At 58.0% G+C, this 100531-nt stretch carries 100 protein-coding genes, 2 tRNA genes and 2 pseudogenes; 56 read left to right on the top strand and 48 right to left on the bottom strand.

Going from position 1 to position 100531, the window contains the following annotated elements; translation table 11 throughout:
* Positions 1-49: 49 nt before the first annotated feature.
* From BM267_RS01535 to BM267_RS01525, 3 genes are all read right to left on the bottom strand, one after another.
* Positions 50-1753 (bottom strand): methyl-accepting chemotaxis protein, encoded by a 1704-nt coding sequence (locus BM267_RS01535; RefSeq protein ID WP_074778264.1) that lies wholly within the window; start codon positions 1751-1753, stop codon positions 50-52.
* A gap of 129 nt (positions 1754-1882) precedes the next feature.
* Entirely contained in the window at positions 1883-3163 is a 1281-nt protein-coding gene (locus BM267_RS01530) for a TRAP transporter large permease (protein ID WP_074778265.1), read from the bottom strand.
* A complete protein-coding gene (locus BM267_RS01525; RefSeq protein WP_074778267.1) occupies positions 3163-3756 on the bottom strand; it encodes a TRAP transporter small permease in 594 nt (197 codons plus the stop codon). Before BM267_RS01525 ends, BM267_RS01530 begins: the two co-directional genes overlap by 1 nt.
* A 185-nt stretch (positions 3757-3941) precedes the next feature.
* Here BM267_RS01525 and dctP point away from each other — a divergent pair, with 185 nt between their 5' ends.
* The 3 genes from dctP (at position 3942) to dcd (ending at position 6989) form a co-directional block, all read left to right on the top strand.
* Entirely contained in the window at positions 3942-5132 is a 1191-nt protein-coding gene (dctP, locus tag BM267_RS01520) for a TRAP transporter substrate-binding protein DctP (RefSeq protein WP_083392396.1), read from the top strand.
* A 74-nt stretch (positions 5133-5206) separates the two neighbouring features.
* Positions 5207-6298, top strand: coding sequence for an iron-sulfur cluster carrier protein ApbC (gene apbC / locus BM267_RS01515; RefSeq protein WP_074778271.1), 1092 nt, complete (start codon positions 5207-5209; stop codon positions 6296-6298).
* A 124-nt stretch (positions 6299-6422) separates the two neighbouring features.
* The gene (gene dcd / locus BM267_RS01510; protein ID WP_036993466.1) at positions 6423-6989 is read left to right on the top strand and encodes a dCTP deaminase; all 567 of its coding nucleotides are present in this window, start codon (positions 6423-6425) and stop codon (positions 6987-6989) included.
* 73 nt (positions 6990-7062) lie between these two features.
* Here dcd and BM267_RS01505 read toward each other — a convergent pair whose 3' ends face one another.
* The gene (locus BM267_RS01505; protein ID WP_036993465.1) at positions 7063-7788 is read right to left on the bottom strand and encodes a TorF family putative porin; all 726 of its coding nucleotides are present in this window, start codon (positions 7786-7788) and stop codon (positions 7063-7065) included.
* A 275-nt stretch (positions 7789-8063) separates the two neighbouring features.
* Here BM267_RS01505 and BM267_RS01500 point away from each other — a divergent pair, with 275 nt between their 5' ends.
* The 4 genes from BM267_RS01500 (at position 8064) to BM267_RS01485 (ending at position 11141) form a co-directional block, all read left to right on the top strand.
* Entirely contained in the window at positions 8064-8492 is a 429-nt protein-coding gene (locus BM267_RS01500) for a universal stress protein (RefSeq protein WP_074778273.1), read from the top strand.
* Between the two features lie 61 nt (positions 8493-8553).
* Positions 8554-8733: a CsbD family protein gene (locus BM267_RS01495; protein WP_074778275.1), complete on the top strand. Its 180-nt coding sequence runs from the start codon at positions 8554-8556 to the stop codon at positions 8731-8733.
* 99 nt (positions 8734-8832) lie between these two features.
* Positions 8833-9549 (top strand): response regulator, encoded by a 717-nt coding sequence (locus BM267_RS01490; RefSeq protein ID WP_074778277.1) that lies wholly within the window; start codon positions 8833-8835, stop codon positions 9547-9549.
* Positions 9546-11141: an ATP-binding protein gene (locus BM267_RS01485; RefSeq protein ID WP_074778279.1), complete on the top strand. Its 1596-nt coding sequence runs from the start codon at positions 9546-9548 to the stop codon at positions 11139-11141. The genes BM267_RS01490 and BM267_RS01485 overlap by 4 nt, the downstream gene beginning before the upstream one ends.
* Before the next feature lie 9 nt (positions 11142-11150).
* Here BM267_RS01485 and BM267_RS01480 read toward each other — a convergent pair whose 3' ends face one another.
* The 3 genes from BM267_RS01480 to BM267_RS01470 all read right to left on the bottom strand — a co-directional run bounded on the left by BM267_RS01480 (position 11151) and on the right by BM267_RS01470 (position 14055).
* On the bottom strand, positions 11151-11774 hold the full coding sequence (locus BM267_RS01480; protein WP_083392397.1) for a QsdR family transcriptional regulator: 624 nt from the start codon (positions 11772-11774) through the stop codon (positions 11151-11153).
* A gap of 223 nt (positions 11775-11997) precedes the next feature.
* Positions 11998-12861 (bottom strand): poly(ethylene terephthalate) hydrolase family protein, encoded by an 864-nt coding sequence (locus BM267_RS01475; RefSeq protein ID WP_074778281.1) that lies wholly within the window; start codon positions 12859-12861, stop codon positions 11998-12000.
* A gap of 270 nt (positions 12862-13131) precedes the next feature.
* A complete protein-coding gene (locus BM267_RS01470; protein WP_036993456.1) occupies positions 13132-14055 on the bottom strand; it encodes a LysR family transcriptional regulator in 924 nt (307 codons plus the stop codon).
* Between the two features lie 44 nt (positions 14056-14099).
* Here BM267_RS01470 and BM267_RS16645 point away from each other — a divergent pair, with 44 nt between their 5' ends.
* Together BM267_RS16645 and rlmM are read left to right on the top strand one after the other, a co-directional pair.
* The gene (locus BM267_RS16645; protein ID WP_143063011.1) at positions 14100-14321 is read left to right on the top strand and encodes a hypothetical protein; all 222 of its coding nucleotides are present in this window, start codon (positions 14100-14102) and stop codon (positions 14319-14321) included.
* A gap of 129 nt (positions 14322-14450) precedes the next feature.
* Positions 14451-15530 (top strand): 23S rRNA (cytidine(2498)-2'-O)-methyltransferase RlmM, encoded by a 1080-nt coding sequence (gene rlmM / locus BM267_RS01465; RefSeq protein ID WP_074778283.1) that lies wholly within the window; start codon positions 14451-14453, stop codon positions 15528-15530.
* Positions 15531-15579: 49 nt separating this feature from the next.
* Here rlmM and BM267_RS01460 read toward each other — a convergent pair whose 3' ends face one another.
* Entirely contained in the window at positions 15580-15864 is a 285-nt protein-coding gene (locus BM267_RS01460; RefSeq protein ID WP_074778285.1) for an antibiotic biosynthesis monooxygenase family protein, read from the bottom strand.
* 113 nt (positions 15865-15977) lie between these two features.
* On the opposite strand from BM267_RS01460, the gene tusA reads away from it, so the two are divergent.
* Entirely contained in the window at positions 15978-16211 is a 234-nt protein-coding gene (tusA, locus tag BM267_RS01455) for a sulfurtransferase TusA (RefSeq protein ID WP_036993451.1), read from the top strand.
* A gap of 131 nt (positions 16212-16342) precedes the next feature.
* Here tusA and BM267_RS01450 read toward each other — a convergent pair whose 3' ends face one another.
* The gene (locus BM267_RS01450) at positions 16343-17746 is read right to left on the bottom strand and encodes an MATE family efflux transporter (protein ID WP_074778748.1); all 1404 of its coding nucleotides are present in this window, start codon (positions 17744-17746) and stop codon (positions 16343-16345) included.
* An 80-nt stretch (positions 17747-17826) separates the two neighbouring features.
* Here BM267_RS01450 and BM267_RS01445 point away from each other — a divergent pair, with 80 nt between their 5' ends.
* Both BM267_RS01445 and pdxB read left to right on the top strand, forming a co-directional pair.
* Positions 17827-18363: an elongation factor P hydroxylase gene (locus BM267_RS01445; protein ID WP_074778287.1), complete on the top strand. Its 537-nt coding sequence runs from the start codon at positions 17827-17829 to the stop codon at positions 18361-18363.
* Between the two features lie 68 nt (positions 18364-18431).
* On the top strand, positions 18432-19589 hold the full coding sequence (gene pdxB, locus BM267_RS01440) for a 4-phosphoerythronate dehydrogenase PdxB (RefSeq protein WP_074778289.1): 1158 nt from the start codon (positions 18432-18434) through the stop codon (positions 19587-19589).
* A 361-nt stretch (positions 19590-19950) separates the two neighbouring features.
* Here the strand turns inward: pdxB and BM267_RS01435 are convergent, their stop codons facing one another.
* From BM267_RS01435 to BM267_RS01425, 3 genes are all read right to left on the bottom strand, one after another.
* Positions 19951-20136 carry a PA1571 family protein gene (locus BM267_RS01435; RefSeq protein ID WP_036993447.1) on the bottom strand — a complete coding sequence of 62 codons (186 nt, stop codon included), beginning with the start codon at positions 20134-20136 and terminating at the stop codon, positions 19951-19953.
* A 338-nt stretch (positions 20137-20474) separates the two neighbouring features.
* Positions 20475-21368, bottom strand: a complete 894-nt coding sequence (gene htpX, locus BM267_RS01430; protein ID WP_036993446.1) for a protease HtpX — start codon at positions 21366-21368, stop codon at positions 20475-20477.
* 308 nt (positions 21369-21676) lie between these two features.
* Positions 21677-22888: a pyridoxal phosphate-dependent aminotransferase gene (locus BM267_RS01425; protein WP_036993444.1), complete on the bottom strand. Its 1212-nt coding sequence runs from the start codon at positions 22886-22888 to the stop codon at positions 21677-21679.
* 117 nt (positions 22889-23005) lie between these two features.
* Here BM267_RS01425 and msrB point away from each other — a divergent pair, with 117 nt between their 5' ends.
* The gene (gene msrB, locus BM267_RS01420) at positions 23006-23398 is read left to right on the top strand and encodes a peptide-methionine (R)-S-oxide reductase MsrB (protein ID WP_036993443.1); all 393 of its coding nucleotides are present in this window, start codon (positions 23006-23008) and stop codon (positions 23396-23398) included.
* A 125-nt stretch (positions 23399-23523) separates the two neighbouring features.
* Here msrB and BM267_RS01415 read toward each other — a convergent pair whose 3' ends face one another.
* Positions 23524-23733, bottom strand: a complete 210-nt coding sequence (locus tag BM267_RS01415; protein ID WP_143063012.1) for a hypothetical protein — start codon at positions 23731-23733, stop codon at positions 23524-23526.
* Positions 23734-23796: 63 nt separating this feature from the next.
* On the opposite strand from BM267_RS01415, the gene BM267_RS01410 reads away from it, so the two are divergent.
* The gene (locus BM267_RS01410) at positions 23797-24684 is read left to right on the top strand and encodes an ATP-binding protein (protein WP_074778293.1); all 888 of its coding nucleotides are present in this window, start codon (positions 23797-23799) and stop codon (positions 24682-24684) included.
* A gap of 150 nt (positions 24685-24834) precedes the next feature.
* Here BM267_RS01410 and BM267_RS01405 read toward each other — a convergent pair whose 3' ends face one another.
* Both BM267_RS01405 and BM267_RS01400 read right to left on the bottom strand, forming a co-directional pair.
* Positions 24835-25506 (bottom strand): glutathione S-transferase family protein, encoded by a 672-nt coding sequence (locus tag BM267_RS01405; RefSeq protein ID WP_074778295.1) that lies wholly within the window; start codon positions 25504-25506, stop codon positions 24835-24837.
* 26 nt (positions 25507-25532) lie between these two features.
* Complete coding sequence (locus BM267_RS01400; RefSeq protein ID WP_143063013.1) at positions 25533-26300, bottom strand: hypothetical protein; 768 nt, start codon at positions 26298-26300, stop codon at positions 25533-25535.
* Between the two features lie 13 nt (positions 26301-26313).
* On the opposite strand from BM267_RS01400, the gene BM267_RS16640 reads away from it, so the two are divergent.
* From BM267_RS16640 to BM267_RS01390, 3 genes are all read left to right on the top strand, one after another.
* Positions 26314-26577, top strand: a complete 264-nt coding sequence (locus BM267_RS16640; RefSeq protein WP_136869732.1) for a hypothetical protein — start codon at positions 26314-26316, stop codon at positions 26575-26577.
* Between the two features lie 27 nt (positions 26578-26604).
* Positions 26605-26680, top strand: a tRNA-Glu gene (locus tag BM267_RS01395).
* Positions 26681-26696: 16 nt separating this feature from the next.
* A tRNA-Gly gene (locus tag BM267_RS01390) sits at positions 26697-26772 on the top strand.
* 140 nt (positions 26773-26912) lie between these two features.
* On the opposite strand, the gene putP is transcribed toward BM267_RS01390, so the two are convergent.
* Complete coding sequence (gene putP, locus BM267_RS01385) at positions 26913-28415, bottom strand: sodium/proline symporter PutP (RefSeq protein WP_074778299.1); 1503 nt, start codon at positions 28413-28415, stop codon at positions 26913-26915.
* 244 nt (positions 28416-28659) lie between these two features.
* On the opposite strand from putP, the gene BM267_RS01380 reads away from it, so the two are divergent.
* Entirely contained in the window at positions 28660-29589 is a 930-nt protein-coding gene (locus BM267_RS01380) for a ZIP family metal transporter (protein ID WP_036989477.1), read from the top strand.
* A gap of 345 nt (positions 29590-29934) precedes the next feature.
* Here the strand turns inward: BM267_RS01380 and BM267_RS01375 are convergent, their stop codons facing one another.
* Both BM267_RS01375 and norR read right to left on the bottom strand, forming a co-directional pair.
* A complete protein-coding gene (locus BM267_RS01375; protein ID WP_074778300.1) occupies positions 29935-30351 on the bottom strand; it encodes a PA2817 family protein in 417 nt (138 codons plus the stop codon).
* Positions 30352-30503: 152 nt separating this feature from the next.
* Complete coding sequence (gene norR, locus BM267_RS01370; protein WP_074778302.1) at positions 30504-32045, bottom strand: nitric oxide reductase transcriptional regulator NorR; 1542 nt, start codon at positions 32043-32045, stop codon at positions 30504-30506.
* 157 nt (positions 32046-32202) lie between these two features.
* Here norR and hmpA point away from each other — a divergent pair, with 157 nt between their 5' ends.
* On the top strand, positions 32203-33381 hold the full coding sequence (gene hmpA, locus BM267_RS01365) for an NO-inducible flavohemoprotein (RefSeq protein ID WP_074778304.1): 1179 nt from the start codon (positions 32203-32205) through the stop codon (positions 33379-33381).
* Positions 33382-33450: 69 nt separating this feature from the next.
* On the opposite strand, the gene BM267_RS01360 is transcribed toward hmpA, so the two are convergent.
* A complete protein-coding gene (locus tag BM267_RS01360) occupies positions 33451-34365 on the bottom strand; it encodes a LysR family transcriptional regulator (RefSeq protein ID WP_074778306.1) in 915 nt (304 codons plus the stop codon).
* Between the two features lie 96 nt (positions 34366-34461).
* Between BM267_RS01360 and BM267_RS01355 the strand changes: the two genes are divergently transcribed.
* The 6 genes from BM267_RS01355 to BM267_RS01330 all read left to right on the top strand — a co-directional run bounded on the left by BM267_RS01355 (position 34462) and on the right by BM267_RS01330 (position 41612).
* Positions 34462-35547 (top strand): tartrate dehydrogenase, encoded by a 1086-nt coding sequence (locus tag BM267_RS01355; protein ID WP_218144701.1) that lies wholly within the window; start codon positions 34462-34464, stop codon positions 35545-35547.
* Between the two features lie 129 nt (positions 35548-35676).
* A complete protein-coding gene (locus BM267_RS01350; RefSeq protein WP_074778308.1) occupies positions 35677-36942 on the top strand; it encodes an aminotransferase family protein in 1266 nt (421 codons plus the stop codon).
* A 24-nt stretch (positions 36943-36966) separates the two neighbouring features.
* Positions 36967-38448: an NAD-dependent succinate-semialdehyde dehydrogenase gene (locus BM267_RS01345; RefSeq protein ID WP_083392398.1), complete on the top strand. Its 1482-nt coding sequence runs from the start codon at positions 36967-36969 to the stop codon at positions 38446-38448.
* A 216-nt stretch (positions 38449-38664) separates the two neighbouring features.
* Positions 38665-39711 (top strand): TRAP transporter substrate-binding protein, encoded by a 1047-nt coding sequence (locus BM267_RS01340; RefSeq protein ID WP_083392399.1) that lies wholly within the window; start codon positions 38665-38667, stop codon positions 39709-39711.
* An 83-nt stretch (positions 39712-39794) separates the two neighbouring features.
* The gene (locus BM267_RS01335; RefSeq protein ID WP_074778312.1) at positions 39795-40328 is read left to right on the top strand and encodes a TRAP transporter small permease; all 534 of its coding nucleotides are present in this window, start codon (positions 39795-39797) and stop codon (positions 40326-40328) included.
* Positions 40329-40331: 3 nt separating this feature from the next.
* Positions 40332-41612: a TRAP transporter large permease gene (locus BM267_RS01330; RefSeq protein ID WP_074778314.1), complete on the top strand. Its 1281-nt coding sequence runs from the start codon at positions 40332-40334 to the stop codon at positions 41610-41612.
* Between the two features lie 67 nt (positions 41613-41679).
* Here BM267_RS01330 and BM267_RS01325 read toward each other — a convergent pair whose 3' ends face one another.
* From BM267_RS01325 to BM267_RS01280, 10 genes are all read right to left on the bottom strand, one after another.
* Positions 41680-42384 carry a GntR family transcriptional regulator gene (locus BM267_RS01325; protein WP_074778316.1) on the bottom strand — a complete coding sequence of 235 codons (705 nt, stop codon included), beginning with the start codon at positions 42382-42384 and terminating at the stop codon, positions 41680-41682.
* A gap of 69 nt (positions 42385-42453) precedes the next feature.
* A complete protein-coding gene (locus BM267_RS01320; RefSeq protein ID WP_074778318.1) occupies positions 42454-43215 on the bottom strand; it encodes an SDR family NAD(P)-dependent oxidoreductase in 762 nt (253 codons plus the stop codon).
* An 83-nt stretch (positions 43216-43298) separates the two neighbouring features.
* Entirely contained in the window at positions 43299-43682 is a 384-nt protein-coding gene (locus BM267_RS01315; RefSeq protein ID WP_074778319.1) for a VanZ family protein, read from the bottom strand.
* 175 nt (positions 43683-43857) lie between these two features.
* On the bottom strand, positions 43858-45942 hold the full coding sequence (locus tag BM267_RS01310) for a YjbH domain-containing protein (protein WP_074778754.1): 2085 nt from the start codon (positions 45940-45942) through the stop codon (positions 43858-43860).
* A 37-nt stretch (positions 45943-45979) separates the two neighbouring features.
* Positions 45980-46765 (bottom strand): capsule biosynthesis GfcC family protein, encoded by a 786-nt coding sequence (locus BM267_RS01305; RefSeq protein ID WP_083392401.1) that lies wholly within the window; start codon positions 46763-46765, stop codon positions 45980-45982.
* On the bottom strand, positions 46762-47415 hold the full coding sequence (locus BM267_RS01300) for a YjbF family lipoprotein (RefSeq protein WP_074778321.1): 654 nt from the start codon (positions 47413-47415) through the stop codon (positions 46762-46764). The genes BM267_RS01305 and BM267_RS01300 overlap by 4 nt, the downstream gene beginning before the upstream one ends.
* Positions 47416-47425: 10 nt before the next feature.
* Positions 47426-48457 (bottom strand): polysaccharide biosynthesis/export family protein, encoded by a 1032-nt coding sequence (locus BM267_RS01295; protein ID WP_328586256.1) that lies wholly within the window; start codon positions 48455-48457, stop codon positions 47426-47428.
* A gap of 164 nt (positions 48458-48621) precedes the next feature.
* The gene (locus BM267_RS01290; protein WP_074778325.1) at positions 48622-48900 is read right to left on the bottom strand and encodes a hypothetical protein; all 279 of its coding nucleotides are present in this window, start codon (positions 48898-48900) and stop codon (positions 48622-48624) included.
* Positions 48901-48997: 97 nt separating this feature from the next.
* Positions 48998-51217 (bottom strand): polysaccharide biosynthesis tyrosine autokinase, encoded by a 2220-nt coding sequence (locus BM267_RS01285; protein ID WP_074778327.1) that lies wholly within the window; start codon positions 51215-51217, stop codon positions 48998-49000.
* Positions 51218-51244: 27 nt separating this feature from the next.
* A complete protein-coding gene (locus tag BM267_RS01280) occupies positions 51245-51682 on the bottom strand; it encodes a low molecular weight protein-tyrosine-phosphatase (protein ID WP_074778329.1) in 438 nt (145 codons plus the stop codon).
* Positions 51683-51945: 263 nt separating this feature from the next.
* On the opposite strand from BM267_RS01280, the gene BM267_RS01275 reads away from it, so the two are divergent.
* From BM267_RS01275 to BM267_RS01185, 19 genes are all read left to right on the top strand, one after another.
* The gene (locus BM267_RS01275; protein ID WP_083392402.1) at positions 51946-53355 is read left to right on the top strand and encodes an MBL fold metallo-hydrolase RNA specificity domain-containing protein; all 1410 of its coding nucleotides are present in this window, start codon (positions 51946-51948) and stop codon (positions 53353-53355) included.
* A gap of 201 nt (positions 53356-53556) precedes the next feature.
* A complete protein-coding gene (gene rfaH / locus BM267_RS01270) occupies positions 53557-54060 on the top strand; it encodes a transcription/translation regulatory transformer protein RfaH (protein WP_074778333.1) in 504 nt (167 codons plus the stop codon).
* A 209-nt stretch (positions 54061-54269) separates the two neighbouring features.
* A complete protein-coding gene (glmS, locus tag BM267_RS01265; RefSeq protein ID WP_074778335.1) occupies positions 54270-56099 on the top strand; it encodes a glutamine--fructose-6-phosphate transaminase (isomerizing) in 1830 nt (609 codons plus the stop codon).
* 90 nt (positions 56100-56189) lie between these two features.
* Positions 56190-57323 (top strand): non-hydrolyzing UDP-N-acetylglucosamine 2-epimerase, encoded by a 1134-nt coding sequence (gene wecB / locus BM267_RS01260; protein ID WP_074778337.1) that lies wholly within the window; start codon positions 56190-56192, stop codon positions 57321-57323.
* An 80-nt stretch (positions 57324-57403) separates the two neighbouring features.
* Entirely contained in the window at positions 57404-58675 is a 1272-nt protein-coding gene (wecC, locus tag BM267_RS01255; RefSeq protein WP_074778339.1) for a UDP-N-acetyl-D-mannosamine dehydrogenase, read from the top strand.
* Between the two features lie 50 nt (positions 58676-58725).
* Positions 58726-59724, top strand: a complete 999-nt coding sequence (gene pseB, locus BM267_RS01250; protein WP_074778341.1) for a UDP-N-acetylglucosamine 4,6-dehydratase (inverting) — start codon at positions 58726-58728, stop codon at positions 59722-59724.
* A 2-nt stretch (positions 59725-59726) separates the two neighbouring features.
* Entirely contained in the window at positions 59727-60905 is a 1179-nt protein-coding gene (pseC, locus tag BM267_RS01245; RefSeq protein ID WP_074778343.1) for a UDP-4-amino-4,6-dideoxy-N-acetyl-beta-L-altrosamine transaminase, read from the top strand.
* Entirely contained in the window at positions 60902-61603 is a 702-nt protein-coding gene (pseF, locus tag BM267_RS01240; protein WP_074778345.1) for a pseudaminic acid cytidylyltransferase, read from the top strand. Before pseC ends, pseF begins: the two co-directional genes overlap by 4 nt.
* Positions 61600-62688, top strand: a complete 1089-nt coding sequence (gene pseG / locus BM267_RS01235; RefSeq protein WP_074778347.1) for a UDP-2,4-diacetamido-2,4,6-trideoxy-beta-L-altropyranose hydrolase — start codon at positions 61600-61602, stop codon at positions 62686-62688. Before pseF ends, pseG begins: the two co-directional genes overlap by 4 nt.
* A gap of 3 nt (positions 62689-62691) precedes the next feature.
* A complete protein-coding gene (gene pseH, locus BM267_RS01230) occupies positions 62692-63213 on the top strand; it encodes a UDP-4-amino-4,6-dideoxy-N-acetyl-beta-L-altrosamine N-acetyltransferase (protein ID WP_235818234.1) in 522 nt (173 codons plus the stop codon).
* Between the two features lie 3 nt (positions 63214-63216).
* Positions 63217-64272, top strand: a complete 1056-nt coding sequence (gene pseI / locus BM267_RS01225; protein ID WP_074778349.1) for a pseudaminic acid synthase — start codon at positions 63217-63219, stop codon at positions 64270-64272.
* Between the two features lie 31 nt (positions 64273-64303).
* Entirely contained in the window at positions 64304-65884 is a 1581-nt protein-coding gene (locus BM267_RS01220) for a hypothetical protein (RefSeq protein ID WP_074778352.1), read from the top strand.
* Entirely contained in the window at positions 65874-67106 is a 1233-nt protein-coding gene (locus BM267_RS01215) for a hypothetical protein (RefSeq protein WP_074778354.1), read from the top strand. Before BM267_RS01220 ends, BM267_RS01215 begins: the two co-directional genes overlap by 11 nt.
* 92 nt (positions 67107-67198) lie before the next feature.
* Positions 67199-68260 carry a hypothetical protein gene (locus BM267_RS01210; protein ID WP_074778356.1) on the top strand — a complete coding sequence of 354 codons (1062 nt, stop codon included), beginning with the start codon at positions 67199-67201 and terminating at the stop codon, positions 68258-68260.
* A gap of 296 nt (positions 68261-68556) precedes the next feature.
* The gene (locus BM267_RS01205) at positions 68557-70053 is read left to right on the top strand and encodes a heparinase II/III family protein (protein WP_218144703.1); all 1497 of its coding nucleotides are present in this window, start codon (positions 68557-68559) and stop codon (positions 70051-70053) included.
* Between the two features lie 385 nt (positions 70054-70438).
* Positions 70439-71260, top strand: coding sequence for a glycosyltransferase (locus BM267_RS01200; protein ID WP_074778360.1), 822 nt, complete (start codon positions 70439-70441; stop codon positions 71258-71260).
* On the top strand, positions 71257-72216 hold the full coding sequence (locus tag BM267_RS01195) for an NAD-dependent epimerase/dehydratase family protein (protein ID WP_074778362.1): 960 nt from the start codon (positions 71257-71259) through the stop codon (positions 72214-72216). Before BM267_RS01200 ends, BM267_RS01195 begins: the two co-directional genes overlap by 4 nt.
* Before the next feature lie 60 nt (positions 72217-72276).
* Positions 72277-73293: an MraY family glycosyltransferase gene (locus tag BM267_RS01190; RefSeq protein ID WP_074778364.1), complete on the top strand. Its 1017-nt coding sequence runs from the start codon at positions 72277-72279 to the stop codon at positions 73291-73293.
* Positions 73290-73865, top strand: coding sequence for an acetyltransferase (locus BM267_RS01185; protein WP_083392404.1), 576 nt, complete (start codon positions 73290-73292; stop codon positions 73863-73865). Before BM267_RS01190 ends, BM267_RS01185 begins: the two co-directional genes overlap by 4 nt.
* A gap of 43 nt (positions 73866-73908) precedes the next feature.
* Here the strand turns inward: BM267_RS01185 and BM267_RS01180 are convergent, their stop codons facing one another.
* From BM267_RS01180 to BM267_RS01170, 4 genes are all read right to left on the bottom strand, one after another.
* On the bottom strand, positions 73909-74613 hold the full coding sequence (locus tag BM267_RS01180; protein WP_074778366.1) for a DUF6602 domain-containing protein: 705 nt from the start codon (positions 74611-74613) through the stop codon (positions 73909-73911).
* A 245-nt stretch (positions 74614-74858) separates the two neighbouring features.
* Positions 74859-75185, bottom strand: coding sequence for a hypothetical protein (locus tag BM267_RS16635; RefSeq protein WP_143063014.1), 327 nt, complete (start codon positions 75183-75185; stop codon positions 74859-74861).
* 153 nt (positions 75186-75338) lie between these two features.
* Positions 75339-76451, bottom strand: a complete 1113-nt coding sequence (locus BM267_RS01175) for an IS3 family transposase (protein ID WP_074778368.1) — start codon at positions 76449-76451, stop codon at positions 75339-75341.
* Entirely contained in the window at positions 76448-76852 is a 405-nt protein-coding gene (locus BM267_RS01170) for a transposase (protein WP_074778370.1), read from the bottom strand. Before BM267_RS01170 ends, BM267_RS01175 begins: the two co-directional genes overlap by 4 nt.
* 89 nt (positions 76853-76941) lie before the next feature.
* Here BM267_RS01170 and BM267_RS01165 point away from each other — a divergent pair.
* The 5 genes and pseudogenes from BM267_RS01165 to gloA form a co-directional block, all read left to right on the top strand.
* Positions 76942-77961 (top strand): annotated as a pseudogene (locus tag BM267_RS01165) (IS30 family transposase); the annotation flags it as partial.
* Positions 77962-78336: 375 nt separating this feature from the next.
* On the top strand, positions 78337-79260 hold the full coding sequence (locus BM267_RS01160) for a DUF4351 domain-containing protein (RefSeq protein WP_074778374.1): 924 nt from the start codon (positions 78337-78339) through the stop codon (positions 79258-79260).
* A gap of 117 nt (positions 79261-79377) precedes the next feature.
* On the top strand, positions 79378-80226 hold the full coding sequence (locus BM267_RS01155) for a flagellar protein MotY (protein WP_074778376.1): 849 nt from the start codon (positions 79378-79380) through the stop codon (positions 80224-80226).
* Positions 80227-80411: 185 nt separating this feature from the next.
* Positions 80412-81629, top strand: coding sequence for an argininosuccinate synthase (locus tag BM267_RS01150; protein WP_036989517.1), 1218 nt, complete (start codon positions 80412-80414; stop codon positions 81627-81629).
* 98 nt (positions 81630-81727) lie between these two features.
* On the top strand, positions 81728-82120 hold the full coding sequence (gene gloA / locus BM267_RS01145) for a lactoylglutathione lyase (protein WP_036989518.1): 393 nt from the start codon (positions 81728-81730) through the stop codon (positions 82118-82120).
* 320 nt (positions 82121-82440) lie between these two features.
* Here the strand turns inward: gloA and BM267_RS01140 are convergent, their stop codons facing one another.
* Positions 82441-83769 carry a deoxyguanosinetriphosphate triphosphohydrolase gene (locus BM267_RS01140; protein ID WP_074778378.1) on the bottom strand — a complete coding sequence of 443 codons (1329 nt, stop codon included), beginning with the start codon at positions 83767-83769 and terminating at the stop codon, positions 82441-82443.
* A gap of 125 nt (positions 83770-83894) precedes the next feature.
* Between BM267_RS01140 and BM267_RS01135 the strand changes: the two genes are divergently transcribed.
* Positions 83895-84149, top strand: a complete 255-nt coding sequence (locus tag BM267_RS01135; RefSeq protein WP_036989520.1) for a glutaredoxin family protein — start codon at positions 83895-83897, stop codon at positions 84147-84149.
* A 2-nt stretch (positions 84150-84151) separates the two neighbouring features.
* Positions 84152-84601 (top strand): YcgN family cysteine cluster protein, encoded by a 450-nt coding sequence (locus BM267_RS01130; protein WP_036989521.1) that lies wholly within the window; start codon positions 84152-84154, stop codon positions 84599-84601.
* 182 nt (positions 84602-84783) lie between these two features.
* On the opposite strand, the gene BM267_RS01125 is transcribed toward BM267_RS01130, so the two are convergent.
* The 13 genes and pseudogenes from BM267_RS01125 to BM267_RS01065 all read right to left on the bottom strand — a co-directional run bounded on the left by BM267_RS01125 (position 84784) and on the right by BM267_RS01065 (position 96205).
* Positions 84784-85623, bottom strand: coding sequence for an MlaA family lipoprotein (locus tag BM267_RS01125; protein WP_235818235.1), 840 nt, complete (start codon positions 85621-85623; stop codon positions 84784-84786).
* Positions 85620-86912 carry a hypothetical protein gene (locus tag BM267_RS01120; RefSeq protein WP_074778380.1) on the bottom strand — a complete coding sequence of 431 codons (1293 nt, stop codon included), beginning with the start codon at positions 86910-86912 and terminating at the stop codon, positions 85620-85622. The genes BM267_RS01125 and BM267_RS01120 overlap by 4 nt, the downstream gene beginning before the upstream one ends.
* Positions 86913-87080: 168 nt before the next feature.
* Positions 87081-87293 carry a DUF2061 domain-containing protein gene (locus BM267_RS01115; protein ID WP_036989524.1) on the bottom strand — a complete coding sequence of 71 codons (213 nt, stop codon included), beginning with the start codon at positions 87291-87293 and terminating at the stop codon, positions 87081-87083.
* 106 nt (positions 87294-87399) lie between these two features.
* Positions 87400-87585, bottom strand: coding sequence for a PA3496 family putative envelope integrity protein (locus BM267_RS01110; protein WP_036989525.1), 186 nt, complete (start codon positions 87583-87585; stop codon positions 87400-87402).
* Between the two features lie 106 nt (positions 87586-87691).
* Positions 87692-88327: an endonuclease III gene (nth, locus tag BM267_RS01105; protein WP_036989526.1), complete on the bottom strand. Its 636-nt coding sequence runs from the start codon at positions 88325-88327 to the stop codon at positions 87692-87694.
* 2 nt (positions 88328-88329) lie between these two features.
* The gene (locus BM267_RS01100; protein WP_036989528.1) at positions 88330-89046 is read right to left on the bottom strand and encodes an electron transport complex subunit E; all 717 of its coding nucleotides are present in this window, start codon (positions 89044-89046) and stop codon (positions 88330-88332) included.
* Positions 89039-89692 carry an electron transport complex subunit RsxG gene (gene rsxG / locus BM267_RS01095; RefSeq protein ID WP_036989529.1) on the bottom strand — a complete coding sequence of 218 codons (654 nt, stop codon included), beginning with the start codon at positions 89690-89692 and terminating at the stop codon, positions 89039-89041. The genes BM267_RS01100 and rsxG overlap by 8 nt, the downstream gene beginning before the upstream one ends.
* A gap of 1 nt (position 89693) precedes the next feature.
* On the bottom strand, positions 89694-90761 hold the full coding sequence (gene rsxD / locus BM267_RS01090) for an electron transport complex subunit RsxD (RefSeq protein WP_074778382.1): 1068 nt from the start codon (positions 90759-90761) through the stop codon (positions 89694-89696).
* A 14-nt stretch (positions 90762-90775) separates the two neighbouring features.
* A pseudogene (gene rsxC / locus BM267_RS01085) lies at positions 90776-92518 on the bottom strand (electron transport complex subunit RsxC); the annotation flags it as partial.
* Positions 92518-93099, bottom strand: coding sequence for an electron transport complex subunit RsxB (gene rsxB, locus BM267_RS01080; RefSeq protein ID WP_074778386.1), 582 nt, complete (start codon positions 93097-93099; stop codon positions 92518-92520). The pseudogene rsxC and the gene rsxB, both read right to left, overlap by 1 nt.
* A gap of 2 nt (positions 93100-93101) precedes the next feature.
* Positions 93102-93686, bottom strand: a complete 585-nt coding sequence (gene rsxA, locus BM267_RS01075) for an electron transport complex subunit RsxA (RefSeq protein WP_074778388.1) — start codon at positions 93684-93686, stop codon at positions 93102-93104.
* 12 nt (positions 93687-93698) lie between these two features.
* Positions 93699-95756 (bottom strand): methionine--tRNA ligase, encoded by a 2058-nt coding sequence (metG, locus tag BM267_RS01070; RefSeq protein ID WP_074778390.1) that lies wholly within the window; start codon positions 95754-95756, stop codon positions 93699-93701.
* A gap of 194 nt (positions 95757-95950) precedes the next feature.
* Positions 95951-96205: a GlsB/YeaQ/YmgE family stress response membrane protein gene (locus BM267_RS01065; RefSeq protein WP_036989534.1), complete on the bottom strand. Its 255-nt coding sequence runs from the start codon at positions 96203-96205 to the stop codon at positions 95951-95953.
* 135 nt (positions 96206-96340) lie between these two features.
* Between BM267_RS01065 and BM267_RS01060 the strand changes: the two genes are divergently transcribed.
* The 5 genes from BM267_RS01060 to BM267_RS01040 all read left to right on the top strand — a co-directional run bounded on the left by BM267_RS01060 (position 96341) and on the right by BM267_RS01040 (position 99194).
* Positions 96341-96649 carry an antibiotic biosynthesis monooxygenase family protein gene (locus tag BM267_RS01060; protein ID WP_074778392.1) on the top strand — a complete coding sequence of 103 codons (309 nt, stop codon included), beginning with the start codon at positions 96341-96343 and terminating at the stop codon, positions 96647-96649.
* Positions 96650-96713: 64 nt separating this feature from the next.
* On the top strand, positions 96714-97322 hold the full coding sequence (locus tag BM267_RS01055) for a LemA family protein (protein WP_074778394.1): 609 nt from the start codon (positions 96714-96716) through the stop codon (positions 97320-97322).
* Entirely contained in the window at positions 97319-98065 is a 747-nt protein-coding gene (locus BM267_RS01050; RefSeq protein ID WP_036989537.1) for a TPM domain-containing protein, read from the top strand. The genes BM267_RS01055 and BM267_RS01050 overlap by 4 nt, the downstream gene beginning before the upstream one ends.
* Before the next feature lie 19 nt (positions 98066-98084).
* Positions 98085-98702 carry a TPM domain-containing protein gene (locus BM267_RS01045; protein WP_074778396.1) on the top strand — a complete coding sequence of 206 codons (618 nt, stop codon included), beginning with the start codon at positions 98085-98087 and terminating at the stop codon, positions 98700-98702.
* Positions 98703-98732: 30 nt separating this feature from the next.
* Positions 98733-99194: a DUF2147 domain-containing protein gene (locus BM267_RS01040; RefSeq protein ID WP_074778398.1), complete on the top strand. Its 462-nt coding sequence runs from the start codon at positions 98733-98735 to the stop codon at positions 99192-99194.
* A 6-nt stretch (positions 99195-99200) separates the two neighbouring features.
* Here the strand turns inward: BM267_RS01040 and BM267_RS01035 are convergent, their stop codons facing one another.
* Entirely contained in the window at positions 99201-100352 is a 1152-nt protein-coding gene (locus BM267_RS01035) for an NnrS family protein (RefSeq protein WP_074778400.1), read from the bottom strand.
* Between the last annotated feature and the right edge of the window lie 179 nt (positions 100353-100531).

The following is a 100531-nucleotide window of genomic DNA, read 5'->3' as shown; positions in this document are numbered from 1 at the left end:
CCGCTCATCGAGCTGGTGCTCGACGCTCCCAGGGGCTAGCACGCTTCCGTTACTGCAATCCCAGGGCATCCGGCAGAATCCCGGCGGTCAGGGTGCCCCAGCGCCGCCCATTGAGCATCAGGGGGACGAACAGGACGAAGATCGGGCGTCCATCGGGCAGGATGAAGGTGCCCATGCCTATATAGGTGCACTTGCGCAGATTCTCCAGCTCCACCGGATTGCTGACAGTGAAGCGCATATGGGTACTGCGCATGGCATCCTTGCGGGGATCGCCGCTCGGCGGCTGGGAGGCGGCGGTTCGTGCCGCAGCCATGTAACCGTGGTCATCGATGGCCGTCGTGTACAGCACACCATCCTCACCGCCGCGGTCCCACTCATCCAGTAGCGGCTGGACCGACTGGCGGAAGGGCTCTGCCCAACTGACCCGGTGTTTGCCCGGCTGATCATTGATTGCCTGGTAATTGCGGTCGAACACATCCACGCCACGTTCAGTGAGTTCCTGCAGCGCGGATTCCAGCCGGCTGCGGCGCGCGAGCAATATATCGCTAACCTGTTCCAGCCGGCCTTCGCCCAGGCGGACCAGGCTCAGTGTCTGCAGCGCTGCGTTGCTTTCATCGCGTTGGTGATCCGCCAGCACAAAGCTTTGCTCCATGCTTCGGCTGATCCCCAGGCTGCTGTCCCGGATGGCACTGCTGTGCTGATGGGTCTCCTGATTGCCGACTGCGAGTTCTTCCAGGGCGCTGCTGACCATCAGCAGGTCATCATTGGTCAACTGAAAGTCCTCGACCATCTGGCCAAACTGGGCCGCCGCCGCTTGCACCGCGCCCCCGGCACTGTCCGACTGCTGCTGCATGCGCAGGGTCTGCTCCTCGGCACCGTTCATCGCGCCTAGCATTTGCCCCATGAGCTGGTCGATCTGGTCCGCGGCATTGCCGACCTGGATCGACAGGTTACGCACCTCATCAGCCACCACGGCAAAGCCACGGCCTTGCTCGCCGGCCCGCGCCGCTTCGATGGCCGCGTTCAGCGCAAGCATATTGGTTTGCGCGGAGAAATCCTGAACCGTCGTCAGAATCTTGCGAATCTGCCCCGAGCTGGCGCCCAGCGCGTCGATATTGGCCTTGAAGCCGGTCATCGCCTCGCTGATCTGCTGCATGCGTTCACAGGCTTCGCTCAGCTGCGCCTGGGATGTCTTGGCACCATCCAGGTTGCGTGCCGTCATGCCAGTGATATTGCTGGTGCGGGCAGCGATATCCTGCAGCGCGCTGCTGGTCTGGTCGCTGGCCTGGAAGATCAGCTCGGATAGCTGCTGTTGCGCCTTGGCCTCGCGTTCCGCGTGCTCGGTCAGTACCCGGTTGCGTGCTGACGCCAGGGCGATGCTCATGCTCTGATGCTGCAGATCGAGCAGCATGCTGCGCAGCCGGGCGCTGAAGCGTGCAAATGCCTGACTGGCGGCAGAGTCATCCTGCAGGGTCGCTACGGCCAGGTTGATCTGCAATGCATTGGCCTGCTCCAGCCGCTCGGCCAGAGGGCTTGTATGTTGTGGTTGTCGCACCAGTTGCCAGATGAAGCACAATGAGACAGCCATCAGACCCAGCGCCAGAGTGCGGATCAGGCCGTCCCCCAGCCACAGCAGCAGGCTGCCCAGGCCGAGAATGCAGATCGCCAGTGCCACGCCGGTACCAGTAACGGCGCCAGCTGGGGAAAAACGTATAGCGGTTTGGGTGTCGTTGGGTGTGGAGATAGCCTGCATGATTCCCCCATTGCCCCTTTCCGGAGCATTGTTATGTTTCGTCCATGAGTCACCTGAGACATGGGGTCTCAAAGTGCTACTCGCCACCTTATCGGCAGAACTGTCTCAAACAAGAGTGTCAATTTGTAATCAGTTCGCCAGAGAAGGCAGCCACAGGGAAATCGAAGGGAACAGGATCAGAATGATGGTCGCCAGCAACAACAGGGCGATGAATGGCGGTGTGCCGCGGATTACATCGAAGTAGGGGCGACGGAATATCGCCATGGCGGTGAAGATATCGCAGCCGAAGGGGGGAGTGGCCGAGCCGATGGCCGCCTGCAGCGTGACAATGATGCCCACATGCACCGGGTCCAGTCCGGCAGCGGCCACCGCCGGCTTGAACAGCGGCGTCAGGATGAGGATCACCACGATGGGGTCGACAAACATGCAACCGATGAAGAAGGACACCGCAATCAGCGACAGCACCAGCACCTGGCTGTGGCCGATATCGGCAATGATCGGATTGAGGATCGCCTGGGGAATGCCGGCAAATGAGATGGTGTAGGTAAAGGCATTGCCCGCGGCCACCAGAATGAACACCACGGCGGTGATCAGGCCAGTGGACAGGGCGACATCCCACAACTCGGTGATCTTGACCGACCGCAGGATCACGACTTCCAGAATCACGGCATAGAGCACCGCGATGGCTGCCGCCTCGGTTGGGCTGAAAATACCGCCATAGATACCGCCTACCACTACCAGCGGAAAGCCCAGCGGCAAAACGGCTCTCTTCAGCGCCTGCCAACGATATCGCCAGGTCGCCTTCGGCTCGGGTTCGATGCCCATGCGGGTGGAGGCGATCCAGCAGTAGATCGAAAACAGCACCAACAATAGCAGCCCGGGCAGGATGCCCGCGATAAACAGGTCGCCAATCGAGGCGCCCGATACCACACCGTAGATGATCAGGCCGATACTGGGCGGAATCAGCAGGGCAATGTCGCTGGCATTGATGATCAGGGCCATGCTGAATTTATCCGAGTAGCCCTTTTCCAGCAGTTTGGGGCGCATTGGCCCGCCCATGGCCACGACCGTTGCCTGGGTCGAGCCGGACACCGCACCGAACAGTGTACAGCTGGCGGCCGTGGTGATTGGCAGTCCGCCGCGCAGATGGCCGACGAAGCTTTGCACCAGATCCAGCAGGCGGTTGGCGGTATGGCCGCGGGTCATGATGTCAGCGGCGAAAATGAATAGCGGCACGGCGGCCAGCGCCCAGCTCTGCACCCCGCTGATCATCTGGCCAATCAGCAGGCCGACGTTGTCCATCTGCAATACCAGAAACAGCAGCATCAGGCTGGCGGCCAGCAGCGGCAGCATCATCGGAAAGCCCATCAGCAGCAGGATCACGGTCACAATCAGGGTGAGCGTCAGCATCAGTTGGTCCCAGTCTCGACCGCACCCTCGGTCGGCACGTCGTCGTAGCGTTCCAGCTCGGTGAAGGAGCGGTAGATGTGCCGGGAGGTGAGATTGCGCGTGGCCGTCAGCCAATATTGGATGCCGGCCAGGGCAAAGCCGATCGGCGCCATCAGATAGGGAATCCACAGAGCAATGCCCAGCGCTGAGGACGTACGGCCCACGGCACGGATACTGCTGACATAACCCCAGGCATGCCACGCGAAGAACATCATCATTGCGCCCGAGACCAGGCAGATGAATACCAGCAATGCCTTGCGTGGTCGGCCGCGCAACTGATCATAAAAGGCTGACATGGCGATGTGGCGTGCCCGGCGCACGGCATAACCCAGGCCGGCGAAGGTCATGATGACCAGGCTGAACTGGGTCAGCTCGACCTGGCCGGGAATGCCACTGTCAAACAGCTGCCGCGCCAGCACATGAAGTACCAGAAGAGCAGTCAGAAACAGTACGCTGCCGCCGAGAATCAGTTTTTCCACCCCTTCGGTGAGGCGGTCGATGGTGCTCAGTGCTCGGACAACAGGGCTTGCCGTCGAGTCTGCGGGCTTGGGCATACACTCCTTCCTGGTTCGGCTGCTGCTAAGTTTATCATTCTTGTACGAAGGATAATCGCCGCCGCTGCGCTTGTTTTTCAAAAATACAGGATCTTTTTTTCAATTGCACGGCCCAAACATGGACATCTGCGAAGCCTGTGATAGTGTTTCCTGTGGTTACAAGAACAATAGATGAGGAATGTTCCATGAAATGGAGAAATGGATGGATAGGCGCTGCGGCCTTGATTCTGACGGCCTGTGGCGGAGACGATGAGCAGCAGAAAGCGCAGACTGCCAAGGATGAACAACCGGCAACCGGCCAGGTCGAAGTCTGGCGTTTCGGGTTGGAAGAAATCGAAGGCAGTGTGCAATATGAATACGCCAATCGCTTCGCAGAAATAGTCAGTGAAAAGACTGACGGGCAAGTGGAAGTCCGCTTGTTTCCCTACGGCCAGCTTGGCGGTCTCACCGATATTTATGATCAGGTGCAGGCTGGTTCAGTTCAACTGGCGTTCGGTTCAGGCTTTCTCGGCGGCACGGTGCCTGAATCTCAGCTGTTCAGTCTGAACTTCATTCTTACCGACGATGAGCTGAGCAACACCCAGATCCTCAATGACGAAGCGTTTCGCAAAAACGATGATCTGATCGACTCCTTCCGGGAACGCAGTCTGCATCCCCTGGCGATCGTGCCCGAGGGCTGGCAGGTCTGGACTGCCAACAAGGCGGTACGCACTCCCGAGGACTTCGCCGGGCTGGCCATCCGCACCATGGATAACCGGCTGTTGCGCGAGACCTACAGCGCCTATGGTGCCAACCCCACCACCATGGAATACGGCGAGCTCTACAGCGGCCTGCAACTGGGACAGCTGGACGGCAACATCCAGCCGGTGTTCGCCCACCAGGAAATGGACTTTTACCAGGTGCAGGATTACATGATCTTTGCCAACCAGGCCCAGTTCATCGCTACCGTCATGGCCAATGCCGACTGGTACGACAACCTGTCCGACGAGCATGAGCAGGTCATCGAAGATGCCGTTGTCGAGCTGGTGCCTTACATTCACGAGGTCCAGACCCGGCTGAACACCGAGCGGCTGAACATCATCACCGAGAACAGCGACATCGAAGTCATCCGTCTCACTCCCGAGGAGCGCGCGGTGTTCCGTGAGCGCAGCCTGCCGGTACGTGATGTGTTTGTGGACATGGTCGGTGACCGGGGCGAGAACCTGCTCAATGCATTGCTTGAACTGGTCGAGGAGGGCGCCCCCGAGTCGGCGGACGAGCCGGTACCGACCACCGAGACCAATGACAGCATCGCACCGGGCGAGTCGCCAACGCAGCCCGAGCTGGACCATGCCGACAACGCCAGTGATGATGCTGCGGAGTCGGTAACTCCCTGACCGCTCTGCGGCGTGGTCAATCGGCGCTCCAGGCAGTAGCATGTGGGGTATTGTTTCCCCATAGGATGTACGCCATGACGCAGATTGACCGCTCCGCTGTAGAACAGGCCCTGGCCAGCTACCAGGACCCTTACCTCAAGACCGACCTGCTGAGCTCGGGTTGTCTGCGGTCGCTGCAGATCGATGGCAACCGGGTGACTGCCGAGCTGGTGCTGGGCTATGCGGCGAACAACATCGTCAATGGCATCGGCGAGATGCTGAAGGTGGCGGTCGAGAATGTGGCGGGTGTGGATTCGGCGGCCATCACGGTGCGCTGGGAAGTGCCCGCCGCTCCTGCGCAGGGCAGCATTCCGGCCCTGGCCAACGTCAAGAACATCATCGCTGTTGCCTCGGGCAAGGGCGGCGTCGGCAAATCCACCACCGCCGTCAACCTGGCCCTGGCACTGGCCGGTGAAGGAGCGCGGGTCGGTGTACTGGATGCCGATATCTATGGCCCCAGCATGGGCATGATGCTGGGCGTGCCCTCCGGTACCCGCCCCCAGGTACGCGACGAGAAATTCTTTGTTCCACCCCATGCCCACGGCTTGCAGGTCATGACCATGGCCTTTCTCGCCGATGACAATACCCCTCTGGCCTGGCGCGGGCCGATGGTCTCCGGCGCCCTGATGCAACTGCTGACCCAGAGCGCCTGGGATGACCTGGACTATCTGGTGATCGACATGCCGCCGGGTACCGGCGACATCCAGCTGACCCTGGCGCAGAAAGTACCCGTTACCGGCGCGGTTATCGTCACTACTCCCCAGGACATCGCCCTGCTGGATGCGCGCAGGGGCATCGAGATGTTTGGCAAGGTCAATATTCCAGTACTGGGTGTGGTGGAGAACATGGCCGTGCACATCTGCTCCAACTGCGGCCATGCCGAGCACCTGTTCGGCGAGGGTGGCGGCGAGCGGCTGTCGGACGAATACGGCGTTGACCTGTTGGCATCCATGCCGTTGTCGATGATGATCCGCGAGCAGGCCGATGGCGGCAAACCCACGGTCATCGCCGAGCCGGAATGCCAGATCAGCATGATCTACCAGGACATGGCCCGCCATGTCGGCGCCCGCATCGCCGCCCGCGCCGGCCAGAGCGCCATGCCGGATATCAGCATCAGCGAGGATTGATCCACCGCCCATGGCGCCGGGCGCTACACCCGAAAGGCGGACGATGTTGCCCGAGGCTTTAGTGTCCGCCCAATACCCGGTAATATGCAGGCCCTCTTTTCAACGCTTGGATCAGGACAAACCCATGAGCATCAAATCGGACCGTTGGATACGCCGCATGTCCCAGGAACATGGGATGATCGAGCCCTTTGTCGAGCGTCAGATACGTGGCGAGGAGGGCGAGCGGGTGATCTCCTACGGCGTGTCCAGCTACGGCTACGATGTACGCTGCGCCGATGAATTCAAGGTGTTCACCAACATCCACTCGGCCACCGTCGACCCGAAGCATTTCGACGAGAAGAGCTTCGTCGACGTCAAGAGTGACGTCTGCATCATTCCGCCGAACTCCTTCGCGCTGGCCCGCACCGTGGAATATTTCCGCATCCCGCGTAACGTACTGACCATCTGCCTGGGCAAGAGTACCTACGCCCGTTGCGGCATCATCGTCAACGTCACCCCGCTGGAGCCGGAATGGGAAGGTCACGTTACTCTGGAGTTCTCCAACACCACCACACTGCCGGCGAAGATCTACGCCAATGAAGGCGTGGCGCAGATGCTGTTCTTCGAGTCCGACGAAGCTTGTGAAGTGTCCTACAAGGATCGGGGCGGCAAGTACCAGGGCCAGCGCGGCGTTACCCTGCCGCGGGCCTGAGTTACCTCTTTGCTGGAGGCCGGGCATCAGCCCGGCCTTCGCTGCTTTATGAAATGCCCGGAGCGCGGGCTTTTCAGAACGACCGCGACGCCGAGAAGGTGACATTGGCATCGCAGTAAGTCGCCTTGCCATACCACTCCTCGCAGGTCCCATCTTTCAGGCTGGTGTCCGAATACATCAACGCCAGGTCCAGACCAATCACCGTCTTGCCCACCGACACCGCCCAATCCTGGTAGCTCTCACCGCTCTCCACCTCGCTCAGACTGTCCTTGCTATCGGTATAGCCATAATGCAGCCCAAGTGTGGTCTCCCACGGCAGGGCGAATTCATACCCGACGAAACCGTAGATGGCCGAGCTCGGGTGGTAGGCATACTTGGCGCCCAGCGTCAGGTCATGAAACCCCAGGGTGCTGATGATCTCGTAGGATGTGTCCACATCATCGCCGCCGGGATATTCATAGGCGATCCAGGTCAGGTCATAGCTCAGCGCCTCGGTCAGCTCGCCGGCAAAGCCGGCGTAGTAATCCCATTCGACGCTGGCCCCGCCAAACGCCTCGTCATCCACATTCGATGCCCAGGTGCCGATAAACAGGCCACTTTCATGACTGATATCCAATCCACCCTGAATCGCGCCCTTGCCGGCGGTCTGTGACTGGCCGCGCCAGATATAGTCGGTCGCCAGCATGACATTCATGCTGGTATCGATCTGGCCGACGGCAGTATCGAAGGATTCGCCATGGCTCAGGTTGGAGAGACCCAGCGTGCTGATGGTGGCTATGCAGATGGTGAGCTTTTTCATTTAATGTATTACTCCGTGTCGATGATCCGCAAAAGGGATCGGTTGGCACTTTCTACATAGCAATTTTCTCGCCATATCTATTTTTACGTTTTTATTCAATAGGTTATCAGGAAAACATAATCCAGATTGTGGGTCGGGATGAGTACGCCCGCACCGCGCCGGTGCGCTTGATAAGCCAAGCGGCCTTTTTGCCCATCCTTGACGCAGATCAAATGCGGGATAAGGGTTTACGGACTATGCTCAAGGCAGAGCAGAACACGAGAAAGGAGTAGATTATGCAGAACGTACTGGTTCCATTCGACGGATCCGATTCCGCCAAGCGCGCCGTGAATTATCTGGTCGAGGCCGCCAAGGCCTATCCGGATATCCTGGTGCATGTGCTGAACGTCCAGCGGGAAGCCAATCTGTACGGCAATTACGTCCCTGCGTCGATGTTGGAAGACCTCCGTCAGGGAGCGCTGAAACACGCGGCCTCAATCAATGCCGAAGCGGTGCAGATGCTGCAGGCCGCCTCCGTGCGTTATGAAACTCACGAGACGGTAGGCGATGTGGTTACCGAAGTTGTCGCGGCGGTGAAGCGGCATAACTGCGACACGGTGGTCATGGGCACCCGCGGCATGGGCAGCCTGGGCAATCTGGTCATGGGGTCAGTCGCCACGCGGGTGGTGCATGATGTGAACGTGCCGGTCCTGCTGGTGAAATAACTGAACCCTTGTCGCTTCGCCCAGTCGGATATTATGTACTCAGCTGACAGAGGTTCAAATAATGACCGCAGCAAAAGACAAGATGAAAGGCAAAGTGAACGAAGTCGTGGGCAAGGGCAAGCAGGCCAGTGGCAAGCCGAGCACACGCGCCGAAGGTCGCATGCAGGAGCGCAAGGGTGAAGCCCAGCAGGTGAAAGGGCGCGCCAAGAGCGCATTGAAGGACCAGATCGACAAGGCCTGATCCACTCCCCTCAGACAAAGGTCGGCATTTCGCCGGCCTTTTCTATTGCCGATGATACAATCTGCGTCTCCTTCCGGATGTAACCCAAGGGTAGTGGGAATGCACGCAGAGAAAGAACGTATTGTCATTGTCGAAGACGACATCAAGCTGGCAGCGCTGATCGGCGAATTTCTGCAGTCGCAGGGCTTGCAGGTCGAGTTGATCGAAGATGGCGCAGAGGCGGTCGAGCGTATTCTGGCCAACCCCCCGGCATTGGTGGTACTGGATCTGATGTTGCCGGGCGAAGATGGTCTGTCGATCTGCCGTCGCCTGCGAGAGGGCGGTTTCGCCCGCCCGATTCTGATGCTGACCGCGCGCAACGATGATCAGGATCATATCCAGGGTCTGGAGCAGGGCGCGGATGACTTCGTCAGCAAACCCGTGCGGCCCCAGGTGCTGCTCGCGCGTATCCGTGTGCTGCTGCGGCGGGCCGAAGCCGGCGCCCCGGCGGCCCCCTCGACGCGGCTCGCCTTCGGTGCCCTGGTGATCGACAACATTCGTCGTGAAGCCTGGCTGAACAATGAGTTGATCGATCTGACCGGCGCCGAATTCGATCTGCTTTGGTTGTTGGCCAGCAACGCCGGGCGCACTCTCAGTCGTGAAGAGACCTTCGTCGCCCTGCGCGGTATAGAGTATGACGGCCAGGACCGCTCCATCGACGTACGCATCTCGCGCATCCGGCCCAAAATCGGTGACGATCCTGATATGCCGCGACTGATCAAGACCGTACGCAGCAAGGGCTATCTGTTCGTCGCCCCTGAGCCGGATCTGCCGTGAACTCAATCTTCCTGCGCATCTACGGGGGGATGCTGTTGGTGTTGGTCACGGTATCGCTGGTCAGTCTGCTGAGTATTCAGCTGATCAACGGGGTGCGGGCCGGAGACTACCGCGAGCGTATCGCCAGCGGCACCTTTCGGATGATGGCGGACAATCTCCAGCCGATGGACACGTCCGAGCGCCAGCGCGTACTGAGTCTGTGGGAACGGCTAATGGGTGTGCCATTGCATATCGAGAACATCGAATCTTTGCGGCTGGACTCATCCAGTCGGACGAAACTGATTCGTGGCCGGGTCCTGGTGGAGCCCGCCGAGCCGGATGAGATACGGGTGCTGGCGCTGGTGGATATGGCCGATGAAGCCGTGTTGATGGCGGATATCCAGCGCATTTCCGAGCAGTTGGGCAGGGCAACGCTTTTTCTCATCGCCGACGAACTGGTACGCCGGCCGGAGGCAGACATGCCGGCCCGGCTGCAGGAGCTGCGCAGGGAGAAGGGCTTCGGTTACCCGTTGCAGCTTACCCGTCGACACGAGTCGGATCTGGATCCGGACCAGATCCGCCGCCTGGATGAAAGCGATACCGTGATGACCCTCGGGCCGGATGGCGATTCGGTGATGCTCTATCTGAAAATTCCCGATACACAGTGGATCCTGCACCTGGGGCCGCTGTACCAGATGCGCCCCTATCCACCAGAGCTGCTGATCATCATGGGGTTACTGGCGCTGACCCTGATCGGTCTGCTGATCTATCTGCTGGTACGTCAGCTGGAACAGCGGCTGATGACGCTGGAGTCCACTGCGGTGCGGATCAGTGGCGGCAATCTCGACGCGCGGGTCGAGATTCACAGCCAGGATTCGGTGGGGCGATTGGCCCGAGCCTTCAATGAAATGGCCGGCCATGTGCAGCGGTTGATGCGCATTCAGCGAGAAACCATCGGGGCGGTATCCCACGAGCTGCGCACGCCCGTGGCCCGTCTGCGCTTTGGTCTGGAAATGCTCGACGCCGCTGAAACCGCTGAAGACCGCAAGCGCTTCAGCGAAGGGATGGATGGGGACCTCAACGAACTGGACCGGCTGGTGGATGAGATCCTTACCTATGCGCGGCTGGAGCAAGGCGCGCCGGCCATCACCATGAAAGGCACCAATATTCCACGGATGGTCGAGCATGTCATCGCCGAGCTGGCGCCATTGGATGCCAGCATCGAGCTGGAGCATGTAGACAACACCTGGGGGCTGGGCCGGCATGTGGATGCCGAGCCGCGCTACATTCAGCGGGCGATTACCAATCTCACCGGCAACGCCATGCGTCATGCCGTCCGCAAGGTCAGGCTCACTACCCAGGTGCAGCATGGCATGTGTCGGATATCCATCGAGGACGACGGCCCGGGTATTCCCGAGGCCTACCGGGAGAAAGTCTTCACACCGTTCATGCGCATGGACCTGAGTCGCACACGTTCATCGGGGGGCTATGGGCTCGGCTTGTCGATTGTGCGCCGCGTCATGTTCTGGCATGGCGGCAGGGCACGAGCTGAAGCGTCGCAGACCCTCGGTGGGGCCTGCTTCGTCATCGAATGGCCGTTACGGCGCCGCTAGCGGCAGGCCCTATCGGGTATGGCCGTTGGCCAATAGGCGGAACGCCTGGGCGGCGCGCACCGGGTCAGGCGTGCGACCGCAGATCAGGTCACAGTAGATGGCCCCTTCACCAATGCGAATGATGTAATAGGCCAGGCTGTCGGCATCCATTTCCGGGTTAATCCGGCCGGCTTTGATTTCCTCTTCGAACAGCGCCTGCCATTCATCGATCAGCCGCTTCTGCAGACCGGAAAGGTTGGACGTCAACAGCTGCAAGCCCCATTGCGGCTCGGCAGCCAGGAAGTCATGCATCGGCTTGGCATTGATCAGTGCAATATTGACGTCGTTGTAGATCTGACCCAGGAAATCGATGCCTTTTTGCGGATGATCGACTTTGGCTTTCTCGATCGCCTGATCATAGATGCCCTTGTACAGCGACCAGAGAATCTCGCCCATCAGCAGGTCCTTGTTGCCGACCCAGCGCATGAGGGTGGCGCGGCCAACGCCCAGTTCCTCGGCCAGCAGCGACAGGTTCAGCCGGCGGCCTTCGAGCCACCAGCGGCGCGCCATGCGAAAGGCTGTCAATGGCGTAGCACGTTCATCGGACTTGCGTTGGGACAAAGCCAGGGACAGAGGTGTAGCGGGGGTGCTCATAAATATGCCTTGATATTGTACTTGCGATAATAATGGCTGGATGATACCAAGGATAAAAGTGTCCCGTCCATGGTAAAAACATCGAGGACTGGACAGTCACAGCCAAAATTAACCTGCGAGACAAATAGGCGACTAGCGAAGCAGCGGAACGGTTTGTGGCCAGCGGACATAAAAAAGGCCAGTCGCCCGCAAGCGACTGGCCTGATGCACCGCTCAAGTCAGATCAGTTGATGCCCTTGCGCTGCACATCCCAGCGAGTATCGCGGCACAGCCCGCAGTTGCTGCCATAGAAAGTACCTTCGGCGCTCTCGTCATCCATCAGGTGGTAACGCATCCAGGCGGTGGACGGGCCGCGATAATCGCCGCCATTGCCAACCGGCTCGAAATGGCTCGCCGAGCGTCGCTCACCCCAGAACACCGGCACGTTGGCCCGGTTGAATACCGGCCGCGCGTTGAGTGTCGGCGAAGCGATGGTATCGCCACCACCGGTCATCAGGAACATCGGGCCGTTCTGATTGCTCTGGGAAGAGCTGCGATGGCCGAGGCCGATGGTGTATGGCTGGAAGGGGGCGGTCACTGTCACGCGGCTATCCTGGCCTGCCATGATGCTGCCGCCACCCCCCTGGGAATGGCCGGCAGTGGCGACGCGATTGACATTCAGCTTGCCGGCGAAGGTGCCGGTGCTGCGGCCATTCTGTTCCACCAGATAATTCAGGCAGGCGATCATCTGTTCGCCGGACCCGGCATTGGAAGTACGTGCCGCCGCGACCACAAAGCCATGACTGGCCCAATGTTGCAGCAGCGAGCCGTAGGTACTGGGCGAGCTGCCGGTACCGTTACCCCACAGGATGATTGGATGCTGCAGACCATTCTCGCCCAGCGTACGCGGGCGGTAGACGGCGCAGGTGGTATTGACGTTGCTGTTGGTAACCGAAAAAGGACCGCTGGCCGCGAAGTCGGACACGCCGGGGAAGCCGGAGCCCGTACCTGGATCTGGGTCGGGATTGCCAGGGTTGATCGCCATGGCGCCGGCAGAGAGCAACATGCCCATAGCCAGACCGGTTAACTTGAATGCAGGTGCTTTCATGATGGGAGTCTCTTGTTGGTTTCTTATAGGGATAGCTGGACAGATATTGCTATCAGTCCGAGACAAACCCTAGACTCCGTTCATGAGGGCGACACTCGCCTATACGGGTGAAAATTGAGACAAGTTGATGTTGTTCTCGTTTTGGCAGTCAAGTGTCATAAGGATGTCAAAACGCCATGGCGAGACGGTCTTGAATACGATTGTGGCATTGAGTGAGGTCTCGGGTTGTCGCACATCAGCGCGGCGACAGCGGAGTTAGAGCCGGGCGGCTTACCCCACCGTCTTGGCTGTCACCCCCTCCAGCGTCGCAAAGGAAATGTCCTTCGCTGTCAGCAGGAAATCCTGCAGGTACGACATATCCAGCATGTCTTCGCGTACCGCCGCATACAGCGTACCGAACAATCCATCGCGCCCTAATGGGCGAGCGCTGACGTAGCCGCGTTGCAGATATTCCGTAATCGCCCAGCTCGGCAGGCAGCACACGCCACGGCCCGAGGCGACCAACTGCATCATCATGATTGTCAGTTCTGCATTGCGCACATCCGCCGGTTCGACGCCGGCAGGTTCCAGAAACTGGGTGAAGATATCCAGCCGGTTACGTTCCACCGGGTAGCAGATCAGCGTCTCGCCAGCCAGGTCCTGGGGTTCTATGTGATTGCGCTCGGTCAGCCGGTGTTGATTGCCGATGGCCAACATCGCCTCATAGGTGAACAGCGGCACATAACTGAGCCCCGGGATATCCTGCGGATCGGACGTCACCACCAGGTCCAGCTCCCCGCGGGCCAGTGCTGGCAGCGGCGCGAAGAAGAATCCGGAGGCGAAATCCACTTCCACCTCCGGCCAGGCATTGCGGAACTGATCAATGGTCGGCATCAGCCATTGGAAGCAGCTGTGGCATTCGATTGCCATGTGCAACCGGCCCGCCTGGCCGCCGGACAACCGCTGCAGGTCCCGTTCCGCCTGCCGTACCTGAGGCAATACATTGTCGCCCAGACGCAGCAGGCGCAGGCCGGCAGTCGTGAAGCGGATTGGCTTGGTCTTGCGCACGAACAGGCTGGTACCCAGGCGCTGCTCCAGATCCTTCAGTTGATGGGACAGCGCCGACTGCGTCAGGTGCAGCCGTTCCGAAGCTTCGACCAGACTGCCGGCTTCGCGGAGTGTCAGCAGCGTACGCAAATGGCGCAGTTCGAGCATGAGTCCATCCTTCCTCATGAGTGAAATCGAAGTTTAGCATTAACATGATGAGTTTGATTCATTATTTGTCGGCAGTGACCATAGGCGCCATTCACGAAACAAGCTTGGGATGGAAATGGCGTTGGCTCACAACCTTGCGCTGCGTGAAGCCGCCGTTGATCATTGGCGACATCCACTCGCCACGGGTGCCGCAGGTGGCAGAGATGCTGCGCCTGCTGCGCAAGGCTGCGAAGCTTTTCCATCAGCCGGCGCCTCCTGTCTGCTGACAGGCTTTTCGCGGGCCAGCCCGCTCCCTCTGGTACCGGCTCGTAGCTGACCATTGACCTGTATTGCCGCTGGCACCACACCCCCCGGCGGCGTTACAGTAGCGCCCGTTCTCACCTTTGGGGTTTGTCATGCAGGAATTGTTGTTGCACTGTCGTCCGGGTTTTGAAAGCGAAGTCGCCGCCGAAATGCAGGAGCTGTCGGCGCAGAAGGGCATCGCTGGCTATCCCATCACCCGCGACGGCGCTGCCGTGGTGCGTTTTGTCTGCCCCGAAGACGGTGATGCCGGCCGGTTGATGCGCAAGCTTGATTTCCGCCAGTTGATCTTCGTTCGCCAATGGGCGGTAGGTACCTGGCTCGACGTTCCGGCTGACGACCGCATCTCGCCGATTATCAGCGCCTGCGCCAAAGGCCCCATCGCATCCAGCATGTGGCTGGAAACCGCCGACACCAACGACGGCAAGGCGCTCGCCGCATTGACCAAAAAGCTCGGTCGCCCCCTGGAAACAGCACTGACCAAGACCCGTTTCGTGCGCCCGGCAAAAACCGATGCGCCGCGACTGCACGTATTCTTTGAGAGCGGCGAGCGGCTCTTCGTCGGCTGGTCCTGGGCCGGCAATGCCGCACCCTGGCCGATGGGCATCCCACGGCTCAAGGTGCCGCGCGACGCACCCAGTCGCTCGACGCTGAAGCTTGAAGAAGCCTGGCACCACTTCATCCCTCGGGATGAATGGGATAAGCGCCTGGCGCCAGGCATGACCGCCGTCGACCTGGGCGCCGCACCTGGCGGCTGGACCTGGCAACTGGTCAATCGCCACATGAAGGTCACCGCCGTGGATAACGGCCCCATGGCAAAAAGCCTGATGGACAGCGGCCAGGTCGAACATGTGGAAGCCGACGGTTACATGTTCAAGCCGAAAAAGCCGGTGCAATGGCTGGTCTGCGACATCGTCGACAAACCCGCCCGCAGCAGCGCCATGCTCTCCCGCTGGCTGACCCGTGGCTGGTGCCGTGAAGCTATCGTCAACTTCAAGCTGCCGATGAAGCAACGCTACCGGGAAGTCATGCAATGCCTGGAGCACGTGCAGGATGCGCTGGACGAAGCCAACATCCGCGCCCATATCGCCTGCAAGCAGCTGTATACCGACCGGGAAGAAGTGACCTGCCACGTGCGGATACTGCATGCGGCGAGCTACAAGGTGGAGCAGTAAGCTACTGGTTTTCGGGGTGTAACACCCCGAAAAACTCTCCCGCCGCAAACTATAGCGGCTCCAGCAAAGTGATCTTTTCCTCCTCCACCAATATCGGGGCGAAGGCCGTCAGGCATTCCCGGCGCTCCGGTGATTGCTCCCAGCGTTCCCACGAACGGATATTTTGCCAGGTCACTATCACGAAGCGGTGATTGGGATGTTGCAGGTCGGTGAACGATTCCCCGAACAGGTATCCCGGCGACTGAATGGCCTGCTGCAGGATGCCGCGGGCCGCAGCTTCGTAAGGCTCTTCGAGCCCTTCGGCAATGATGCGTTCGATCAACACCTTGATCATGGTCACTCCTTCTTGATGATGGATACCGTCAGTGTTGACCGGGACGTCGCGACTGGCAAGTGGCCGGTGTTTTGCGGATAATCCAGCATTACGTTTCAGAGCTGTGTATTGCCATGTCAACCGAACCTACCCAACTCGACACCCGCGGGCTCATGTGCCCGGAGCCGGTCATGCTGCTGCACAATGCGGTGCGTGATATAGCTGCCGGTGAATGCCTGGAAGTCCTCGCCACCGACCCCTCGACACAACGGGATATTCCGCGATTCTGCAGTTTTCTGGGGCATGAGCTGATGGAGCAGGGAGAGCGGGGCGGGGAGTTCTGGTATCTGATCCGCAAGGGCGCCTAGCCAGGGTTCACGTGTAGGAGCGGGCTTGCCCGCGCAGGGCCTGGCAGAAGAGCTTCGCGGCCAAGGCCGCTCCTGCAAAAAAGATTCGCGCAATGACTCTGGAGAAGGTGGAGGTTGCTCGACCTCCAGCCTCACTCCACCAAGTGACTCCGATCCTGCGGAAACCGCCGCTTGCGTCGCCCGCCAATAACCGCCAGCCGCAGCGATAGAAACAGCGCCGCTGCACTCAATCCGATGATCAATCCCTGCCAGAACCCTGCCGGCCCTCGTGCCGGGCCGTAGAGATCGGTCAAGCCGAGGATATAACCGCTGGGCAGGCCGATCAGCCAGTAGGCGACCAGGGTCAACAACATGGGAATACGGGTGTCCTGATAACCGCGCAGCGCCCCGGCGCAGGCGACCTGCACCGAATCGGAAAACTGGTACAGCGCCGCATAGAACAGCAGAGCGGTCGAAAGCGCCAGCACCTCGGGGTCATTGGTATACAGGCGAGGCAGCAGGTCATCCAGCAGGTAGAAGCTTGACGCTGCCAGGAAGGCAAACAGCAGCGCCACGGTGATCCCCACCTTGGCCGCGAACAGACCCGCCCGGGCGCCATCCATGCCCAGGCTGTGACCCACCCGCACGGTGATGGCCAACCCCAGGCTGAAGGGCACCATGAACACGATCGAGCTGAGGTTGAGCGCCACCTGGTGACTGGCCACAACTACCGCGCCCAGGCTGCCGATCAGCAGGGCGATCAGGGCAAACATGCTGGTTTCGGAAAACAGCGATATGCCGATTGGCAGACCCAGCCCCAGCAGGTGCCGCTGCACCGCCCAGCGTGGCCATTCGAAGCGCTCGAACAGCCGGCAGGCGTCATAGATTTTCGACCGCTTCAGATAGATCAACATGCAGCCGAGCATGAACCACATCACCAACGTGGTGGCGACGCCACAACCGACGCCGCCCATGGCGGGAAAGCCCAGCTTGCCGTAAACCAGCACATAATTGGCTGGCACGTTGAGCGCCAGCCCGAGAAAGCCGATCACCATGGTCGGCTTGGTGCGTGACAGGCCGTCGCTCAAGCCGCGTAGCGCCTGGTACATGCCTATCGCGGGAAAGCCCAGAGCCACTGCCCTGATGTAATCCACTGATTTGGGAATCAACTCTTCCTGTACACCGGCCCAGTACAGCAACGACTCAACCGAAAACAGCGCCACAGCGCAAAGCACCCCGAGACACAGCCCAAGCCAGACCGCCTGACGCACCAGCGGGCCGGTTTCCTCGGGGCGGCCGGCCCCATTGCTGGCAGCCACCTTCGAGGTGATGATCATCAGCACACCGGTCAGAAACAGCAGCGTCGGCACCCAGAAGGAATTCCCCAGGGCGACGGCCGCCAGGTCGACCGCGCTCACCCGGCCGGCCATGGCCGTATCGACGAAGCCCAGCAGGGTGTGCGACATCTGCGCCGCGATGATAGGCAGCGCGAGCCAGATCAGCGCACGCAATTCTGTTACACTGCGGCGCCCGCGGGAAGGGAGGTTTTGGGTCATCTGATCATCAGCCTGATGCAGCGGCATCGGAGAAAAAAGCAGACCATCCTATCAATTTGCCGAATATTGTCCATCATTCAATGAATTACGATTGTCAGGATCTGATCCGCCTGTTCGCAGACTGTTTCGCCGTTGATTTCAATACTCGGCTGGTCGGTGGCGCGTCCGAACCGGTGTACCTGCCGGCCGATGCCGACGAGCCCATGCACCGGATCATCTTCACCCGGGATTATTACCGCAGCGCCTTGCACGAGATCGCCCACTGGTGCGTCGCGGGTGCGGCTCGTCGTCAGCAGGTGGACTTCGGCTATTGGTACGCTCCCGATGGCCGCAGCGGGGATCAGCAGAGCGCCTTCGAGCAGGTTGAAGTCAAGCCCCAGGCACTGGAGTGGTTGTTCTGTGCGGCGGCCGGGCATGGGTTCCGGGTCAGTCTGGACAACCTCAGCGGCGACGCAACCGATCCGACCCCCTTCAAGAGGCGCGTGGTCGAGCACGTCCATTCTTACCTGAACGATGGTATTCCTGAGCGCCCGGCACGGTTCATCGATGCGCTGCTGATGCATTACCGCCCCCAGGCGACGCTGCAACTCAGCGATTTCAATCTCGACTGCCTGTAAGCGGCCCCGCTGGACAGGGCCCGTAACCACTCCGACAATGAAGTCATTGCTCATCACGGACCCGCATCATGCACATAGTCGCTGACGAAAATATTCCCCTGCTCGATGAATTTCTCGCTGGCTTCGGCCGCCTGACCCGCTTGCCGGGGCGCCTGATCGATCACACCTCGGTGAAGGACGCCGATGTATTGCTGGTGCGCTCGGTGACCAAGGTCAGCGCCGCCATGCTGGTTGGCACCCCGGTGCGCTTTGTCGGCACCTGCACCATCGGCACCGACCATCTCGACCTGCCGGGCCTGGCTGCAGCCGGTGTCGAGGTTGCCAGCGCCCCCGGCTGCAATGCACGGGGCGTCGTCGAGTATGTGCTGAGCTGTCTGCTGACACTATCCGAGCGCAGTGCCAGTGCCTGGCAGGACAAGACGGTGGGGATTGTCGGCGTGGGTGAGGTGGGCTCGCGTCTGGCCTGCACACTGCAGGCGCTCGGCATCAAGACCTTGCTCTGCGATCCGCCACGGGCCGAGCAGGACGCTGACGGCATGATTACGCTGGATGAGTTGATCAGCCGCTGCGATGTCATCAGCTGTCACGTTCCCCTGACCAGCGATGGCCCCCACGCTACCCACCACCTGCTCAACGAGCAACGTCTGGCGGCCCTGCGCCCTGGCGCCTGGTTGATCAACAGTAGCCGCGGGCCGGTGATCGACAATACCGCCCTGAACACAGTACTGGCGCAGCGCCCGGATCTATTGGTCGCGCTGGATGTGTGGGAAACCGAACCCCTGGTCGACCCGCAACTGGCTGCCCGCTGCGTCCTGGCGACGCCGCACATCGCCGGCTACAGCCTCGATGGCAAGCTGCGCGGCACTGCGCAGATCTACCAGGCGTTGTGCCGCTTTCTTGATATCCCTGCGACGCTGGCGCTGGAGCAACTGGCGCCGCGTACCGGCGCGGGAACCTGGATCATGGAACCGGGCCCCCCGGCTGACTGGCTGCTGAGCAAAGCCCTGCGGCAGGTATACGACGTACGGGACGATGACGCCCGCCTGCGCGCCATGGTCGCGGCTGCCGAATCAGAACAGGCCAGTCGGGAAGGGTTCGATCGATTGCGCAAGGACTACCCCTTGCGCCGGGAATGCAACCTGCTGCGGATCAGCACCGCCACGTCCGAACCTCAAGTAGCCCGGCGCCTGCTGGCCGCGGGGTTTGTGTCGGATGATGAGAGCTGAAGAGTCTGCCGGATTGGCCTCTTCCCGGAATCATGTCGCTGGATGAGCTGCTGGATTCCTGGGAACGTCGAGCACCAGCTCGATGAGCGGACTAGCCGGCTTCCATAGTGTGATGTTTGGTTTGGCCGGGATGTCTGCCTGCACCGCCGTTGGTCGAGCTGGTGCTCGACCCTCCCAGGGAACACCGGCTTGCTTCTCCTGGGAACGTCGAGCACCAGCTCGATGAGCGGAGTCAACAGACAGCCATGGAAGGTGACCGCGGAACACCGCGATCAACCTTCCATGGCGCGATGTTTGTTTTGGTGGGGGATGTATTGCCTGCGTCGCTGCTGGTCGAGCTGGTGCTCGACCGTCCCAGGTGTTAGCGATTGGCCGCGCGCGGCGCAACCCACTGCTGGTCAAGCTCTTCACAGGCCTGTTGGATCATGCGTTCGGTAATGGCAATCTCCCGGCCATGTTCATCCACCAGAAAGCCCCGTGCCTGCAGAGACGGGCGGGGCAGAAATTCGGTGAGAGAACGCTGTTTCTGCTGTACCTGTAGACTCATGATCTTCTCCAAACCAGTTCTAATCGGGTAATGCCGGCAACTCTGCGATGCCTGACATAACGAAGGATAGACCAAGGTTGTGACCACGGGATGACAGAATATTTCCTGGGGGAAGGAGCAAAAGTGGGGGGAGAAGCTTGCGAAAGGGGGGAGTTGGGAGCCCGCCGGTGTAGCGCAGGTGCGCTACACCCCGAAAAACAACCCCTTGCACAGGTGCGTCGAGCGCTGGTTTCGGGGCTCGACGACAAGGGTTCGGGAGACTGTAAGCCTTCAGGTGTAGCGCCCGATTGCGGGCCTGGGCGCTACACTCGACAAGCGAGCCCGATACCTATCTGCGGTTAGCGATAATTCCCGGCGCGCAGCGCGGCGATACGCTGTTCCAGCGGCGGGTGGGTCATCAGCAGGCCGGCGAGGCCATTCTTGAGGTTGCCGTTGATGCCGAAGGCGGTCATTTCGCCGGGCATCTCCACCGGAATACCCTGTTCAGCGCGCAGACGTTCCAGGGCGGCGATCATGTTGCCGCTACCGGTCAGCTGCGCTGCGGCGGCATCCGCACGGAATTCACGCTGGCGCGAGAACCACATCACGATGATGCTGGCTAGAATACCCAGCACCAGCTCAGCCACGATGGTCGAGATGAAATAACCGATCCCCGGACCTGAACCCTCGTTGCGGAACACCGCCCGGTCAACGAAGTTGCCGATGATGCGTGCAAAGAACATCACGAAGGTGTTTACCACGCCCTGGATCAGGGTCAAGGTCACCATGTCGCCGTTGGCCACGTGACCGATCTCGTGTGCCATGACCGCACGAATCTCGTTGGGGCTGAAGCGCTGCAGCATTCCCTCGGATACCGCAACCAGCGAAGCGTTCTTGTTCCAACCGGTAGCAAAGGCGTTGGACGCCCGCGACGGGAAGATACCCACCTCCGGCATGCCGATATTGGCGTCGCGCGCCAGTTCAGCAACGGTATCCACCAGCCACTGCTCCTGGCGGGTCTGCGGTTGGGTGATGACCCGGGTGCCGGTACCGCGCTTGGCCATCCATTTGGACAGGAACAGGGAGATAAAGGAACCGGCAAAACCGAATACCGCACAGAAGATCAACAGCGATGTCAGGTTCATCCCGCCCTGACCGTCATGCACGCTACCGACACCCAGCAAGCTCAAGGTGACGCTGGCAACCATCAGAATGGCAAGGTTGGTTGCCAGGAAAAGCACAATACGCATCATTTAAGTGAAACTCCTAAGGCTAATAGCTAGGCGTATATTTGGGGTTGGCCGGTTGGGATTCAATCGGCAGTCTGTATCAAAGCGTGTCGGGGTAGGGCGTTGAGCGCGAGCGAGTGGGTCGGCTGATAGAAAAGCTTCGCATCAAGGCCGCTACCACAAGAAACGAGTCCGAGCTCTTGGGCAGCGCTTCATGGCGAGCAAGCCGGCACTGTCCTGTAGGAGCGGGCTTGCCCGCGAATGGACCTGGCAGAAGAGCTTCGGGCCAAGAGCCGCTCCTACGGAAAAGCGGCTCCCACAACCTGACCCCGTTACTGCCGATACCCGTGCAGGAAGTTGGCGATCCGGCCAATCGCCATTTCCAGATCATCCTTGCGGGGCAGGGAGACGATGCGGAAGTGGTCCGGCCAGGGCCAGTTGAAGGCGGTGCCCTGAACCACAAGAATCTTCTCCTGCAGCAGTAGATCCAGCACCATCTTCTCGTCGTTGTGGATCGGATATACCTTCGGATCCAGCTTCGGGAACAGGTAGAGCGCGCCCTTGGGCTTGGTGCAGCTCACTCCGGGGATATCATTGAGCAGTTCCCAGGCGGTATCACGCTGCTCTAGCAGGCGGCCACCAGGCAGGATCAGGTCATTGATGCTCTGATAGCCCCCCAACGCCGTCTGAATGGCGTGCTGCGATGGGACGTTGGCACACAGGCGCATGGACGACAGAATCTCCAGGCCTTCGATGTAGCTTGCAGCCTTCTGCTTCGGTCCGCTGATGATCATCCAGCCGGAACGGAAACCCGCCACCCGGTAGGACTTGGACAGACCATTGAACGTCAGGCACAGCAGATCCGGAGCGATAGCGGCGAAGGAATCGTGCTCGGCACCGTCGTACAGGATCTTGTCGTAGATCTCGTCCGCAAGAACTAGCAGCTTGTGTTCGCGGGCCACCTCGGCCAGTTGCTCCAGCACTTCGCGCGGGTATACCGAACCGGTAGGGTTGTTCGGGTTGATCAGCACCATCGCCTTGGTGTTGGGGGTGATCTTGCTGCGGATATCCTCGATATCCGGGTACCACTCCGATTGCTCATCGCACAGATAATGCACCGGCTTGCCACCCGACAGGCTGACAGCCGCGGTCCACAGCGGATAATCCGGGGCGGGAATCAGCACTTCGTCGCCATTGTTCAGCAGCGCCTGCATGGCCATCACGATCAGCTCGGACACACCGTTGCCCAGGTAGATATCCTCGATGCCGACACCCTGGATGTTCTTCGTCTGGCAGTAATGCATCACCGCCTTACGCGCCGAGAACAGCCCCTTCGAGTCGCTGTAGCCCTGTGCCGTGGGCAGGTTGAGAATCACGTCCTGGAGGATTTCCTCGGGCGCTTCGAAACCGAAGGGCGCCGGGTTGCCGATGTTCAGCTTGAGAATCCGGTGACCTTCCTCTTCGAGGCGTTTGGCATGGCGCAGGACGGGCCCGCGAATGTCGTAGCAGACATTGGCCAATTTGTTGGACTTGCTAACCTGCATGATACTTACCTGTAAATCATCGGGTGGTGAGGGGCTTTGATCGCAAAAGCAAAGCGAGCATCATACGACTGCGGTTCCGGCGAAGAAAGCCCGAACACACAATCTTGCGGAGGAAATATGGACAAAGTAATCAAGTCGGATGACGCCTGGCGCGACCAACTGGACGACGCCCAGTATCAGGTATGCCGACTCAAGGGTACCGAACGGCCATTTTCCGGCGAGTATCACCTCAAGGGTGAACCTGGTCAGTACCACTGCGTATGCTGCGATGCACCGCTGTTCGATACCGACACCCAGTTCGATGCCGGCTGTGGCTGGCCCAGCTACTACGCGCCGGTGAACGACGATGCCATCACCACCTCCGAGGACTACAGTCACGGCATGCACCGCACCGAAGTGCTCTGTGCCCGCTGCGACGCCCACCTCGGCCACGTCTTCCCCGACGGCCCACCCCCGACCGGGCTGCGGTATTGCATCAACTCGGTGTGTTTGCGACTGGAGCCGAGATAGAGTGGTGCTCTGATTTGGTCGGCGGTGTTTACCCGCACCGCCGTTGGTCGAGCTGGTGCTCGACCCTCCCAGGGAACACCGGCTTGCTTCTCCTGGGAACGTCGAGCACCAGCTCGATGAGCGGACTAGCCAGCTTTCATAGGCGATGTTTGGTCAGGCTGGGATGTCTGCCTGCGCCGCCATTGGTCGAGCTGGTGCTCGACCCTCCCAGGGAACACCGGTTTGTTTTTCCTGGGAACGTCGAGCACCAGCTCGATGAAGGAGCCATCATCAGCCCAACGAAGCTGATCATCTGGCTCGACCTTCCATAACCATTGCTCAACCAGTTGACCCACCAACAATTTTCCTCTTCCATAGCAAACACATTGCCGCACCCATTCACCTGCCAGGAAATCACCATGTCCGATATCTCCACCGCCGACTTCATGCAGCGGGTCGTCGCCTTTCTTGATCGCTATGAGCGGAACCTGCCTCCTGTGCCGCCGGTCATCGACTGGAGCCAGACGCCAGCGGCGCGGTGGGTGGGGCAGGGCGACGGGGGGTGGCTCAAGCCGTTGGAGGTTACCGCGGGGCATGGGTTGGGTGATTTGGTGGGCGTTGATCGGCAGAAAGCCTTGCTTGAGGCTAACACCGAACAATTCGTCAAAGGTCTGCCCGCCAATAACGCCTTGCTGTGGGGCGCTCGCGGTACGGGCAAGTCCTCTCTGGTGCGAGCGCTGCTGGCAGCCTGGTCGGATCAGGGGCTGCGGCTGATCGAGATCGACAAGGGCGACCTGGTTCACCTGCCAGCGCTCGTGACCCAGATCGCTGACCAGCCTTGGCGCTTTCTGCTGTTCTGCGATGACCTGGCTTTCGAGGCGGATGACAGTGCCTACAAGACCTTGAAAACCGTGCTGGACGGCTCCGTTGAGGCGACGCCGGACAATCTGCTGCTCTACGCCACCTCCAACCGCCGGCATTTGCTGCCCGAACAGCGCAGCGACAACCTTGGCGCCAGTATGGTCGATGGCGAACTGCACCCTGGCGAGGCGATTGAAGAGAAGATCGCACTATCGGACCGCTTCGGGGTATGGGTGTCGTTCTATCCGTTCAGCCAGGAGCATTATCTCGAAGTGGTACGGCACTGGCTGACGGCGATGGCGGCGGAGCACGGGTTGGAGTGGGAGTGGGGCGAACAGCTGCAGAAAGAAGCCATTCGCTGGGCCCAGGCACGGGGTAACCGCAACGGCCGGTGTGCGTGGCAATTTGCGCGGTCTTGGGTAGGGCGGGAACTGCTGAAGAAGTAGTGCCGGAGCGTGGTTATCGGGTTGTCGTACCCCGGTCCGCGCTCGGGCTCGACGACGGGGTTTGAGGTAGCGGCGAGGCCGCAGGCGTAGCGCCCGATTGCGGGCCAAGGTGCTACACCCCGAACCGCGCGCTACACCGGGAAGGGCCTTTTACGTCGCGGAGACGCTTGCGCCATTCACCATGCCCACGATCCGGTGCTCCGCCGGCAACAGGCTGCTCACGCTGGTGCGGGAGGTGACGCGGCTCAGCAGGGAGGACAGGGCCGGCCAGGTTTCTTCGTCGATCAGCTCGCCGGCATGGGCCAGGTTTATGAGTTGGCTGCACACGGCAATGTCCGCCATGCTGAACTGGTCGCCGAGGAAGTAATGCTGGTTGCCCAGCTGCGTTTCCAGGTAATCGAGCAGCGGTGGCAGATCCTGCTTCACAGCTTGCTGCACCGCTTCTTCATCGCAGGCTTTGCCCATCAGCCGATGAACCACGCGGTTGAAAAACGTCTTGAAGGTCGCCGGGCCGGCGAGCTCATAGTCTGCGTACTTTTCCAGCCAGCGCACCCGCGCCGCTTCCGCCGGGGTTCTGCCATACAGGCGGATACCATCGCGGGTTTCCTGCAGGTACTGGGCAATCACACTGGAGTCGGCCAGACTCAAATCGCCGTCCTTGATCGCCGGAATGCGTCCCAGCGGGCTTATCTCGTAATACCAGTCGGGCTGCATGAAGGGCGTCTGGTTGACCAGTTCATGCTCAATGTTCTGCTCAGCGAGCTGAATGCGGATCTTGCGAACGAAGGGCGAAAGAATCGCCCCGTAGAGGATCAGGGACATGGGGGTACATTCCGTCAGGGGTTAACTCAGTCATCGTACAGAGCTTTTTTCTTCCAGGCCTGATCGTCTTCTTCCAGGGCCTGTATACCGGCGCTTAACTCATTTGTACTGGGGTCAGCGCCCCGCTCTTGTTGCAAGGCAGCCTGTTCAGCATTGAGCAGCAATTGCCGAAACACCGCCAGCTGGCCCTTATCGGCCTGCTGGTGCTTGTTCAGGAAGTCGATTGCCCGTTCATATTGCAACTTGGCGACCCGGGGCTTGCCGGACTGCAGGGCGCTATTGGCGACCGCCTGGTACATCGTCAGGGTGGTTTGCAGCAGATATTGGTTCAACACCTGGCTCCAGCGTTGGAAGCCCGGATTGTCCAGCACACCGTCCTGCCGCGACTGGTCCAGCAAGCGGAGCAGGTCACTCAGCAGTTGCTTGGTCCGTTGCGCGATCACCTCATCGGTGATCACCACTGGCGCATTGTTGATACGCGGCTCGCCCTTGTCGAGCTGCTGGCGTATTTCCTTCAACTGCTCAGCATGGGCGGTGTGTTTATTATCCAGCCGGATCAATCGTTCCAGCAGCGACGCTTCAATATGCAACAGCAGCGTTTTGAGCTCCGCGGTCATGAACTGGCCCGGTATCTCTGCGGCGAGCGCTGCGCAGTGCTTCCAGCGTGCCTGCAGCTCGGATTGCTTGCGGGCGCGCTCCAGGCGCGCTCGCTCCACCGCCTGATTGATGAAGCCGATACAGATAAGTATCGCCAAGCCGCCAATGACGAGGGCAGCGATGAGCATAGGGGACAAGGGAAAGCTCTCCATGGGCACGAGCTGTCGTTATGCCATATCCATCATTTCAATACAATCAGCTGGAGCGACAGGTGGGCTTGCGCTGGATGATTATTGTGACCAGACTCTCATCACAGCTGTAGGCCACGGTTTTCGCGGGGAGAATCAAAAACCTGAAAAAAACCTGAAAAAAGATTGGCTTGGGGGGTTGACGGACCCTGGGGCCATGCCTAAAATGCGCGCCACTTGCAGCGAACAACGCAACGCGGAAGACGCAGCAAGTAGCCAAGGTTGATACCTCGGCACTGTGAAGTCCGGATACGTCCCCTTCGTCTAGTGGCCTAGGACACCGCCCTTTCACGGCGGTAACAGGGGTTCGAGTCCCCTAGGGGACGCCATTACGGCGTCAGATTTGCGGGAATAGCTCAGTTGGTAGAGCACGACCTTGCCAAGGTCGGGGTCGCGAGTTCGAGTCTCGTTTCCCGCTCCAATATAGATCTGCAGGCATCCATTGGAGTCTGCAGATTGGTGAAAAAAGGGCCGAAAGGCCCTTTTTTCATGTCTGCGATTCGGGTCTGAACACCCCCGTCCTATCCGGCCAACGCGATGATGCCATTGGGGCGCGCCCGGTCATTGGTACGATTCCATCTTGCTGAACTCTGATTGGATCTGTTCGTTCGCCCGGCGCCTGGTCAGCAGAGACGTGACGACGGCTACCGCAGCGCAGGCCAGGAAGCCCGGCACGATCTCATACATCAGCGCCTGCAGGCTGGCAATATTGCCCCAGATACCCACCACCACGGCACCGGCAACCATCCCGGCCAGCGCGCCCATCGCGGTGAGCTTGCGCCAGAACAGCGACAGCAGGATGATCGGGCCGAATGCCGCGCCGAATCCCGCCCAGGCAAAGGCGACCAGCCCAAGAATGTTGGAGCGTGGGTCAATGGCCAGCAGGGCGGCGATCACCGCTACGACCAGTACGCCCAGACGGCCCAGCAATACCTGCTGCGAGACCGACAGTTCCTTGCCGAAAATCTTGTACAGATCCTCGACCAGCGCTGAAGAGCAGACGAGCAGCTGCGAAGAGACGGTGGACATGATCGCGGCCAGCACGGCAGCCAGTACCAGGCCGGCGATGAGCGGGTGGAACAGAATCTGTGACAGCAGCAGGAAGACGGTTTCCGGGTTATCCAGTGTCTGTCCGCTGGCGTGAAAATAGCCGACGCCGATCAGGCCGGTAAATACCGCGCCGGTGGCGACCAGGATCATCCAGCCAATACCGATGCGGCGACCGGCCTTGGCGTCAGCCGATGAACGCAGGGCCATGAAGCGCACGATGACGTGCGGCTGGCCGAAGTAGCCAAGCCCCCAGGACGCGGCCGAGATGATCGCCAGCAGGCTGCCGCCGAACAGCAAGGAGGTGCGATGTAGTTCGTCATCCGGGTTGGCCAGGTTATGGGCTGCATCTGCGGCATTGATCGCGGCAATGGTCTCGCTCACGCCGCCCATGCTGAAAACGGTGATCAGAGGAACGACAATCAGCGCGGCCAGCATCAGCAACCCCTGTGCAACGTCGGTCAGGGAGGCGCCCAGAAAGCCCCCGAACAGGGTATAGGTCAAGGTGATGCCGGCCACCAGGAGCATGCCGAACAGGTAGTGCGCGTCGAAGGATGCCTCGAAGAACACCCCGCCGGCGACCATGCCGGAGGATACATAGAAGGTGAAGAACACCAGGATGATGAGGCCCGAAGTGATTCGCAGCAGGCGGGTGCCGTCCTTGAAGCGGCTCTCCAGAAAGCTCGGCAGAGTGATCGAATTGCTGGACACCTCCGTATAGGAGCGCAGTCGCGGTGCCACGAAACGCCAGTTCAAGTAGGCGCCGATGGTCAGGCCGATGGCGATCCAGGCTTCCACCAGGCCGGTGGTATAAATGGCGCCCGGCAGCCCCATCAACAACCAGCCGGACATATCCGATGCGCCAGCAGAAAGGGCCGCGACGCTCGGTGGGAGCCTGCGGCCGGCCAGCATGTAGTCATCCAGGCTGGAGGTCTGGAAATAGGCGTAGTAACCGATACCCAGCATCCCCAGGAAATACAGGCTGATGGCGATTAACTGAAAGGTCTGGTCTGTCATGCAAATGCCCTCTGCTCTGGGATGCTGTCCATTACCTCGGTACCGTTTCCTACCCCCGCAGCGGAAGGATCAGCGCAACGGTCTAAATCGTTAGAGCACAATATAGTTGAGTGTGGCAGAGGCTGCCCGGAAACCTCCCTATCCCGATATATTTTCTCAATGATCCGCTTGCACTGAATCAACGGTGCGCGGGATTGTCACCTGATAGACTTCGGACAACCAAGACCATCGGCAAGCAGCGATCATGGAAAAAACCGTCTCATTGGCAGCAGAGCTGCGCAGCGCCTGGATTGACCAGGCCCAACGCAGTCCCTATATCTCCTTCGGCCTTGCCGGGGCGGTATTGGTCATTCTCGCGCTGATTATTGCCAGCGTCGTCAGCGCGGTGAGTGGCGGCAACACCATCAACCTGCGTCACGCATTGCTGGGTGGTACGGCAGGTTTCTTGGCGACGTCGCTGGGCGCCTTCCTGGGCCTTTCCATGAAGGCCATTTCCGTACGGCGACAAGACAGCATGCTCGGCTTTGCCGCGGGCATGATGCTCGCCGCCGCCGCGTTCTCGCTGATCCTGCCGGGGATCGCTGCAGCGGAGGATATTCTCGGCAACAGCATGGCTGCCGCCGCGACCGTGGCGATCGGGCTGGGGCTGGGTGTGGTGCTGATGCTGGGGCTCGATTACTTCACCCCGCATCACCATGAAATAAGCGGCCACCATGGCCCTGCATTCGATCGCATCAGCCGCGTCTGGCTGTTCGTCCTGGCGATCACCCTGCATAACATCCCCGAAGGCATGGCGATTGGCGTCGGCTTTGCCGCAGGGGATATGCCGGTAGGCCTGTCCATCGCATCGGCCATCGCCATCCAGGATATACCCGAAGGCCTGGCCGTCGCTCTGGCACTGCGCACGACGGGTCTGTCAGCCATGCGCTCGGCCCTGGTTGCCGCGGCGACTGGTCTGATGGAGCCGCTGGGTGCGTTGATCGGCATCGGCATGTCCAGTGCCTTCGCCGTCGCCTATCCCGTCAGCATGGGTCTCGCCGCCGGCGCAATGATCTTCGTCGTCTCCCACGAAGTCATCCCCGAAACCCACCGCAACGGCCACCAGACATCGGCGACTATCGGGTTGATGGTGGGCTTTGGGGTGATGATGTTTCTGGATACGGCGCTGGGGTGAGAGGGCGGGGCATCAAGCGGGCGCGCTGGTCGAGCTGGTGCTCGACCGTCCCAGGGACTGCGTCGGGCGTCTCTCCTGGGAGAGTTGAGCATTAGCTCGATGGGCAGTTGGAGTTTCGGGTTGGTGCGTTGGTCGAGCTGGTGCTCGACCGTCCCAGGGGACTGTGCGTTGGGCCCGTCTCTCCTGGAGCGTTGAGCAGCAGCTCGATGGGCAGTTGGAGTTTCGGGTTGGTGCGCTGGTCGAGCTGGTGCTCGACCGTCCCAGGAAGTGGGCGCTGGCTTTGTCTTTCCTGGGAGCGTCGAGCACCAGCTCGATGAGCATTATTTCAGGCAGCGCTCCGCGGATTCAGGAATTACGCAGATGCTCGCTCATCAGCAACAGCCGCGCCTGCTCCCAATCAAACTCTTCTCCGCGGGCCTCGGCCTGTGCCTGGTGTTCATCCAGCAGTTGATACTGGGCGATCTCCTCATCAGGCATGTAGTGCAGGCAGTCGCCACCGAAGTACCACAGCAGATCCCGCGGGATCATGTGGGCGACCTGGGGGTAGCGGGTGATGATCTGGCAGATGATCTCCTGGCCAGCGTACAGCGCGTCCTGATCACCTGACTGCAGCTGCGTCACCATCTCCTCGAAGCGCTCCAGGAACAGCACGTTGCTTTCCTCAGGCACCTGGGCCATCAGCACGGACTGCGCCCGCAGCGTGTCGAACAGGCTCATCAGCAGGGCGAGGTGGTAGCGGTGATAGGGCAGATTGGTATTCATGACGGGCTCCGGGTGATGAGGGGCGAGAGTCTAGCAGATGGGGGTGGGTGGGAGAACCGGTGGAGGTGTGAGTGCGCTGCGAGGCTGGCTGGCGTAGCGCCCGATTGCGGAGCAGGGCGCTACACCCCGGAACCCGTGCGCATGCTGGGAGATCAGATCCCCAGCCGCCTCACCAACCTGGAGAAATTGCCCCGATCCACACCCAGCTCCCGGGCGGCGCGGCTTTGGTTGTTCTGGTGTTTTTCCAGCACCTGGCGGATGAGCTGCACCTGAAAGTGCTCAGTGGCGTCGCGCAGGCTCTGGGCGAGCGGCAGAGTCGTATTTACCGTGGCGGCAAGCGTCTGTTGGGGTATGTCCGACTGCGGGCCGCCGAGTGCCAGCAACTCGGCGCTGATGGTCAGCAGTCGCCGATTACCATCCTGGCCGGCCTGGGCCTTGAGCACGGCGCGGCTGATCAGGTGTTCCAGCTCACGCACATTCCCGGGCCAGCTGTAAGCCAGCAACGCCTCGCGGGCGCTGGCATCCAGGCGCAGGCCGCGCAAGCCGATGCGGCGGCGGTTCTGTTCGAGAAAGTGCCCCGCCAGCAATAGCACATCCTTTTGCCGTTCCCGCAGACTCGGTACGGCAATGGGATACACCCCCAGGCGATGATAGAGATCTGCCCGAAAGCGCCCCTCGGCCACTTCGCGGTGCAGGTCCCGGTTGCTGGCGGCAATGATGCGCACATCCACCTGGTGATGACTGTCGCTACCCACCCGCTGTACTTCGCCGCTCTGCAGGGCGCGCAGCAGTTTGGGTTGCACCGTCAGCGGCAACTCGCCCACCTCGTCCAGAAACAGGGTGCCGCCATGGGCCAGTTCGAACTTGCCGACCCGGCTCTGCACCGCCCCGGAAAACGCCCCGCGGGTGTGGCCGAAAAGCTCGCTCTCCACCAGGTTTTCCGGCAGCGCGGCGCAGTTGAGATAGATCAGCGGCGCCCGGGCGCGGTTGGACAGACCGTGCACCTGCCGGGCCACCAGCTCTTTGCCAACTCCGGTTTCGCCGGTGATCAGCACTGCCAGGTCCGAGTGGGCGACCATCTCGATTTCCCGCTGCAACTGCTGCATGGCCCGGCTGCTGCCGATCAGTTGTTGCTGCCCATCGGCGACCAGCGCCTGGGTCATGGCCTGGTGATGCTCGGTGCGGCTCTGCAGTTGATTGGTCAGCTCGGCCACCCGAATTACCGCCTCGCTCAGGCGCGCCAGATAGCGCAGCTCCGCCGGATCGATCTGATCGAAAGCATTGGCATTCAGCGCATCCAGCGTCAGCACGCCCCAGGGCACACCCTGCAGATACAGCGCGATACCCAGACAATCATGCACATGCAGGTCACCCTCCACCGCATGCAGCAGTCCGTCATAGGGATCGGGCAACGGCGAGTCGGCGGCAAAACGCACGGGCTCATGGCTGAGCAAGATCCTGGCCAGGCGCGGGTGATCATCGGTCACGAAATGCCGGCCAAGGGTATCGGTGCTCAGACCATCTACCGCCAGCGGGATCAGCTCGGTGCCGCGCAACTGCAACAACGCAGCGGCATCGCAGGGTAACACCTGGCGGATGGTCGCCAGCAACTGCTGGAAGCGTTGGCTGGGCGCCATATCACGGGCCAGATCGCTGATCACGCTCAGCGGTGGGGAGGTTTGGTGTGCTGTCATATATACAACTCGGTTGTGCTTAATACAGCGAAAGGAATGTTGTTATTTATACACATACCGCGCTGAAGTCCAACCCTGGCGCCAAACGTGCCTCTGGCACGATACATGCTCTCCCTCATACCGCCTTGATATGAGTCAATTTTACAAGAGAGAAAAAATGCTATCCCAACAGAGTAAAGACATCATCGCCGCCACGCTGCCTGTCGTGCGTGAGCATGCCGCGACCATCACCGCAGTGTTCTACCCGTTGATGTTCGAGCGCTACCCCGAGGTAAAGGGCTTTTTCAACGAGGCGCACCAAGGGCAGGGCACGCAACCCCAGGCCCTGGCCAACGCGGTAGTCGCCTACGCCGCCAACCTGGATCGCCTGGAGGTGCTGGGTGATGCCGTCTCGCTGATCGTCCAGAAGCACGTATCGCTGAACATCCAGCCGGCGCACTATCCGATTGTCGGCGAATGTCTGCTGGCCGCTATCAGGGAAGTCCTTGGCGAAGCCGCCAGCGACGCCGTGCTGGGTGCCTGGGGTGAAGCCTATGGGCAACTGGCGGATATTCTGATCGGCGCCGAAGAGCAGCGCTACCAGCAGAACGAACAGAAAACCGGTGGCTGGCGCGGCGAGCGTAGCTTTACCGTGCAGCGCAAGGAGCGTGAAAGCGACGTGATCACCTCCTTTTACCTGGTGCCCAGCGATGACGGCCCGCTGGCCGAGTTCGTGCCCGGGCAGTTCACCTGCCTGGTGGTGGATATCGACGGCAGAAGGGTGCGCCGCAACTATTCCCTGTCCGACCGCCCGGGCCTTGGGCACTACCGTATCAGCGTCAAGCGCGAAGCTGAAGGGGAGGTATCCAGCTTCCTTCATGATCGCATCCAGGTCGGTGACGAACTGCGCCTGACCGCACCGAGCGGCAGCTTCATGCTTAACCAGCAGCAACGCCCGCTGGTACTGCTGACTGGCGGCGTGGGTATCACCCCGGCCATCAGCATGTTGCAGCCGGCACTGGAGAGCGGGCGTCAGGTGCACTTTCTGCACGGCGCGCTGAACAGCAGCACCCATGCATTCCGCGAGCATGTTGATGCGCTGGCGCAGCAGCATGACAACCTGTCGATCAGCTATGTGTACAGCCACCCGCTGGCAGGGGACCAGCCCCACGATACCGGCTTCTTCGACCAGCAGATGCTCAGTGCCATGTTGCCCGACGGCCCCGACGTGGATGTCTACTTCCTCGGCCCGAAGCCCTTCATGCAGAACTGCCAGAAACTGCTCAATGCCCTTGGCATTCCCGCAGAAAATCAGCGCTACGAGTTCTTCGGGCCGCTGGAAGAGCTATCAGCGTAAGCTGAGCTGGGAGCCGCCTGCCCGGGCGGTTTCCGTTATACCTCCGCGCCCAGACGCCGGCACGGGCCGCTAGTAGATTGGGTTTACGCGGCCAGGGAGTTCGGCCTGCAGGTAGCTCACAAATTCTCTGATACGGGCGGGAACAAAGCGCCGATGCTCGTACACCGCATGGAAGTCTGCACTTTCGGACTTCCAGGCCGGGAGCAGCTCCACCAGCCGGCCGCTTGACAGGTGTTCGCGCACATCCCAGTAAGAACGCAGAATAATCCCGTGACCATCCAGGGCGAAGCGCACAATAACTTCCCCGTCGTTGCTTTCCAAAGGCCCCGCCACCTTTACCGCTTGCTCTCGCTCACTGTGCTCGCGGTGAGTGAAGCGCCAGATAGCATAGTTGTCATTATTTTCGCGCAACACCAGACACGGGTGATCTGCCAGGCTGGCCGGCGTGTCCAGCGGGGCAATGCTCGACGCATAGGCGGGGGCGGCACATAACACCCGACGATTGGCGAGAACCAGACGGGCTACCAATCGCGAGTCGGGCAACTCTCCTACCCGGATGGCGATATCAACCCCTTGTTCACCAGGGGACATTGGAAAGTTGGATAGCTCCAGCGATGCGTCTATTCCAGGATTGCGCGCGCAGAAGTCAGATAGCAGCGGGGCCACATGGCGCCGTCCAAAGCCAAATGTGGCATTGATCTTGAGCGGCCCCGACAACGCGGCGCGCTGTGCACCGAGGGCTTCCTCCAGCTCGGATAGCTCTTCGAGTATGACTGCACCACGTAACAGGTAGCGCTCGCCCTCTGCCGTCAGGGTCAGCCGCCGGGTGGTGCGGCTGGCCAGAGTTACCCCGAGCCGGGTCTCGAGTAGTTTGAGGCGTTTGCTTACCGCAGAAAGGGAGAGGCCCAGCCCCTGGGCGGTGGTTGTGAGATTGCCAGCCCGCGCCAGGTGTTGGAAGAAAGCCAGGTCATCGAGTTTGGACATGAACCCTCCACTTTTATTCAATAGTAGATTGCATCTTAGACTGATTGTCGCCTTCACATCAGGGACTAGACTGGAGTCATTCCACTGGCAGGGGGAGTGAACGTGGCCCATCGCATTGCAGTGATTCCCGGCGACGGCATTGGCAAAGAAGTAATGCCCGAAGGTGTGCGGACGCTTGAGGCTGCGGCCAAGTGCTTCAATATCGAGCTGGAATTCGAGTATTTCGACTTCGCCAGCTGCGATTACTTCATCGAACATGGCCAGATGCTGCCCGATGATTGGTTCGAGACCCTCAAGGGTTTTGATGCCATTTTCTACGGGGCCGTGGGGTGGCCCGAGACGGTGCCCGACCATATCTCCCTCTGGGGATCACTGCTGCAGTTTCGTCGCCGCTTCGACCAGTACGTCAACCTGCGCCCCTGCCGGCTGCTTCCCGGTATCAAGAGCCCGCTAGCCGACCGGCAGCCGGGAGATATCGACTTCTACGTGGTGCGCGAGAACACCGAGGGAGAATACTCCAGCGTCGGCGGCAAAATGTTCGAGGGCACCGAGCGCGAGGTGGTAATCCAGGAGACGGTGATGACCCGCCATGGCACCGACCGGGTGTTGAAGTACGCATTCGATCTGGCCCAAAGCAGGCCCCGGCGGAAACTCACTTCAGCCACCAAATCAAACGGCATCGCCATCACCATGCCCTGGTGGGACGAGCGCGTTGCGGCGATGGGGCAGCATTATCCCGAGGTAACCGTCGATCAGTTCCATATCGATATCCTCACCGCTCACTTCGTCATGCACCCGGACTGGTTCGACGTGGTAGTAGCCAGCAACCTGTTTGGCGACATTCTTTCTGACCTGGGCCCGGCCTGCACCGGCACCATCGGTGTGGCCCCTTCGGCCAACATCAACCCTGAGGGCACCTTTCCGAGCCTGTTCGAGCCGGTACACGGCAGTGCGCCGGACATCGCCGGGCGCGGGGTGGCCAATCCGATCGGCCAGATCTGGTCCGGAGCCATGTTGCTCGAACATCTGGGTCATCAGGAGGCCGCAAACGCCATTGTCGCAGCCTTCGAGGCGGTACTTGCCGCCTGCGACAACAGCGTGCTGACGCCTGATATAGGAGGGCAGGGAACGACAGAAATCCTGGGCCGCGCTATCGCCAGAGCTATCTCTGACGGCAGATGACCCAGCGTGCGACCAATGACCCGGAAGTGTGATGTCGTTGGTTTGGATTAATTGTAAGACAGTACTACAGTTAGTGTTGTGAGGGATTGTATTACAATTTACCTGTTCTCACTTTGAGAGGAGTTCGATATGACTACTCCGGCATTATGGAGCGCACAGGCGCACATGCCCTCGGTAATCGGTCGCCAGATCAATGTGGTGTCCGCTGAAGGTGCGTATCTCACCACCGATACCGGCGCGCGGTTATTCGACGGCACCGCGTCGCTTTGGTACGCCAATATAGGCCACGCCCGCGAAGAGATGGCGCAGGTGGCATACGAGCAGATGAAGAAGCTTGAGGTCTACCATGTGTTCGGCCGCTATACCAACGAGCGGGCGATCGAGCTGTCCGAAAAACTCGTAAGCATTGCGCCAATCGACGACCCCAAGGTGATCCTGAACAGCGGCGGTTCAGACTCGATCGATGTCGCACTGAAGCTGGCGCGCCGCTACTGGAACCATGTGGGGCGCACGGACAAGAAAGTCATGATCAGCCGGGAAGGCTCCTATCATGGGCTCCACGCATATGGCACCAGTATCGCCGGTCTCGACTTCAATCGTGAGGGCTATGGTACCGACTCCCTGGTAGCAGACACCGAGCGTGTTGCCATGCATGACGCAGGCGCCTTCGCCGCGGCAATCGAGCGCATTGGCGCGAAGAATATCGCCGCGTACATCGCCGAGCCGGTCATGGGCACCGGTGGGGTGCATCCCCCGCAGGCAGGCTATTTTGAGGAGATCCAGCGCCTGTGCCGCGAGCACGACATTCTCTTCATCGCCGACGAGGTCATCACCGGCTTCGGTCGCACGGGCGAAATGTTCGCGTCGAGTCGATATCGGTTAAAGCCCGATATTGTCGTCTTCGCCAAGGGGATAACCTCGGGGTACGCAGCCCTTGGTGGCATCCTCGTCGCCCCTCGGGTGTGGCAACCCTTCTTTGAAAGAAGTGCGAACTCACCAATCTATCGCCACGGCACCACCTACTCTGGGCATCCGGTCACCGCCGCCCTGGCGCTGAAGAACCTCGAGATTCTGGAGCGTGAGGGTCTCGTCGCGCGGTCGGCGGAACTTGAACAGGTGCTTGCCAGAGAGCTCAAGGCGATTGAATCACATGAGTTTGTAACGAGCACGCGCGTCGGCGGGTTTCTCGGTGGCATCGAGCTGTCCAGCGATGTCAGCGCCGAGCTGGTGACCGATCAGATCATCGAGCGGGGCTTCATCACTCGCCCATTGCGCGGCAATACCATACAGATCAGCCCGCCCTTCATCACCACGGATCAGGAAGTACGCGATCTCGTTGGTGCGGTGCGTGCGGTGCTTGACGCCTCGAAGACGAAGACGGCCGCTATAGCGTAAGCAAACCAAGGAGAACGGAGCATCATGAGTCTGCCTACCCCCTCAGCCGAGCGACTTGCGGCTTCAGACGACGCGCTACGAAGTCTGCCGGGCTATAGCAATCACGAACCGGGCGAGAAGGAGTTCGCCGTACTCGACCCGTCGACCGAAGAGCGCATCGCCACCCTGCCGAGCTTGAGCCCTGAGGAGGCCATCGCACAGGTTGCCATTGCTCACGAAGCTGGCCGAGCCTGGGCGAAGACGACGCCGCGCCATCGGTCAGACACGCTGCACAACGCCTACCTGGTGCTCATCGCCAACAAGGAGCGGCTTGCCTACGTCATCAGCCGTGAGATGGGGAAGACGCTCGCCGAGGCCCAGGGTGAAGTGCAGTATGCCGCCGATTATGTGCGGTGGTATGCGGATGAGCTATTGCGTCCGGCTGGAGGCTACCGGGATAACCCCGCTGGAGGCTCGACGATTCTGACGAAGCGTGCACCGGTCGGTCTCGCGCTGCTCATAGCGCCATGGAACTTCCCGATGGCAATGATCACCCGCAAGATCGCACCCGCCATTGCGGCCGGTTGCGCCTCGGTGATCAAGCCGGCAGGGCTTACGCCGCTGACGACATTGCTCACGGTTGAATTGCTGGCCGAGGCCGGCGTGCCTCGCGAGCTGATGCGCGTGGTCACCACCACCCAGTCATCGGCCTTCAGTGAGGCAGTGCTCGGCGACCCTCGCGTGCGCAAGATTTCATTCACCGGCTCCACCGGCGTAGGCAGCACGCTCATGGGCCTGGCAGCGAAAAACATCGTTAAAAGCTCGATGGAGCTTGGCGGTAACGCACCACTTATCGTATTCGACGACGCCGACCTCGAACGGGCGGTGGAGGGGGCAATACTGGCGAAACTCCGTAATGGCGGGCAGTCCTGTGTCGCGGCCAACCGCATCTACGTCCAGGACGGAATTGCCAACGACTTCGTCGAGGCGTTCAGCAAGAGAATGTCGCAGATGGTGCTCGGACACTCTATCGCCGAGGGCGTGGACCTCGGGCCGGTCATCAACCGCGATGCGGTGAACAACTTCCAGCGCCTTGTAGATGATGCGGTCACTCGGGGCGCCGAATTGCGCGCCGGTGGCCGTGCTGCCGGGGACGCCGGGTACTTCTTCGAGGCGACGGTTCTCGATCGGGTGCCGGCCGACGCAGATATCGCCAACACAGAGATCTTCGGCCCGGTTGCAGCTATCTCCCGCTTCTCCACGCAGGAAGAGGTGCTCCAGCGAGCCAACGACACACCGTTCGGGCTGGCCGGATACGTCTTTACCGAGAATCTCGACCGCGCACTTAACGTTGCCGACCAGTTGGAGACCGGCCTGGTCGGTATCAATAACGGCGTACCCTCGAACCCCGCAGCACCGTTCGGTGGAATGAAGCAATCGGGTCTCGGGCGAGAGGGAAGTCACGAGGGGCTCGAAGAGTATCAGGAGATCCGTTACTACAATATTGCCAGGCGTGAGACCCGGTAAATGCGACATCAGCAGGTGGCCTGAGCCACCGGGGAGGAGATCAGAACGAGTGGCGCAAGGTGGGCAATTGAATTGCCTGCTGGCAAGTTGCCACAAAAAGGGGCTGTGCTACTGTACAACGGTGTTGGGGATCAACCTCAATGATAAAAAACGCTCCAACACTCGGAATCCATCAACCAAATACTCCGGACACCAAAGTCTAATAAAAGGAGATTCATGATGATTCGCAAGGCTGGTTTTATCGCTGTAGGTATTGCCGCTGCACTTGGTCTTTCTATCTGGGCAGGCGGTGAGGGTGGGCATGCTGTTGCGCAAAGCGATAGCTATACCATTAAATTCGGCAACGTCATTTCGGTCGGTGACACCCAGAACCAGGGATACGCATTATTCGCTGAGCTTGTGGAAGAGCGCTCTGACGGACGCATCAAGGTGCAGGTCTACCCGGACAGCCAACTCGGGGGCGAACGTGAAATGATCGAGGCCACGCAGTTCGGTGACATCGAGATGACGGCTCCCTCGGTCGGTGTGCTTGCCAACTTTGACAAGTCACTTGAGGTCTTCGACTTTCCCTTCATCTTCGAGGATGCCGAGACCGCATATAAAGTCCTCGATAGCGAGCTGGGTGACGAGATGCTTGCCGGTCTTGAAAACAGCGGCTTGATCGCACTGGGCTGGGGCGAGAACGGTTTCCGCAACCTGGCGATGGTCAAAGGCACGGTCAGAACGCCTGAGGACATGCGGGGTATCAAGCTGCGCACCATGCAGGTACCAATGCATATCGCCTATTGGCGGAGTATCGGCGCAGCGCCAACCCCCATGCCTTTCCCCGAGGTTTTCACCTCTCTCCAGCAGGGTGTAGTCGACGGGGTTGAAAACCCGTACGAGCTACTCTTCTCGGCAAGGTTTACCGAGCCGGCGCACTTCCTCACCGAGACCAGGCACATCTACGATCCCGAGGTCATTCTCATCAGCAAGACCTTCTTTGAAGGCCTTTCAGCTGAAGATCAAAAGATTATCCGAGATGCTGCAGATGAAATGGTAGCGAAGATCCGTTCGCTCAAGTCGACTATCAGTGACGAGATCCGGGCCAAGATCGTGGCCGCCGGTGGAACGGTAACCGACTTGACCGATGAAGAACGCCAACAGTGGATCGATTCCGCCATCCCGTTCTACAAGGAGAATGCATCCAAAGTCGACACGGGGAAACTCAAAGCCATTCTTGAGGCAGCAGGTAACACTACCTACCTCGAAGCCATCCAGTAGTCGCTGTTGAATGTGCTCCTGCCAAGGACAGTATCCTCAGGCAGGGGCACACTGTTTTCTCTGCACTTGGGGGATTGCTGCCTATGCTCAAAAGTATCTATGCGCACTTCGATGAGCATGTGGAGACCTATCTGGCTACCGTGGCATTGACCGTTTTCGCCTCACTCGTCATTTTTCAAGTCGTCATGCGGTATGTATTCAACAACCCATCAGTCTGGTCTGAAGAAATCGCCCGCTACGCCCTCGTCTGGTTCGTCTATCTCAGCGGAAGCTATGCGGTGAAGTACCAGCGGCATGTCAGGTTCAATGTGATCGTCGACCTGATTGGCAAGAAGGTACCGCTCGCCCAGCGCATCATCCGCCTTTTCGTGCTGGTACTCTGGCTCGCATTTCTCATCTTCATGCTGAAACTCGCGGTTGACATGGTCGATCGGCAGTTCACCACGGGGCAGCGTGCGCCGGCCTCTCAAATCCCCATGTATCTTGTTTATCTGGGGCTGCCCCTCGGGTTGCTGCTGATGTCCTTTCGCGTATTGCAGCATACGACCAGAGCCATCATCGACATCGTCAGGCAACCCTTTGCACCCATCCCTCCGTCACAGACCGAGGTAGACTGACCCATGGGCATCAGCGTTCTTTTCCTGAGCTTCCTGATATTGCTTATCCTGGGCATGCCGGTTGCGTTTGCGCTCGGCATCTCATCGCTACTCTCTGTTCTCGCTACCGGAGTGGTCCCGGTCAACTATCTCACCCAGACCATGTTCGGCGCGGTGGACTCCTATTCGCTCCTGGCCGTCCCGCTCTTCGTACTCTCCGGCGTCATCATGGAATATGGCGGGCTCTCACGAAGGCTCATCGATGCGGCGAAAGCCTTCGTCGGCCACATGACCGGTGGCCTGCCGGCAGTTACCTTGCTGGGCACAGCAGTATTCGCGATGTTGAGCGGCTCGGGGCCCGCAACCGTGGCCGCGATTGGCGGCATCATGATCCCAGCGATGATCCGAGAGGGGTATGGGCGAGGGTTCAGTGCCGGGCTGGTGGCCACTGGTGGCGGGATCGGCATCGTGATTCCGCCCAGCATTCCGCTCATCATCTACGGGATCACCACGAACACCTCAATCGGCGACCTGTTCCTGGCGGGCTTTGTCCCCGGGTTCGCCATCGTGCTTCTGCTGTACCTCATGAGCCGCCATATGTCGAAGAAGCACGGTTATGGTGGTGATGTACCCAAGGCCAGCTGGAAGGAGCGCCGGGCTGCGTTATGGCATGCCAAATGGACACTGCTGATGCCCGTCGTCGTGCTTGGCGGCATCTACGGAGGCATTTTCACCCCCACAGAGGCGTCCGGTGTTGCCGTGGCGTACAGCCTGGTGCTCGCCCTCATCTACAGTGAGACGAAGATTACCCAGATCCCGATAATGCTGAAGGCGACCTTCCTTATCTCGGGGATGATCCTGGTCATCATTGCGACCGCATCGACCTATGCCAGGGTGCTGACACTCGAACGCATCCCCACGCTCATCGCTGATTTTCTCGGTGCACTACCAGTACCGTTCTGGGCGATTCTGGCGGTGATCCTGATCCTGCTGGTGTTCATTGGCATGTTCATGGAAACCATCGCAGGCATCATCCTTCTTGCCCCCATTCTTGTGCCTGTGGTCACGGCAATGGGCATGGACCCGGTGCACTTTGGCGTGGTCATGATTATGGCGTCGATGATCGGATTCGCCACTCCGCCGGTGGGGGATAACCTCAACGTCGCCAGTGCGATCAGCGGGCTCTCGATCGAAAAGGTGAGTCTCGCAGCGCTCCCATTCGTGGCCGCGCTCATCGTGATGCTATTCGTCATAGCCTACGTGCCGCAGATCTCGATGTTTTTGCCCAACTGGTTAGGCAAATAACCTGCTCTCTCACCCCTGGTACCCCCCGCGGAGGCGGGGCCCCGGGGTTCAGGACACCTCGATGCTGCTACGGATTCCCGGCTTTCACCGAGGATGACAGGGTAGGGCTGGGCTGTTTTTGCTGGGAGTGTATAACCTGGTCGATAAAAGCTTCGGACTCATCCAGGTGGGCGCTGAATGCTTCGACTGCGGCGTCGGGATCTCCTGCGCGGATGGTATCCAGCAGCACACGGTGCTGGCGAGCGATCTCGCTGGGTGATTCATGGCTGGAACGGAAGTAGGTCAGAGCAAGCCGCTTTTCCGCAGAGATACTGCGGTAAAACTTTTGCAGACGAGTGCTGCCGGTAGCTGCAATCAGCGCCTGATGAAACTCGAAGTCAAACTTGAGCACTTCATCCCAGCCATCTTCGTCGCGCAGTACTTCCATGAACCTGACCGCATTTTCGGCGTCTTTCGGCACCACCTTCCGAGTGGTGAGAATACGGACTGTTTCGAGCTCAATCAGCCGGCGCACCGCGAACAGATCACGAATATCGCTTTCTGAAAACCGAGGAATGTAAACACTCCTGTTGGGCTCGCGACGCAGAATGCCATCATGTATGAGCATCACGACGGCTGAGCGAATGGTTTGTCGTGGTACTTCGAACCGGGCCGCGAGCTGCGTTTCGATGAGCGTCTCTCCGGGGCGGAACATCCCGCTGAAGATGTCTTCGCTGAGCTGCTCAGCAATGGCTTCTACTACCGAAACAGTTCGGAGCTTATGCGGGCTCATGACGCCTCATTGAGTGAAATCTCGGGGGTTTTGAGCATAGCATGAGCACGTAATATTGTTATACAACAGCTATTTCGCCAGATACCCGCCATCGACGGGAATGGATATCCCGGTCAGATAAGAGTTGTCTGGCGAAGCGAGGAAGCTCACGACCGAGGCAACATCGTTTGACTCGGCGATGCGCCCCAGGGGAATCGCCGACGCAACACGTTCTGCTTCCCCCTCAGGGTCTGGCAGGCTATCCAGCCACTGCTGATAAAGCGGGGTCCGGGTCATGCCGGGGGCAACGGCGTTGACCCGAATGTTCTCCGGGGCCAGGTCAATGGCAGCAGCCTTGGTGAAGGCGAGCATCGCGCCTTTGCTCGCACTGTAGACGCCCATGGTCGGGACGCCGATGCTCGCAAGACGTGAGGTGACATTGATGATGGAGCCGCCTTCACCCTGCGCCTTCATGGTTCTTGCAGCAGCGATCAGAAGGTTCATGGGAGCGAAGGTGTTGGTCTCGAAGGTACTGCGAATCTCTTCCTCGCCCACCGCGAGCAGGTCATTCGTATGGTCGATTGCCGCATTATTGACGAGCACATCAAGCCGCCCCCACTCGGCGAGCGTTGCCTCGATCAGCCGGTCTGCTGCGCCAGGCTGGCTCAGGTCGGCACGGATGAATCGGCAGCGCTCACCAAGTTCATCAGCGACCCGACGCCCGCGCTCATCTGATCGCCCGGTAATCAGAACGTGCAGACCGTCCTGAATCAACCGCCTGGCGATCTCCACACCAATTCCCGACGTAGCTCCTGTTACCAGTGCCACGGACGTTGCATTCTGCTGAGTCATTTTCACTTTTTACCCCGCTATTGACCGGAATAGAATTTGAAAAGTGGCGATAGGGCCCGGCCGGGATGGTACGCGGCCTGCCGTCACACCCTGCGCATGGAATAACACTGCCAGGCCAATATTACCAGCAACCCGGCTCCCACCCCCACGCTGTTGGCGTAGATATCGTGGATGTCCGCAGAGCGGGTGGGCTGGAAGGACTGCACGAACTCCACCGCCACGCCCACGCTGAACATGAGTACGCCACGCAACCACCAGCGCCACCGGGGGAAGGCCAGGTAGCTGAGCAGGGTGCAGATGAACAGGCCACCGGCGTGGTAGACGGAATCGATCATGTTGAATTTGAATGGCGTCGGTGGCGGGCCAGGGCGCATGCCGAGATACATGCCCAGGAACAGCACCGAGAAAAACAGGATCTTGTAAAGGAGCCGGTAGCGGGTCCAGTGGCGGAAAAGGCTTATCCACATAGCGGCAGAGAATTCCTAATACGGAAAGCAGACGTTGGCTGATGGAAAGGCTTCGCGGCCAAAGCCGCTCCCACAGAGCCTGCTCTAATATCGAGCTTAGGCTTGAAGCGCTGCTGGATGAGCGCTTCCTGTGGGAGCAGGCTTGCCCGCGAAGAGGTTGGCAGAGCGGAGTGGATCACTCCGTCATCAACCCAAAGCCATCATTGAAATGGTCAATGTTCCGCGCATTGGTCATGTTGTACAGACCATACTGCCTCGCCAGTCTCGCACCACCGTCTCGCGTGGTCGGGTTCCAGGCGATGGTGCCGGCAGAGGTCGTTGACCGGGAGAAGAAGGCATCGAACGGGAAGGTAAAATAGATCCCCTTGTCGAAGCTACCTTCACCGAAGTCTTCCGAGGATACATCCGTCCTGGTCGCCCAGGCCCCCACGGTCACACCATTGGCAAAGCGGCGAGACAGATCCAGGGTGGCACCGTAATCCCCGGCCAGGTAGCGACCGGCGCTGCCTTTGGCGAGGATGTCCCAGAAGCGAGTCTGGGAATAACCGGTGATATGCCCGGTCCAGGTAGAGTAATCGCGGAAGTCGAAGTTCTGGCGGAAGCCGCGTTGTTTCACCCAGTTGGCGTCCACACCGATCGCCCAGCCAGCATCGAAGGGTCGGTACAGCACCTCGCCACCGACACCACCGAACATGCTCTCCAGCAGACCAACATAGGCCATGGTATACACATCACGATCCAGCTGTCGGGTATGGGTGTACTGCAGGTTCTCCAGCACCACGTCCGAGGTCACCAGGTACTCACGGATATGCGTACGCACCTGGGGCAGATTACTGGTGCCGCGCATCTCGAACTTGTCATAGTTGTTGAGCAGGTTCACACCCAGGTTACCGCGCACCCAGTTATTGCGGTTGAAGCGGTATTCGGCATTAACGCGAGCCAGGAACTGATAGAGAATGAACCCGTCTGGGCCGCCCATGTTCTGCTTGTAGCCCAGCGACAGACCCCAGTCGAACTTATCCAGCTCAGCGGTATGCACCACATCCTTGCTTACTACGCTGGGTGTGGCATTGACGATGCCGCGGCGCAGGTCTTCAGTGTCGGCGGCATTCTGCTCGTAATCGCGCAGCCGCTGCGGGTTGATGCTGGTTTCGCTCACGGCCATGCCGCGGGGCTTGTTGACCAGGGTGTACCAGTCGTAGGTGCCTTCACCCAGGCTGTTGTCCAGCACGCGGGAGGCGCGGGTAACGCCTTCGGCTTCGTTGCGATAGGTGGTCTGCTCGCCGGTAACGATGACTTCCCGGTCCTTGATGGCGATTTCTTCCACCTCGAAGCCGGCATTGTCTTTCAGGCGATCGCTGACGTTGGCCCAATCGACCGTTTGCCCGGATACACCCGCGGGCAGGGGGCGGCGCGCTTCCGGTTCGGGATCGAGAAACTTTTCCGGCCCGCGCCCGGTTTTCAGGTTGGTGCTGAAAGTGATACCGATCATCGCGGTATTGCCGCGCTCCCAGCCGGCACTGATATCAATGCCGTCTCTGACCTTGAACACCGCACCAATATTGAAACGCGAATCCGCTACCTCAAAATCCGGGTCGCCCGGCTCGGAGGAGTAGTCGTTACCTTCCATCTCGACCTTCAGGCGCAGCCGATCCCAGGGCGTCTGGTATTCGACCCCGCCAAAGAAGGCCGCCGGGCCGCTGAAATAGGTACTGGTATTGAAATTACCGCCCCGGTCACCCTCTGCACGCCCAGCGCGTTCGCTGTCGCGCAGGCCGCCGAAGGGGTTGCTGATATCGCCCCGATTGCCGTGATAACCCCAGGCGATGCCCAGGCTCAGGTCCAGATCCCAGAAGCGTTTGTTTGCCACAAAATATTCACTGGAGAACAGACCTGTACCGCCGACGTCCACAAAGCCCAGCGCAATCTGGGGTATCCAGTAGGATTCTTCCCACAGCCGGAACTTGGCGTCCATGGCCTTATCCTTCAGGCTCTGATCACCACTGAATTCCTCGGATGCGCTATACCGGCGATTATTGAGCGTGGTATAGCGCAACGTCCCTTCCAGCCACGGCAGCGGGGTGACAGAAATACTGTAACGACTATAGGGCGATACCCGGTTGGCGTTGAAGCTGAAAGCACCTTCATCGGCAAATCGCGCCGTGGGAGTCTGCAGCAGCCCCACGCCGCCAAAATCGCTCTGGGTGGTACGGTACCGATCAGCCAGGGCATTCTGCGAGAGAATGGCCAGGGCCAGCAGCGTGGGTACAAACAACGCTGCCTGTTTATGCAAAGACTTACTCACTATAACGGCCTCCCAGGCTGTACTGGGTAGCCAGCAGCGCTGCCATATCCTTATTCAAGTCCCGGGCATCCGGTGACAGGGCGGCGGAGTTTACGGGCACGTAAATGATCGCCCCAACGGCCAGCGTGACCGGTTGCTGATTCCAGTGGGCAATGCCCACCCGCTCGGTGGTGCCATCGGGTTGAATCACATGCACATAGTCGCGACCAGCCGAGGCATGGAGTGGGCATTGCCGCAGGTAGTCCTTGAGGCGCAAGCCGGCATCGAAGGGCAATTGACAATTGGCAGCCACGGCACCCAGCACCCGGATAGTGCTCGGACGGCGGGGGTAGACCAGCTCATCGCCCGCTTCGAGCAAATCATTCTTGCTGGCGAGCAGCAATTGGAAAGGGTCCAGCTCAGCGACGACCCGCCCGGTAACGGGCAGGCGCTCGACGAGGGATTCCATGCGCTCGAGCAATTGTTGCAGCTCAGCGTTATTCTCGCCTCGGGCATACAAGCCATTGGCTCGCAACTCGTACAACACACCAGCCTTCAGGCGCTGTTGTGGCTCAATGGCGCTCTGGCGCAGCAGGGCGGCACCCAACGGCCAGGCCTGGGCACTCACCTGACCGGCCACTACCGCGTCATGCAGGCGAGCGCCTTGGCGCCATTGATACTCACCGGGCTTCAACACCGCGCCATCGATATAAATGGTGTCAGCAGCGAGGGGGGCGGCCAGCGAACCGGCGAATAGCGCCGCCATGGCAGCGCGACGAAGAGAGCGCAGGGTGATCATGATTGACCCCCAGCGGTTTTCAGCAGAGTAAGGCGCAAGGGTGGCAGGTCCGGAGCAAAGTGTTGAACGCTGCGGCGCACCAGCCCGGTGTCCGGCTCCAGCCAATAATGATTGGTGGCCTTGAAGCCCAGCTCCGGCATGCGGATATGCTCATCCACGCGCTGCAGCTGGTGGCGTTGCCCCATGTATTCGATGGTTTCAACGGGGCCACGCTTATAGCGCGCATACTGGCGCAGGCCGGTCTGGTATTGAGCGGGGTAATCCACCAGGCGAACAACCTCGGTGCCATCGGCCACGTTCAGCAAGCCAGCATTGAAGGGGTCGCCTGCCACCAGCGGCGCGATGATGTCGGCGGGCAGCCCAGCCGTCCGGGTAACACGCCCATGCTGCGTGAGCAGCATCTCCGTATTGCCGTACCACTCGACCAGGCCGGTGCCGGTACCATTGCTGACCAGCATCGCCTCGGCCGCGCCCAGGCGGACAGCCAGCGCCGGGCCGTTGACGGCGTGCACCTTGTCAACGGTAATTGGCGACTCAGGCCCGGATATGGCCAGCTTCATGGTTTGCAGGGCATCGCCTGACAGCGAATTGCACCCGGTCATGCCAGCCATGGCCATGCCCAGTACGACCGTACGTAAAAAGGTCTTCACCGGGGCGTCCTCAGTTGTTGCTTCTTACTTCATCTTCCGTTCTGGCACCGGTATAGAGAATGGTGGCAGTGGGCAGCAGCTGGCTGATAAAGCGGTTCCAGCGCGTCACGCCTGCAGCACCCACAAAGACCACATCTTGTGGCTGCATCTCGAACTGATTAGCCAGAATGAACGCCGAAGGTGACTGGGCATTGAGCTGGAACACGGTCGCCTTCTCGTTCTCGATATTCTCGACGCCGCGAATCACATACACTTCTTTGCCACTGGAACTCAGCGGCGAAGGGCCGCCGACGGTACCCAGCACTTCGCTAAGAGTCATCTTGCTGGTGCGGTAAGGTATTGCGCCAGGGCGACCAATCTCGCCCATAACCAGTATCTTGCGGGAGTCGTTCAGACCCATATGCACCTTATCGCCAGGGCGCAGGTACACGTCGCCAATGCGGCTCGGCATGCTGGTCAGGCGGTCATAGTCCAGGCGATAGGTCACGCCATCGCGGATGATCTGCAGGTTGGACAGATCAGCAGTCTGGGGATTGATGCCGGCCTGGCCTACTGCTTCCAGCAGCGTCAACCGTTGCGCATTCACCGGCAGGATGCCGGCATTCTCGAAGGCGCCGCTGAAATAGATCTTCTGGCTGTTGTATTCGATGACGTTAACGTCAACCTGGGGCTGTTCGATATAGCGCGCCAAGCGGGTGGCAATGATCTCACGCAGTTCTTCTAGGGTCTTGCCCGCTACATGCACATTGCCGATAAAGGGGTAAAACAGCGTGCCATCATCCCGCACTACCCGGGCGTTGGCACTGGAGGGTTGTTGTTGGCCACCGGGAATGGTCAGCTCGGGATGGTCCCAAACAGTGATAAACAGCGCATCGTTAGCGCCGATCCGGTAATTTTCCGGGGAATAGTCAAGCAGCGCCTGAGGTACTGCCAGTCTGTCATTGACAGCCTGATCCTGAGCGATCAGCTTGGGCGTGATCTGGACCATTTCCACCATGCTGTTTTCAGCGGAATCCTGACTGATCAGGCGGTCGGTGTCCATGTGCATCCCGGGGGAGAACATGCAAGCCTGGAGGAGAAGGGTGGAGGCGCCCAGAGCGACAAGCGGGAATCGGATCATGATTGGTATTCTTCCGTGGTGTTCCAAGTAAAAAAAAGCCACCTGAAGCAAGGTTTCAGGTGGCTCTTTCCAGCCGCAACGATAAATCAGTTGGTCTGGGTGGCAGTACTTGTCGATGTAGAAGTGCCGCCGCTGCTGTCGCTATCGGAAGCCGCTGCTACAGCCAGGCCCACAGCCGCAACACCCAGTGCTACGCCACCGTAGGAGCCCAGAGTGCCTTCAGCTGCACCTGCACCTGCACCTGCATTGGTACCAGCAGCAGCTGCCGGTGCGCCTGTTTCAGCAGGAGCGTCCTGCTGAGCGAAAGTAAGACCGGAGGCGAGCAGAAGACCACTGGCCACCAATGCGATTGCTTGTTTTTTCATATCTCGACTCCTTAAAAGTTCGTGTCTGTCGGATTATACCGACTTGGTTACCCATGGGAACCCACTAAATCATAATGGTTCCATATTGCAAACTGATTTATTTGGCGTCCGACTTGTATTCGTACTGATAATAGCCGTAATTACCGTAGCCGTATGCTGCTGCCTTCTTCTGTACCGCATTGAAGATGGCGCCCTTGATCTCGATACCGTTATTGCGGAAGCGCTGTACGGTCAGCTCCACTTCCTTCACCGGGTTCAGGCCAAAGCGGGTCACAATCAGGCTGGTGCCCGCCAGCCTGCCGACCAGGGCAGCATCGGTCACTGCAAGAATAGGCGGTGTATCGACAATGACAAGGTCATACATCGAACTGAGTTGATCCAGCAGGGCCTGGAAATTGGAATGCATCAACAGTTCAGATGGGTTTGGCGGAATGGTACCCCGGCTGATGAAGTGCATGCCCTCCACCTCGGTCTTATGCATTACATCCGCCAGGGTGTGGGTATGCACCAGCAAACCCGACAGGCCAGCATCCGGGCTCATGTTGACCAGTTTGTGCAGGTAACCCTTGCGCATATCGGCATCGACCAGCACCACCTTCTGGCCACTCTGGGCCACGATGGCTGCCAGGTTGGCAGACACGAAGGACTTGCCTACCCCTGGGCTGGGGCCGGAGATCATCAGGACATTATTCTTCGCTTCCATCATGGCGAAGTGCAAGCTCGTGCGCAGGCTGCGCAGCGCCTCGATCGACAGATCCGCCGGGTTGGTAGCCGCGAGCAAATGGGACCCTTGTACATGTGAGGGCTTGCCCTTGAAGCCGCGCTCCATAACTTCCTGGTCCTTACTGAAAGGTATTGAGGCATAGACCGGCAAGCCGATCTGTTCAATCAGCTCGGGGTTCTCGATGCCACGGTTCAGCGCATGGCGGAGCAGGGCGATAGCGACGCCCAGCATGCCACCCAGCAGGGTAGCCAGCACCACGATTAAGGGCTTCTTCGGTTTGACCGGCGCGCTGGTATCCACGGCGGCAGTGTCAATAATGCGCACATTGCCCACGGTACCGGCACGCATCACGTCCAGCTCCTGGGATTTGTTCAGCATCTGGGTGTAGATCTCGGTACTCACCTGCACATCGCGGGTCAGGCGCAGCAGCTCTTGCTGGGTTTCCGGCAGGCCGCCGACTTCTTCCAGCAGACGGTCCCGCCGGTTCTCCAGCTGGCCCATCTGGCTCATCAGCGCCTGATAGCTGGGGTGGTCGCGGGTAAAGCGGCGTTGCAGCTCTTCGCGCTTGAGGGTGAGTTCGGAAATGGCCGCTTCCAACTCTACGACTTGGTTCAATACGGATTGGGTTTCGATGGTGATATCCACCGAACCCGCGCTGGCCTGGTAGGCATTCAACGCACTCTCGGCCTGTTCCAGATCCTTGCGTACCTTTGGTAGCTGGTCGGTCAGGAACTCCAGGCTCTGCTGGGCCTCGGCGGACTTTCGCTCGACATTCTGGCGCACATACAGCCGGCTGACTTCATCCAGCACTGCCATAGCGAAGGCAGGCTTGGTATGTTGAAGTGCAACAGTCATTATGCCGGAGTCCTTGCCTCTCTCACTGGCTGCGATCTCGCGCTGGAGGCTCAGAATGGTGCTCAATCGGCCGCGTTTCACGACGTCAAACTCTGTGCCGGGGCGGGCAATCAACTCGGCCACCTGAATCTTGATGCCATTAACGTCTACAGCTTCACCTACTGTACCGGTCACCAGCTCCTGGCTAGCTTCATTGAAAAGGGTATAAGCGCCATTTTCACCCGCGACCAGGACCAGGGGTTCTCCCTCATAAGCGGGCGATACGTCAAGCTGGAATATATCAATACGCTCGCCACCCCAGGCAAAGCTGCCAAAGCCGAGAAAGGCGCTGGCCACGGGCTGCTCAGGCTCGGCCTGAAAGCGGCGGTGCATAAAGGGACCAATCACCGGGAACAGTTTCGGTTCGGCAACAATGGTCAGCTTGAGGTTGTCCACAGCCTGGCCAATCACCTGGCGGGACTTGAGCAACTCAATCTCGGTTACGGCGGGAGAGCTGGTTGCGAACATTTCACTGTCACCCAGCAAGCTGCCAACACCGGAGGATTTCTCTTCAATTTGGATCATGCCATTGGCCTGGTAGACCGGTGTACTCAACACCGCATAGGCAATACCTACTACGGCAAAGAAGACGGTACAGGCAATGATGATGGCCTTGTTGTCCAGCAGCGCGCCCAGCAGCGCCAATAGATCGATTTCATCACTGGATTTAGGTGGCGCAACGGCAGGCGTATTCTGCATCAGGGGCTCTCTATAACTGAAAAAACATCACTTGAGATAAGGCAACCAGGCAGTGGCGGCGTTATCCAGAATCTTGAACACATGCTCAAAAGCGGGGCGCTGCTGACGGTAGGGGTCAGGCACATCCCGCCCATCAGACCACTTGGAGAACAAAAAAGTTTTACCCCGTGCTTCAGGCGCGAGTGAATGGATAGATTGCAGGTGGCGTTGCTCCATTGCCAACACCAGGTCAGCCTCACGCAACATCTCGGGAGTGAGTTGGCGAGCCTGGTGGTCAGGGAGCGGGCAGCCCGCGGTGTCGAGAAACTCCGCAGCAGTAACATCCACCGGCTTGCCAACCAGTGCGCCAAGCCCCGCTGAGCTTATGGTTATGTCTTTTCCTGCCAACTTCTGTTTTAACAGGGCTTCGCCAGTGGGGCTACGGCAAATATTGCCCACACAAACAACCAGAATAGATTTGAACATGCAGTACCGTGGCATCCGTAAATAGGCAGGCGATCAAGTTCGCAACTGTAGATAGAACCCCTATCAAGGTCAAGAAGTGCTGAAGCATGCCCGGCGTATATGCCACTTTAATGACGGCAGCTCAATTGTTCTAAAAATGTCTACTCGACCACAGTCTGCAAAGCCACCACCCCGGCCCGCGGCCTCCTTACGGTACGCTTTCTCAAGCGCAACACCCAAGCACGACCCGGGGCGCAATAACCAAAAACAAAAAAAGGACTTCCATGACCCACTACCCCCACATCGAACACCACGGTGCCACGAGCGGCGTCACCGGCTCCTGCCATCAGCTCCACCTGAGCCCAACCGTCAGCGTGTTGATCGACTGCGGGCTGTTCCAGGGGGCAGAAGCCTCCAAACGAGGCGCCAAAGCCAACGATCTCAGCATCGAATTCCCGTTAGGCAGCGTGCAAGCCCTGGTGCTTACCCATGTTCACATAGACCACGTCGGCAGACTGCCCTGGCTGTTGGCCGCCGGGTTCAATGCCCCTATCTACTGCACCGAGCCCTCTGCCAAGCTGCTGCCCACCGTGCTGGAAGATGCCTTCATGGTCGGCATCCAGCGTGACGCTCAATTGGCCGAGCGCTTTATCAAGCTGGTCCAGCCCATGCTCAACGGCAAGCCCTACCGGGAATGGACAACCCTGATCGAGCAACCCGATCTGCGCTGCAAAGTCCGCTTTCAGCGGGCTGGACACATTCTTGGTTCCGCCTGGGTAGAATTTGATGTGTACTACCCAAAGGAAAATCGCAGCCGTCGTATCATCTTTTCCGGCGATCTAGGGGCGCCCCATGCCCCTTTGCTGCCGCCACCCGACATCCCCTACCGTGCCGATGTAGTGGTGCTGGAAAGCACCTACGGCGACCGCCTGCACGAAGACCGCCGCACGCGCCGTCAACGCTTTCAAGCGGCACTGGAGCAGGCGCTGGCCGATGGCGGTACGGTGCTCATTCCGGCGTTTAGCATTGGTCGCACCCAGGAGTTACTTTACGAACTGGAAAGCATTATCTCCAGCCAGAAGGGTGACTGGAGCCAGATGCCGATCATCCTTGACGCGCCGCTGGCCAGTCGCTTCACCCAGCTTTATCGCGAACTAAAACCCTATTGGGCCAGGGAAGCACTGGCTCGTGTGGCCAAGGGACACAAACCGCTGGGCTTCGATCAGTTGCTCACGGTCAATACGCACGCCCAGCACCAGGCCATGGTCAATCGCCTGGCTCAGACCCGCCAGCCGGCTATCGTCATTACCGGTAACGGCATGTGCAGTGCAGGCCGCATCGTCAACTATCTGAAGGCCATGCTGGAGGAGCCCCGGCACAATATTATCTTCACCGGTTATCAGGCTGCAGGTACTCCAGGACGGGCCGTTCAGCAATACGGCCCGCAGGGCGGTTATGTGGACGTGGAGGGGGAGCGGCTCAACATTCGCGCTGGGGTGACTACCCTGGGTGGATACTCAGCACACGCCGATCAAAAAGGCTTGGTCAACTTTGTCACTCGCATGCGCCACTGGCCAGCGGAGGTGCGGTTGGTGCATGGTGACAGGGGCGCCAAGCAAGCGCTGGCGGCGAAGCTGGGGGAAAAAGCGAGATCATGTAAACATATGTTTGAAATCCTTATTCCCGGCGAGTGATGGCATATAACCAAAAGACAGTTGCAAGATAAATATGCGAATGTTAGAGCAGCTGTAGTACACGAAAAGTCCTGTGATAGAGGTGTTCAGGACTTGTAACAGTCAGCCTAGGCTGAGTAATATCTCAGCCCTTGCGACATGGTCGGCGGCATTAACAAGATGCCTTTTCCGAGAGCCGCGCTAGAAAAAAGGAAAAGTAACGTGGCTAAAGACTCTGCAGCAGCACAATGGTATCTCATCCAGTGCAAACCACGGCAGGAAGCCAGAGCCGCTGAGAACCTGCGCAACCAACACTTTCCCTGTTATTGCCCTGTGCATACGGTAGAGAAGATCCAGCAGGGCAAGAAAGTTGTCACAAAACAGCCACTATTTCCCGGTTATCTTTTCATAAACCTGTGCAGGCTCACCGACAACTGGCACAGCATCCGCTCTACCCGCGGGGTGCTGCGGCTGGTGACCTTTGCTAACGAACCTCTGGCGGTAGCGGACGAGATAATTGATAACTTGCAGTCGCGATTGGCCACTATTCATGGCAGGCCCCTGTTTGAAGAAGGTGGCAAAGTAATGGTGACTGAAGGCCCCTTCAAAGATCTGGATGCTATCTTCTGCAAGTCTGACGGTGACGAGCGTGCCATCATTTTGCTAACTATGCTGCACCGTGAACAGCAGATCCGTATACCAATACAGCAACTCAAATCAATCTGAACATTCCGAAACTGGCGCGGTCTTAGAGCCGCTGCGCCAATATGTCGGCGTCAAAATCTGAAAATGGATATGTCCTCAAGAGATCGACATCAAATCTTGGGGCGGTAGCGTGGCCAAGGCCAGCGTGAGAGCGCCATAACGGGGCACGGATGCACACGCAGTCATAGTTCGACTGAAACACAAAACACAGCATCCAGCAGGAAGAATATATGTGCGGAATCGTAGGTGCAGTAGCCAAACGCAACATCACTCCCATCCTTATTGAAGGCTTGCGCCGCCTTGAATACCGCGGCTACGACTCAGCCGGTGTGGCCGTACTGGCTACCGGCAACGGCATCAAGCGCGTACGCGCTGCCGGCAAGGTGGCAGAGCTGGAAAATGCCCTGGAACTGTCGCCAGCCCACGGTCACCTGGGCATCGCCCACACCCGCTGGGCCACCCACGGCAAGCCAGCCGAACACAACGCCCACCCGCACCTGTCCGAGCGCCTGGCCGTCGTCCACAATGGCATTATCGAAAACCACAATACCCTGCGTAAGAAGCTGACGGACCTGGGCTACACGTTCACTTCTGATACCGACACCGAAGTTGTCGCCCACCTGCTGGCCCACAACTACAAGCAAAAGCAGAACCTGCTTTGCGCCTTCCGTACCACCCTGACAGAGCTGCACGGCGCTTATGCGCTGGGCGTCATTCACCAGGATGAACCCGATACGCTCTATTGTGCCCGGATGGGTAGCCCGTTGGTCATTGGTGAAGGCAGTGAAGAGCGCTTTATTGCTTCCGACCCGCTGGCCCTGCTGCAGGTAACTGACCAGTTCATCTATCTGGACGAAGGTGACCACGCCCGCCTGACCCTGGAAAGCCGGGAAATCTGGAACAAGCAGAACGTGCCGATGGAATATGCGGTGCTGCGTTATGAGCATGCTGCGCATAGCCTGGACAAGGGTGAATACCGTCATTACATGCTCAAGGAAATTCATGAGCAGCCCGTTGCCATCGCTAATACCCTGAGCGGCATCCTGGGTGATGATCACGTTCTCACCGCCACCCTCGGGCCAGATGCTGAAACCCGCCTCAAGGATATCGAGAACATCCACATCGTTGCCTGCGGTACCAGCTACCATGCCGGATTGGTTGCCAGCTACTGGATCGAAGAGCAGGCCGGCCTGCCGTGCCAGGTGGAAGTGGCCAGCGAGTTTCGCTATCGCCAGGTCGCGGTACCGACAAATACTCTCCTTATTACCATCTCCCAATCAGGGGAAACTGCCGACACCCTGGCCGCGCTGCGCCACGCCAAGTCCCAGGGCTACCTCAGCACCCTGGCCATCTGCAATGTGGCCGGGAGCTCTTTGGTGCGCGAAGCGGATTGGCGCTTGCTGACCCAGGCTGGCCCGGAGATCGGTGTGGCCTCTACCAAGGCCTTTACCACCCAATTGGTGGCGCTGCTGTGGTTGACTACCGCTCTGGCTCAGGAACGTGGTCGCGCTAACGAGCTGATTGCCGCCAACGTGCGCGCACTGCGCAACCTGCCGGCGCTCACTGCGCAAACTCTTGAGCTGAATGGCGAAATCGAAGCCCTGGCTGCAAGCTTTGCCAACAAGCATCACGCATTATTCCTCGGCCGCGGTACTCATTACCCCATCGCTATGGAAGGTGCGCTCAAGCTCAAGGAAATCTCCTACATCCATGCCGAAGCCTACGCCGCTGGCGAGCTCAAACATGGGCCCTTGGCGCTGGTGGATGAAGATATGCCTGTCGTCAGCGTTGCCCCCAGCGACAGCCTGCTGGAAAAGCTCAAATCCAATCTCCAGGAAGTTCGCGCCCGTGGTGGCCAATTGATCAATTTTGCCTGCGAAAGGGCGGAGCTGGACAATGGCGAAGGCATCACTCACATCAAAATGCCCTGGGTATACGAAAGCGTGTCGCCGATCATTTACACCCTGCCGCTGCAACTGCTCAGTTATCATGTGGCATTGGTAAAAGGCACTGACGTAGACAAGCCCAGAAACCTAGCCAAGTCCGTCACAGTGGAATAATCAATCGCTCCGATGCTCCCTTTTCTGGGAGCGTCGAGCACCAGCTCGATGAAAGCAGGACAAAGCCCTGCCAAGCAAAAAGGTAGACCAATGAATAAGCTCAAAACCCTGTGCGTATTCGGCACCAGGCCAGAAGCCATAAAAATGGCACCCTTGGCACTCCAATTGGCAGAAGACGACAGGTTCGACGCAAAAGTCTGCGTAACCGGCCAGCACAGAGAAATGCTGGATCAAGTGTTAGAGCTGTTTGAACTGAAGCCAGATTATGATCTGAATATCATGAAAGCCGGCCAGGATCTGACGGACGTTACTACGGCTATTTTGCAGGGATTGAAAACAGTCCTGAGCGAAGTTAAGCCTGATATCGTGCTGGTTCACGGCGACACGGCAACTACTTTCGCCGCTACGCTGGCTGCTTATTATCAACAAATCCCGGTAGGCCATGTTGAAGCAGGGTTGCGTACTGGCAATATCTATTCCCCCTGGCCGGAAGAGGCCAATCGCAAGCTGACGGGTGCACTTGCGACGCTGCATTTTGCGCCTACAGGCGCGTCAGCCCAGAACCTTCTGAAGGAAGGTGTCAGCCAATCGATCATTCACACTACTGGCAATACGGTCATCGATGCCCTATTGGAAGTTATCGCCAAACTGGATAGCAATGCCGAATTGCAACAGAAATTCTGCGAGCAATTCAGCTTTCTAGATAACAGCAAACGTTTAGTGCTGGTCACCGGTCACAGGCGTGAAAGCTTCGGCGGGGGCTTTGAGCGGATTTGCCAGTCCCTGGTTGATACCGCGAAGAAACACGAAGACGTGCAGGTCGTTTATCCGGTACATCTGAATCCAAATGTTCGGGAGCCGGTCAACCGGCTACTGAAGGGAATAGATAATGTTCACCTGATAGAGCCGCTGGACTATCTCCCATTTGTGTATCTGATGAACCGCGCTCATATTATCCTGACTGACTCCGGCGGTATTCAGGAAGAAGCCCCCTCGCTTGGCAAGCCTGTTCTGGTCATGCGTGACACAACAGAAAGGCCCGAAGCTGTCGATGCAGGGACCGTGAGGCTGGTAGGAACAGATATAAAAGCAATCACGAACTCCCTTGATGAGCTGCTCACCAATAAAGCTGCTTATGACGCCATGGCCTTTGCACACAACCCTTATGGCGATGGTCAAGCCTGCAACCGCATAAAAGAAACACTGCTCAGCTGGAAACAGTGACTGGCGTAGAAGTGTTTCTGAATGAATAACTTCGTCACCCCGCGTAGACGGGAATTCAGTACAAACCATCAGGACCTACCATGCAATTCAATACGATCTCTGTAATCGGTCTCGGCTATATCGGTCTCCCGACTGCTGCTGTATTCGCATCCCGCAAGATAAAAGTAATCGGCGTAGACGTAAATCAACATGCGATCGATACTATCAATCGTGGTGAAATCCACATTGTTGAGCCAGAGCTGGATATGGTGGTCCACGCTGCAGTGAAGGAAGGCTACCTGAAAGCCACTGCCACACCAGAGCCAGCCGATGCATTCCTGATTGCCGTCCCTACCCCTTTCAAGAACGATAACCACGAGCCCGATCTCACCTACATCGAATCTGCAAGCAAAGCGATTGCCCCTGTATTGAAGAAAGGGGATCTGGTTATTTTGGAATCCACTTCCCCTGTTGGTGCCACCGAGCAGATGGCTGCTTGGCTGAGCGAGGCGCGGTCTGATCTGACTTTCCCGCAGACCCATGGAGAAAGCTCGGATATCCGAGTTGCTCATTGTCCTGAGCGAGTGCTGCCTGGTCATGTAATACGTGAGCTTGTCCAAAATGATCGTGTAATCGGTGGTATGACCCCTATGTGCTCGGAAGCTGCCTGTAATTTATACAAGATATTCGTTGAAGGCGAGTGTGTAATCACTAATGCTCGTACAGCTGAAATGTGCAAACTAACCGAGAACAGCTTTCGAGACGTTAATATTGCATTTGCCAATGAGCTTTCAATAATTTGCGACAAGCTCGAAATTAATGTGTGGGAATTAATAAGACTCGCTAATCGCCACCCACGAGTAAATATTCTTCAGCCGGGGCCGGGTGTAGGCGGACACTGCATTGCTGTAGACCCGTGGTTTATTGTCAGCAAAACGCCGGAAGAGGCCAGGCTGATTAAGACTGCGCGAGAAGTAAATGATGGGAAGCCGCTATGGGTCATGGATAAAGTCAAGAGCTGTGTTGCGGAGCTCCTAAAGGACAATCCTAGCAAAACTGCTAATGATATTACGATAGGATGTTTCGGTCTTTCGTTTAAGCCAGATATTGATGATTTAAGGGAGAGTCCCGCTGTTGCGATAACAAGGGCAATCGCCGAGCTGCACTCTGGCCCGGTTTTAGCGGTAGAGCCGAATATTAAAGAATTGCCTTCCTCGCTTGGTGGTATTCTCCAGCTAGTTTCTCTCAAAGAAAGCTTGGCTGAATCGGACATTGTTTTGTTGCTAGTTGACCATAAAGAGTTTAAAGAAGTTTTGGCTTCAGATTTAATGAGTAAAGAAATTGTTGATGCTCGTGGAATATGGACATTTTGATATAGTTTTCACACCATATGTTTCTGATTGATTTTTAAGGGAAATACCTGATGTTAAAAGATTCTACTATCCTCATCACCGGCGGCACTGGCTCCTTCGGTAACACCTTCGTGCCCATGACGCTGGCCAGATATAACCCCAAGAAAATCATCATCTTTTCCCGTGACGAGATGAAGCAATGGGACATGGCGAAGAAGTTTGCAGATGATCCACGCATTCGTTTCTTCATTGGTGACGTGCGCGATAAGGAGCGCCTGTACCGTGCCCTGGATGGTGTGGATTATGTGGTCCATGCGGCGGCGACCAAGATCGTGCCGACCGCCGAGTACAACCCCTTTGAGTGCATCAAGACCAACGTGCTGGGCGCGATGAATCTGATTGATGCCTGTATCGACAAAGGCGTGAAAGGGGTGGTTGCCCTGTCTACCGACAAAGCCAGCAGTCCGATCAACCTGTACGGTGCCACCAAGTTGACGTCCGACAAACTGTTCGTTGCGGGTAACGCCTACTCCGGCGAGCACGGTACCCGCTTTTCTGTGGTGCGGTATGGGAATGTCATGGGCTCGCGTGGCTCGGTCATTCCGTTTTTCATGTCCATTATGGACAAAGGTGTACTGCCAATCACCGATGAGCGGATGACCCGCTTCATGATTTCGCTGGAAGAAGGCGTGGATCTGGTATGGCATGCCTTTGAGGATATGGTCGGTGGTGAGATCTACGTGAAGAAGATTCCGTCCATGAAGGTCACCGACCTGGCCCGGGTGGTAGCGCCTGACGCCAAGCAGGAAGTGGTCGGCATTCGCCCCGGCGAGAAACTGCATGAGCAGATGATCAGCGCCGAAGATGCCTATTACACCTACGAATACCCCGAACATTTCAAGATCTTGCCGGTGATCAACGACTGGAGCAACTCGCCCGAGCGCATCAAGGACGGAACGAAGGTGCCGGAAGGCTTTGTCTATTCGAGCGATAACAACAGCGAATGGATGACAGATGCGCAGTTGCTAACCTGGATCGAGACTAACCGGGAAAAGATCGGGAGTATCTGAGCATGATCCCCTACGGCAGGCAGGAGATTACTGAGGCGGATATCGAGGCCGTGGTAACGGTACTCAAGTCCGACTTTCTTACCCAGGGGCCCATGGTGCCGCGCTTTGAGCAGGCGGTGGCGACTCATGTGGGGGCCCGCCATGCCCTGGCAGTGAACAGCGCAACGTCTGCGTTGCACATTGCCTGTCTGGCGTTGGGCCTGGGAGAAGGTGACTGGTTGTGGACCACGCCAGTTACCTTTGTCGCTTCAGCCAACTGCGGTTTGTATTGCGGTGCCCAGGTCGATTTTGTCGACATTGATCCGGTGACCTACAATCTGTGTCCCGTTGCGCTACAGGCCAAGCTGGAAGTGGCTGAACGGGAAGGACGCCTACCGAAGGTGGTGGTGGCTGTGCACCTGTGCGGCCAGCCCTGCGATATGGCTGCCATCCACGCCCTGGGGCAGCGCTATGGCTTCAGGATCATTGAGGATGCCTCGCATGCCATCGGCGGCAAGTACAAGGGCGACTATGTCGGTAGCGGGGCGTTCAGCGATATCACGGTGTTCAGCTTTCACCCGGTAAAAATCATCACTACCGCCGAAGGCGGCATGGCTCTGACCAATGATGACGAGCTGGCCCAGCGCATGGCGCTGCTGCGCAGCCACGGTATTACCCGGGATGCTGAGCTGATGACTCAGGCGCCGGACGGGCTCTGGTACTATCAGCAGGTGGATCTGGGGTTTAACTACCGGATGACTGAGCTGCAGGCAGCATTGGGTGTCAGCCAGATGGAGCGCCTGGATCAGTTTGTAGCGCGCCGTCATCAACTGGCCAGGCGTTACGATGAGCTGTTGAGGGGCCTGCCGCTGCTGACGCCTTGGCAACACCCCGACAGTTATTCGGGACTGCACCTGTATGTGATTCGCTTGAGGCTGGATCAGATCCAGGCCAGCCACCGCCAGGTGTTTGAATCGCTGCGCGAGCAGGGCATTGGTGTGAACCTGCATTACATCCCAGTGCATACCCAGCCGTACTATCAGCAGATGGGCTTCAAGGCTGGGGACTTCCCGCAAGCAGAGCAATATTATGCCGAGGCCATCAGTCTGCCGATGTTCCAGACCATGACCGATGTGCAGCAGGATGACGTGGTGGCCGCCGTGAACAAGGCAGTAAAGACAGTAAAGGCTGCAGGCGCATGAGGCTGGCGGTCATCCCGGCGCGGGGTGGAAGCAAACGCATCCCGCGCAAGAACATCAAGGACTTTTGCGGCAAACCGATGCTTGCCTGGTCGATTGAGGCGGCTGTAGCGAGCGGCTGCTTTGATCAGGTGCTTGTCTCAACCGACGATGCCGAGGTCGCCGAGCTCGCACGGGAGTATGGTGCGGCGGTGCCTTTTATACGCCCCGCTGAGTTGTCGGACGATCACACCGGCACCCTTCCGGTGATCCGGCATGCTATCGAGTGGATCAATGCACACAGCAGTACACCAGTCCGGCAGGTGTGCTGCTTGTATGCCACTGCTCCGTTTGTTCGCGCCGACGATATCCGGCAGGGTTTGTCGGTATTGGATGATACGGGCAGCGACTACGCCTTTTCGGTCACCAGCTACGCGTTTCCTATTCAGCGCGCTATTCGTCTGACAGCACAGGGGCGGGTAGAGATGTTCAATCCCACGCATTTCAATACCCGTTCGCAGGATCTGGAAGAGGCTTACCATGATGCCGGTCAGTTCTACTGGGGGCGGGCCGAGGCCTGGTTGCAGGGCAAGGTGATTTTTGGAGAAGACGCAGCGCCCGTGCTGTTGCCCCGTCACCGCGTACAGGATATCGATACTCCGGAAGACTGGGAGCGAGCCGAATGGATGTTCAAGGCCCAGCAGGCGCAGTCCGAGCAATGAATAATCGAGCAGTCGTCTTCCGCGCCGATGCGTCGCTGGAGATGGGCACGGGCCACCTCATGCGTTGCCTCACACTGGCCAATGCGCTGCAGGCCCAGGGGCACGACTGTCACTTTATCTGCCGGGAACATCCAGGGCACCTTATCGAGTATGTCCGCCAGCAAGGCCACAAGGTGTACTCGCTGGCCTGTATCGCCAACGCTGAGACGGACGAGACGCCTGCTCACGCACGCTGGCTCGGGGCAACGCAGGCGCAGGATGCGGCGTTGTGCGCGGCGATCCTGTCGGTCATCCAGCCGCGGTGGCTGGTGGTGGACCATTACGCGCTGGACGCCCGCTGGGAACAGCAGCTTGAACCCCACTATCGCAGACTGCTGGTCATCGACGATCTGGCTGATCGCCCGCATCTGTGCGACGTGTTATTGGATCAGACGCTGGGCCGTGACCCACTGGACTATCAGCCTTGGGTGCCAATGGACTGCAGGGTACTCTGTGGTGCTCAATACGCATTGCTGCGCCCTGAATTTGCAGCCCTGCGTCCCTACAGTCTGCAACGGCGGCAGTCGGCGCCATTGCACCATATCCTGGTGAGCATGGGCGGGGTAGACAAGGACAACGCCACTGGCCAGATACTGACCGCGCTGGCGACCGTCGAGCTGCCAGCGGATTGCACAATTACCGTGGTTATGGGCTCGACCGCGCCCTGGCTGGAGACAATCCGGCGGCAGGCGGCCCGTATGCCAGTGGCAACCCTGGTCAGATCTGGCGTCGGCAACATGGCGCAATTGATGGCCGACAGTGACCTGGCTATCGGCGCCGCTGGCGCAACGTCGTGGGAGCGATGCTGTCTTGGGTTGCCAGCGATCATGGTCGTGCTAGCCACCAATCAACAGCAGGTCGCTGCAGGGTTGCAGGATGCCCAGGCGGTCAGGGTGGTGCTAGCATCACAAGACATACCGTTGACGCTACCGACATTGATGAAGGAACTGCTGCAGTCGACTGGCCAGCTGCATCAGATGAGTCAGGCGGCAGCTGCTGTGACCGATGGCACCGGAGTAGCCCGGGTCATTGGGCATCTGGAGTAATACATGGAACAAAGCAAGGCTCAACGAATTCGCCGCATGCGGCTAGATGATCTTGAACAGGTACTTGCCTGGCGGAATCATCGTGATGTGCGGCGTTATATGTATACACAACATGAAATTACCCTGAGCGAACACACTTGCTGGTTCGAGCGAGCCTCCCAGGATGCTGCACGGCATCTGCTGATCTTCGAATGCGACGGTGTCGCGCAGGGCTTCATCAACCTGCATGAGATTGCACCGGGCGGCATTGCTGACTGGGGATTCTATGCGGCACCCGAGGCGGCCAAAGGAACGGGCCGGCAACTGGGACGCAGTCTCTTGCGACATGCCTTTGGCGAACTCGGCCTGCATAAGATCTGCGGCCAGGCACTGGTCTTTAACGAACGCTCCATTCAGTTTCATCTCCGCCTGGGGTTTCAGCAGGAAGGAGTCTTGCGCGATCAGCACTTTGACGGCCAGCAGTACCACGCTGTTGTGTGCTTTGGTTTGCTCGCGGCTGACTGGCAACCGACTACAGAGAGATAGCTTATGTCCACCATTCCCTACATCACTATTGCCGGGCGTCGTATCGCCAGCGACGCGGCACCCTACATCATCGCCGAACTCTCCGCCAACCATAATGGCCGCCTGGAGACCGCGCTGAAAATCATTGAGGAAGCCAAGAAAGCCGGGGCGGATGCGGTCAAGCTGCAGACCTATACCGCCGACACCATCACTCTGGATTGCGACTCGGAAGAGTTTCAGATCCATGGTGGGTTGTGGGACGGCAAGACGCTGTACCAGTTGTACCAGGAAGCCCACATGCCGTGGGACTGGCATAAGCCGCTGTTCGAGCGCGCCCGTGAACTGGGTATCACCATCTTCAGCTCCCCGTTCGACAATACCGCTGTGGACTTGTTGGAAGATCTGAATGCGCCGGCCTACAAGATTGCGTCTTTCGAGGCCGTCGATCTGCCGCTGATCAAGTATGTGGCGAGCACCGGCAAGCCGATGATCATCTCAACCGGCATGGCCGATGCCGATGAGATCAGTGAAGCCATTGAGGCGGCGCGTGACGGTGGCTGTAAAGAGTTGGCTGTGCTGCATTGCGTCAGTGGCTACCCCGCACCAGCTGCCGATTACAACCTGCGCACCATACCTGACATGGTAGCCCGTTATGGGCTGGTTACCGGGTTGTCCGATCATACCCTGGACAACACCACGGCGATTGCCAGCGTGGTACTGGGCGCCTCCATCATTGAAAAGCACTTCACGCTGGATCGCAGCGGTGGTGGCCCTGATGACAGCTTTTCGCTGGAGCCGGCAGAACTGGCCGCTTTATGCCGTGACAGCAAGACGGCCTGGTCTGCGCTGGGTGAGGTTAACTACGGTCGCAAGTCCAGCGAGCAGGGGAATGCGCAGTTTCGCCGGTCACTGTACTTTGTGAAGGATCTGAAGGCCGGCGATGTCATTACGGCTGATGCCATACGAAGTGTGAGGCCAGGATACGGCATCAGTCCAAAATTATACTCAAAAGTGATTGGAAAGAAACTCAGAAGTGATGTTTATAAACATACACCCGTCTTGAAACGCTGCTTTATCTAAATGATCGTTTGTCAGATCAGGACCATTATCAATGTTTAATAAGTTGAAGAAGTATTTGTTAGTAACAAAAGATGACAAGATTCTTAAAGATTTGACTGCACGGATTTCCGCAGGGCAGACAGGTGGCGGCGCTAAAAATATATTATTTGATTGTACTCATATATATTATCCTAAATGGAATGTTAAGCATGCTTTTATAGTCGCTTCGAAACACAATGCCGGCCATGCAGTGGAAGCATTTAATCCGTCCATGATGTACTTCTGGTATGGATGGAAATTTATGGTGTTTAATTTGGTTCGGAAGATAAGCCGCAAAGACAGAAATTTGATATCGGCGCTCGGAATCCAAAAAAAAGCAGATTTCGGTCCGCTAAGCCTGGGTGAGCTCAGAGATGCTATTGGAGCTGCATCACAAACATATAAAATGATTGAGTCAAAAAAAGACTTGATAAATTTAGATGTTATGGGTGTTAAAGTAGGTGATTTGGTTTATGACACGTATCTTAAATGGTTTCGAAAGCCAACAGTACAGGTTAAATCTTTGCGAATGCGCTTTCTATTAGTGTTCGCATATGTTTACGCTAAAAAAGTCAATAAACTGCTCTGTGGCAATGATTACTCCGAAGTGTATCTGACTCATGCGGTATATATGGGTTATGGGTTTATGGCGAGGTTTGCATTAAATCTTGGTGTCGATGTTTATGTGGTCCAGAATACTCGCGGCACGTTCATTGAGCAGTTGAGCGAAGATCATCCATTTCAAACCCCGCGGTTCGTGAAGTTTAAAGAAATTTCAGAAGGGTTAGATGCAGCGGAGCGTAAAAAGGGCAGGGAATTAGCTAAGCTGCGTTTAGAAAGGCGCTTATCAGGCATCGTTGACGAAACGATCTACTATATGAAAAAGAGTGGCTACTCTGACAAGCAAACTGGCTGGTTAGCTAGTCAGGTTTTACCATATCCAGGGCGGCCGAAAACGGTCCTATTTCTGCATTGTTTTTTTGATAGTCCTCATATATATCGCTCAATGCTATTTGTTGACTTTTTTGAATGGCTGGATTGTGTTTTAAGTTTATGTGAGCGCAATAAGATTAATGTTTTTGTTAAGGAGCACCCAAACGCCCTACCTGGAAATGAAAAAATTGTCGCGTTTTTTAAGGATAAATATCGGAGTGCTGTGTTTGTTGATGCGCAAGTAAGTAATTCCAATTTCTTCATTGGCGATATATCGCTTGCGTTAACAGTGTACGGAACCATGGCTCACGAGTTTGCGTACCAAGGGATTCCTGTTTTAAATGCTGGAGACAATCCCCATGTAGCATATGGTTTTTCACTGACACCGAAGAGCGTCAATGATTACGAGTCAATGCTACTAGCTCTAGCGTTGGGGGAAACAGTTTTTACGCCCGATAAGAATGAGGTGCTGGATTACTTTTATATAAGCTACCTGAGAAAAAGATGGAATGCGTGCCCCTTCTTTGACGAGAAGATTGGCTCCAAAGGCACTGTTAAAGATAGCTACTCGACTTTTTTGTGCGGGCTTGCAGATGAAGATATATCAGTTATATATGATGAGGTGGATACACTTTTGAAAAGTTGCACTCATGTGGGATAGGAAGCTGATATTATGTTCCACATTGGCTGGTTCAGGAATAAATTTCTTACTTCCGATTCTGATATTTGAGTATATCGGTGCGGAAGAGTTGGCGTTTTGGATGGCTATCCGAGCGGGCGCTCAGTTGGCGTTATCTGTAGTGCCCAATCCCTTCAACGGGTTGCTATATATGCAGCCGGCTACTATGACTCCGGCGATACGCCGTAGCTCGGTCTTAATATCTTTAGGGTGTTGGGGCATAGTAAGCCTAGGCGGTTGGTATGCCGGGCGGGAACTGTTTGGTAAAAATGAGATTGGTGTAGTAAGCGCCTACTTGTTCTTCTTCCTGATATCGGGTTACGCCGCAGTTTGGTTAAGAGTAAAAATGCGCTCCGACTTGATGCTGATGACTGCACTGGTCGATGCAATCCTCTCCTTAGTAATAATTGCTGCGTTTCTTTATTATGAAGAGCTAAAAAGTCTGTATTTTCTTCTGGTGTCTTTTGCTGTTAAAGATGCTGTGAAGGTTTTATTGGCCATGATTTATGGGCAGTTTATGCGCTGTGGTGAGGTGGTCAATAGTTCAAGGCATAAACTAGTCGCAACCTTATATTCATTTAAGCATGTGTCAAGATCATTTATACAGGTTTATTTTCAGCATGGAGATAGGGTGATATACCCCATCCTCTTTTTGCCTGCTTTGGCTGGTCAGGCAGCTCTGGGGTCAAGCTTCGCTATGGTGTCAACGATGATTGCATCTTCGGCGTTTTCATGGGCTCTGCCATATGTAGCATCGGGTGGAAATAAAGAGCAATATCTTCTTAACCAATGGCGAGCAATCATGATATGCATTGGGGTCGGCTTTTCTACAGCTAATGTTTTGATGACCGAGCTGAACGGATTGATATCGCTGTTGTTTGATAGTTTCAGATTAACCAGGGTAGTTCTATATTCGTTTTTACTAGTGTCAATTAATGGTCTGACTGTATTGTCTTTGTTGTTGGATTTTGGTCGAATACGTCGCCCTTATTTCTCTATATTCATTTTTTTGGGCTCTTGCGCTAGCTGGCTGCTGATGATGGTTTCAGAAAAGCAAACAGAGCTTGGTACCGAAGCGGTGATTTCGATAGGGGTTAGTTGTAGTTTATTACTTTTCGTGATCGCAAACTGGAAGTATATGAAAAAGTTAGACTTTTTTCTGTCATGGCTGATGGGATGTGTCGCATGGGTATTTATATGTTAAGTTGTAAGCGGTCTATCGTTTGGCTAGGTCTTGCGCTATTGTTAATAACTCCGCTATTGCATTCCTTGAAGTTAACAAGGATTAGCTATGATGTGGGTGCTGTGTTTTTCTATTTTTACTTGGTTTTTGTTACGGTCTGCTTTTTCTTGGCGACAATGTTTTTTGGCGCCAGACGATTCCTTTCGTGGATATCACTATTTCTCTGTTTGCTCATGATTTACTCGGTTCTATTGCTTGTCTTTGGGCTGTCGGGTGATGTTTTTAGTCTCATAGGAGACTTTCTTCGATTTGTATTCGCGCTCTCGGTGTACAGTTACTTCTCCGGCGTAGCCCTTAGTTATGTTTGCGATAAGGAGGTTATAACCAAGATCGTAGTCTTGGCGGTCATAAGTGTCGCTATACCCTTGGCTGGAGTGTATTTAATAAGTCTGGGTGGAGGGGCTGTTTACTTTGGTTTGCAGAGCACCCTTGCTTTGCTCGGCGTTGCCTTTGGCTTGGTATATAGGCGCTACTTCCTGTTATGTGTGTCGCTAGTTCTTATTTTGATGTCTGGCAAGAGGGGGGTAATGCTAAGCTCAGTAGTTGTTTTGCTAGCCTTTTTTTATATGGAAGCACTTCTTTATAGAGTTAAGACTGCTTTAATTATTACAATCCTTCTTTCTGTGGCGATAGCGCTTTTGGTGATATTTGATTTGGTGCCCGAGCCGATATTAATTAGGTTGGGATATTTGACTGGCGACTCGATGGATATCCGGATGGCAACTGCTGGCCGCAACGAAGAAATTGAATACGTGGTATCGGCCATACAGGGAAACCCATATGCGTTTTGGTTTGGCACAGGTCTCGGGTCAGGGTTTGTGAACGATCTAGGAAATTTCAAAAGTACTGTGCATTTTAGTCCTGCTGCGTTGCTTTTGAAATACGGGGCTCTATGGGCCGTAGCGATCTATATAGTCTTTATTGCATTGATTGTTCGAGGATTGTTATGGGTCAAGATGCTTGGCTCTAATGGTAAGGTCTACCAGTTTTGGCTTTTAGTCTTTATCGGGGAGTTTATATTTTCATTCAGCGCGTATACAATCTTTCAAAGCTTTATGCTCTGGCTGGCTTGCGCGGTTGTTTCCAGGCCAAGAGTTGTCTGTGCTATGAGTTAAAAATATGCAAGGCACCTAAGGTCTGGTTAATGCGCGGTAAGAGGCAGAATCGGGGTGTCTTATTAGAGAAAGCCTGTTCTGGGCACGTTGCATTGAAAATTAATCAAGTGTTTACATGAGAATTTAGTAACGGGGACGGCATGCAGCGCTTATTGTTGTTTGTTTTTACGATACGCCATTTGAGGCCCAGACAGTTGTTTTATCAATTGGTGAGCCGCTTTAGAAGGCTGCGTAAGAGACCCTTGCCTCCTGCAGTCGTAAGAAATCACGTATCTACATGGCCGAGTATAAGCTATATGACACCGGCTACTAAGGACGGGAAGGAATTTACATTCTTGGGGCTGACGGAGCTTTTTGGAGGGGATTGGAGTAGATCTGGTTGCTCTAAACTCTGGTTGTACAATTTGCATTATCAAGATGACTTGAACGCCAAGGGTGCAAGAGCTAACGATGAGTTATGTCATCAAATGATCGATGCTTGGATACTTGGTAACCCCTTTCCAAAAGGCGCTGGCTGGGAACCATACTGCATTTCGCTACGTGTTGTTAATTGGGTGAAGTATTTTTATCGACTAGAGCGAAGTCAATTGAATTCAGAGTGGTTGGAATCGCTGAGCAGTCAGACTGATGCTTTAGAGCAGCAGTTGGAGTTCCATTTGTTAGCCAATCATCTTTTTGCTAATGCTAAGGCTTTGGTTTTTGTGGGCACTTTCTTAGGCGGTAAGCAAGGGGATCGATGGCTCCATTTAGGCCTTAAGCTTCTAGAGAAAGAGATTCTAGAGCAATTCCTTAATGATGGGGCACACTATGAGCTTTCGCCAATGTACCAAGCTATACTGCTGTGGGACTTGGCAGATTTGCAATGTCTGGCAAAGGTGACAGGCTTGCCAGAGCTAGAGCGCCATGTCGGGTTATGGGAGGCTAAGTTCTCGAAGGGAATGGGTTGGCTATACCGAATGACGCACCCTGACGGCCAGATCGCTTTTTTTAACGATGCTGCATTCAATATAGGGCCGACCTTCCATGATTTGCAAAAGTATGCTGACCAACTAGGTATATCAATTCCTATAGGCGATAGCGGAACGGTATTACCTATAGCAGGATGTTTTATGAAAGAAAGCGGCTATGCAAGCGTGGAATGGGCTGCGCATGGACGCCTGATCATTGATGTTGCTTTTATTGGTGCGAGCTACCAACCTGGACACGCTCATGCGGATACACTTAGCTGCGAGTTCAGCTTATTTGGGCAGCGTATATTTGTTAATTCAGGTATATCACAGTACGGTGAAGATGCAGAAAGAACCCGACAGCGCTCTACGGCCGCTCACAATACTTTAGAAGTGGACGGGCAGAACTCATCAGAAGTTTGGGCGGGGTTTCGGGTTGCAAGACGAGCCCAGCCGTTTGATGTCGAGTTCTCGGCACAGGTGGAAGACGTGGCGATTTCCGCAAGCCATGATGGTTATCACCGCCTAGTGGGCAAGGTGACACATCGTAGGTTATGGGTTGCAAAAGAAAATTCTTTAATAATTGAGGATTCTTTAACAGGAGTTTGGGCTGAGGCGAAAGTATATTGGCATTTCCACCCGGATATCACCATAGAACGACTTGACGACGAAAGGTTTTTGTTACAGTTGAAAGGTGGTTCAAATATTATGCTCCATATCATGGGCGGCGAAGCGAAGCTACTAGATGGTACATGGCACCCGCGCTTCGGAGAATCAGTTGTTAATAAGAAGCTTGTCATCAATATATATGGTTCAAAAATGAGAACGTCTCTTCATTGGCGGTAGATTTTTTGTATTAGTCCAGTTGGCTTTGGTTGACTGTTTTGTTTGTCTGAGCATCTTACTTTATAAGTTATCTATGCGATCAATTACTATTGTGTCGAGTTACCCTTTAAGTGAGCCTGTGGTTAAAAACCGGCTCGAACCAATCATTCGCAGCTTTCGAGCTCATGATATTAAGATAAATCTTGTCTGCCCTCAAGGTGGATCCTTATGTAGTGATTTAGAAAGTTACGTCAATTATATCGGGCTTAGGCTGCCTTCTCGCCCTACTCGAGGCTTCATTATTCGGGCATTTTTCGAGTACAAAATTGCAAAAAGGCTGTTGAAGACGGCAGGTAGGCTAGGTTCCTCAGCGACGCTTGTTACAGTGCCATCAATGTTTCTACTTATGGCGTTTGTATCCAAGTCCGATCAGAATTATGTTGACATTAGGGACTTGACTTGGGAGTATCTTTCTGATCGCCGGTTTGTTGCTGGTTTAGCAAAAAAGTTTTTCCGAATGCGGGTGCGCGCCAAGATTAAAAAATTTGATTTGGTATCGGTGACAAATCAGACCGAAAAAGAATATGTTACCTCTCGTTTAGAGGTGGGGGCGCAAAAAGTTGTATATCTGCCCAACGGTATCGGATTGAGTCAGTTTGATATGCTGGGCGCTGTACCATCGGCATCGAAATTAACAGACATAATTAAAGTTTATTATATTGGCAATGTAGGGCTTGCCCAGGATCTGTCGACGCTAGTAGCTGCTGCCCAAAAACTCCCGCATTTTCAATTTTTTGTTGTAGGCGAGGGAACTGACTTTGTACGCGTAAGAGACCAAGCGATTAGTGCCAAGCTTCAGAATATGACCTTTACTGGACGCGTATCTTGGGAGGATGTTCCGGCATATTACGCGGATGCGGACATTTTATATGCTCAGTTGACTTCAGACTATTCGGGTGCGATGCCCTCAAAACTTTATGAATATCTTGCTTCTGGAAAATACATTATATATGGCGGAGAGAAACAGGCCATCAGTGTGTTGAAGGATTTTGATCATAATCTGGTGGTTCCGCCATCTGACTCACCGGCTCTTGTTGATGCGTTGCTAGAAGTTGAAAAAAGTGGTGCTTGGCGTGATTTTTCTAAAAACAACCGAGAGTTGATATCAAAATTGTATATTCGCGAGCATACGGCTATGAATCTAGTTAATAGAGTGATTGATTTATGATTTCGCCTTGCCGTGTACTAATTACAGGTGCTGCTGGGTTTATAGGGCGAAAATTGATCGGGAACTTGTCAAAGAGGCCGGGGCTTTCGTTGGTTGCAAGCTCAAGATCGCAAAAAATTATACACCCTGATGTTTGCATGGTTAAGTCTCCTAGTCTCGAACCAGGTAGCGACTGGCGAAAGTTACTTATTGGTATTGATACGGTGGTCCATCTTGCTGGTCGGGCCCATATGCTAAAAGATCAAACTGCAACGATGGCTCTTTTCCACACTATCAATTGTGAGGGAACTCTAGAGTTTGCACGGCAGGCATCAGAATCTGGTGTCAAGCGCTTCGTGTTTATAAGCTCAATTGGTGTAAATGGCTCACAGACGTTTGGCCACCCATTTACAGAGCAGTCTCTTCCTGCCCCTGAGGCTGATTATGGGGTTTCTAAATTAGAAGCGGAGCAAGGGTTGTGGGATTTACTTACGGGATCACAAATGGAGTTGGTAGTGATTCGTCCTCCTTTGGTCTATGCCGCTGACGCGCCTGGAAATTTTGGGCGCTTGTTGAGGCTTGTAAAGACTGGTTTGCCGTTACCTTTCGGCTTGACTCACAATCAGCGGAGTATGGTGGCTTTAGAGAATTTGGTTGACTTTATTGCTCTCTGCATGGAACACCCTAAAGCAGCTAATGAAACCTTTCTTATATCGGACCAACATGACATGTCTACTCCCGATATAATACGCCATATAGCTCATGGTATGGGCAGGGAAGCTCGCTTTTTACCTGTTACTATTAAGTTGTTGGAGCTAGGGGCGGCCCTGATTGGGAAACGAAAACTAATTGAGCAGCTTTGCGGTTCGTTAGTTGTCGACTCTACAAAATCTCACGATTTGCTAGGATGGCGGCCTATCATAGGGGCAGAGCAAGCATTGCAAGACGCAGGTCGTCAGTATCTTAGTTTGAAGTAAGCATAGTGTTTATCTAATTAGCCGTTCAAAACCTCATTTGATGAAGCAAAAGGTAGAAGCATGAGTTTGTATTGGTGGTTAATGGCTCTAGTTGGCGTTTCTTGGTTCTTAACGCGGTCGCTTCGTCGTTACGCGTTGTCCCGTAGTTTGATAGATATCCCCAACGCCCGTAGCTCCCACTCAATACCGACTCCCAGAGGCGGAGGGGTGGCGATTGTGTTGGCTTATCTCGCCGTATTGCCAGTTGTAGGGTATGAAGGTTGGTTGAGTTGGCCAATGGTAATTGGCCTGATGGGGGCGGGCGCCTGGGTAGCTGTGATTGGCTTTCTTGATGACCATGGGCATATTGCAGCTCGCTGGCGGCTCTTGGCTCATTTCATGGGCGCGGCCTGGTTGTTGGCTTGGCTACCCGAATTGCCGCGTTTGGCCATCGCGGGTACGAGTTTTGATTTGGGGCTGATTGGATATTTGTTGGCCGCCTTGATGTTGGTGTGGTTGTTGAACCTGTACAACTTCATGGATGGTATTGATGGTATTGCCAGTGTGGAGGCCATTACGGTTTGTGCCGGCGGAGCCTTACTCTATGCGTTGCTTGGTATGCCGATGTTAGCTGCACCCCCATTGTTACTGGCTGGGGCCGTGGCTGGTTTTCTGGTTTGGAATTTCCCCCCGGCACGTATATTCATGGGCGACGCAGGGAGCGGATTTCTCGGTGTGGTGTTGGGCGGTCTGGCATTGCAAGCTGCATGGGTTGCACCACAGCTATTGTGGGCATGGTTGATCCTTCTGGGCGTGTTCGTTCTCGATGCAACTTTCACTCTGCTGCGGCGCTTGATGCGTGGCGACAAAGTATATGAAGCGCACCGTAGCCATGCTTATCAATATGCGTCTCGTCAATACGGTGCGCACTTGCCGGTCACCATGGCGGTACTCGCAATCAATATTCTCTGGCTTCTGCCGTGGGCCTGTGTTGTCGCACTTGGTTATATCGACGGCTTGTTGGCCCTTTTAATTGCCTATCTACCGTTGGCGTTGCTGGCAGTCAGATTCAATGCCGGTCAACTGGAGAAAGCATGATGGATCGTACTCTGCTTGTGTTGGGAGCGGGTGGTCATGGGAAATCCGTAGCCGAGGCTGCGCTACTGAGTGGGGAGTGGCAGGATATTCTCTTTCTCGATGATGCCTGGCCGCCTGTGAGTGCAGCTCTGGATTGTCCGGTGGTCGGGAAGACTGAATTTGTTGGCGAATGGGCGAGCAAGTGCCAGGGAGCTATCGCTGCAGTGGGTAATAACTCGGTTCGCCAATCCTGGGTACAGCTGATTGAGCGTGCCGGGATCGAACTGGTCTCAATCATTCATCCCCGAGCCTGGGTCAGCCCCAGCGCTACAGTCGGTGCAGGCACTGCGGTGATGGCCGGCGCTGTGGTGGGTACAGTGTCATCCGTAGGGAAAGGGGCGATCATCAACTGCAACGCTACCGTTGATCATGATGTGGTAATGGATGACTTCTCGCATCTAGGTGTGGGGGTGCAACTAGCCGGTGGTGTGAAGGTTGGTGCTGCGGCCTGGTTACAAGCTGGCTCCAGTTGTGGCTATAACGTGGTGGTGGAGGCGGGGGTTGTGCATGGGGCTGGCACTGTTTTGAGATGAGCTTGATTCATCACAAGACTACTACGCCAGATGCATACTGTAATTATGATATGTAAGCATCCCAATTAACTCCCCGCATAGCTAAACGGCCGGTTACTTTTGACAGCAGTGTGAGTAGCCGGGCAAGACCAATGGCGGGATCATTGAAGCGAAGATAAAGCTCAGAGCCATCTTGGTCAAACAAGATCCCTTCATTTTTAATAAGAATTCCTTTGGTTAGATCTAAATATACATCCGGTCTGCTGGTCGGCGAAAGTGTAATGAGCTCCTGCTCAATATTTTCCAGATCAGACCCCTCATACGTTAAAACCACACTCAGTATCCTAGTGTGCGGCCAATCCAGATTGCCCAGCTGTACCCCTGCCAACGTGCTAGGCTTTAATGTTTGAATACTTTCGATATTGGTCGCGATATCTGTAATTGTAGATGGAGTGATGCGAGTTTTTATTTCAAAAGTTGCAACGGTGCCCTCCTGGAAAATTAGATCATGGCCGCTTGCAAATGGTAGGCGCGGCATGGATTTAAGCATTAACACAACATCTTGCTGCTTCGATCGTTTATCATTCGAATCCACAATAATTCCGCTTACAACACTGGTCATCTCTGGCAGGTGCGCAGTGAGGAAATCATGGATAAGTCGTTCTCGTGCCGTTCCAGCTGTAGCTGAATGCCCTAATACACTGGTCATTTCATATTGAGCGCTCAACGCCTTAACAGCCCCCTGGCAATATTTAATCAGTGGTTTCATTCGTAAGCCTGTGTTTGAACATGATAATGAAAGCTTGGGATGCTTTTAGGTAGGTACATGATTTATCAAGTTAGCCTCCTGAAGGGTGCTGGCGATATTCTTGCTTTTTTCCCAGCGGCGCCGCTGTACAATTTCTTGAGCGCGTGCAAGAAATCCATTTCGCTAATTGGCGGGAAAAGCTTTATAACTTTAGTCTAGCCGAGTTTGTCGTTTTAATTTAGGGTTTATAGTGCTCGCAAGTGCTGTTAGCTGTTTCGCGGTGCGAGAAACCATGCGGAAAGAATATTTACCCCGATAGCCATCGTTACTACTGGCAAAGCGTTTAGCCATAAAGTGGCGTTACGCTTTGATAAGAAGTGTGTGGTCTCATCTATCTCGCCGTTGCTCAACATTATATTTAGGAACTCTGTTAAATTTGATAATAGACCGAATGAAAGGGCGCCAAGCCCTATAAGAATTATACCCACGAATAAATTTACCATGCTGCCATGTGGATTTCCTTTTGAAAGGAAGGCAATCGTTAATGCGATTACGCTTAAAAAAATCCCTATATAAGTGAAAAGACTATCCATTTTGTTCTCGCTATAGAAGATTGGTGGCACTTTGATGCTATATGCGTGGTTTCGTTTTGTCGAGCTCCTTCTAACGTGCCCCGATCATGGAGTTGACCCGCGAGCACATCTCGCGGTGATTGACGATTGCGCCGAGGCGCATGGCGGAACCTGTCAACCTGATTCGGACAGTTCGTTAAAAATTAATGTCGATTTCGTCGCGGTGTCGCTTGCCGCCGATAGGGTCGGGAAGTTCACCACACTGTAGGGTGCCGGGTCGTCGTCATCGGGCTGGACAGGATTGATCGAGACACTGGCCGGAGGCATCGCTACCTTGGGGCGTCCGTGAGTAAACCGCTCGGGATGCGCCTCGAAGCTGTCATCGAGCGCTCGCTGGCGGACCTCCGCAATCTCGCGATATCGACCGGTGAAGACCTGCTCCGGCGTGAAGCCAGCCAGCCCGCTGTGATGGTGGTGCAGGTTGTACCAATCCACGTAGGCGCTGTACCACTGCCGGGCATGGACGATGCTCTCGAAGCGCCCGGGATAATCGGGCTGGTACTTGCTGGTCTTGAACTGGCTTTCGCTGAAGGGGTTGTCGTTACTGACCCGCGGCCGGCTATGACTGCACGTCACCCCCAGCTCTCCCATGAGGTCCAGATAGCTCCGGGCGATCATCGGTGAGCCTCGATCCTGGTGGAGCGTCAACACTCCATGCGGGATTCCGTAACGATCCACGGCCTCCTGGAAGAGCTGCTGAGCCAAGGCGGCATTCTCCTTGTGGGAGACCATCCAGGCCACGATGAAGCGGCTGTACAGGTCCAGCACCACGTAGAGGTTGAGGTAGACGCCGCGACGCCGTGTGGGCAATTTGCTGATGTCCCACGTCCACGCCTCATTGGCGGCCCTTGCCGTGATGCGTGGCACGGCATGGTGCTGAGGAGCACGCTGAGGACGGCGGTCACCGCTCTCCTTGGCCTTACGCAGCTGTCGGTACCAGGTACTGAGCGAGCCGAGATAGATCCCTTGCTGCAGCAGGTTATGGTAGATCTCATACACCGGCTGATCCCGATAGGGCTCGCTATGCGCAATCTCAAGCATTTGCGCTCGCTCCTCGGCCGATAGGGCTCTGGGCTGCGGGCAGTGCCGGCGCGACGTCGAGGTCCCGGTAGAAGGCGCATGGCGGCGTTTTCGCCAGGCGTACACCGTACTGCGGTTGATGCCCAAAGCTCGACAGGCCACGGCCAATGGGAGGTGAGCTGGGCGCTCCTCGAGCACCGTGATCATGGTTCGTTCCCATTGTTCAGACGATCGAGCATCGATAAGGCTTTTTTTTGGAGCGACAGGCAATCTTCGGCGGTCGAAAGCCGTTGCTGAAGACGGGCATTCTCTCGCTCCAGTGCCTCAATACGCTTCTGCTCCGGCGTCTTGCTCGGGGTCGGCCCCGGGGCGGTCTTGTGGAGCTTCTCCACGCCGCTCTCGGCAAGCTCCTTGCGCCAGGTGGTCAGCTGGCTGCTATACAGCTTTTCGCGACGTAAGAGCTGTCCGAGCTCACCATGCTGGCAGGCATCGGCTTCCGCCAGGATGCGCAGCTTGTACTCGGTCGAGAACTGACGACGCGTGCGCTTCTCCAGCTTGGGGTTCGGCGTGACCTGATGATCGGGCAGCTCGGTTGACGGTTTTGGCATGATACGGGCTCCTGAACCTCGGGCTCTGATATTGAGCTTAACTCACTGAGCCGATGTATGGATTCAGGTTGACACACAGGGCCATTCATGGTGGTATCTTGCCTCCAAATCGGACGCGGTCCGATCTCGTTCTTTCTCTGTCGGAGCGAGAAGAGATTTCGCGGGGATTGTCTGCCGGGCTTTCGCTGCGGCACATAGCCAAATTGATTGACCGATCCGTTTCGACAGTAAGCCGGGAGGTTGGTCGTAACGGTGGTCGCACAAAATATCGTGCAAACACCGCAGATAAAAGAGCATGGGATCAAGCGAAGCGGCCCAAACAGTGTTTGCTGGCTGAAAACCAAGTGCTTCAGCAAATTGTAGCGAAGAAGCTTCAGCTAGACTGGTCGCCTGAACAAATATCAGGTTGGCTTCAGCGCCAATTCCCGGACGATTCAGCGATGCAGATATCCCACGAAACCATTTACCGCAGCTTATTTGTCCAGGCCAGAGGTGTGCTGAAAAAAGAGCTGGTAAAGCACCTGCGTTCTCGGCGAGGGATGCGAAGGTCAAAGCATTCGACCACAGAGGCGACGGAGCGAAAGACAAGTATCGTTGATGCCATCTCTATTCGGGAGCGTCCGCCTGAAGTAGAAGATCGTGCAGTACCCGGCCACTGGGAAGGTGACTTGATCTCGGGCTCTAAGAACTCGCATATTGCCACACTGGTGGAGCGCCAGTCGCGATTCACAATGCTCGTACAGGTCAACGGAAAAGATACAGAGAGCGTTGTGTCCGCTCTCTGCAGAGAGGTTAACAAACTGCCTGCAGCTCTGAAAAAGACGTTAACCTGGGATCGAGGCGGCGAATTAGGTGGCCACAAAAAATTTACTGTAGCCACTGACGTTCAGGTCTACTTCTGTGACCCCCAGAGCCCTTGGCAGAGAGGCAGCAACGAGAACACCAACCGTTTGCTGCGCCAGTATTTCCCCAAGGGCGCAGACTTATCAGGATGGACACAAGCGCAGCTGGATGAAATAGCCTTGCGATTGAATCAACGCCCACGGAAAACGTTGAGATACTTATCACCAGCTGAGAAACTAAACGAAATAGTTGCACTGACCGGTTGAACTCACCATCGTTGATTTGCTGTACCAGCAACACGCCAAGCAGGAGGAGTTGGTGTGATTTAGCGTTCTCCATCTAAGGTAGTAGCCCCCTGAGCCGCTGCTCTGCTTTTGCAGGCAGCGGCTTTGTTGTTTCTGGGGTTTGTCGTCGCGCAGGCGCGCGACAATCCGCATACTGCGAGGAGGTGGGCGGGTTTCGGGGTGTAGCGCACGGGCGCTACGCCTGGGGTTTGAACCTTTGTCGTCGCACTCCAGCGGGGCACGACAACCTGAAAAGCGTATTTTTCGATTCCATCACATTTCTGGTTGTTCGGTTTGCCGTTGGGGTTGCTCTTCTTGATACTGGGTATATGTCCAGTTAATTGAAGCGGTCCGCCTATGTCAGGTCCCACCAGTCACGATCAGAATTTCAAGAACCTGATCCTCGATTACCCGCAGCAGGCGCTGGAGTTTTTTGCCGCGGCGGAAGCCGTGCATCTGGGCCCGGGTGTACGCATTACGCCGATTCGCCAAGAACAGTTAAAAAGCCGCTTGGGCGATCGTTTCCACGAGTTGGATGTACCGCTGCTGGTGGAATGGCCAGATGGCAGGCGTGATGCACTACTGTTCGTGCTGGAGGAAGAAACCAACCCGGCGCGGTTTTCCATTCACAGATTGGCGCAGTATTGCCTGGAGTTGTCTGAGATGTTCAAGACCAACCGGGTTGTGCCTGTGGCTATCTTTCTGCGCGCAGCCCAGAAGATTCCGGAAACGCTGGTACTGGGCGGCGACACTCTCACCTACTTGAGCTTCAATTACCTGAAGTGCGATTTGGCAAACCTCGACGCCAACCCATATTTGAACAGCTCGAATCTGGTGGCACGGTTGAACCTGCCGAATATGCAATGGCCTGCAGACCGGAAGGTGGATATCTACGCGTACGCCACCCGTGGCCTGTTCACATTGGAGCCTGATCCTGAGAAGCAACGCAAGTATTTGGACTTCATCGACATCTACACAGCCTTGGACGATAATCAAATGCACGAATATCAAGCGCGGTACCCGCAGGAGAACTCCAAAATGGTCGGTTTGACAGAGCGTTTGTTGAATGAGGGTTTGGAGAAAGGCATAGAGAAGGGGATGCAGAAGGGACGCCAGGAAGGCGAGGTCAGCATGTTGGCCCGCCAACTCACCCGCCGCTTCGGGCCCCTGGATGAGGCTATTCTGCAGCGCCTGCAGCAGGCTGATTCGGTCGACCTTGAGCGCTGGGCCGATAACATTCTCGATGCGCGGACGCTTGATGAGGTGTTTGACCGGCGGTAATGGATGTTCCGCTAATCAATGAGGTGAGAGTCTGTCTGCAAGCCGCTGCGATAATCTAAAGTTTCCCCATCTCCCGCCGATGTGGTTCCTGTAGCCGTTGATGCGGGAGCTTTCCTTTTGCCACGCCTTTTCCTCGCCCTGTTGCTGGGTATTGCCTTGCCTGCCCAGGCCCTGACTTTCCAGACTCGCATGGAGAATGTGGCGTGGACGGTGGATGGGGATAAGTTCGAGTGTCGTCTCAGCCAGAAGGTCGATGGTTACGGGGAGGCGATGTTTGTGCGGCGGGCGGGGGAGCGACCGGTGTTCGAGTTGTCGGCCTGGAGCAATCTGATGCGGCCGGGGCCGGCGCAGTTGTTCAATGATGCACCGCCGTGGCGGCCGGGCACGGCGGCACAGCTGGTGGGGTCCGGCACCATCAATAATGGACCGACGGTGCTGCGCTTGCCCTATCAGCAGGCGGGGCAGATGCTGGCGGGGCTGTCGGCCGGGTTGCAGCCGACCATTCAACGCGGCAGCATCAGCGATGCGGGGCAGATCACGGTGGTGGTTTCCAGCGTCGGTTACCGGCAGGCGTGGGATGAGTTTCAGGCCTGTGCCAGTGGGCTGCTGCCAATGAATATCGATCAGATTTCCCGCAGTGCGATTGGCTTTCCTTCCGGTGGTGCAGGGCTGGATGCACGGGCGCGGCAGATGCTGGATGCGGCGCTGGCCTATATCGAGGCGGACCCGGAGGTAAGTCGGATTCTGCTGGATGGGCACTCGGACGCCAGCGGAGATCGCTTGCTCAACCGGGAGCTGTCGCGGCAGCGGGTGTTGGCGGTGCAGGGTTATCTGGTCGAGCGCGGTGTGGATGAAGAGCTGTTCATTAACCGTTTTCACGGTGAGCGGTATCCGGTGGTGGCCAACAGCAGTGCCGAGGGGCGGGCGAAGAATCGGCGGGTGACGCTGCGGCTGGAGCGCGAGTGATTGGTGTTTGCCGGCTGGTGATGTGGCGCCTCCCACAATATTGATGTTTCCTGTAGGTGTATTGGGCTTGCCGGTCGTGCCCTTTGTTGGTCAGCCCCTGTAAATACTCCGTCCCGAACGGTAGAATGACTGCCTTTGGCTGGTGCCCTTCGCTGCGCCGGTAACCTTCATCAATGGAGCGCGTAATGACTGATGTAAAAAAAGTCGTCCTGGCCTATTCCGGCGGTCTGGATACCTCGGTAATCCTCAAGTGGCTGGAAGATACCTACGGTTGCGAAGTGGTCACGTTCACCGCTGACCTGGGGCAGGGCGAGGAAGTCGAGCCGGCGCGCGCCAAGGCCCAGGCGATGGGCGTGAAGGAGATTTACATTGATGATCTGCGCGAAGAGTTTGTGCGTGACTTCGTATTCCCGATGTTCCGCGCCAATACCGTTTACGAAGGTGAATACCTGCTCGGTACCTCCATTGCCCGTCCGCTGATCGCCAAGCGCTTGATCGAGATCGCCAATGAGACCGGTGCTGATGCCATTTCCCATGGCGCCACCGGCAAGGGTAACGACCAGGTGCGTTTCGAGCTGGGCGCTTATGCGCTGAAGCCGGGTGTGAAGGTGATTGCGCCCTGGCGTGAGTGGGATCTGCTGTCCCGCGAGAAACTGATGGATTACGCCGCCAAGCATGACATTCCGATCGAGCGCCACGGCAAGAAGAAGTCGCCGTACTCGATGGACGCCAACCTGCTGCACATCTCCTATGAGGGCGGTGTGCTGGAGGATACCTGGGCCGAGCATGAAGAAGACATGTGGCGCTGGACCAAGTCGCCCGAGGCAGCGCCGGATGTGGCTACCTACATCGAGCTGAGCTACCGCAAAGGCGATATCGTTGCCATCGACGGTAAGGAAATGACTCCGGCTGAGGTGCTGGCCTATCTGAACAAGGTGGGTGGCGAGAATGGTATTGGTCGTCTCGATATCGTCGAGAACCGCTTCGTGGGCATGAAGTCCCGCGGCTGCTACGAAACCCCTGGCGGCACCATCATGCTCAAGGGCCACCGCGCCATCGAGTCGATCACTCTGGACCGTGAGGTTGCCCACCTGAAGGACAGCCTGATGCCCAAGTACGCCGAGCTGATCTACAACGGCTTCTGGTGGAGCCCGGAGCGCGTGATGCTGCAGGAGATGATCGATGCCTCCCAGCTGAGCGTGAACGGTGTGGTGCGGTTGAAGCTCTACAAGGGCAATGTGATCGTGGTCGGTCGCAAGTCCGATGATTCGCTGTTTGATGCCAATATCGCCACCTTCGAAGACGATGCCGGTGCCTATGATCAGGCCGACGCGGCGGGCTTCATCAAGCTGAATGCACTGCGTCTGCGCATTGCTGCCAACAAGGGTCGCAAGCTGATCTGATCAGTTGCGCCATCATCCTAAAGTAACCGCCCGGTGCTAACCTTTGTGTTGGCACCGGGCAGGCTGCTGCCGTGATAACCAACCTGAGGAGAATCAGCATGCGCTTATTGCATACCATGCTCCGTGTGGGCGATCTGGATAAGTCCATTGCGTTTTATACCGAAGTGCTGGGGATGACCCTGCTGCGTCGCAAGGATTATCCGGAGGGGCGTTTTACTCTGGCTTTTGTCGGGTTTGGCAATGAGGCGGAGAACTCGGTGCTGGAACTGACCCATAACTGGGATACCGCCAGCTATGACCTGGGTACTGGCTATGGGCACATCGCCATTGAGGTGAATGACGTGTACAAGGCTTGTGAGCAGATCCGTGCGAGTGGCGGCAAGGTGGTGCGTGAAGCCGGCCCGATGCTGCACGGTGCGAGCATTCTGGCCTTTGTTGAAGACCCGGACGGGTACAAGATCGAGCTGTTGTCGCCCAGTCGCGGGGATTGAACCCTGGGATGGTCGAGCACTAGCTCGACCGCGGAGGTGACGGGTACAGCTGTGTCAAGCTGGTGCTTGACACTCCCAGGGGGGCGACTCGGGATGTCCGGGGCTGGACCCTGGGATGGTCGAGCACTAGCTCGACCGCGGAGGTGGCGGGTACGCCTGTGTCAAGCTGGTGCTTGACACTCCCAGGGGGGCGACTCGGGATGTCCGGGGGTGAACCCTGGGATGGTCGAGCACTAGCTCGACTGCGGAGGTGACGGGTGCGCCTGTGTCAAGCTGGTGCTTGACACTCCCAGGGGAAGCCCGCTGGCCTTGTCCGGGTATCAACCTGGGTTGATGCCTCTGATCCTGGCAGCCATATCCGCCGCATACAGATCTGTCATGCCGGCAATGAAGTCAATGACGCGCATATAACTGGCGTACAGATCCCAATCTTCCCTCGGGGCATTATTGCCCAGCAGATCCAGAATCCGTCTGTGCTTGAAGCTCAGGTTCTGGCCTGACTGCTGCTCATTGACTGCGCCGCAGAACGCTTCAAGCAATGTCTCCAGGGTGCTGTAGGCACCGATTTCATGGAGGGTCTTGCGCTTGTCCTGGAATATCTTGTGGCGGGCGATGCTTTTGGCTTCGAGCACGCAGCGCTGGGCGGCTTCGGGCATATGGCTTACCAGGTCGCCCGGCAAGGTGCCGGATAGCAGGGCAGGTTGCTGTTCGATGAATGTCTCGGCAGCGGCATTGACCAGATGCTCGATAGCCTTGCCGCGCAGGATTGCGAGTTTGCGCCGGGTAGAGTCGCGGGGGCCGAGTTGGCGGTAGGTTTCCGGCAGGTCGTCACCGACCAGGTCCAGTAACAGGCGCTCCACTTCGCTGTAGCTGAGCAGCTCCATTTCCATGCCGTCTTCCAGATCAATCAGCGCGTAGCAGATATCATCAGCGGCCTCGACCAGATAGACCAGCGGGCTGCGGGCCCAGCATTGGTCGCTCTGCAGGGGCAGGCCCAGCTTGTCGGTGATCTGCACCAGCCGCGGGTATTCAGCCTGATAGCAGCCGAATTTGTGCTTCTTGTAGCCATGGTTGTCAGCGTGTTGCGACGTCCAGGGGTACTTCAGATAGGCACCGAGGGTGGCATAGGTCAGACGCATGCCGCCGTCGAACTGGTGATATTCCAGCTCGGTGAGTACGCGAAAGCCCTGGGCATTGCCCTCGAAGTTGAGAAAGTCCAGGCGCTGGGTATCGCTCAACGGGTCGAGCCAACCCTGCCGCGCGGCCTTGTGGAACCAGTGGCGGATGGCATCTTCGCCCGAATGGCCAAAGGGTGGATTGCCGATGTCATGGGCCAGGCAGGCGGCCTGGATGATCACGCCCAGGTCGGCGGGAGCGCACCAGTCCGGCAGTTCGTCGCGCAGCATCTCACCGACGCGCATCCCCAGGGAACGGCCTACGCAGCTGACCTCCAGGCTGTGGGTGAGACGTGTGTGGATGTGGTCATTGCTGGATACCGGATGTACCTGAGTCTTCTTGCCCAGGCGGCGGAAGGCGCCGGAGAAGATCACCCGGTCGTGATCCTTGTGGAAGGGGGTGCGCCCGAGTTCTTCGGCGCTGGCGACGGGCTTGCCCAGCCGTTCGCGACACAACAGTGTTTGCCAATCCATAGAGCCTCCAATCAGAGCAGTCGAGTATGTGACAACGCCGCTGGGCTGCCAAGGGCGCGGAGCCATTCAGCCGGTCTTCGTTCCGGGGTAGAATGCGCACTGTCCCGCCTGTTTTCGGAATTGCCATGACTGTGTTGACCCTGTTTGGAACCACCGCCTGCCATCTGTGCGAGGAATGCCTGCACCTGACCCGTCCGCTGGAGGGTAACGGCATTGTCGTGCGGCAGGTGGATATCGTCGAGTCGCCGGAGTTGCTGGCGCGGTATGAGCTGCGGATTCCGGTGCTGCGTCGTGAGGATACCGGGGCGGAGCTGGATTGGCCGTTCAGTTTGAGTCAGCTGCTGGACTGGCTGGCAGATGCTCTGGGCGAGGAGGGCTGACCATGGCGCAGCGAGTGTCGGCTTTCTGGAAGCGCAAGACGCTGGAGCAGATGGACCAGCAGGAGTGGGAATCCCTGTGCGATGGCTGTGGGCTGTGTTGCCTGCAGAAGCTGGAGGACGAGGATGATGCGGCGTCGATCTATTACACACGGGTGGCGTGCAAGCTGCTGGACCTGAACAGCTGCCGGTGCAGCGATTATGCGAACCGGCGCAAGCATGTGCCCGATTGCGTGCAACTGACCCCGGCGACGGCGGAAGAATTCGCCTGGCTGCCGCCGACGTGCGCCTATCGGCTGGTAGCCGAGGGTGAGGATCTGCCGCCGTGGCATCATCTGGTGTGTGGTGATCGGGATGCCGTTCACAAATCAGGCATTTCCCAGGCCGGGCGAATGATAGCTGAGGGAAGTGTGGCTGATGATGACTGGGAAGAGCATATTATCTTCCGGGTTTGAGGCACTGGATGGTTTTCCTGGGATGGTCGAGCACTCGCTCGACCGTTGCCGGAGACGTTTGGTCGAGCTGGTGCTCGACCGTCCCAGGGGGCCTGCGTTCTTAGGGTCGAGGGTAACTCGATGCTCCCAGGCGCGCGGCGGGGCGCCGCTCCTACAATAAAACTCGGGCTTGCTGCGTTTGCCTACCGCCGAATCTGCAATTCCCGCAATTTGATGTAGAAATACCGAACCTGATCATACTCGAACGGGCTGTCCAGCGAGCCGTAGCGGAAGCCGTTGATGTAGCGCAGGTTGACGGCGTAGAGGCCGTATGACCAGGGGTGCTGGTTCATGTAGCGGCGGTTGTCGAGGTATGCGGCGGCGTCTTCGATGGACCAATCCACTGCTTTGCCGGCGGTGTCACGCAGGGTGGAGGGGCCGAGCAGGGGCAGGACCAGGTAGGGCCCGGTAGGGACGCCGTAGAAACCCAGGGTCTGGCCAAAGTCTTCCGATTCCTGGGGCAGGCCCATGGCCTTGGCGACGTCGAACAGGCCGAGTACGCCGAGGGTCGTATTGAACAGCAGCCGAGCGGTGGTGCGCGCGCCTTTCTTGAGTTTGCCCTGGGCCAGGCTGTTGGCCAGGTTGGGCACGTCGGCGAGGTTGGCGAAGACGTTGGATACGCCGGTGCGTACGAAGCGCGGTGTGGCCCACTCATAGGCGTCTACCACTGGCAGATAAACGTACTCATCGAACTGACCATTGAAACGATACACTCGACGGTTGAAGCCTTCGATGGGGTCGTGGATTTTCAGCGCATCCAGGCTGGAGCGCTCGAACTGGTAATTAGTGCCTTCGGTATCGATGGTCAGGCCATCGAGTGCGTCACGGTATGGGGGGACGGCATTGGCAGTTTGCGCCTGAGTTGCAACGCCGGCGCGTTCGAGCATGTTGCGGCTGCCCTCGGTCTCGGTAGTCTGTGCGTGTACTGCCAGGCTGGTCAGCAGGGTGCCGGCGACGAGCAGGCTGGGGCTGAGTCGGATCATTGTGCGTTCCCTCCCATGAATTTCAACATCTGCAGAACCACATCCCGGTGTCGCAGATTGCCGCCGTGGCCGCCGCGGGGATACAAGAAGGCGCGCTCGCCGAAGGTGTCGGCGAGGAAGTGATAGTTTTCCTCGGTCAGGATGAAGTCGTCGGCATTGGTCAGCACCGCGATATCCGGGTTGGTCCGGAGAAACGGCTCAATGCTGTAAAGGCTGGTTTCCCAGGCCATGTCTTCCATGGTCTTGCCTTTTTTGTTGCTGCTCCAGACCGGCCACAGCTGGGTTTCCAGATAACAACCGAAGTCGCAGAACAGCGCCCGGCGCAGATAAGGCGTCAACGAGGTACTGACCCTGAGCTCTTCGTGCGGCGGGGAATAGAGCCCGCCCTCGGTGATGAGGTCGGCCATGAAATTCAGGTCGGCGGCAGCGAAGCGGAATACTGCGCCGATCAGCATGGCCAGTTCCGGGTCGGTCAGGGCATTGTCGGACCGCTGAATATCCGCGAACAGGCTGCTTTCGATGTCGGTTATGCCGCTCTCGAAGTGGCGCGCGAGCTTCTCGAAGATATGCTCGAAGAAGCTGTTGCCGCTGCTGACGCCGTCAATTTGGGTGCGCGCCAGGGCGTCCAGGCGATTGATCGAGGCGTAAAGATCGACCGGTGGGTTGAGTAACAGGGTGCGGGTGAAATCGAATTGCTGGAGCTCTTCATCGAGATGGGCAACGAAGGCGGCGTTGAGTGCGCCGAGACTGAAACCGGCCAGGCGGTATTCGGTGATTTCCAGGCCCTTCTTGTTGCGGGCATGTTCGGCGGCAATGGACATGGCAGTATGCAGGTCGCGGGCATCACTCAGCCCCAGACCCGGCAGGCCGCTGCGTGAGGCGGCGGCGATGAAGTCGTGATTGGTGGGAGAGGACAATACGATAACGTGCATGCCTGCCTGCCAGAAGACGCGCTTCAGGTAGTCCAGGTTGGGGCTGCTGTAGCCAGAGCCGGTGCCGGCGATGAGAAATACCAACGGGGCGGGCTTGTCCTGCCAGGCCAGGCGGTAATGCAGTTGCCGATAGCGAGACAGCACCGGTGGCAGATAACGTTCGGGAATCACGGTGACGGCGAGGTCGGTCTGGCGAACATCCCCTTCCGCAGGCACCGGCGCGGCGAGAGCCGAAGGCGTACCCGCAATGGTCGCCAGGAAGGCGTTGTCCACGGGGTAGGTGAAATTATCATCTGCCTGGGCAAGGTTACCCAGCAGGGGAAACAGGATAAGGCAAAACAGCAGGTATCGATTCATGAGCACATTCCCGGTTGGCTTGATGAACTATACCCAAGTTGATTGCATTTAGTTCCTTTCTGGCCGGAACTCCATGTTGCTTCCACAGAAGGTAGCTCCTAATGGGGCTCTCCGGTAACTGGTTTTTCTGTGGGAGCGGGCTTGCCCGCGAAGAGGGGCGGAAGTTTGTCAGGCGCGGAAAACCGGGGGGAGGTTGGGTTGAACGATGCGGCGGCGTTCTACACGTTGCCAGACTTTCTCATGGAAGTGGAAGGCGACGGTATTGAGCGTCGGTTCGATCAGCGCCACCGCTCCGCCAAGCAGAACGCTGCCGGTGATGGCGTAGACTACACCGAAGGCGATGGTGAAATGCATTACTGCGAAGGTAAGGGTTTTGGTCATGGTGCACCATAAATGGGAATCATTGCTGTTTCCGCAATTTTAAGTGCACCACGCACAATTCAGAACATAACTTTGTCAATCGGGCTGATCGACCGTTTCAATCAGATCAATCGAGGTCGAAATCGTAATCGGACAGTTGCTTTTGCAGGCGGCGTTCTTCCAGATAGTTATCGATCTGGCGGCGCTTGGTCAAGCTTGCCTTGCTGTTGTCATTATCGGTTTCAGGGGCGACATCATCCTCGACGCTGAAGTCGTCTTCGTCCAGTTCAATATCGCTTTTCGCTTTGGCCATAACTCCACTCCGCTATTGAAGATGCCATTTGCGCACCTTATAGCGGGAGTCTCAGGGAAGCGGAAATAGATTTTTTTTATGGGCGAGATGAAAAGTCAAGCTGGTGTCAATCTGATGTCTTGTGCTTGTATTCGCACAGGTCTTCGATGCGGCAGCTACCGCACTGCGGGGTCCGGGCGCGGCATACGTAGCGGCCATGGAGAATCAGCCAGTGATGCGCGTCGATCAGAAATTCCTTGGGCACATGGCGCATGAGTTTCTTCTCGACTTCCAGCACTGTCTTGCCGGGGGCGATGTTGGTGCGGTTGCTGACACGGAAGATATGCGTGTCCACGGCCATGACCGGATGACCGAAAGCGGTGTTGAGCACCACGTTGGCGGTTTTGCGACCGACGCCGGGCAGCGCTTCGAGGGCTTCGCGGTTGTCCGGTACCTGACTGCCGTGCAGTTCGATCAGCAGGCGGCAGGTCTCGATGACGTTCCTGGCCTTGCTGTTGAACAGGCCGATGGTCTTGATGTATTCGGACAGGCCGTCGACACCCAGGGCATAGATGGCCTCGGGGGTATTCGCCACCGGAAACAGCTTGTCGGTGGCCTTGTTGACGCCCACATCGGTAGCCTGGGCCGAGAGGATGACAGCGATCAACAATTCGAAGGGCGAGTTGAAATTCAGCTCGGTGGTCGGGTGGGGGTTGTCTTCGCGCAGGCGGCGGAAGATTTCGTAGCGTTTTTCTTTATTCATGATCAGTTGATGGTTCCGGTAACGCGCACGCGCTTGCTGCCGGCAGCGACGGGCGCACTGTCGCGGGTCGCGGCACGGGCCTTGATCTGTGCATCGATGACATTCTTCAGGGCAATCAGCAGCCCCATGACCAGGAAGGCGCCGGGCGGCAGAATGACGAACAGCACTTCCTTGTAATTGGGGAAGACCACCAGGGTCCAGTCGGCAGCCATTGGGCCGAGCAGCAGGTGCATGTCGGCGAACAGCGTGCCTTGACCGAGCAATTCGCGCAGCATGCCCAGCACCAGCAATACCAGGGCGAAGCCCAGGCCCATCATGAAACCGTCCACGGCGGAGGGCAGCAGCGGGTTCTTCGCGGCGAAGCCGTCGGCGCGGCCGAGGATGACGCAGTTGGTGACGATCAGCGGAATGAAGATGCCGAGAATCAGGAACAGCTCATAGGTATAGGCCTGCATCAGCAGCTCGATGCAGGTGGTGACCGAGGCGATGATCATGACGAAGGCGGGCAGGCGCACGGCGTCCGTCACGGCGCTGCGGATCAGCGATACGGCAACATTGGAGCTGACTAACACCAGAATGGTGGCGATGCCCAGGCCCAGGGCATTGACCGCGGTGCTGCTGACGCCGAGCAACGGGCATAGACCGAGCAGCTGTACCAGCCCGGGGTTGTTATGCCATAGGCCATCGGCGGTCAGTTCGGACAGCTTCTTGTCAGCCATGGGCAGGCTCCTCTGACGTCAATTGCAGCAGGGTGTCGCGGTGCTCGCTGAAATAAATGAGCGCCTTGTGTACCGCCTGCACCACGGCGCGCGGGGTGATGGTGGCGCCGGTGAACTGGTCGAAGTCGCCACCGTCCTTGCGCACCGCCCAACCCTCGGGCGCGGGCATGGTCAGGCTCTTGCCATTGAAGCTGAGAATCCAGTCAGCCTTGGCCAGTTCCAGCTTGTCGCCCAGGCCGGGGGTTTCCCGATGGTTGGCCACGCGCACGCCGGCCAGCTCGCCATCGGCGCGAATACCCACCAGCAGGTCAATGCGGCCACTGTAGCCGTCCATGGTCACCACCGGCAGGATTACTGCCGACACCTGGCCGCCCTGGCGAGCACGCCAGGCGGTGGCGGGGCCGGGCAGGCCCAGATGGGTGCGATCATCGATACTGAAAGCATCGTCCAGCAGTTCGTTGTCATGCTGGTCGTCAGGCAGTATCTCATTCAGTGCGCGCATCTGCATGCGCTGTTGTTCGGCGATGATCCGTTGCTCGGTACCCTGCTGGATCACGGCAATCAGGCCGACGGTGAAGATGGCGAACAGGCCGAGAATCAGGCTGTTGCGCAGTACCGAGCGGCTGGGCGTCGTCACAGAATCCATGTCATTCCGCTCCCTTGCCCAGGCCGCGCTTGGCCTTGCGGTGGCCGTAGGTGCGCGGGGTGGTGTAGTAGTCGATAGTCGGTGCGCAGAGGTTCATCAGCAGCACGGCGAAGGCCACCGCATCGGGATAGTTGCCCCACACGCGAATCACATAGACCAGAACGCCGATGCCGATGCCGAATACCAGCCGTCCGCGGTTGCTGGTGGCGCTGGTGACCGGGTCGGTGGCGATGAAGAAGGCGCCGAGGATGGTAGCGCCGCCGAGCAGATGAAACAGCGGTGAGCCGTTGGAGCCTGAGCCGGAACCGTTCCAGAACAGCAGGCTCATCACCGCCAGCGCGCCGAGCATACCCACCGGGGCGTGCCAGCTGTAGATGCGCTTGTAGAGCAGATACAGGCCGCCGGCCAGATAGGCGAGGGCGACCCACTCCCAGGCGCGACCGGCCATGCTACCGAAGGCCGGCTGTGCTTGCTGCAACTCCGCCATGGTCAGCGCGCTGTTGTTCTTCAGCAGATCCAGGGCGGTGGCGGTAGCCCAGCCGTCCGCCGGCAGGCTGCCGGGCATGAACACGCGCTGCAGTCCTTCCATCAATCCGAGAGTGGGCGCGAAGGCCGGCTGCAATTGCTCGATGCCGCGCCACACCGGCCAACTGGTCATCTCCATGGGGAAGGACACCAGCACCATGGCATAGCCGAGCATGGCGGGGTTGAACGGGTTCTGGCCGAGACCGCCATACAGATGCTTGCCGAAGGTGATGGCAAAGCCGATAGCCACCAGTACCAGCCACCAGGGCGCATAGGGCGGCAGGGCCAGGGCCAGCAGCCAGGCGGTGACCAGGGCGCTGCCGTCGTTGAGATAGAAGCCGATCGGGCGACGGCGCAGGCGCAGGATGGCGGCTTCGAAACCAATGGCGCAGGTGCTGGCCAGCAGGATATTGATCAGCGTGCCCCAGCCGAAGAACCAGGTCATCAGCGCGATGCCCGGCGCGGTCGCGCCCAGCACCTGCAGCATGATGGTGCGGGTGCGGTTGCTGCCCTGGGCGTGGGGCGAACTCATGGGGGCCGCCATTATTGCTTCTCCTGGTCGGACATCTGCGCATCGAACGCCTGTTGCGCCTGGGTGAAGGCCTGCTCCAGGGTGGGGATCTGCGCTTGCAGGTCGGCGTTGTCCGGGTTGGCGGCCAACTGCTTCTGCGCCCGTTGCAGGGCCATGCGGGCGGTGGCGGCGGCGATTTTCAGCTGCTTCTGCTCGGCGCTCAGTGTGGTGACCTTGCGCGATTGGATGCGCGCCAGATCCGGCTCGGCGGGCTTGGGCTCCGTGGCTTGTTCGCTTTGCTCGGTCTGCTGCTGGGCCGCCTGTGCTTCCCGGGCAGCCTTGGCGCGAGCGGCCTTCTCGGCGCGGGCCTGGCGCTCCAGTTCCCGCTGCTCGGCCTCGCGCTCCAGGCGTTCCTGGCGCTGCTCGAAGCGTTGCCGGGAGTGTTCGGCGCGGCTCTGTTGCAGCTCGATGCCGCGAATTTCCGCCTTGCCGGCGCGGAAGTACTGCACCAGCGGAATGCTGCTGGGGCAGACGTAGGCGCAGGCGCCGCACTCGATGCAATCGAACAGGTTCTGGCGCTGCAGCTGCTCGTAATCCTTGCCTATGGCAAACCAGTGCAGTTGCTGGGGCAACAGCTCCGCCGGGCAGGCTTCGGCACACAGACCGCAGCGGATGCAGGGCAGCGCTGGCGGTGGCGGAGGCAACTCCTCGATAGTGCCGGCCAGCAGGCAGTTGCTGGTCTTGATGATGGGCGCGCTGCTGTCGAGCAGGGTGAAGCCCATCATAGGGCCGCCCATGACCAGGCGGTACAACCGATTCTGGCGCAGGCCGGCGAAGGCCAGGAGGTCGGCTATCGGTGTGCCGATCAGCGCCTCGACGTTGGTCGGACGTTCCAATGCGGCGCCGGTGAGCGTGGTAATGCGGCTGATCAGCGGACGACCGAGCAGCACCGCATCGTGCACCGCCAGCGCTGTACCGACGTTCTGGCAGAGAATACCGATATCCGCCGGCAGGCCGCCGCTGGGTACTTCCTTGCCGGTGAGAATCTGGATCAGCTGTTTTTCCCCGCCGGAAGGGTATTTGGTGGGGATGACCACCACCTGCATCGGCCGCTCGCCCACCGCTTCGCGCATGGCGGCGATGGCCTCCGGCTTGTTGTCCTCGATGCCAATCAGCACCTGATCGGGCTTGAGGATATGCATCAGCACTTCGATCCCGGCGACGATCTGCGGCGCCCGGTGGCGCATGGTCATGTCATCGGCGGTGATATAGGGCTCGCACTCGGTGCCGTTGATGATCAGCGTGTCGATGTGGTGATCCGGACGCGATGCCAGTTTTACCGCGGTGGGAAAGCCCGCGCCGCCCAGGCCGCTGATGCCGGCTGCGCGGATGCGGTCGAGCAGGTTGAGGGGCTGTTCATCACGGTAGTCCAGCAGCGGTCGGAGTTCGGTCCACTCATCCTGCCCGTCGCTTTCCAGGATGATTGCCAATTCGGCCAGGCCCGAGGCGTGCGGGTAGGGCGCGGGTTCGATGGCGCGGACGATGCCGGAAGTGGGTGCGTGCACCGGGCAACTGAGCGGGCCGTTGGCCTCGGCAATCAGCTGGCCCTTGAGCACCCGCTCGCCGATCTGCACCACGGGCACGGCCCGGTTGCCGATGTGCTGCAACAGGGGTAGCACCAGCCGGGCGGGCAGGGGCATCTGCTCCAGGCCGCGGGCGGTGGATTGGTGCTTATTTTGCGGCGGATGGATACCGCCGGGGATATCCCAGATGCGCGGTTGGGCAGTCATCAGGCAGCGCCTCGCTGGGCATCGGTGGCAATCAGTTGGTGCGCCGGGCGCGGGAAGTCCCAGCCCCAATTCTGCGGGGTGACGGCGATGGGCAGCATGTCGATGCAATCCACCGGACAGGGCTCGACGCACAGGTCGCAACCGGTGCATTCATCGACGATAACGGTATGCATGTGTTTGGCCGCACCGAGGATGGCATCCACTGGGCAGGCCTGGATGCATTTGGTGCAGCCGATGCATTCGGCCTCGCGGATAAAAGCAACCGTGCGCGGCTTTTCTTCGCCGTGCTCGCCATCCAGGGGCAGGGCTTCCACATCGAGCAGATCGGCCAGGGCCTGGATGGTGGTTTCGCCGCCCGGCGGGCATTTATTGATCGGCTCGCCGTTGGCGATGCCCTCGGCGTAGGGCTTGCAGCCGGGGTGCCCGCATTGGCCGCACTGGGTCTGGGGCAACAGGGCGTTGATCTGCTCGACAATGGGATCACCTTCGACCCGGAAGCGGATCGCGGCATAGCCCAGCAGAGCGCCGAAGATCAGCGCCAGGATCAGCAGGATGACTACCGCGGTAAGGATGATCGACATACTCAGATCCTGATCAGCCCGGTGAAACCCATGAACGCCAGGGACATGAGCCCGGCGGTGATCATGCCGATGGCCGCGCCGCGAAAGGGCGCGGGTACGTCGGCAATGGCCAGCCGCTCACGCAGCCCGGCGAACAGGATCAACACCATGGAAAAGCCCAACGCCGCGCCGAGGCCGTAGGTGGCGGCCTTGAGGAAGGTCTGCTCGGCGCGATTGGTGATCAGCAGCGCCACGCCCAGTACCGCGCAGTTGGTGGTGATCAGCGGCAGGAAGATGCCCAGTACGCGGTAGAGCAGGGGGCTGGTCTTGTGTACGACCATCTCGGTGAACTGCACGACCACGGCGATCACCAGGATGAAGGAGATGGTGCGCAGGAATTCCAGGTCGAAGGGCAGCAGGATGTACTGGTAGGTCAGGTAGCTGAGGATCGAAGCCAGGGTAAGCACGAAGGTGGTGGCCATGGACATGCCGATCGCGGTCTCCAGCTTGCCGGACACGCCCATGAACGGACACAGCCCGAGAAACTGCACCAGCACAAAGTTGTTCACCAGGATGGTGCTGAGCAGGATCAGGATGAATTCAGTCATGGGTGGTCTCGTTTACCGCACCCGCTGCCCCGGCTTGGCTCCTTCATCCGGACTCAGCAGATAAATCTCCTCCCCGCCAGGCCCCGCAGCCAGCACCATCCCCTCGGACACGCCGAACTTCATCTTGCGCGCCGCCAGGTTGGCCACGTACAAGGTCAGTCGACCCTCCAGCTTGCTCGGATCAGGATAAGCACTCTTGATGCCGGAGAACACGTTGCGGGTGGCATCGCCGATGTTCAGTGTCAGGCGCAGCAGTTTGTCCGCGCCTTCAACAAACTCCGCCTTCTCGATCAGCGCCACGCGCAGGTCCACGGCGGCGAAGGTGTTGAAGTCGATTTCGTCCGCCAGCGGGTCCTTTGCCAGCTCGCCATTGCCGGCCGGTGCCGCGCCGGTATCGGTGGCGGCTGCGGCCAGGTCTTCCTTGGAGGACTCGACCATGGCCTCGATCTTGGCGGGCTCGATGCGGGTGAGCAGGGGTTTGAAGGCGTTCAGCTGATGGTCGGCCAGCATGCTGCCCAGATCGTCCCAGCACAGCGGCTCTACGTTGAGAAAGGCTTCGGCATCGGCGGCCAGGGTCGGCAGTACCGGCTTGAGCAGGATGACCAACTGGCGGAACAGGTTGATACCCAGGGAGCAGATCGCCTGCACTTCGTCCTGCTTGCCTTCCTGCTTGTTCAGCGCCCAGGGGGCCTTGTCGGCGATCCAGGCGTTGGCCTTGTCGGCCAGGGCCATGATCTCGCGCATGGCGCGGGAGAAGTCGCGCTTCTCGTAGGCTTCGGCGATGGAGGGGGTGGCGCTGATGAAGGCGTCCGTCAGTTCCGGCGCCGGATTGGCCGCGACCATCACGCCGGCGTTGCCCTTGTGGATGAAACCCGCGCAGCGGCTGGCGATGTTGACCACCTTGCCGACCAGGTCGGAGTTGACCTTCTGCACGAAGTCTTCCAGGTTCAGGTCAAGGTCCTCGACGCCACGGCCGAGCTTGGCGGCGTAGTAGTAACGCAGGTATTCCGGCGACAGATGATCCAGGTAGGTGCGCGCCTTGATGAAGGTGCCGCGGGACTTGGACATCTTCTGGCCGTTCACGGTGAGATAGCCGTGTACGTTCACCGCCGTCGGCTTGCGGAAGCCGGCGCCTTCAAGCATAGCGGGCCAGAACAGGGTGTGGAAATTGATGATGTCCTTGCCGATGAAGTGGTACAGCTCGGCGGTGGAATCCTTGCTCCAGAAGGTGTCGAAATCCAGCTCCGGACGACGGGCGCAGAGGTTCTTGAAGCTGGCCATGTAGCCGACCGGGGCGTCCAGCCAGACATAGAAATACTTGCCCGGCTCGCCGGGGATCTCGAAGCCGAAGTAGGGCGCGTCACGGCTGATGTCCCATTCCTGCAGGCCGGATTCCAGCCATTCGTTGATCTTGTTGGCCACGGCGTCCTGCAGCGTGCCGCTGCGGGTCCATTCCTTGAGCATGTCCTGGAAATCAGGCAGGGCGAAGAAAAAGTGCTTGGAGTCCTTCAGAATCGGCGTGGCGCCTGAGATAGCCGAGCGCGGGTCCTTCAGCTCGGTGGGCTCGTAGGTGGCGCCGCACTTTTCGCAGTTATCACCGTACTGATCCTCGGCCGCGCACTTGGGGCAGGTACCCTTGATGAAACGATCGGCCAGGAACATGCCCTTTTCCGGATCGAAATACTGGGTGACCGAACGGGTATTGATGTGGCCGGCGGCATTAAGCCGGTTGTAGATCAGCTCGGACAGTTCGCGGTTTTCTTCCGAGTGAGTCGAGTAATAATTGTCGAAATCCACCAGGAAGTCGGCGAAGTCGGCGGTGTGTTCCGCCTTGACGTTGTCGATCAATTGCTCGGGAGTGATGCCTTCCTTCTCTGCCCGCAACATGATCGCCGAGCCATGGGCGTCATCAGCGCAGACGTACACGCACTGGTTGCCACGCAGCTTCTGGAAGCGTACCCAGATGTCGGTCTGAATATATTCAAGCATATGCCCCAGATGGATCGAACCGTTGGCATAGGGCAGGGCGCTGGTAACGAGGATCTGGCGGGGAGTGGCATTGCTGGACATGGGACTCGGCTTCTGTTGGGTAAACGGGTCAAAGCCGACAATTGTACCTGTTTGGCGGGGGCAGGTCATCAGATGGGGATGGGTTGGGTTGTCGCGGGTCCGCAGGCGTAGCAGCCGTTTGCGGACCAGGGCGCTACACCTCAAAAGGCGAGCGCGGGCTGGGTGTTAAGCCCGAGCCCGCGCGCGAGTTGGGATCAGGTTCGTTTGAAAATGCCCAGCGCCCTGAGGATGAAGATGAGCAGTACTGCACCGGCGATGGCGATGATAAGCCGGATGATCAAACCGCCTTCGGCAAAGCCCAGCATGCCGGCGATCCAGAAGCCGAGCCAGGAACCGACGATACCTACCAGCACGTTGGCAATGATGCCCATCTGGGCGTTGGTTTTCATGATGATGCTGGCCAACCAGCCAACGATACCGCCAATGATCAGGGATACGATCCAGCCCATTGTCAATCTCCTTCCTCTGAAAGTTGAGTACGCTCAGTAAAGCAGACAAGCGGGTGGTTTGCATGTTCCAGGTAGTTTTCGACGTTCTTGGCCTAGACTGAGGAAGACATTGGCCAGACCGGAGTGCGGGGCTGCATGAAATACATTTTCGAGGTTCACATTAAAGAGGGTCACAAAGCCGAGGACTACGCCGACGCCTGGGTGCGGGCCAGTGAAATCATCCAGCAGGCGCCGGGTGCGCGCGGGACCGAGCTGCATCGCAAGATCGGCGATCCTGATACCCTGATTGCGATCGCCAGCTGGGACAGCAAGGCGCAGCGGGACGCGATGGAAGGGCGTCATAATCCAACGGTGGCGGCGATCATCAACAGCGCCGCCCCCTTCTGCGAGATCCGCCCCATCGGCGAGTTCGAAGATCCAGAGTGGGTGGTGAAACCGGGCTGAGGCGCTGCTGAACTCCCGTATCGCCTGAATGTCACTTGTACAACGTCAATGGATGGAAAAGAACATGGTTTCTACATCATTTCGCGGTATCTGGCAGGTAGCTGTTCTGCTGCTGCTCAGCAGCCTGGTTGCCGGCTGCGGTATCAACAATATTCCCCGTTATGACGAACAGGTGAAATCCGCCTGGGCGCAGGTGGAGAACCAGTATCAGCGCCGTGCCGACCTGATCCCCAACCTGGTGGAAACGGTGAAGGGGTTTGCCCGCCAGGAACAGGAGACGTTAACCGCAGTAGTCGAGGCGCGGGCGCGCGCGACGTCGATTCAGGTGTCGGTGGATGACCTGGATGACCCGGCCAAAATGCAGGCCTTCGAACAGGCCCAGGCGCAGCTGACCGGTGCGCTGAGTCGGTTGATGGCGGTGTCCGAGCGCTATCCTGAGCTCAAATCCAACCAGAACTTTCTGGCGCTGCAATCGCAGCTCGAAGGAACGGAAAACCGCATTGCCGTGGCCCGCCGCGATTACATCAGCGCGGTGCAGCAATACAACACCGAGATCCGCACCTTCCCGGGCCGCATCTGGCATAGCCTGATGTACAGCGATATGCCGATCCGGGAGAACTTCGAAGCCACCACGGAGAACGCCGAGCAGGCGCCGCAGGTGCAGTTCGAATGAGGTGGTTCCGGCTGCTGGCGCTGGGGCTGCTGTGCTGGGCTGCGGGGGCATCGGCTCAGCAGGCGTCCGCGGAACTGACCCTGCCGACCTTGACTGGCCGGGTGGTTGACCAGGCGGAGCTGCTCAGCGCGCCGGTGGAAGCGCAATTGACCCAGATGCTGGCCGGCCATGAGCAGGCTACCACCGAGCAGGTGGTGGTGGTCACGGTGCCCGATCTGCAGGGGCGCAGCATTGAGGAGTTCGGTGTACAACTGGGCCGCGAGTGGGGCATAGGTCAGCAGGGCGAGGATAATGGCGCGCTGCTGATTGTCGCCCGGGATGACCGGCGCATGCGGATCGAGGTGGGCTACGGGCTGGAAGGGCGCCTGACTGACGCCCAGTCCTCGATCATCATCAACCAGATTCTGACTCCGGCGTTCCGCCGGGGTGACTTCGAAGGCGGGATCGTTGCCGGCACCGAAGCCATGATCCAGGTGCTGGGCGGCGATCCGCTGCGTTCGTCGACCGGGGCGACGGGTGAGCGTCCTCCGGCGCCCCTGATCGGCGGGCTGACCTTCTTTTTCATGATTATCCTGTTTCTCATCGGCGGTGGTCGTGGTGGCCGGGGACGTTTCGGTCGCGCAGTGCTGGCCGGCGCTCTGCTCGGTGGTATGGGCCGCGGTGGCGGCATGGGCGGTGGCGGTGGCGGTTTCGGCGGCGGTGGCGGCGGCTTTGGTGGCGGCGGCGCGTCGGGTGGCTGGTGAGGCAGACAAGGGACAGGCAATGACACTTTTGACGCAGGATGAACAGCAACAGGTCGCGGAAGCCATCGACCGCATCGAGCAACATACCGATGCCGAGGTGGTGACGGTGCTGGCCGCGCAAGCGGATGACTACCATTACATTCCACTGCTGTGGGCCGGGCTGGCGGCGTTATTGCTGCCGGGTATTCTTGTGGTGCTGACCGGTTGGTTGAGCAGCGGCTGGCTGTTGCTGACGCAGTGGCTGACCTTCATCGTGCTGGCGCTGGTGTTCCGCATGCCGGGCGTGACTACCCGGTTGATCCCGCGCTCGGTGCGGCACTGGCGTGCATGTAATCTGGCCCACCGGCAGTTCATTCAGTTGGGGCTGCATCACACCAGCGATGCGACGGGCATGCTGATCTTCGTTTCCGAAGCCGAGCGCTACGTGGAAATCATGGTGGACCGGGGCATTTCCCAACGGATCGATGACAGCGTCTGGGAGTCGATCATTGCCGACTTCACCGCCCATGTGCGCCAGGGCAAAACGCTGGAGGGCTTTCTGGTCTGCATCGACGCCTGTGGTGCGGAGTTGCGCCAGGCGGTGCCGGCCACCCATGAGCGCAACGAGTTGCCCAACCGGCTGGTCATCCTGTCGTAGAATGGCCGTTCGACAGCAAAGGAACGATTCATGAAAGGTCTAATGCAGATTCTGGGCGCGTCCGTCATGGTTGCCGGAGTGCTGGGTTCAACTCAGGCGCTGGCGCAGCCAGTCGGGTTATGGAATACCGAAGATAATCAGGGACAGGTGGAAGTCAGCCCCTGCGGCGACAAGCTGTGTGGCGAGCTGGTGTGGTTGGCCGAGCCGATGGACAGCAGCGGACAACCCAAGCTTGATCAGCACAACCCCGATGAGACCCTGCGTGATCGCCCGGTACAGGGCTTGCGCATTCTGTGGGACATGCAGCCGACCGGCGATGGCCAGACCTGGGACAACGGCAAGGTATACGATCCGGAAAGCGGCAAGACCTACCAGGGCAAGATCACCCTGGATGGGGCTGACGTGCTCAAATTGCGTGGTTTTGTCGGCGCGCCTATTTTTGGCCGCACCTCTACGTGGACCCGCGCCGAAACGCCTGGCGCTGCGGAGTGACCGGGGTCAGAGGGTGCGGCCCAGGCTGAGCATCTTCACCGTCAGGGCCAGGTACGCCAGCGCCCAGGTGGTCGCGGACAGGCTTAGCAACAGCGGCTGGGCAAAGGCCGCCGGGCCGCTGAAATAGCGCAGTACCGCGGCGATGGCGATCAACCCGGTAATGCTCCAGACCCAGCCGGTACTCGGCGGTGTTTTACTGCTGCGCTGGAAATACAGCCGCAGCATCACCCCGGTGGACAGGGTGCCCAGCCCGCCGATGGTGATCAGGTGTAATGCCGGTGCGATGGCGTGCTGATTGATAAAGGCAACCCCGCTGGCAATACTGCCGAGCGCCAGCCAGGCGTAACCGATGCCGAAGGCCAGCAGGTCGGGCCGCTCGCCGCAGCGCCACAATTCCCAGCGCAGACACCGCACCGCCAGCACCGCGCCGGCGGCAATCAGGCAGAGGCCAGACCAGCGATAGCTGACCGCGTCGCTCAGCCAGGGCAGCAGCAGCGGCAAAACAGCCAATCCCAACAGGATGATCAGCGCCGACTCCATATGTGGCTGCAGCCGAGCCCTGGGCTCACGTCCCTGGCGCTCCAGAGTGACGGCCGCCGCCGGCGCGATAATGCGCCCACCCATGAACATCATCAGCAGCAATAGGCAGAGTACGCCGGTATGCAGCAGGCGCTGGGTATCCAGCGGCAGCTGAGAGGCCAACTCGGGCCGGTAACGCCAGGCGATGAGCAGCCCCAGCCAGGCTATGGGCAGCAGGCAGATCGTCAGGATCAGCGGGCCGGTGATCTTGTTGCGCCACTTCTTCGCGGCGTTGAATCGCGGCACCACGTGCCAGGCCAGGAGCAGGGCGAAGGTCGGGGACAGTAGCAGGGCGAGCCAGCTCTCCGGCATCAGCAACCAGGCCAGGCGGGCGGCCAGCCATAGGCCGATCAGCGGGTAGAGGACTTGTCGCGGCTGGTTGCCAAGGGTGTAGCCGGCAATCAATGCCAGGGCGAAGCCAAAGATCAGCTCATGCCCATGACCGCTACCCAGCAGCCCCGGCGGCCAGCCACTGCCCGGTAGCGCAGCCCAGACCGACAACGGCACGACGATAGCGGCCAGGACAGCGGCCAGGGGGAAGAACAGCAGGAAGGCCGGGCGTTTGGCGGGGGCTTTCATCTTGATCCGGGAGGCGAGGGGAATGCCCTGATGTTAGAGGCTGCCCGTGTCGCATCGCAAGCCGCGTAGTTGGAGAGGTTACCTGGGATTGTCGAGCACCAGCTCGACAACTAGGTTACCTGAACCACCGCTGGTCGAGCTGGTGCTCGACCGTCCCAGGTTGGCTTGCTCTGTGCTGT

Source organism: Halopseudomonas bauzanensis, from assembly GCF_900114735.1.
Lineage (GTDB): Bacteria > Pseudomonadota > Gammaproteobacteria > Pseudomonadales > Pseudomonadaceae > Halopseudomonas > Halopseudomonas bauzanensis.
This window is presented reverse-complemented; position numbering and strand designations above follow the sequence as displayed.

Coding starts and splice junctions, on each gene's coding strand:
- BM267_RS01535 (WP_074778264.1), bottom strand. CDS start 1,753: ATGCAGGCTATCTCCACACCCAACGACACCCAAACCGCTATACGTTTT.
- BM267_RS01530 (WP_074778265.1), bottom strand. CDS start 3,163: ATGCTGACGCTCACCCTGATTGTGACCGTGATCCTGCTGCTGATGGGC.
- BM267_RS01525 (WP_074778267.1), bottom strand. CDS start 3,756: ATGCCCAAGCCCGCAGACTCGACGGCAAGCCCTGTTGTCCGAGCACTG.
- dctP (WP_083392396.1), top strand. CDS start 3,942: ATGAAATGGAGAAATGGATGGATAGGCGCTGCGGCCTTGATTCTGACG.
- apbC (WP_074778271.1), top strand. CDS start 5,207: ATGACGCAGATTGACCGCTCCGCTGTAGAACAGGCCCTGGCCAGCTAC.
- dcd (WP_036993466.1), top strand. CDS start 6,423: ATGAGCATCAAATCGGACCGTTGGATACGCCGCATGTCCCAGGAACAT.
- BM267_RS01505 (WP_036993465.1), bottom strand. CDS start 7,788: ATGAAAAAGCTCACCATCTGCATAGCCACCATCAGCACGCTGGGTCTC.
- BM267_RS01500 (WP_074778273.1), top strand. CDS start 8,064: ATGCAGAACGTACTGGTTCCATTCGACGGATCCGATTCCGCCAAGCGC.
- BM267_RS01495 (WP_074778275.1), top strand. CDS start 8,554: ATGACCGCAGCAAAAGACAAGATGAAAGGCAAAGTGAACGAAGTCGTG.
- BM267_RS01490 (WP_074778277.1), top strand. CDS start 8,833: ATGCACGCAGAGAAAGAACGTATTGTCATTGTCGAAGACGACATCAAG.
- BM267_RS01480 (WP_083392397.1), bottom strand. CDS start 11,774: ATGAGCACCCCCGCTACACCTCTGTCCCTGGCTTTGTCCCAACGCAAG.
- BM267_RS01475 (WP_074778281.1), bottom strand. CDS start 12,861: ATGAAAGCACCTGCATTCAAGTTAACCGGTCTGGCTATGGGCATGTTG.
- BM267_RS01470 (WP_036993456.1), bottom strand. CDS start 14,055: ATGCTCGAACTGCGCCATTTGCGTACGCTGCTGACACTCCGCGAAGCC.
- BM267_RS16645 (WP_143063011.1), top strand. CDS start 14,100: ATGATGAGTTTGATTCATTATTTGTCGGCAGTGACCATAGGCGCCATT.
- rlmM (WP_074778283.1), top strand. CDS start 14,451: ATGCAGGAATTGTTGTTGCACTGTCGTCCGGGTTTTGAAAGCGAAGTC.
- BM267_RS01460 (WP_074778285.1), bottom strand. CDS start 15,864: ATGATCAAGGTGTTGATCGAACGCATCATTGCCGAAGGGCTCGAAGAG.
- tusA (WP_036993451.1), top strand. CDS start 15,978: ATGTCAACCGAACCTACCCAACTCGACACCCGCGGGCTCATGTGCCCG.
- BM267_RS01450 (WP_074778748.1), bottom strand. CDS start 17,746: ATGACCCAAAACCTCCCTTCCCGCGGGCGCCGCAGTGTAACAGAATTG.
- BM267_RS01445 (WP_074778287.1), top strand. CDS start 17,827: ATGAATTACGATTGTCAGGATCTGATCCGCCTGTTCGCAGACTGTTTC.
- pdxB (WP_074778289.1), top strand. CDS start 18,432: ATGCACATAGTCGCTGACGAAAATATTCCCCTGCTCGATGAATTTCTC.
- BM267_RS01435 (WP_036993447.1), bottom strand. CDS start 20,136: ATGAGTCTACAGGTACAGCAGAAACAGCGTTCTCTCACCGAATTTCTG.
- htpX (WP_036993446.1), bottom strand. CDS start 21,368: ATGATGCGTATTGTGCTTTTCCTGGCAACCAACCTTGCCATTCTGATG.
- BM267_RS01425 (WP_036993444.1), bottom strand. CDS start 22,888: ATGCAGGTTAGCAAGTCCAACAAATTGGCCAATGTCTGCTACGACATT.
- msrB (WP_036993443.1), top strand. CDS start 23,006: ATGGACAAAGTAATCAAGTCGGATGACGCCTGGCGCGACCAACTGGAC.
- BM267_RS01410 (WP_074778293.1), top strand. CDS start 23,797: ATGTCCGATATCTCCACCGCCGACTTCATGCAGCGGGTCGTCGCCTTT.
- BM267_RS01405 (WP_074778295.1), bottom strand. CDS start 25,506: ATGTCCCTGATCCTCTACGGGGCGATTCTTTCGCCCTTCGTTCGCAAG.
- BM267_RS16640 (WP_136869732.1), top strand. CDS start 26,314: ATGGGCACGAGCTGTCGTTATGCCATATCCATCATTTCAATACAATCA.
- putP (WP_074778299.1), bottom strand. CDS start 28,415: ATGACAGACCAGACCTTTCAGTTAATCGCCATCAGCCTGTATTTCCTG.
- BM267_RS01380 (WP_036989477.1), top strand. CDS start 28,660: ATGGAAAAAACCGTCTCATTGGCAGCAGAGCTGCGCAGCGCCTGGATT.
- BM267_RS01375 (WP_074778300.1), bottom strand. CDS start 30,351: ATGAATACCAATCTGCCCTATCACCGCTACCACCTCGCCCTGCTGATG.
- norR (WP_074778302.1), bottom strand. CDS start 32,045: ATGACAGCACACCAAACCTCCCCACCGCTGAGCGTGATCAGCGATCTG.
- hmpA (WP_074778304.1), top strand. CDS start 32,203: ATGCTATCCCAACAGAGTAAAGACATCATCGCCGCCACGCTGCCTGTC.
- BM267_RS01360 (WP_074778306.1), bottom strand. CDS start 34,365: ATGTCCAAACTCGATGACCTGGCTTTCTTCCAACACCTGGCGCGGGCT.
- BM267_RS01350 (WP_074778308.1), top strand. CDS start 35,677: ATGACTACTCCGGCATTATGGAGCGCACAGGCGCACATGCCCTCGGTA.
- BM267_RS01345 (WP_083392398.1), top strand. CDS start 36,967: ATGAGTCTGCCTACCCCCTCAGCCGAGCGACTTGCGGCTTCAGACGAC.
- BM267_RS01340 (WP_083392399.1), top strand. CDS start 38,665: ATGATGATTCGCAAGGCTGGTTTTATCGCTGTAGGTATTGCCGCTGCA.
- BM267_RS01335 (WP_074778312.1), top strand. CDS start 39,795: ATGCTCAAAAGTATCTATGCGCACTTCGATGAGCATGTGGAGACCTAT.
- BM267_RS01330 (WP_074778314.1), top strand. CDS start 40,332: ATGGGCATCAGCGTTCTTTTCCTGAGCTTCCTGATATTGCTTATCCTG.
- BM267_RS01325 (WP_074778316.1), bottom strand. CDS start 42,384: ATGAGCCCGCATAAGCTCCGAACTGTTTCGGTAGTAGAAGCCATTGCT.
- BM267_RS01320 (WP_074778318.1), bottom strand. CDS start 43,215: ATGACTCAGCAGAATGCAACGTCCGTGGCACTGGTAACAGGAGCTACG.
- BM267_RS01315 (WP_074778319.1), bottom strand. CDS start 43,682: ATGTGGATAAGCCTTTTCCGCCACTGGACCCGCTACCGGCTCCTTTAC.
- BM267_RS01305 (WP_083392401.1), bottom strand. CDS start 46,765: ATGATCACCCTGCGCTCTCTTCGTCGCGCTGCCATGGCGGCGCTATTC.
- BM267_RS01295 (WP_328586256.1), bottom strand. CDS start 48,457: ATGGACACCGACCGCCTGATCAGTCAGGATTCCGCTGAAAACAGCATG.
- BM267_RS01290 (WP_074778325.1), bottom strand. CDS start 48,900: ATGAAAAAACAAGCAATCGCATTGGTGGCCAGTGGTCTTCTGCTCGCC.
- BM267_RS01285 (WP_074778327.1), bottom strand. CDS start 51,217: ATGCAGAATACGCCTGCCGTTGCGCCACCTAAATCCAGTGATGAAATC.
- BM267_RS01280 (WP_074778329.1), bottom strand. CDS start 51,682: ATGTTCAAATCTATTCTGGTTGTTTGTGTGGGCAATATTTGCCGTAGC.
- BM267_RS01275 (WP_083392402.1), top strand. CDS start 51,946: ATGACCCACTACCCCCACATCGAACACCACGGTGCCACGAGCGGCGTC.
- glmS (WP_074778335.1), top strand. CDS start 54,270: ATGTGCGGAATCGTAGGTGCAGTAGCCAAACGCAACATCACTCCCATC.
- wecB (WP_074778337.1), top strand. CDS start 56,190: ATGAATAAGCTCAAAACCCTGTGCGTATTCGGCACCAGGCCAGAAGCC.
- wecC (WP_074778339.1), top strand. CDS start 57,404: ATGCAATTCAATACGATCTCTGTAATCGGTCTCGGCTATATCGGTCTC.
- pseB (WP_074778341.1), top strand. CDS start 58,726: ATGTTAAAAGATTCTACTATCCTCATCACCGGCGGCACTGGCTCCTTC.
- pseC (WP_074778343.1), top strand. CDS start 59,727: ATGATCCCCTACGGCAGGCAGGAGATTACTGAGGCGGATATCGAGGCC.
- pseF (WP_074778345.1), top strand. CDS start 60,902: ATGAGGCTGGCGGTCATCCCGGCGCGGGGTGGAAGCAAACGCATCCCG.
- pseG (WP_074778347.1), top strand. CDS start 61,600: ATGAATAATCGAGCAGTCGTCTTCCGCGCCGATGCGTCGCTGGAGATG.
- pseH (WP_235818234.1), top strand. CDS start 62,692: ATGGAACAAAGCAAGGCTCAACGAATTCGCCGCATGCGGCTAGATGAT.
- pseI (WP_074778349.1), top strand. CDS start 63,217: ATGTCCACCATTCCCTACATCACTATTGCCGGGCGTCGTATCGCCAGC.
- BM267_RS01220 (WP_074778352.1), top strand. CDS start 64,304: ATGTTTAATAAGTTGAAGAAGTATTTGTTAGTAACAAAAGATGACAAG.
- BM267_RS01215 (WP_074778354.1), top strand. CDS start 65,874: ATGTGGGATAGGAAGCTGATATTATGTTCCACATTGGCTGGTTCAGGA.
- BM267_RS01205 (WP_218144703.1), top strand. CDS start 68,557: ATGACACCGGCTACTAAGGACGGGAAGGAATTTACATTCTTGGGGCTG.
- BM267_RS01200 (WP_074778360.1), top strand. CDS start 70,439: ATGGCGTTTGTATCCAAGTCCGATCAGAATTATGTTGACATTAGGGAC.
- BM267_RS01195 (WP_074778362.1), top strand. CDS start 71,257: ATGATTTCGCCTTGCCGTGTACTAATTACAGGTGCTGCTGGGTTTATA.
- BM267_RS01190 (WP_074778364.1), top strand. CDS start 72,277: ATGAGTTTGTATTGGTGGTTAATGGCTCTAGTTGGCGTTTCTTGGTTC.
- BM267_RS01185 (WP_083392404.1), top strand. CDS start 73,290: ATGATGGATCGTACTCTGCTTGTGTTGGGAGCGGGTGGTCATGGGAAA.
- BM267_RS01180 (WP_074778366.1), bottom strand. CDS start 74,613: ATGAAACCACTGATTAAATATTGCCAGGGGGCTGTTAAGGCGTTGAGC.
- BM267_RS16635 (WP_143063014.1), bottom strand. CDS start 75,185: ATGGATAGTCTTTTCACTTATATAGGGATTTTTTTAAGCGTAATCGCA.
- BM267_RS01175 (WP_074778368.1), bottom strand. CDS start 76,451: ATGATCACGGTGCTCGAGGAGCGCCCAGCTCACCTCCCATTGGCCGTG.
- BM267_RS01170 (WP_074778370.1), bottom strand. CDS start 76,852: ATGCCAAAACCGTCAACCGAGCTGCCCGATCATCAGGTCACGCCGAAC.
- BM267_RS01160 (WP_074778374.1), top strand. CDS start 78,337: ATGTCAGGTCCCACCAGTCACGATCAGAATTTCAAGAACCTGATCCTC.
- BM267_RS01150 (WP_036989517.1), top strand. CDS start 80,412: ATGACTGATGTAAAAAAAGTCGTCCTGGCCTATTCCGGCGGTCTGGAT.
- gloA (WP_036989518.1), top strand. CDS start 81,728: ATGCGCTTATTGCATACCATGCTCCGTGTGGGCGATCTGGATAAGTCC.
- BM267_RS01140 (WP_074778378.1), bottom strand. CDS start 83,769: ATGGATTGGCAAACACTGTTGTGTCGCGAACGGCTGGGCAAGCCCGTC.
- BM267_RS01135 (WP_036989520.1), top strand. CDS start 83,895: ATGACTGTGTTGACCCTGTTTGGAACCACCGCCTGCCATCTGTGCGAG.
- BM267_RS01130 (WP_036989521.1), top strand. CDS start 84,152: ATGGCGCAGCGAGTGTCGGCTTTCTGGAAGCGCAAGACGCTGGAGCAG.
- BM267_RS01125 (WP_235818235.1), bottom strand. CDS start 85,623: ATGATCCGACTCAGCCCCAGCCTGCTCGTCGCCGGCACCCTGCTGACC.
- BM267_RS01120 (WP_074778380.1), bottom strand. CDS start 86,912: ATGAATCGATACCTGCTGTTTTGCCTTATCCTGTTTCCCCTGCTGGGT.
- BM267_RS01115 (WP_036989524.1), bottom strand. CDS start 87,293: ATGACCAAAACCCTTACCTTCGCAGTAATGCATTTCACCATCGCCTTC.
- BM267_RS01110 (WP_036989525.1), bottom strand. CDS start 87,585: ATGGCCAAAGCGAAAAGCGATATTGAACTGGACGAAGACGACTTCAGC.
- nth (WP_036989526.1), bottom strand. CDS start 88,327: ATGAATAAAGAAAAACGCTACGAAATCTTCCGCCGCCTGCGCGAAGAC.
- BM267_RS01100 (WP_036989528.1), bottom strand. CDS start 89,046: ATGGCTGACAAGAAGCTGTCCGAACTGACCGCCGATGGCCTATGGCAT.
- rsxG (WP_036989529.1), bottom strand. CDS start 89,692: ATGGATTCTGTGACGACGCCCAGCCGCTCGGTACTGCGCAACAGCCTG.
- rsxD (WP_074778382.1), bottom strand. CDS start 90,761: ATGGCGGCCCCCATGAGTTCGCCCCACGCCCAGGGCAGCAACCGCACC.
- rsxB (WP_074778386.1), bottom strand. CDS start 93,099: ATGTCGATCATCCTTACCGCGGTAGTCATCCTGCTGATCCTGGCGCTG.
- rsxA (WP_074778388.1), bottom strand. CDS start 93,686: ATGACTGAATTCATCCTGATCCTGCTCAGCACCATCCTGGTGAACAAC.
- metG (WP_074778390.1), bottom strand. CDS start 95,756: ATGTCCAGCAATGCCACTCCCCGCCAGATCCTCGTTACCAGCGCCCTG.
- BM267_RS01065 (WP_036989534.1), bottom strand. CDS start 96,205: ATGGGCTGGATCGTATCCCTGATCATTGGCGGTATCGTTGGCTGGTTG.
- BM267_RS01060 (WP_074778392.1), top strand. CDS start 96,341: ATGAAATACATTTTCGAGGTTCACATTAAAGAGGGTCACAAAGCCGAG.
- BM267_RS01055 (WP_074778394.1), top strand. CDS start 96,714: ATGGTTTCTACATCATTTCGCGGTATCTGGCAGGTAGCTGTTCTGCTG.
- BM267_RS01050 (WP_036989537.1), top strand. CDS start 97,319: ATGAGGTGGTTCCGGCTGCTGGCGCTGGGGCTGCTGTGCTGGGCTGCG.
- BM267_RS01045 (WP_074778396.1), top strand. CDS start 98,085: ATGACACTTTTGACGCAGGATGAACAGCAACAGGTCGCGGAAGCCATC.
- BM267_RS01040 (WP_074778398.1), top strand. CDS start 98,733: ATGAAAGGTCTAATGCAGATTCTGGGCGCGTCCGTCATGGTTGCCGGA.
- BM267_RS01035 (WP_074778400.1), bottom strand. CDS start 100,352: ATGAAAGCCCCCGCCAAACGCCCGGCCTTCCTGCTGTTCTTCCCCCTG.